We start from the raw sequence: 84,852 nt of genomic DNA, 5'->3' as shown, positions 1-84,852 counted from the left end.
CCGCCGGGTCCCCCCCCCCCCCCCCCCCCCCCCCCCCAACCCCCCCCCGCCTCCCCCCCCCCGCCCGGCATGGTGACCCTGCGCCCGGTACCCCGCCGTACCCCGGCCGCGACGAAGGCCGTACCCGGCGAGGAGGAGCAGAGCCCCGACCCCGACCCCGAACCGGCCGGCTCACCAGGCGAAACCGGCGAACCGGGCGTCGCCGCCGCCGACATCGCGGTGATCGGCATGTCCGGCCGCTTCCCCGGCGCCGACGACCTCGACGCCTTCTGGGCGAACCTGGAGGCCGGGCGCAGCGAGATCACCGAGGTGCCGCCGGAGCGCTGGGACGTGGGCCGCTGGTACGACCCGGACCGGTCCGTCACCGACCGCACCGACAGCAAGTGGGCCGCGCTGATCAGCGGGGCGGACGAGTTCGACCCGGGGTTCTTCCGGCTCTCGCCGCTGGAGGCGGAGGCCATGGACCCGCAGCAGCGCCTCTTCCTCCAGGAGGCCTGGAAGGCGCTGGAGGACGCCGGTCACGGCGCCGGCGGCACCGACCGGCCGAGCGAGCGCGGCACCCGCGACTGCGGGGTGTTCGTGGGCTGCGGTGCCGGGGACTACGCGGACCTCCTGGCGGCGGCCGGGCAGGCCGACACCGGACACGCCTTCCTAGGCTCCTCGCCGTCCGTGCTGGCCGCCCGCATCTCCTACTTCCTCGACCTGACCGGCCCCACCCTGGCCGTCGACACCGCCTGCTCGTCCTCCCTCACCGCCGTCCACCTGGCCTGCGAGAGCCTGCGCCGCGGGGAGTGCCGTACGGCTCTCGCGGGCGGCGTCGCCCTGATGCTGACCCCGCGCCTGCACATCCGGTGCAGCAACGCCGGGATGCTGTCGCCGACCGGCACCAGCGCCCCCTTCGACGCGCGGGCCGACGGCATCGTGCTCGGCGAGGGCGTCGGCGTCGTCGTACTGAAACCGCTGGCCCAGGCGTTGGCGGACGGCGACCACATCCACGGTGTCATCAAGGCCACCGGTGTCAACGGCGACGGCCGGACCAACGGCATGACCGCGCCCAGCGCCGCCGCCCAGACCGAACTGCTGCGCCGCGTGCACCGCGCGGCCGGGGTCACCGGCGCGGACATCGGGTACGTCGAGGCCCACGGCACCGGCACCTCGCTCGGCGACCCCATCGAGGTGAAGGCACTCCAGGACGCGTTCCGCACCGACGACACCGACGGCCCCGCCGACACGTCCGCCGCGCCGACCGTGCTCGGTTCGGTGAAGGCCAACATCGGGCACACCACCATGGCCGCCGGCATCGCGGGCCTGCTGAAGGTCCTGCTGGCGCTGCGGCACCGCCAGATCCCGCCCACCCCGCACCACACCGAGACCAACCCCGAGATCGACCTGTCCCGGGGTCCCTTCCGGGTGCTCGGCACCCCCGACACCTGGCACCCCGGCCCCGGCGGCACCCGGATCGCCGCGCTCAGCAGCTTCGGGTTCAGCGGCACCAACGCGCACGCCGTCATCGCCGAGGCACCACCCCGTCGGTCCGGCCCCGCCGAGACCGGCCGGGCCCACCTGATCCCCGTCTCGGCACGCAGCCAGGACGCCCTGACGGGAGCCCTCACCCGGCTCGCCGACGCCCTCGACACCGGGGACGCGCCGGCGCTCGCCGACGTCGCCCACACCCTCGGCACCGGCCGCACCCACTTCCCGCTGCGCACCGCGTTCGTCGTACGGGACCGCGCCGCACTCGTCCGCGCGCTCCGCGCCGCCGCCGCACACCGCGAGGCGCCGTACGCGTACACACCATCGGAGGCCGGCGAGCCGGAACTCCGGCGCCTCGCCGAGACGTATGTGCGCGGCGGGACCGTCGACTGGACGGCCCTCCACCCGGACGGGAGCGCCCGGCGGGTGCCGCTGCCCACCTACCCCTTCGCCCGGGACCGGCACTGGGTGTCCGGCGCCCGGCCGGACACCGGCACACCACGCCCGCTCGAGAGCCCCCGCACACCACGCCCGCCCGAGGACCCCGGCACGCTGACCCAATCACTCGACCCGCGCGACCGGGTCGTGGCCGACCACCGGCTCGCCGGCCGTGCCGTGCTGCCCGGGGTCGCCGGCCTCTCGCTCGCCGTACGCGCCGCCGCCCGGCACGGGATCACGGGAGCCGTCCGCGTCTCCCAGGTGCAGTGGCTGCGCCCGGTCGAGGTGGGGGCCGCCCATGACATCCGGGTCACGACGAAGGAACACCCGGCGGGCGGACTGAGCTTCGAACTGACGGACGGCGACGGTGCGCGGGTGCCGTACACCCGCGGCCGCGTGCAGACGCTGGCAGGGGAGGACGCCCCGCTCCCCGTCGAAGAGGCGCGCGACCGCTGTCCCACCTGGCACCCGGGGGAGGACCTGTACGCCGCCTTCGCCGCCGGGGGCCTCGCCTACGGGCCCGCCTACCAGGCGCTGGAGGGGGTGTGGGCGGGTACCGACGAGGCGCTCGGCGTGCTGCGCGCCCCGGACGCCCCGGTGGGGGAGGAGACCTCCTGGCCGCTCGATCCGGCCGTCCTGGACGCGGCCCTCCAGACGCTCACCGTGCTGGCCCGCGACACCGGCGGCGGCCCTCTCGTGCCGTTCGCGCTGCGGGCGCTGGAGGTGCGGGGCCCGCTGCCGAGGCGCGGGTACGCGCACGCCACCCGGGACGGCGCCGCCTTCGCCGTCCGTGTGACGGACGGCGAGGGGTGCGTGTGCGCGTCCTTCGCGGGGGTGGCGCTACGGCCGCTGCCGGTGGCGGACGGTGAGCGCGACGCGGCGGCCGAGCGACCGGAGACCGTCGTCCTCGTCCCACGGCTGCGGGAGGCCGGCCCCGTGGACCGGGTGACACCGCCGGACGGACGGACGGTCTGGGTGTTCCACACGCCCGCCGCCCGGCCCCTCGCCGCGGCCCTCGCGGGCGCGGGGGAGGCGGTGACGACGGTCGCCCTCCCGGCCACCGACGACACCGCGTCCATCGAGGTGCCCGACGGCGTGCCCGACACGGTCTGCTGGCTCGCCCTGCACGATCCCGCCGACCCCCTGCCCGAGCAGGGCCCGGACCCGGCCACCCTGGGCCTGTTCCGGCTGCTGAAGACGCTGCTCGACCGGGGGGCCGGCAGCCGGCGGCTCACGGTGAAGGTGGCGCTGTCCGGGGCGGTCGCCGACGACGAGCGGGGCCCCGCCCAGCCGCACAGCGCCGGTCTGATCGGCCTGACGCGGTCGGCCGCCGCCGAGTACCCCAAGTGGCGCGCGGGCTGCGTCGATCTGCCGCCGGGAACGTCCTCACCGGCCGAGTCGGCGCACCTGCTGCTGACCGAGCCCTGCGCGGAACCCCTCGTCGTCCTGCGCGACGGCCGCCGACTGGTGCGGCGGCTGGCCCCGCTGCCGGTACCGCGCCCGGCGGACGGCGTGTTCCGTGAGGGCGGCACGTATGTCGTGATCGGCGGTACGGGCGGGATCGGCTCGGCGCTCGCCCGCCATCTGGCCCGGGCCCACCGGGCGCGGCTGGTGCTGGTCGGCCGCCGTCCGCAGGACGACTCCGTGCGGACGCTGCTGGCCGAACTCGACGCGCTGGGCGGGCAGTCCGGGTACGTGCGAGGCGATGTGGCCGATCCGGCCGACGCGCGGCGGATCGTCGCCGAGGCACGGGAGCGGGCGGGCCGTGTCGACGGTGTCTTCCACAGCGCGCTGGTGCTGCGCGACCGCACGCTCGCCGCCATGGACGAGGACACCTTCCTGGACGTCCTGGCGGCCAAGACCGGCGGCCTGGTGGCGCTGGCCGCCGCGCTCGCGGACGAACCGCCCGGCTTCCTGGTCTGCTTCTCCTCGGCGATCTCCTTCGCCGACGCACCGGGACAGGCCAACTACGCGGCGGCCACGACGTTCGAGGACGCCTTCGCCGGACACCTGCGCGAGCGGTCCTTCCCCGCCAGCGCGGTCAACTGGGGCTTCTGGGGCAGCGTCGGCGCCGTCGCACAGGAGGAACGCGTCGAGCGGTTCGCCGAGTCGGGCATCGGCTCACTGGAGCCGGACGAGGGCATCGAGGCGCTCATCCGGGTCCTCGGCGCGGGTCTCGGCCAGGCCGTCGTCGTGAAGGGCACCCGGCGCGGGCTCGCCCTGCTCGGCGCCGAACAGGACGACACTCCGGACCCCTTGGCGCGGGCCACCGCCGGGTTCGCCGAGCTGGAGCAGGTCGCGGCGGCCCTGCTGCGCACGCGGCTGCTCGGCACGGACGGCATCCCCGACACCGTCCTGGCGCGGTGGACCGGCCGGCACCCCGAGGGCAGCGCCGGTGAGCGGCTGCTGCGGGCCGTGGCGGACCTGTTGCGGCGCCCCGTACGCGATGGCGTCTCGGCGGAGGACCTGGTCGCCCGCCATCCGGCCATGCGCCCGCACGTCACCCTGCTGCGGCGCTGTGTCGACGCCCTGCCCGAGGTGCTCGACGGCTCCCGGCCGCCCACGGACGTGCTCTTCCCGGGCGGCTCCGTGGACCTGGTCGAATCCGTCTACCGGGGCCAGCCGCTGTCCGACCACCACCACCGGCTCATGGCGGCGCAGACCGTGGCCGCCCTGAGCCGCCACCAGCCGGCCGACGGCGCCTCCCGTCCGCTGCGGATCCTGGAGATCGGCGCGGGCACGGGCGCGGGTACGGCGTTCGTCCTCGACGCCCTGGACGAGGCCCTGCGCGGCACGGGCGACGCCCCGCCGGTGTCGTACACCTACACGGACGTCTCGGCCGCCTTCCTCGCGCACGGCGAGCGGGAGTTCGGGCCCGGCCGCCCCTATCTGTCCTTCCGGGCCCTCGACATCGAACGCCCGCCCGGGGACCAGGACTTCACCCCGCACGGCTACGACCTGGTCCTCGCCACCAACGTGCTGCACGCCACGGCCGACATCGGGCGGACCCTGGCACATGTGCGGGAACTGGTGGCACCCGGCGGCACCCTGCTGGTCAACGAGGTCACGCGGGCCTCCGACTTCCTCACCCTCACCTTCGGACTGACACCCGGCTGGTGGGCGTTCCGGGACGCGGAGCACAGGCTCCCGCACACCCCACTGCTGGGACCGGACCAATGGCACCGGGCGCTCACCGCGAGCGGCTTCGGGCCGGTCCGGACGCTGGGGGTGCCGGATGTCCCGGCCGAACACCTGGGCCAGTGCGTGTTCGTGGCCGGTACGGCTCCCGAGCCCCGCACACCGGCCACCGCACCCGACGGCACCCGGGTCCGCGCCTATGTGCGCGACATCTTCGCCGAGGTGCTGAAGTTCGACCCGAGCGCCCTCGCGGACGAGGTCACCTTCGAGAACTACGGGGTCGACTCCCTGGTCAGCCTGCGCATCATCAACCGCTTCGAGGAGGACTTCGGGGAACTCCCCGCGACACTGCTCTTCGAAAGGCTGACCATCGCCCGGCTCGCCGACTACTTCACCGAGGAACACGGGCCGGCCGTCGCCGAGTTGCTCGCCCCCGAACCGGCACGCACCGAGCCACCGGTCATCGAGGCACCGCGACCGGACCCTGTGCCGCCCCCGGCACCGGCCGCGTCCTCGGACATCGCCGTGATCGGGGTCAGCGGCCGTTACCCGGGCGCGCCCGACCTGGACACGTTCTGGCGCAACCTCGCCTCCGGCACCGCCTCGTTCACCGAGGTGCCGGCCGAACGCTGGGACTGGCGGCCGACGTTCGACGCCCGGCGCGGCACACCCCAGCACACGTACAGCCGTTGGGGCGCCTTCCTGGACGGCATCGACCGGTTCGACCCCGCCTTCTTCGGCATCCTGGGCCGCGACGCCGCCCACATCGACCCGCAGGAACGGCTGTTCCTGGAGACCGCCTGGAACCTGCTGGAGGAGAACGGCCACCTGGGCCCGGACACCCACGAGCCGGACACCGGTGTCTTCGTCGGGGTCATGTACGGCACCTACGGGCAGCTCGCCGCCACCGGCTGGCCCCAGGGCCGGCTGTCCGGCGCGCACTCGGCGCACTGGTCGGTCGCCAACCGGGTGTCGTACTTCTTCGACTTCCAGGGACCCAGCATCTCCGTGGACAGCGCCTGCTCGTCCTCGCTCACCGCCGTCCACCTGGCCTGCGAGAGCCTGCGGCGCGGTGAGTGCCGTACCGCCGTGGCGGGCGGGGTGAGCCTGATCCTGCACCCGGCCCACCATGTGTCGCTGAGCGCCCTCAACATGCTCTCCGCCGACGGCAGGTGCAAGGTGTTCGACGCCGGCGCCGACGGGTTCGTGCCCGGCGAGGGTGTCGGCGCCGTCCTGCTCAAACCGCTCGACCGCGCCCTCGCCGACGGCGACCGGGTCTGGGCGGTGATCAAGGGCGGTGCCATGAACGCCGGCGGCAAGACCGGCGGGTACACCGTGCCCAACCCCAACGCGCAGGCCGGCCTCGTGCGCCGCGTCCTGGCGGGCTCCGGGGTGCCGCCCGAGACCGTGTCGTACGTCGAGTGCCACGGCACCGGCACCGCGCTCGGCGACCCCATCGAGATCGCGGCGCTCGGCAAGGCGCTCGGCGGAGCCGGCCGGCCGGGCCGCTGCGCGGTGGGCTCGGTCAAGTCCAACATCGGGCACATGGAAGGCGCGGCGGGCATCGCCGGACTGACCAAGCTGCTCCTCCAGTTCCGGCACCGCCGGCTCGCGCCCTGCGCCAACCTCGACCGGCTCAACCCCAAGATCGACTTCGACGCGGCGGCGCTCGAACCGGTCCGGACCCTCACCGACTGGCCCGCCCCGCCCGACGGCGTTCCCCGCCGGGCCGGGGTCAGCTCCTTCGGCGCGGGCGGCGCCAACACCCACCTGGTGGTGGAGGAGTTCACGCAGCCGGACGAGACCGCTCCTGAGGCTCCCGGGCCGCAGGTCTTCCTGCTGTCGGCGCGTTCCGCCGAGCGCCTGCGCGTCTACGCCCGCCACGTGGCCGACCACCTCGCCACCCCGGACGGCGCCGCGACCGCCCTCGCCTCGTTCGCCCGGACCAGCCAGACCGGCCGCCGCCACTTCCCGGAGCGGCTGGCCGTGGTCTGCGCCGACACCGACCGGCTCGCCGTCCTGCTGCGCTCCTACGCCGACACCGGCCGCGCCGAGATCCCCGGCCTCGTCGTCGGCCGGGCCGCCCCCGGCCAGGGCGGCCGGCGGCACGGGCCCGACTCCGCCCTGCTGCGCGACGCCCGTGGCACCGACCCGGCGCCGGCCCTCGCCCGGCTCGGCGGACGCTGGGCCAGCGGTGACGACGTCGACTGGGCCGCGCTGTGGCAGGGACGCGCGGTACCGCGGGTGCCGTATCCGACGTACCCCTTCGACCGGACGCGGCACTGGCTGGAGACGGGGGTGGCGGACCCGACCATGGGAGGTCCCGCCACGCGAGCCCAGGCGGGAGTGCCTCTACTTCCGGCCGGGGCACCTGAGTTGCCGGCCGAGGCACCTGAACTCCCCGCCCCGGCAAGCGGGTCCGGAACCCTGTACCGTCTCGCCTCCGCCCTGGAGCCGCGCCCCCTGGACACCGCCGCGGCGACCGACCCCCCTCGCCGGGTCCTGCTGCTCGGGCCCGACTCGCCCGTGCGCCGCGCGCTGGCCGAGGAGTTCGCCCGCAGGGGCGCCGACTGTCTGCCGGTGAGCGCGGGCGAGCCCGGGGCGGACGGCACCGTGCCGGCCACGCCCGAGGGCCTGCGCCGGTTCGTCGCCGGGCTCGCCGAACGCGACCGGTTGCCCGACGCCCTCGTCCTGGCCGGTCCGCCGGCCGCCGGGCCACCCCGGCCGGACACCGTCGCCGACGACCTCGACACCGGACCCCACCTGCTCCTGTGGACGGCGGCGGCCCTGCTCGCCCGCGACCGGCGGGTACGGCTGCGGACAGCCGTGGCGCACGGATCCGCCGGGCGGCAACCACAGTTCACCGCGACCGCCGCCCTGCTGAAGTCGCTCGCACTGGAGCACAGCGGCTGCACCGCCGTGACCGTCGGCTTCGAGACGTACGAGGGCGCGGCGGGCGACACCGCCACGGCGGCCCAGATCGCGGCAGCCGTCGCCGACGAACTGGAGCGCGCCGACAGCGGTGTGACCGCACTCGTCCACGACCGCGACGGCCGCCGCCACCTCCGCCGGCTGACCGAACACTCCCTGCCGTCCGCGGCACCGGACGCGCCGCTGCCGGTCCGGGCGGGCGGCACCTACCTCGTCACCGGCGGCGCGGGCGCCCTCGGCCGGATCCTCGGCGGGTTCCTCGCCGACGCCGAACCCGTCAACCTGGTGCTCGCCGGGCGCTCACCGCTCGACGAACGGACCGAGCGGCGCACGGCGGAGCTGTGGCGCGGCGGCAGCACCGTCTGGTACCGGCAGACCGACCTCGCCTCGGCGTCGGACGTCACCGGCCTGATCGCCGACATCCGCACCCGCTACGGGACGCTGAACGGCATCGTGCACGCGGCCGGTGTGCACCGCGACGCCCGCGCCGTGCTCAAGACCGCCGCCGAGACCGCCGAGGTGCTCGGCCCCAAGGTGACCGGCACCGTCCTGCTGGACCACGCCACCCGCGACGAGGACCTCGACTTCTACGTCCTGTGCGCCTCCCTGGTGGGGGAGACCGGCAACCTGGGGCAGACCGACTACGCCTACGCCAACGCCTTCCAGCTGGACTTCGCCGAGGGCCGGGAGCACCTGCGCGCACGCGGCGAGCGCTCGGGGCGCACCGTGGCCATCGGCTGGCCCCTCTGGGAGGACGGCGGCATGGACGTCGACGACGCCACCCGCCGGCTGTTCGCCCAGCTCTGGTCGATGGCGCCGCTGCGCACCGACACCGGCCTCGCGGTCTTCCGCGCCGCCCTGACCGGAACCGGCACGCGCTGGCTGCCGGTGGAGCGGGCCACGCCCACGACAGTTCCGGCCGAGCCGCCCACCGGACCCGAAGAGGAGACCCGTACGGACACCACGACCGGCGCCCCGCCCCCCGACACCGACGCCCTGAGCGCGGCGGTACGGCGGCAACTGCGCGTGTTCACCGCGGAGTTCCTGATGGTCGACCCGGACGAGGTCGACACCGCCACCGAACTCATGGACCTCGGCTTCGACTCGATCTCGCTGAGCGAGCTGATCGTCCGCGTCAACGACCACTACGGACTCGAACTGCTGCCGACAGTCCTGTTCGAACACCCCACGCTGGACGACGTGGCCGCCCAGCTGAGCCGGGAGTATCCGGCGGAGGTGGGCGCCGTACACCCGGCGCCCTCGGCACCCCGGGACGCGGCCGGCGCCGTCGAACCGGCGCCCGCCCTCCGGTCATCGTCCGCCCCTGCCCCCGCCCCCGATGCCCTCCCCGCGCCCGATGCCGTCCCCGCCCCCGATCCCGTTCCCGCGCGCCGTCGTCGGGACGTGGCCGTGATCGGTATGGCGGGACGGCTCCCCGGGTCGCCGGACCTGGACACCTTCTGGCGGCATCTGAGCGCCGGTGACGACCTCGTCGGGCCCGTGCCCCCGGACCGCGCCGACCTGCTCGCGGACCCCGCCACGGCGGGCCTGCGCGGCGGATTCCTCGCGGACGTGGCCGACTTCGACGCCGCGTTCTTCCGGATCTCCCCGGCCGAGGCCCGGCTGATGGACCCCCAGCACCGGCTGTTCCTGGAGACAGTCTGGCGCGCCTTCGAGGACGCCGGATACCGGCCGGAGGATCGCGCGGGCACCTCGACCGGTGTGTTCGTGGGCATGGCCACCTCGGACTACGGCGAGCTGATCGCCCGGTCCGGCGCCGACACCGAGGCGCACATGGCGACCGGAGTCGCCCGCTCCCTGGTCGCCAACCGCGTCTCCCACCTGCTCGACCTGCGCGGACCCAGCGAGACCGTCGACACGGCCTGCTCCAGTTCCCTGGTGGCCCTGCACCGCGCGGTCGGCGCCGTGGCCGACGGCGAGTGCGACGAGGCGGTCGCGGGCGGCGTCAGCCTGGCGCTGAGCCCGGGCCTGTTCCGGGTGTTCGACCAGTCCGGCATGCTCAGCCCCACCGGACGCTGCCGCACCTTCGACAAGGACGCCGACGGGTACGTGCGCGGGGAGGGGGTCGGCGCGGTCCTGCTGAAGCCGCTGGAGCGGGCCGAGGCCGACGGCGACCGGATCCTCGCCGTCGTGCGGGGCAGCGCCGTCAACCACTGCGGCCGGTCGCCCTCGCTGACCGCCCCCAACCCGCGCGCCCAGGCCGATGTCGTGGTCCGCGCCCACCGGGTCGCCGGTGTCTCCCCGGCCACCGTCACCTACGTCGAGACGCACGGCACCGGCACCCGGCTCGGCGACCCGATCGAGGCCGAGGGTCTGAAGGACGCCTTCACCCGCCTGTACGGCGACCGGGGCGAACCCGTGCCCGCCGAGCCGCACATCACCCTCGGCTCGGTGAAGACCAACATCGGCCACCTGGAGGCGGCGGCCGGGATCGCCGGGCTGCTCAAGGTGCTGCTGGCCCTGCGGCACCGCACCCTGCCCGCCCATCTGCACCTGCGGGAGGCGAACCCCTACCTCCGGCTGGACGGCACCCCGTTCCGCGTCGGCACCACGACCACCCCGTGGGAGGGCGCCAAGGACGAACACGGGCGTCCCACCTGGCGGGCCGGGATCAGCTCGTTCGGCTTCGGCGGCACCAACGCCCACGTGGTCCTGGAGGCCTGGACACCGCCCGACGAGACATCCCGGCCAGCCGCCCGCGCCCACGCGCTGCCGCGCGCCGAGTTCCGGCCGCGCCGCCACTGGTTCACCGCCCCGACCGCACCCCGGCCAGCGAAGACGGAGCCCCCCGTGCCGCACCCCGACCAGGCAGCCACGACCACGCGCCCGGAGCCGGACCCGACCCCGGCACCCACCACGCGCCCCCGCATCCGGCTGCAACCCCTCGGCACGACCACGCCCGCGACCCCGACCACGTCCGCGCCCACGACCACGTCCGCGCCCACGACCATGACCGCGACCACGGCCCCGCCGGCCGCCACCGCCCAGCCGGCAGCACCCGCTCCCGGCAAGCCCCCAGCGAACGCGGACACCGCGCACCCGGCCAAGGACACCGCGCCCTCCGCGACGGAGATCCGCGCCACCGTTCGCGGCCTGGTCGCCGACGTCCTCGGCCTCTCCGCCGCCGACCTCGCGGACGACACCCCCTTCGCCGACCTCGGCCTCGACTCCATCTTCCGCATGGACGTGGCCCGTGCCCTGAACGACCTGCACGGCCTCGACCTCCAGGGCGCCGAGCTGTACGAGCACGACACCATCGCCGCGCTCGCGGACCACACGCTGACAGCCATCGGGACCGCCGGCACACCCCGGCCGGCACCACGCGAGATCCCGCCGTCGCCCGCTCCGAACGGCCCGGAAGAGCAGGAGACGCCGGCCGGTCGCGACGACGCCCGGGAAGCCCTGCGCCGGCTGCTGGAACAAGTCCTCGGGCGGCCCTTCGAGCCGACCGTCACCTTCGAGGGCAACGGCTTCACCTCCTTCGACATGCTGCGCGGCGTCAGCGCCCTGGAGACCGGCCTCGGCGCCCTGCCCAAGGCCCTGCTCTTCGAGCGGCCCACCCTGGACCAACTCACCGACTCCCTCTGCGAGACACACGGCGAGGAGACCGTCGCCCGAGTGCGGCCACCGGCCCAGCGGCCCACCCCGGACCCCGCTCCCGCCCCCGGACCAGCCACACCGGGGGCCAGGGTGCTCACCCGGACCGAAGCCGCCGCCGACCCCGAACTCGGTCAGCAAATCGACGAGTTGGAGCAGCGGCATGGTAAGGAGAGCGGGCTCGGCGGCCGTGACATCGCCCCGTACCTCTTCGTCGGCGCCGAACGCCGCGGTTTCTTCGCCCTGTCGAAGCAGGACCGGGCCATGCTCGTGTGGAACTACACAGGACCGCAGGACCACTTCGCCGAGCTGGCCGCCGAGTACTTCGAGCACGCCCGGCGCACCGGCCTGCGGCCCAACCTGCTGTCCCTGGTCCGGCTGACGGAGGTGGGCGGGGACCCCGTCACGGCGACCCCCTTCGGCGCGCTCCAACGCATCGAGGATCTCGGCGCGTTCAAGCTGTCCGGTGGCCGGATGAGCCGCCTGCGCTACATGGTCAAGCGGTTCGAGAAGGCCGGTGCCTGCCGCACGGCCGAGTACCGCAGCGGCGCCGACCCGGCCGTGGACGCGGACCTCGCCGCCCTCGTGGACGGCTGGGCGGCGACCAAGCAGATGGTCAACCCGTACGTCCGGCGGGTGCGCGAGGAACTGGCCGCCGGCCGGCTCGACGAGCGCCACCGGCTGTTCCTGACGTACCTGGACGACACCCTGGTGAACGCGGTCGTGATCACCCGGATCCCGTCCGAGAACGGCTACCTGCTCGACGTCGAGTTCTATCCGGACCGGATGCCGCTCGGCGGGCTGGAGTTCGCGCTCGTAGGGATTCTGGAGCGACTGCGCGAGGAGGGCTGCGAGGTCTTCAGCTTCGGCGCCAGTTTCGGCGGTGAGACGGGCACCTCGCCCAACGCGTCCGAGACCGCCGTACGCGCCCTCGCCGAACTCCGCGACGCCGGCATCTTCGGCGGCGGCAACTTCCAGTTCAAGAACAAGTTCCGGCCCGAGAGCCAGGTCCTGTACCTGGTGCAGCCGGAGGGTGAGGCGGCGAGCGAGGTCAGCGACGTCATCCTGATGATCGCCGACCCGGCGACGCCCCGGGCCGCCGTCACCCCCGCGCAGGAAGAGTCCGGGCAGCCCGCTCCCGACCGGGCACCCCGCCTGGCGCGACTGGCCGCGCACGGTCACAATCCCGTCCGGCTGCCGCACCTCGCCGTCGAGCTGGACCTCGTCACGGACTCCTGGGCGGACCGCGCCGACCCCTGGCAGCGGGAGCGGACGCGGGACCTGGCCGAACAGGCCGACGCGGCCGGGCTCACGGGGGAGGAGCCGCCCGCCGTGCCCTGGCTGCCGTTCGCCCACCGGTACTTCGCGGCGTCGGGCCGCACGGCGGAGGAGCGGCTGTGCCGGGCCTGGCCGGGACCGCGCGGCCGGGTCCTGCACGGCTCCGCCTTCCCGACCTGGCTCGGCGCGCTGGCGGAGCACGGCTTCGACCCCTCGCTCGCGCTGCCCGTCGCGGGCCCCAGCGCGGCGGACCTCGACCTCACGGCGCTGGAGGACGCGCTCGAACGGCACGCCGGTGACGTCTCCTTCGTCCTCGTGGAGACTGCCACCAACGCCCACGGCGGTGCCCCGCTGTCCCTGGAGAACCTGCGCGGCGTCGCGGAGCGCACCCGGGCTCGGGATGTGCCCCTGGTGCTGGACGCCACCCGGCTGCTGGACAACGCGCTCCTGGTGGCCGGCGCGGACCCGGGCCGGGACCCGTGGGACGTGGCCCGGGAGATGCTGGGCCTCGCCCACGCGGTGACGTTCAGCCTCTCGAAGGACTTCGGGGTCGACGGCGGCGGGCTGATCGCCACCGGCGACGAACGGCTGGCCGAACGCCTCACCGAGCGGATGCTGGAACGCGGCCGGGAACCAGGACTGTCCGCCCGCCGGCTGCTGTCCGCCGCCCTGCTGGACCAGGACTCCACCCGGCGGCTGGTGGCCGGACGGGTGGCGAACGTGGCCGCGTTCCGGCAGCGCCTGGAACTGGGCGGGGTGCCCCTGGTATCCGGACCCTCCGCGCACTGCGTGCTGTTCGACGTCGACAAGGCCGCCGCCGGCGCCACGCTCCGCCACCCCCTCGCCTCCTACCTGGCGGCGATCTACGCGGCCACCGGCGTGCGCGGCGGCCCCCACCTCACCCCCGGCGCCCGCCTCGTGGACGGCACCGCGCGCCCGCCGCGGCATCTGATCCGGTTCGCCGTACCGCTGGGCATGGACCGCGAGACGCTGGAGCGGGCCGCCGACCGGCTCGCCGCGTTCGTCGCCGACCCGGCGCCGGTGCCGGACCTCACCGAGGTCCCCGGTGCCCCCGGCCCGGCCGCCCTGCGCTCCTACCACCCCACGCACGCGCTGCCCGCCGACATCCGCGAGGCGTTCGAGGAGGCGCCCGCGCCCCCGGTACCGGTGTCCGGGAACCACGACGTGCTCCGGGCGCGGGCCCCCGGGACCCGGCGGCACCTGCTGCCGATGACGGGCGGCGCGGTGGAGGTCTTCGAGTGCGGCAGCGGTCCGGCCGTGCTGATGCTGCCGCCGTTCAACATCGGCGGCGGTGTCTTCGCCGACCAGGTCGCTGGCCTCTCGGACCGCTACCGGACGCTCGTCGTCCACCACCCCGGCGTCGGCGCCACCACCAGCGCGGACGACATCTCGCTGCCCGGCATCGCCGACCTGTACCGCGACGTCCTGGACCGGCTCGGCGTGACCGGCCCGGTGCACGTGGTGGGCACCTCCTTCGGCGGGCTCCTCGCGCAGAGCTTCGTCCTCGCCCACCCCGGCCGCGCCGCGTCGCTGGCGCTGGTGTGCAGCTCGTACCGGTACGCGAACCGGGTGGGCGAGGTGAACCGCCTGGAGGACCTGGTCGCAGAGGACCTGGACCGGATCGTCGCGGCCGGCGCCGAGGACGTGGCGCGGCACCGGGCGGAGTACACGGCACGGCTGCTGCGCTGCGAGAGCATGGCCCCGCACATCGGGCTGCGCTACCTGGACGTCTTCGCCCAGCAGCCCGACCTGCTGGGGCGGCTCGGCGACATCGCCGTACCCACCCTGATCGTGGCCGGCGGTGTGGACGCCGTCGTCCCCCGCAAGACCTCGCACCTGATGCACGGCGCCATCCCCGACGCCCGCTACCACGAACTGCCGCTGGCGGGGCACTTCCCGACCGTCACCGATCCCGACGGGGTGACGGCCGCCCTGGGCGCCTTCCTCGCCGACGTCGGGGAGGCGCGATGACCGGATACGGCATCGAGGCCCTGGACGTGTACGCGGGCAGCGCCGCCGTCAGCGCCCGCGCGGTGTTCGACGGACGCGGCCTCGACCCGCGCCGCTTCGACAACGTCGCCTCCGACCGGCGCTCGGTGGCGCTGCCCTTCGAGGACCCGGTCACGCACGCCGTCAACGCCGCCCGGCCCCTGCTGGAGCGGCTGGCGCCGGCCGACCGCGACCGCGTCGAACTCCTCGTCACCACCAGCGAGTCCGGCATCGACTACAGCAAGTCCATCGCCTCCTACGTGCACGAACACCTCGGCCTGCCGCCCACCTGCCGGCTGCTGGAGATGAAACAGGCCTGCTACGCGGCGACCGGCGCGCTGCAACTCGCCGTCGGCTACCTGGCCGCCGGACTCTCGCCCGGCGCGAAGGTGCTGATCGTCTCCACCGACATGTCCCTCGCCGACGAACGCGCCCAGTACGCCGAACCGGTCACCGGCACCGGAGCCGTGGCGCTGCTCGTCGGGGACCGGCCCCGGGTCCTCACCGCCGACCTGGGCGCGTTCGGCGTACACAGTTTCGAGACCCTGGACTCCGCCCGGCCCGGCCCCGACCTCGACATCGCGGACGCCGACCGGTCGCTCATGGCCTACCTGGAGTGCTTCTCGCGCAGCTTCGCGGACTACCGCTCCCGCGTGGAAGGCGCCGACTTCGCCACCACCTTCGACCTGCTGGCCCTGCACACCCCGTTCTCCGGCATGGTCAGGGCCGCCCACCGCAGGCTCCTGCGCGAGCTGTACCGCAGCCCCGCCGACGCCGTGGCCGAGGACTTCCAGCGCCGGGTCGCGCCCTCCCTGATCCACCCCGGCCAGACCGGCAACCTGTTCTCCGGCTCGCTCTACCTGGCCCTGGCCAGCGCGCTCGACTACACGCCGCTGGACGGGCCCGCCCGGATCGGGCTGTTCTCCTACGGCTCCGGCTGCTCCTCGGAGTTCTTCAGCGGCGTCGTCGGCCCCGAGTCGGCCGCCGCCGTCGCCGAGGCACGCATCGGACCCCGGCTGCGGGCCCGCGCCGACCTCGACTTCGCCGAGTACACCGGACTGCTCGCGGAGAACATCGCCTGCCTGCGCCCGGTCCGGCACCGCGACATCGACCCCGGCCGCTACGACGCCCTGCTGCGCCGGGCCGTGGACCGCCCCAAGCTGCTCGCCCTGACCGGCGTGCGCGACCACCACCGCCAGTACGCGTGGATCTGACGAACCGGAGGTACCCCCAGTGAACGGACCGGCCGAGAGCGCCCCCGGCACCGACAGCGCCGAGGAACAGGTCCTCGACGTGCTGCGCCGCACCGCCCTGGAGATCGTGCCGGAGATCGAACCGGCCGCGTTCCGGCCCGACCGGACCCTGTCCGAGCTGGGCTGCAACAGCATCGACCGGGCCGAGATCGTCACCCTGACCATGGAGGAACTGGACATCGCGGTACCCGTGCACGAGTTCCACCAGGGGATGGACATCGGCACCCTGGCCGCCCTCATGCGCAAGCAGCTGTGAGCGGACCCGGCGCGGACGGGTGCGCGGTGGTCGTGACCGGACTCGGGGTGCTCGGTGCCGTCGCGGCCGACCCCGGGGACCTGACCGTCGCGCTGCGCTCGGGACGCCGCGCCCTCACCGCGCCGCCACCACCCGACGACGCGGACCGGCCGGGTGTGTCCTGGCCCGCGTTCACGGCCGAGCTGGCGGCGGACGACGTACCCGACCGGGCCCTGGACGCGCTGCCCGGTCTGCCGGAAGCGCTGCGGACCACGGCCCGGCGGACCGCCGCGCGGTCACCCGTGCCGGTGCGCGCCGCCGTCGTCGCCGCGCTCCAGGCGTGGCTTGAGGCCGGGCTCGACCGTACGGCGCCGCCGCCCGAGCGCGTCGGTGTCACGGTGGCCGGCAACAACCTGACGGAGCGGGTCACCGAGGACGGCCGGGCCCGCGCCGAGCGCAACCCGGCCTACCTGCCCGCCCGGTACGCCCTGCACCAGCAGGACACCGACCATGTGGCCACGCTCAGCCGCGTCCTGGGCGTACGCGGCGAGGGCTGCACCGTAGGCGGCGCCTCGGCGAGCGGCAACCTCGCCCTCGTGCACGGCGCCCGGATGCTCGCCGCCGGGGCCGCCGACGTGTGCCTCGTCGTCGGCGCCATGACCCGGCTGTCCCGCTTGCAGACCCGCGGCTTCCTCACCCTCGGCGCGATGGCCCCGGCGGACGGCGCGCCCGCGAGCCCCCCGGCGCCGTTCGACGTCGGCCACCGGGGCTTCCACCCCGGGCAGGCGGCGGCCTGCGTGGTCCTGGAGACCGCCGCCTCCGCCCGGCTGCGCGGCGCGCCGGCGCTGGCCCGGTGGGCGGGCGGTGCCGTCGTCCTGGACGGCAACCACCTCGCCGACCCGTCGGCGGACGGCGAGGTACGGGCCATGGCGGGAGCCCTCGCACAGGCGGGCGTCGGCGCGGCCGACATCGGCTGGGTCAGTGCCCACGGCACCGGCTCACCGCTCGGCGACCGGACCGAGGCCGACGCCCTGCGCGAGGTCTTCGGGGCGGGCGACGGGGGTCCCTGGATCAACGCGACCAAGACCCTGTCCGGACACTGCCTCAGCGCGGCCGGTGTCGTCGAGGCGGTGGCGGCTGTACTGCAACTGCGGGCCGGGTTCGTGCACCCCGACCCGGGACTCGGCGAACCCGTCGACACCGGCCTGCGCTTCGTGCGCGACGAACCGCGGCGGGCGTCCGGCGGGTTCGTGCTGTCCAACGGTTTCGGGTTCGGCGGCATCAACACCGCGGTGGTCCTCGCCCATCCGGACGCCTGATCCGGAGCGTTCGGGCCCGCCGATGCTCAGAAGTGAACAGAACCGGGACACCACCGGGACGTAGGGTCGCACCCCGCGCGGTCGACGCCGTGCCGGGAGCGGACCCACGGTGGCAGCGAGGAAGGTTTCCCATGACGGACACGACCGACACCGCCGGACCGCAGCGGGACCCCGAGGCCGAACCTCCCGCGTTCCCGCAGGAGAAGGCCCCGGGCTGCCCCTTCGACCCGCCTCCCGGATACCGCCGGTTCCAGGCCGAGGACCCGTTCGCCCGGGTCACCCTGCCCAGCGGACAGCGGGCCCGCCTGGTCACCCGGCACCGCGACGTCCGCGCCGTGCTCGACGACCCGCGCTTCAGCGCCGACAGCTCCCACCCCGACTTCCCCCGGATGTTCCCCCGGCCCGTGCCCCAGGTCCTCAAGGGCACCTTCCCCCGGCTCGACGGCGCCGAGCATCTGCGCTACCGGCGGATGCTCGCCCGGGACTTCACCGGCCGCCGGGCCGAGGAACTGCGGCCCCGCATCGAGCGGATCGTGGACGGCCGCCTCGACCTGATGGCCGAGCGGGGCGGCCCGCTCGACCTGATGGAGGCGCTCGCCTACCCCGTGCCGTCCACCGTGGTGTGCGAACTGCTCGGAGTGCCGGCCGAGGACAGCCCGCTGTTCGAGTCCCGCACCCGGGTCCTCATCAACGGCCGCAGCAGTCCCGAGGAGACCATGCGGGCCAAGGACGACATCCTCCGGCATCTCGAAGGGGTGGTGGCCGCCAAGGAGAAGCAGCCCGGCGACGACCTGATCAGCCGGCTGCTGGTCGAACAGGTCGCCCCCGGACTGCTGGACCGCGCCGAGGTCGCCGTCATCGCCTGGCTGCTGCTCGCCGCCGGCCACCACACCACCGCGACCATGATCGGCACCGGCACCATGCTGCTGCTGGAGAACCCGGAGCAACTGGCCGCCCTGCGCGCCGATCCGGCGCTCGTCCCGGGCGCGGTGGACGAACTGCTGCGGCACCAGACGGCCATGCAGATCGGCATGAACCGGATCGCCACCGCTGACGTCACCTTCGACGGACACGCCGTGCGCGCGGGGGAGGGCGTGGTGTGCCAGCTCGCGACCGCCAACCGGGACGCCGAGGTCTTCCCCGACCCCGACCGTCTCGACGTCACCCGCACCGCCCGCGGCCAGCTGGCCTTCGGCCACGGCCCCCATCAGTGCCCCGGCCAGTCGCTGGCCCGGGTCGAGCTTCAGGTCACCCTGGAGCGGCTGTTCACCCGGCTGCCCGGACTGCGGCTCGCCGTGCCCGCGGCCGACGTGCCGTTCTGGCACCACCTGTTCGGCATCCACGGCGTGAGGGAACTGCCGGTCACCTGGTGAACCCGCGCCGACCGCCGCCCCGGCACCGGGCGGCCGGCGCAGCCGCGGCCCCGCCCAACCGACGGAGGAGGAGTCGTTGTCGGAGGTACAGCAGGAGCTTGTCCACCTGTTCGACGGGCTGCGCGCGGTCTCGCTGTCCACGCGGCGCAGCGAGAAGTGGCGGCGCTACCCGCCCGACATCCTCCCGGCGTTCATCGCCGAGATGGACTTCCCCGTCGCCGAGCCGGTCCTCGACGCCATCCGCGCGCACCTCACCGTGGGCGGCGACCTCGGCTACGCCTACGCCTACACCACCGACGCCCCCGTGCAGCGGGCGTTCGCGGACTGGGCGCGGGCGAGTTACGACTGGCGGGTGGAGCCGCGCGAGGTGGTGCTGTTCCCGGACACCATGCGGGTGATGGAGGTGGCGCTGGAGCAGTTCACCGAGCCCGGTGACGGCGTCGTGGTCGACGTACCCGCCTATCCGCCCTACTTCGAGGCCATCGCCGCCGCCGGGCGCCAGGTCGTCCCTCAGCCGATGCGGCTGCGCGGGGGCCGCTGGCGGCTCGACCTGGAGGGGCTGGCCCGCGCCTTCCGGGCCGGGGCCGCCGCGTACTTCCTGTGCAACCCGCACAACCCCACCGGGCGGGTCCTGACCGCCGACGAACTGCGCGAAGTACTGGCCCTGGCCGCCGAGTTCGAGGTCGCGGTGATCTCCGACGAGGTGCACGCCCCGCTCACCCACCCCGGGCACCGGCATGTGCCGCTCGGCGCGCTGCCCGAGGCGGCGCGGGTGGCGACGGTGACGGCCGCCTCGGCGAGCAAGGGCTGGAACCTGTCCGGTCTGAAGTGCGCGATGGCGGTGGCCGGCCGGCCCCGGGACCACGACCGGCTCATGGAGATGCGGCCGAGGGAACGGGACGGCGTGGGCATCCTCGGCGTGAGCGCGAGCGAGGCCGCCTTCACACTCGGCGATCCCTGGCTGCGCACCGTGCGGCACTACCTGCACGGCAGTCGGCGGATGCTGGTCGAGCTGTTCGAGTCCTTCGGGCCCGACCTGGAGCTGATACCGCCCGAGGCGAGCTATCTGGCGTGGCTCGACGGCCGACGGCTGGCCGACCGGCTGGGCAGCGACGATCTCGCGGACTTCTTCCTCGGCCGCGGCAAGGTCGCCGTCAGTGACGGCCGGGAGTACGGGATCGAGGGCTTCATCCGGCTCAACTTCGGCACCTCCCAGCATCTGCTGGAGGAAATGGTGCGACGCATGGAGAAGGCGGTACGGGAGGAGGCCCCGGATTCGGGCGGCGCCGGTGAGGCGCCGCCGCGGAGTGTTCCGGGATATCCCGCTCCGGTTTCCGGGTCCTACCAGCCGGTGGACACCGAGGAGTTCTCCAGATAGTCCGTCAACTCGGCTATGTGAATGCACAGATGTGCGTCCTCGGTGCGGTGCACCACGCCGGCCACGGAGAAACGCTTGAGAAAGTAGCCGACCCGGGAACGCGTGGTACCGACCATTTCTGCCAGCTCTTCCTGTGTTATCCGGTCGCGTATCAGGGCCGTCTGGTCCCTGCGTTTGCCGACCTTTTTCCCGAGATTCACCAGCAGCGCCGCCAGCCGGTGTTCACTGTCCATCGTCACCAGATTGGCGATCATCTGCTGCTGTTCCAGCAGCCGGTTCGCCATGTGCCCGATCAGCGCCTCGCGCAGCGGCGGATCGCAGTCGTTCATGATCTGTGCCACGCGGACCTGCACCAACGTCGTGACCTGCATGGCCTGCGCGGTCTCGGTGCGGTTCGCGGCCAGGACGCTGGACTCTCCGAACACGTCGCCGGGACCGTGTATGGACAGCAGGCACTGTTTGCCGTCACGGGTGTGCGTGAGTGTTTTGACCTGGCCGCTCTCGACAAGATAGATGTGCGCGTCGGGCTGGCCCAGATTGTAGACATGTTCTCGCCGGCCGACATGAAACCGCGTCCCCCGGATGGTGCCTTTCCCGGCCGCTCCCCGGAGTGCGTCGGCCAGGCTACGCTCGGTGATACAGAAGGGTTCCATTCCGCTCCCGGTGATCGTCTTTGACCGCCAAAGCTGCTGGTGACAACCTTGCTCAGGATCGAATTCCTGCGCCGAATCTAGGACATCGTCCCCAGCGCGGGGTAGGGCTACGGGCCAGGTTGGCTGCAATTGACCGTAACCTGGTGGGGCGATTTGCCGTGCGATACCGTTCGCTCGACAGAATCATGAATTCCGCTTTTTCGCGCAAGCGGTTGCGGCGGCCGGCCCGCCGACAGATTCCCTGGTGAATGACGGGGTGCCGGGGCATGCGCACGATCCGTCACCGGCGTTGCTGCCGCTTTGTGTCGGATTACCCGCGAAGTGCAAACGCGAGTTTCCGCCACCGCGCGGGTCGTGGACGCGGTGCTGTCGTTCCGTGAAGATCCTTTGAAATTCGCCAGGGGGAGGGGTGCGTGGATCTCGCGCCCGGCGTGCGACATAACCACCCGAACCGCCACGCTCGTGTCATGGCGACGCCGTCACCGTCACCACACCGGCGCGCCGGACGGCGCGAGCGCGGGGAAACCGTGTGCCCGGGCCCCGTCTCACACGGCCGCGGCGCCGAGGACGGACGGCGACAAAAGGGGCACCTCACCCGTCCCGGCGTGTTCCGGTGGCCGGATCCCGAGGCGACTGCCCGGCACGCCGGTGCGCCGCGACGCGTTCCCGGGTCGCGCACCGGCGGGAGCAGTAGCGCCGCTCGGGGCCACGCCCCAAGGTGACGAAGACGTCCGCGCAGGCGCGGGAGGCGCAGACGCGGCCGGGCGGCAGCTGACGGTCCCAGACGAGGACGGTCAGCGCCATGCAGGAGGAGGCGAGGAACCACTCGTCCCAGGGCGCGTCGTCATCGCGGTCGAGATGCGGATGCCAGGGGCTGTCCCCGCCGTGCGAGGTCAGCCGGAGCGGACCGGTGCCGTCCCGCAGCAGGCGGTTGAGGACACCCGCGGCCTGCCCGGCGTCCTCGGCGGCGAACACTTCCCGCAGCAGCGCGGCGACCGCGCGCATCCCCGAGACGTCGCCGGTGTCGAGCCGCAGGGGCTCCGGCTCGCCGTACGCGCGCAGCACGCCGGACACCTCGTCGGGCTCGGGGCACTCCCCGGAGAGGGCGTTCACGAGGGCGGCGGTGCGGCGGGCCGTCGTCAGGACGGAGTGCCGGGTGGCCGGGTCGTCGTAGGACACCCGCCGAATGTAACGCATATTGCGCACCATTGAGTTACCTCCGTACCGTCTCGCCGGTGCGGAGACGTCACCCCCTCGGGGTCTATCTCCTCGGCGCGACGGTCGCCCGCGCCGGTGACGAGATGTCCGGACCGGCCCTGCTGCTGGCCGGGTTCGCGCTCGCCGGTTCCGCCGCGCAGGCCTCCTCGCTGCTGGCCGGGATCACGGCGGCCGCTGCCGCGGGCGGCCCGGTGCTGGGCGCCCTGCTCGACCGGGCGGAACACCCCGGCCGGCTGCTGGCGGCGGCACTCGCCCTCTACGCCGGCGGCCTCGCCGCGATCCTCGGCTGCCTCGGCCGGCTGCCCTTCTCCCTCGTCGTCCCGGTCGCCGTGCTGACCGGACTGTTCGGACCGGCGCTCTCGGGCGGCTGGACGGCCCGGCTGCCCCACGTCGTGACCGATGCCCGCCGGCTGCCCCGCGCCAACGCGCTCGACGCCGCGACCTTCGCCGCGGCGAGCCTCACCGGCCCGGCGCTCGCGGGCGGCGCCGCGCAACTCCGCGGCGCACCGGCGGCCGTGGTAGCGGCGGCCCTGCTGGTCGGCTGCGCGGTACCCCTGGCATGGCGGATGCCCGGGGGCACCCCGACCGCAGGGCGCCGGGACACCCGCAAGGCCTCCTCGCTCCTCGACGACCTCACCGCGGGCCTGCGGACCGTCGTCCGCAACAGGCGGCTGGCCGAGGCGACCCTGACCTCCGTCCTGTGCTGCGCGGCCCAGGGGATGCTGACCGCCTGCCTGCCGGTACTGGGCGAGCGGCTCCTCGGCGGGGCCGGCCGGGCCGTGCTGCTGACGTCCTGCACCGCGGGCGCCGCCCTCGCGGCCAACGCCGTCCTGGCGCGGTTCCCGCGCGCCCTGGCCCCCGACACGATCGTCCGGGCCGGTGCCCTGCTGCAGTCCGGCGCGGCGGCACTGGCGGCACTGGGCCGCCCGGTCGCACTCGTGGCCGCCCTCGTCGTCGCCGGCATCGGCGAAGGCCCGCAGCTCACCGCGCTGTTCGCGATACGGCACCGGGAGGCGCCGGAGCGGCTGCGCGGCCAGGTCTTCACCACCGGTGCCAGCCTGAAGATCACCGGCTTCGCGGCGGGAGCGGCCCTCGCCGGCCCGCTCGCCCCCCGCTCCTTGCCGCTGGCGGTCGGCGTGTCCGCCTTCGCGGCGCTGGTCGGTGTCGCCCGCCCGGGGCCCCGTCGTCCGCCCGGCCAGGTCCGCTGACCGACCCACGCGTCCCTCGGCGCGTGTGCGGCCACTCGCCCCGCGGACCGTGCGGGGCGCGCCCGGCGGGGGAAGTGGACGACATCGTGTCGGTCAACCGGCGGGAGACTCCGCCGCCTTGCCGTCCTCGGCCTGCTCCGACCGCTTCGTGTCGGGGACGGTGTAGAAGACGGACGTGCCCTGCTTGGTGCGTTGGGCACTGTTCCGGGCGACCAGGTTCTCCAGGGTGGTGCGGATGACCTTGGTCTGGATCTCCCGGTCCGGGTGGGCCTTGGTCAGCGCCTCGGCGACCTCGGCCGCGGAGCGGGGTTCGCTCTGCTGGGCGAGGTGCCCGCGGACGAGTTCGACGAGAGTGGGCTGGGCGGCCGGGGAAGCGGCCTTGCCGGCGGCCGGCTTGGTGTCGGCGTCGGCGCCGGCCTTGGCACCGCTCCCGGCGCTGGTCTTAGCCGAGGCCTTGGCCACCGTCCTGGTCGCGGTCTTCTTGGCGGCCGGCTTCCCGGTGCCGGAGGCGGCGGACGCCTTGCCGCCCCGGCGCTTGCCGGTCTCCGGAGCCGAGCGCGTGGACGCTGTGGCGCTCTTCTTGCGGGGAGCCGGCACGGCCGGCTCGGTGACCGCGCCGGCCGTGGTCGCCACACCGAGGGCCTGCTGCATGCTCACCAGGATGGTGTGATCGCGCTGCAGGGTCGCCAACTGCTCTTGCAGCGCTGCGATGTCGCCGCTGACGCGGTCCTGTTCCTTGACGTTCTGTTCGAGATCACCGGCCACCTGATGGACATACTGGGATGTCAACTCGGTGGCGGACGAAGTGTTCTCAGGCATAAGTCCTCCATTCGGGGTGCCCGACACCCGGATCATACGGGCCGGTAGACCTGTTTCCACTTGGTTCAGCCCGGGGATGCCTCGTCTTGGCCTGAGAGGGCGGGTGTGTGTGCGAAGCGGCCGCCATGTCCCGCGACACGCGCACGTCACAAGTCACCTCCGCCTCCGCGCCGTTGATGTGCGGTCACTACGATGTGGCGCAAGACAACCGTTCGGCCGGACCGCACCGCGTGCCGGCCGGGGTCGCCGATGCCAGGGAACCGCTCCCCGGGCTGCGGTGATCTTCCTGCCCAGGAGGACCTTCCGCATGTTCCGACGAATAGGCAACACCGTCGTCCGACATCCCGTCTGGACGATCGTCGCTTGGCTGATCGCCGCGGTGGCGATCGTCGCCACCGCCCCGAGTCTGCCCTCGAACAGCGACGAGAGCAGCTTCCTGCCGAAGAGTTACGAGTCCATCAAGGCGGCACAGCTCCAGGAGAAGGCTTTCCCCAGCGCCTTCACCCCCTCCGCCATCGCGCTCTACCAGCGCACCGACGGCGGCCGGCTGACCGCCGCCGACAAGAAGGACGTCGCCCGGATCACCGCCCGACTGGGCGAGAAGCACATCGACCAGGTGCAGAAGGTCGTCCCCGGCCAGCCGTCCAAGGACGGCAGGTACGACCTGACCCTGGTGCAGATGGACAGCAAGAAGGCCGGCCAGCCCGAACAGTCCGACGCGGCCAAGGAGTTGCGCCAGGAGGTCAAGGGCCTGGCCAAGGGCACCCACCTGGAGGTCAGGCTCGGCGGCTCCGCCGCGCAGGCCCTCGACCAGGAGGACTCCTCCAAGCGCGGACAGGCCCTCATCGGGATCGGCACCTTCGCCATCATCCTGGTGACCCTGCTGATCATCTTCCGGGCGCCGATCCTGGCCGTCCTGCCGCTGATCCTGATCGGCCTGGTGTCCGCCATCGCCAACGGGCTCATCGCGTACGCCACCAAGCTGTTCGACCTCCAGGCCAACAGCTCGATCTCGTCCATCCTCATCGTCGTCCTGTTCGGCGTGGGAACGGACTACTTCCTCTTCCTGATCTTCCGCTACCGCGAACGCCTGCGCGCCGGTGACGAACCGAAGCTCGCCATGGTGAACGCGGTCGGCCGGGTCGGCGAGGCCATCGCCTCCGCGGCCGGCGCGGTCATCATCGCGTTCCTGGCGCTGGTGCTGTCCACGCTGGGCTTCCTCAAGCAGATGGGCCCCGCGCTCGCCATCGCCGTGGCGGCCACCCTGGTCGCGGGCCTCACCCTCATCCCGGCCGTGGTGTCCCTCATCGGCCCGAAGGTCTTCTGGCCCTCCAAGTCCTGGCAGCGGGAACCGGAGAACGCCCGCTTCGCGGCCCTCGGTCGCGGGGTGCGGCGCCGCCCGGCCCTGACGGCGGCGCTCTCCGGGCTCGTGCTGGTCGGGCTGTCCGTCGGCACCTTCGGCTTCAACGCCACGTTCGACCTGGCGTCGGGCTCCATGCCCAAGACCAAGGAGTCCATGGTCGTCCAGGACCGGATGCAGCGGGCGTACTCGGCCGGTGCCGCCGCGCCCACCGACGTCTACCTGTCCAGCACCGGCGGCAAGCCCCTGGACAAGGCCGGCTTCGGGGACTACGCACGCAAGCTCGGGGCCGTGGAGGGAGTGGCGAACGCCCGGCTCACCCAGGTCGACAAGACCGGCACCACCGCCGACTTCACGGTCACGCTCAAGGACGAGGCGTCGACGGACAAGGCGATCGACACGGTTCAGCGGGTCCGCGACGTCGCGCACTCCGACGCGCCCCCCGGCACCGAGGCACTGGTCGGCGGCATGTCCGCGATCTACAAGGACATCGACACGGCGGTCAACCACGACTACCGCACCGTCTTCCCCGTCGCGGCCGTACTGATCATGGTCATCCTGGGGCTGCTGCTGCGCAGCGTGGTCGCCCCCTGGTACCTGATCGCCTCCGTGGGCCTCGGCTTCGGAGCCACCCTCGGCGCCACCGTGTGGATCTTCCAGGCGGGGCAGGGTCATTCGGGCCTGATGTTCATGCTCCCGGTGATCATGTATCTCTTCGTGGTCGCCATCGGCACCGACTACAACATCCTCATGATCGCCCGGCTCCGCGAGGAGGCCCGGGAGGGCCGGGAGCCGCGCGAGGCGGCCGGCATGGCCGTGCGGCACGCCGGACCGACCGTGGCGGCGGCCGGGTTCATCCTGGCCGCGACCTTCGCCACCATGATGCTCGCGGGCAACGCGCTGCTCACGGAGATGGGTTTCGCGGTCTCCTTCGGCATCGCGGTCGCCGCGTTCGTCATGGCGATGTTCTTCACTCCGAGCCTGACCGCCCTGATCGGCCACGCCGCCTGGTGGCCGGGGCATGCTGACCGGGCGAAGAACCCGGTAGCGGGCTCCGGACCGGCCCTCGGGGACCGGGACACCGTGGCCCGGGATTCCGCGGGGCAGCGCGGCTGACCCGCCTCGGGGGGTGGTGTGACGGGAGGCCCTGCGACGCCGGTTTCCGGTTCCGCGGGGCCTCCCGCGCCCGTCCTGGCACCAGCCCCCGGCCATCCCGCCCACCCCTCTCCCCTCAGGCCGGCAACAGGCGCAGGGCGTACAGCGCCGCGCCCAGGTCGGCCAGGGCGACCGGGTCGGAGAGCGCGCGGCCGGTCAACTCCTCGACGCGGCGCAGCCGGTAGCGGACCGTGTTGGGGTGGACGAACAGCCGCTCCGCCGCCTGGGCCGTCACCCCGCCCGCCGTGAACCAGTGGCCGAGCGTCCGCAGCAGCCGGCCGCGCTCCACCGCCGGCAGCGCTAGCACCGGGCCGAGCGCCAGCTCGACCAGCCGGCTCGCCTCGGCCGGGGCCGCCGCGACCAGCATCGCGAGCGGGCTGTCGTCGAAGCGCGTGACCCCCGGCCCGTCGCCCGGCAGCCCGGTCAGCGCCAGCCGGGCGAAGCGCAGCGCCTGCGGGGTGTCCCGCAGCGTGTCGAAGGTCGGGCTCACCCCCACCCGGGCGCGCCGCCGGCGCAGCGCCCGCAGGCCCGCCGCCTCCGCGTCCTTGTGCGCCAGCGCGACCAGCCCGATCTGCTGGTCCGGCAGCAGCCGCCACACCGACGGCACCCCGGCCCGCCGCAGGTCCGCCTCGATACCCGGCAACGGCTCCTGACCGGGGTCCGGCACCGACGCGGCCACGACCGCGTACGGCCCGCGCTCGGGCAGGCCGAGCTGCCCGGCCGCCTCCCAGGGCGTCGTCCGGTCGGCGAGGGCGCCGGTGAACAGCGCCTCCGCCAGGGCCGAGCGGCGCGCCTCGCGGCGGAGCGCCAACTCCGCGCTGGCCTCGCGGTAGGCGGCGGCCACCGCCTCCGCGTACCGCCCGAACAGCGCCCAGATCTCCGAGGAACCGGCGACCAGTTCGGCATCCGTGACGTCCGGGTGCCTGCGGGCCTCGTCGACCAGCTCCGACCACAGGAACTCGAACCCGACCCGGTAGGCGTGCAGGGTGTCCGCCAGCGGCACGCCCTGCTCGGCGCGCAGCCGACCTGTCTGCCGCGCCGCTCCCACGTCCGGCCCGGCGCCGAACGTGAAGCGGTCCAGCAGCAGTTCGGCGTTGTCCTCGCAGGACGTCCGGAGCGAGGCGAAGGGGATGAGCGTCTCGTCGGCGTACGACGCGACCTCCGCCCGTATCCGTACCGCCGTCCGCTCACCCAGCTCCGGAAGGCGCGTACCCAGCGCGGCCCCCACCCTCGACAGACCCATACCCGCAGCGTACGGCCCCTCCACTGTGGCCCGGAACAACACCGGGACGCCCGGACTGTCGGCGCCACCATGGACCCCCGTACCCGCGCACGCGACCATGCCGGGAGCGTCGGCGACGGGACCCGCCGGCGCGTGGAGCACGCATGCGAGGAGGCATGATGGCCAACCTGGCGGAATTCCTGGTGGACACGGCACGCCGGCTGCCCGGTCACCCGGCGCTGCGGCTGGGGACGACGACCACCACCTACGCCGAACTCGACCGGCTCAGCGCCCAGGCCGCCACGCTGCTGCACACCGAGGGCGTCCGCCCCGGCGACCGGGTCGCGCTGATGCTGCCGAACGTGCCCGAGTTCGTGGTCCTGTACTACGCCGTGCTGCGCGCCGGCGCCGTCGCCGTGCCGGTGAACCCGCTGCTGAAGGAGCGCGAGAGCGCCTACCACCTGCGGGACTCCGGCGCCGTGCTGCTCTTCGAGTGGCACCAGGCGCCCGGTGCGGGAGCCGCGGGCGCGCGTGCCGCCGGGGTCCGGCACCTCGCGGTCGAACCCGCCGCCTTCGCCGCCGAACTCGCCCGCCTGGAACCGCGGTTCGAGGTGGCCGTCACCGCCGGGGACGACATCGCCGTCCTGCTCTACACCTCGGGCACCACCGGCCGCCCCAAGGGTGCCGCGCTCACCCACGCCGGGCTGCGCCACAACACCGAGGTCACCGGCACCGAGGTGCAGCGGATGACGTCGGACGACGTGATCGTGGGATGCCTCCCGCTGTTCCACATCTTCGGGCAGACCTGCACGATGAACGTGGCCGTGCGCAACGGCGCCTCCCTCACGCTGGTGCCGCGCTTCGACCCGGCCACCGTCCTCGACGCCATCGCCCGCGACCGGGCCACCGTCTTCGAGGGCGTGCCCACCATGTACGCCGCGCTGCTCCAGCACCCGGACACCGGCGCCGGCCTGTCGAGCCTGCGCATGTGTGTCTCGGGCGGCGCCTCCCTGCCGGTGGAGGTCCTGCACGGCTTCGAACGGCGCTTCGGCTGCATGGTGCTGGAGGGCTTCGGCATGTCCGAGACCAGCCCGGTCGTCTCGTTCAACCACCCCGACCGCCCCCGCAAGGCCGGGTCGATCGGCACCCCGATCAAGGACGTCGAGGTGCGGCTGCTGGACGAGGACGGCGCGGACGTCGCGCCGGGCGAGGTCGGTGAACTGGCCGTGCGCGGACCGGGCGTGATGAAGGGCTACTGGAACCGGCCCGAGGACACCGCCGCCGCGATCCCCGACGGCTGGCTGCGCACCGGGGACCTGGCCCGCCGCGACGAGGACGGCTACCTCTACATCGTCGACCGCAAGAAGGATCTGATCATCCGCGGCGGCTACAACGTCTACCCGCGCGAGATCGAGGAGGTGCTGCACGAGCACCCGGCCGTCGCCCTCGCCGCGGTCCTCGGCGTACCGGACGAGCGGCTCGGCGAGGAGGTGGCCGCCGCGGTGGTCCTGCGGCCGGGCGCCGAGGCTGACACCGGGGAGCTCCAGCGCTTCGTCCGCGACCGGGTGGCCGCGTACAAGTACCCGCGCCGCATCTGGCTGACGGACGCCCTGCCGGTGGGGCCGAGCGGAAGGATCCTCAAGCGGGAGATCAGCCTGGCGGAGTGAAAGTCCGTGCCGGACAGGCGGAGTAGTAATCGGGTTCGGGGGCACTCGGAGTCCAGGAACTCTGCTCACGGCAGGAGGAACGACATGATCGCCCTAGGCATCATCCTGCTCATCGTCGGTTTTCTGACAGGCATATCGATCCTGTGGACCATCGGCATCATCCTGGTGGTCATCGGGGCGATCCTGTGGATCCTCGGTTCCATGGGGCACGCGGTCGCCGGCCGACGCCACTATTGGTGACCGCACTCCGGTACAGCGCCACCGCGCACTGACCCGGACGGCCGCCCGACAGCGGCCGTCCGGGCCGCGCCGCGACCCCATGGCGGCCCGCACGGCCCACAATGCGCCCATGCGCGCTGCCTACATCCACGAGCTGGGGACCCCGGACGCCATCCGCTACGGCGAGCTGCCCGCACCCCGGCCCGGCCCCACCGACGTGCTGGTGGACACCACCGCCACCACGGTCAACCCCGTGGACACCTACGTCCGCTCAGGTCTCTACCGGACGCCCGTGCCCTTCCCGTTCGTCCTCGGACGCGACCTCGTCGGCACCGTCGCCGAGGCACCCCCCGGAGCGGCCGGATTCCGGGCCGGGGACCGGGTGTGGTGCAACAGCCTCGGGCACGGCGGCCGACAGGGCGCGGCGGCGGAACAGGCCGTGGTGGCCGCCGACCGCCTCTACCACCTGCCCGCCGGCGTCGACCCGTACCAGGCGGTCACGCTGCTGCACCCCGCCGCCACCGCCTACCTGGCGCTCTTCGCGCACGGCCGCCTCGGGCCGGGGCAGACCGTGCTGATCGCCGGCGCCGCGGGCAACGTGGGCGCGGCCCTGGTGACCCTGGCCGCCCGGGCCGGCGCCCGGGTGCTCGCCACGGCCTCCGCCCGGGACGCCGCCTACTGCGCGGAACTCGGCGCCGGCGAGGTCTTCGACTACCGGGACCCGGACCTGGCCGGCACGCTCCGCGGCGCCGCACCGGAGGGCGTGGACCTGCACCTGGACACCTCGGGCGGCAACGACCTCCAAGCCGCGGTCGGACTGCTCGCCCCGCGCGGCCGTGCCGTCCTGCTCTCGGGTGCCCGCACCCGCCCCGTGCTGCCCGTCGGACCGCTCTACACGCACGACCGCGCGGTCATCGGCTTCGCCCTCTCGAACGCCACCACCGACGAACTCGCCCGGGCCGCCCGTGCCGTCAACGACCTGCTGGCCCGTGGCGCCCTGCGCCCCCGCGCGACCGAGACCTTCCCGCTGAGCGCGACGGCCGGCATCCACACCCGGATGGAACGCGGCGAACTGCGCGGCATCCGCGTCGTCCTGCGCCCCGACCTGTCCTGAACCGGGCACCTCTCAGGTCGGGTGACGCGCCTTGTACGAGTCCGGGTAGCTCCGCGTGAACCGCACCGCCCACACCAGCAGGGCGATCGGGATGACCCAGTTGAACCAGTCGTCCTCGGCCGCGAAGCGGATGGCCAGCCAGGTCGAGAGGGTCATCAGCGTGAACGCCGCGCCCCAGACGGCGGTCAGCACCCGGTTGATGTGCCGGAACACGGGGGTGCGCCAGAGGGCGGGCGGTGTGGACTCACGGGCGTACTGCGCGGTGAAGGGGTCGAAGAGCAGGGATGCGAACGCCATGACGGCCACCAGCCCGCTGGAGAGGACCTGGGCGTACGTCTCCAGCCAGATCAGCTCGTGGCGGGGCAGGGCCAGCGCGAGGACCGAGAGCACGGCGAAGAACACGATGGCGGTGATGTCCAGCAGCCGGAGCCTGCCGTGCAGCAGGTCCTGGCTCGACAGCACGATGGCCGCGACCAGCGCCGCGAGGGCCGCGTACTCCCAGGTGCTGGGGCTCGCGACCACCCCGAAGATGATCCAGGGCGCGAACGAGAGGAACACGCTGCCGCTGCCGACGGGTTGTCCGACCGGGGCCTTCGTCGCCGACTGCTGCGCCATGGCAGCTCTCCCCTCGACTGGCTCGACTGGACCGGCTCTGCCCCCTTCCCACCATCATGCGGCCGTCGTCCGCGAGCCGCACGCCGCATCACGTGCGCCCCGCTCGGCGGCCCTCTACCGTGAAAGACGCGGTCCGGAGCCGCCAGGGGGCCCACACCACCCGCCCGGAGGCTGCCATGACCCACCGCTTCCACGCGAACCCCCAGTTCGACTACGAGATCCGCACCGCCCTGGGCTCCGCCTGGCGGCACGGCGCGGACGTGGGCGAGGTGCTCGCCGCGGCCACCGCCATCGCGGACGGTGACGGCGAGCGGTGGTTCACCGTCTGGACGGACCTCGGGGCCCGGGTCCGCGCCCAGGCCGGGCGGAGCGCGGCGGCCGGACACGCGGCGAGCGCCCGCGACGCGTACCTGCGGGCCGCCGGCTACTACGGCCTGGCCCTGGTCGCCGTCGACGCCCTCGCGGACCCCGAGGCCCGGGTGCGCGAGGCGTTCGGGCCGCACCGGGAGTGTTTCGACCGCTTCCTGAAGACCCGGCAGCCGGCCGCCGAACCGGTCTCCGTCCCCTACGAGGACGACGTCCTGCCCGGGTATCTGGTGAGCCCCGCCGACCGCTCGGGACCCCTGCCCACACTGATCGTCAACAACGGCAGCGACGCCCCGGCCAGCGCCGCCTGGACCCTGCTCGGCGCCCCGGCGGTCGACCGCGGCTACCGCGCCCTGCTCTTCGACGGCCCCGGCCAGCAGTCGACGCTGTTCGAACGCGGGATGACCTTCCGGCCCGACTGGGAGCGGGTCGTCACCCCCGTCGTCGACTTCCTGCTCGCCCGCCCGGACGTCGACCCCGACCGCGTCGCCCTGGCCGGGATCAGCCAGGCCGGCTACTGGGTGCCCCGGGCCCTCGCCTTCGAGCACCGCGTCGCCGCCGCCGTCGCCGACCCCGGCGTGATCAACGTGGCCGACAGCTGGTGGACCCACCTCGGCCCCGAACCGCGCGCCCTGTGGGAGTCCGGCGACCGCGCCTCCTTCGACGCGGTCATCACCGCCGGACTGCGCGCGGACCCGGTCCTGGCCGCGACCTGGCGCTGGCGGGCCAAGCCCTACGGCATCGACTCGCCCTTCGATCTGCTCACCGAGGTCTCCCGGTACGACCTGACGCCGGTCCTCGACCGCGTCACCACCCCCCTGCTGATCACCGACCCGGACGGCGAGAACTTCTGGCCCGGTGCCTCCCGGCGCCTGTACGACGCGCTGCCCGGCCCCAAGGAGCTGGTGCGGTTCACCGAGGCCGAGGGGGCGCACCTGCACTGCGAGCCGATGGGCCGCGCCCTGTTCGAACAGCGCGTCTTCGACTGGCTGGACACGGTCCTGGCCAAGCTCTGAAGACCGGGCCCCCGCGCTCCCGGCCTCAGCCGAGCACGAACGGCAGCCGCCCGGCCAGGCCGCCCAGCGCCGCCGTCTGTGCCGCGCCCGGCGCGCCGCCCGGTGCCGACCAGCAGCGCGTCCCCGTCGGAGAACGACGTGGGGAAGGCGGTGCCGGCGATCCGCTCCAGCAGGGCGCGGGCCGCCGCCAGGGTCTCGGCGGGCGGCCCGGCGGCGGCCGGGCGGTGGGCCACCAGGTCCAGGTGGTGCAGGGTCGCTTCGAGGACGTACGCGGACAGGTAGTCGTTGGCCGTCAGCACCGAGTCCTGGGTGCGCACGCGCGGCGAGCGGTCGGCGAGCGCGGCGGCGCGGTCGGCGGCGGAACCGACGTCGTCCAGGTGGAACCCGAGCAGCGCCGGATCGCCGTACGCGGCGGCCGGCCGGGGGATCAGGGCGTCGAGCGGGTCCTCGCCGGTCGGGGGCGCCACCAGCCGCCGGTAGCCGGCCGCGTCCGCCGTCGGCGCCGCGTCGGCCGGGGTGACCAGCGTGATCAGGACGTCCTGGGCGTCGACGACCAGGTGGCACACCAGGTCCCGCACCAGCCGGCCGGCGCAGCCCGAGGGCCGCCCGAAGTCCTCGTCCGGGGTCGCGGCGACCGCCGCCGGCAAGGCCGCCCAGGCCTGGGAGAAGAGATCCACGGCCGCGCCGTGGGCGCGCCCCGCACCGGCGGGCAAGCGTACGCGGGCCCCCGCGCGGGTACGTGGCGCGTAGCGCGTGGCGGGTCCGGGAGGCGGCATGAGCGGTTCGGCGGAGCCCAGGGTCTCCGGCCTGGAGGTGCGGTCCATCGACTACGTGCCGCTGGACGAGCGGCACGGCAAGCTCTGGCACCTGGGCCCCCTGTGGTTCATGTCGAACGCCCAGATCGCCACCCTCGCCGTGGGACTGATCAGCATCACCTCGGGCGGCAACCTCGTCTGGTCGCTGCTGGCCATCGTGGCCGGCACCGTCATCGGCACCTTCTTCATGGCCTTCCACTCCGCCCAGGGACCCCAGCTCGGGCTGCCGCAGATGATCCAGTCCCGGCCGCAGTTCGGCTATGTCGGCGCCCTGCTGGTGTGGCTGTTCGCGTATGTGCAGTACGCGGGGTTCAACGTCTTCAACAGCGTCCTCGCGGCCGAGTCCCTGCACGCCACCCTGCACGGCAGCGTGAAGCTGTGGGTGGTCGTGGTCACCGCCGTAGCGCTGGTCGTCGCCCTGGTCGGCTACGACGTCATCCACAAGGCGGAGCGGTTCCTGACCTACACCTTCCTGGTCGTCTTCGGTGCCTTCACCGTCGGCGTGCTGGTCACCCTGCACTACCCGGCCGGCTCCTTCGACCTCGGCGCCTTCCGGTGGACGCCGTTCCTGGCCCAGTTCGGCGTCGTCGCCGGCTACCAGATCAGCTGGGCCATCTACGTCTCCGACTACTCGCGCTACCTGCCGCCCGACGTCACCGTCCGCAAGACGTTCTACTGGACGTACTTCGGCTCCGCGCTCGGCGGCATCTGGCTCATGGTGCTGGGCACCCTGCTCGCCGCCTGGGCGGGGAAGGGCTTCGACACCATCCCCTCCATCAACGCGGCCGGGGACAAGGTGTTCAGCGGGTTCGGCGCGATCGTGCTGCTCTTCGCCGCCCTCGGCCTGGTGTCCGTCACCGCCCTGAACATGTACGGCGGCTCGCTCACCCTCATCAGCGCGATCGACTCCTTCAGACGGGTCCGGCCCACCCTGCGCGTCCGTCTGCTCACCATCGGCCTGACCGCCGCGCTCTCCCTCATCGGTGCCCTGTCCGCGACCACGAACTTCCTCGCGAACTTCAACGACTTCCTGCTGCTGGTGCTGTACCTGTTCATCCCGTGGACCGCGGTGAACCTCATGGACTACTACGTGGTGCGCCGCGGGCACTACGCCATCGCCGAGATCTTCAAGCCGCACGGCGTCTACGGCCGCTGGGGATGGCACGGCATCACCGCCTACCTGGTCGGCTTCGCCGTCATGATCCCGTTCTTCTCCGTCGGCACCCTGTACGTCGGCCCCGCCGCCGAGGCGCTCGGCGGCGCCGACATCTCCCTCTTCGTCGGGCTGCCGGTGTCCGCGCTGCTGTACTGGTGGCTCACCCGCTCCCTCGACGTGGCCGCCGAGACCCGCCTCGCCGAGGCCGAGGCACGGGACCTGGAGCGGGCCGCGCACGAGCACCACGAGCCCTGAGCCGGCGCCCGGGCGGGAAGGTGCCGGGTGCGCCGAGGTGGGCGATTCTGTAGGGGTGTGGGGTGTGCCAGCCGGACGGATACCGGAGGCCTACGCCGCCGCGGGCCGCCGGGCGGTACCCGTGACGCTGGTCGCCGCGGCCGGTTTCTACCTCTTCCGCTACGGCCTCGGCAGTCCCGTCGCCGCGACCTACGCCCTGTTCTCCGCCGTGGCCGTCGGCGGCCTGTCGAGGATTCCCGGCACCGGACGGCAGCGCGCCCTACTGGTGCTGCGCCTGGTGCCCGTCTGCTGGGTGCTGGTGGTCATCGGCACCTACCTCTCGGTGCGCACCTGGAGCGCGGTGCTCGGCATGCTGGTCGTCGGGTTCGCGCTGGCCTTCGCCGCCGTGGGCGGCCCGCGCGCGGCGGGCGCGGCGCCCGGCCTGCAACTGCTGTACATCCTGCCGTCCTTCCCGCCCTACGACCCCGGCTCGCTCGCCGCCCGGCTGGTCGGCACCACCACCGGACTGCTGCTCTACGTCCTCGCCTCCGCCCTGCTCTTCCCCGAGCCGGGACCGTCCCCCTACTGCGACCGGGCCGCCCGGGCCGCGGCACAGGCCGCCCACTGCGCCGGACTCCTCGCCACACCCCCGCACACCGTGCCCCGGACGGACGTCGAGGAGGCCCGGGAGGACGGCCACGCGCTGCGCTCCCTGACCGTGCCCGAGGCGGAACGGCCCGCCGGACCCGGTGTGCGCGACCGGGCCCTCGCGCACACCGGCCTCGCCACCCGCACCCTGCTCACCCGGCTCGCCCAACTGCGCCTCGCGCCCGGACAGGACCCGGGACCCGAGGTGACCGTCACCCTGCGGGCGACGGCGGACCTGGCCACCGCCACCGCGTCCTGCCTGCACACGGGCACCTCCCCGGTCCCGGCGTACGAGGAACTGGTGACGGCCCGCGCCCGGCTCTCGCTCTGCTCGGCGGCCCCGGTGCCCGCCCTCGCCCCGGGCTTCACGCCCGAGGTGCTGCGCCGGCACGCGGCCGTCCTGGAGATCGCCGACGCCGCGCTGGCCATGGGCGCCGCCGCCGACCTCGCCGTACGCGGCCGACACCACGGCGTCGAACTGCCGCCGGGCCGGTTCTGGTACGCCTCGGCGCGGGCACCGGTCCTGTGGTGGCACCGGGTGCGCGGGCACGCCGGCCGGCACTCGGTGTTCTTCCAGAACGCGGTGCGCATCGCCCTGGCGCTGACGGCCGCCCGCCTCATCGCCGGGATCGACACGCTGCCGCACGGCTTCTGGGCCATGCTCGCCACGCTCACCCTGACCCGCACCACCGTGGACGAGACCTGGAGCACCATCCGTGGCGCCCTCGCCGGCACCCTGGCCGGGGCCCTGCTGACCGCCGGCATCCTCACCCTGGCGGGCTCCGACACCACCGTGTACGCGGCCGTGCTGCCGGTGTGGATGCTGTTCGCCTTCACGGTCGGACCGGTCAAGGGCGTCGGCTGGGCCCAGGGCCTGTTCACCGTGCTGGTGGCCCTGGTCTTCGCCCAGCTCTCGGAGCCGACCTGGCGGCTGGCCGGGGAACGGCTGCTGGACGTGCTGATCGGCAGCGTCATCGGCGCCGTCTTCGGCCTGCTGGCCTGGCCGCGCGGCGCCCATGACGAACTGCGGCACGCCGCCGCGGAACTGCTGCGCCGGGCGGCCGAGATCGTGGTCGCCACCAGCGCCTCGGTCGCCGCCGGCGGTGCCGTCGCGACCCCGACCGGGGTGCCCGGCCGCCGCTCGCTGGGGCGCGCGGTGGTGCTCGCCGAGTCGGCGTACGCCCAGTACCAGAGCGAACCGGTGCGCTTCGGCGCCCCGCGCGCGAGGACGCTGCGGGGCGTGGACTGGCAGGCGGTCCTCATCGCCGGGCACCACACCCTGTGGGGTTCCGGGCGGCTGCTGGAACCGCCCCAGCCCCGGCTCGGCCCGGTGGCGGCCGAGCAGGCGGGCGCGCTGGGGGAGCGGGTGGCCGGACGGATGCTGCTGGTCTCGGCGGCCCTGGACCCGGGCGACGACACCCCGACCGCGCCTCCGCCACGCGTCGACCCGGCGATGGCGTGCGCCACCGCCGACCCCGCGGACGCGCCGCGCCTGTACTACGCCACCACGTCCTGGCTCGACTCGCTGCTGATCGACCTCACCCGCATCCCCCGCGAGGGACCGGCGGACGAACCCGCCCCGGAACCCGCCCCGGCCCGTCGCTGACGGGCCGTCACCAGCCGGTCAACAGCAAGTGGTTGAGGAGCAGCGCGAGCACCGCCTGTCCGGCGAGCCAGGCTCGGGGGCGGGTGAGGAAGGCACCGGCCGGCAGCAGCCACAGGGCGAACGGCAGCCAGATGCGCTCCGTCTCCGCCTTGCTCATGCCGGACGCGTCGGCGACCAGCAGCGCCAGCAGGGCGACACCGACCAGAACGGCCAGGCGGACAGGTGCCGTTGGGCCCGTGCGGGCGCGCAGCAGTACGGCACCCGTGCGGCGCAGACCCGCCGCGGTCGCCGCGCCCGTGATGAGCACCGTGCAGGCGAGGTTGGCCCACACCCAGTAGCCGTAGGGGCGTTTGCCGCCCACGCCTTGGTAGTAGCGGGTGATCAACAGGTGGTACGCCTCGAACCAGTCGAAGCCGAGCAGGGTGAACACCAGCGGGAGCACGGCCAGTCCGGCGGCGAACGCGAGCAGCACCGTGGGGCGTTCGCGCAGGTCCCGCCGGCCGAGCAGGAGTACCGCCGCGCCGAGCAGCGCGAAGAGCGTGAGGCCGTAGGAGAGGTAGCAGGTCAGGCCGGACAGCAGCCCGGATCCGGCGGCCCAGGCGGGGGAGCGGCGGGTGAGCGCGAGGGCGAGCAGCGCGACCGCCCAGGCGGCGACGGCCGCGAAGTAGCCGTCGGCTGAGGTGCCCTGCCACACCGCGGCCGGGGCAAGGACCAGGAAGGGCGCGGCGCGGCGCGCGAGTGCCTCACCGGCCAGTTCCCGCACCGCGACCAGGACGGCCGCCGCTCCCGTGGCACCGACGACGACGCACCACATCCCGGCCCAGCCGCCGCCGTGCAGCCCCGCCCGGTCGAGCAGCACGAAGGTCAGCGTGGCCGCCGGCGGATGCCCGGCGACATGGGCCGGCCAGGGATCGGGCGTGCCGCTGACGATGTGCCCGGTGAAGTCCCGCAGCGTCGCCGGGATGTCGTCGAACCGGCCGATGACCCGCAGGTACTCGTTGCGGGTGGTCAGCCGGCCGGCGATGCCCCGCTGCCAGCCGTCGACCAGCGCGAGCGAGGCGATCCAGGCCGTGCCGGCCGCCCAGACGGCCGCCGGCAGCGCCGGCCACGGCAGCCGGGCGGCGAGCGCGGGCCCGTACGCCACCACGGCCGCCGCCACCGCGAGCGCCACCGGGGTGCCGGGGCCGAGGTGCGGGTCCCACTCGGCGAGCACCGGAGGCCAGTGCACGAAGAGGGTGTGGCGGGTGTCCTGGAGATGGCGGCCGACCAGGACGGCCGCCGTCACGAGCAGGGCGGCGGCGCCGACGGCGTACAGGTCGTGGCGGAGGGAACGGGTCACGGCGCACACGCTAGGACGGGGCCGCTCCGACCGGCCCGCTTCCCCGCCGGACGTCAGCGTTTCGTCATCAGCGGCGTCCCCGTTTCCGGGGCCGCCCGCGCCTACGGTCGGAACATGCGTGACCATCCCCGACCGCCCACCTCGCCCGGCTTCTGGCGCAGCCCCCTGCGCGGGCCGTGGCTCACCTCGGTGCTCGGCCTCGTCCTGCTCGTCGGCATCACCGTGCTGTTCGTGACCGGACTGTTGTCCTACGCCGCGTACAACCCGGGACTCGCCCCGGTGAACGACAAGACCCCCGGCAAGGGCGTCCTCGGCTTCTACCTGTTCGCCTGGCCGACCGGCCCGGTGTGGCTCTACCGCCTCACCCAGGGCACCCATGTCACGCTCGGCATCACCCTGGTCCCCGTCCTGCTGGCCAAGCTGTGGTCGGTGGTGCCGAAGCTGTTCGCCCTGCCCCCGGCCCGCTCCGCCGCCCACGCCCTGGAGCGGATCTCCCTGCTGCTGCTCGTCGGGGGCGGACTGTTCGAGTTCACCACCGGGATCCTCAACGTCCAGCTCGACTATGTGTTCCCCGGCTCCTTCTACCCGCTGCACTTCTACGGGGCATGGGTGTTCTTCGCCGCGTTCGTGGCGCACGCCCTGCTGAAGACGCCCGCGGCGGTGCGCGCCGTACGGCACCGGAGCGACCCGTCCGGAAAACCGGCCGACTCCGCCGCCGCCGGTCTCGTCGCGCCGCGCCCCGACCCGCCGACCATGTCCCGGCGCGGCGCCCTCGGCCTGGTCGGCGGCGGCTCGCTGCTGCTGTTCCTCACCACCGTCGGGCAGAGCCTCGGCGGCCCCTTCCGCCGCACCGCCCTGCTCGCCCCGCACGGCACCGCCGACCCGGGCGGCGGCCCGAACGGCTTCCAGATCAACAAGACCGCCGCCTACGCCGGGATCACCGCCGCCGACACGCACGACGACGCCTGGCGGCTCGTCGTCACCGGCCGCACCGGCACCGTCCGGCTCACCCGCGACCGGCTCCTCGCCATGGACCTGCACAGCTCCTCGCTGCCCATCGCCTGCGTGGAGGGCTGGTCGACCGCCGACCAGTGGTGGCGCGGGGTACCACTGCGCAACCTCGCGGCCCTCGTCGGCCACGACACCGACCCGCCCGACGTGCTGGTGGAGTCCCTGCAACGGCACGGGGCCTTCCGCCGCGCCGCCCTGCGCGCCAACCAGGTGGCCGACCCGCTCTCCCTGCTCGCGCTCCAGGTCAACGGCGAGGAACTGTCCCCCGACCACGGCTATCCGGCGCGGATCATCGTGCCCGCCGCCCCCGGCGTGCTGAACACCAAGTGGGTGGCGCGCCTGACCTTCGGAGACCTGTGATGCCCCGCCGCCTCGCACCGCGCCCGCTGCCGCTCGGCAGTCCGCTCCAACTGCTGCTGCTCGGCTGCTCGTTCGCCCTAGCCGCCTACGCGGGCGCCCGCCTGTTCGCCGACGGCTGGCTCAGTGTCACCGCGTGGATCGTGGGCGCCGCGCTGCTGCACGACCTAATGCTGCTGCCGCTGTACGCGCTGGCGGACCGGGCCGTCGTCCGGGGGCTCGGGGCGGCCGGACGGCGCCGCCTGACACCCTATGTCCGGGTGCCGGCCGCGCTGTCGGGCCTGCTGCTCCTGGTGTGGTTCCCGCTGATCAGCGGGGCGACGGCCGAGCGCTACCGGTCGGCGACCGGGCTGTCCCCGGACGGCTTCGCGCTCCGCTGGCTGCTGATCACCGCCGTGCTCTTCGGCGGCTCGGCGCTGCTGCTCGCGCTGCGCGCCCGCAGGGCGGCGAAGCACCGGCCGCCCCGCTCCCACTGACCGACGGCCCGGAACCCGGCCCCGCGCGCGTACCGCAGCAGGGCCGGGGTGCCGAGACGCGCCCAGAGGAACGGCGTCCCGCCGCCCCCCAAGGCACCGAGGACGTCCACCACCTCGACGTGGGCGCGTTCGTCGACCTCGCCCGGCACGGTCTCGGCGACGAGCAGACCGCCCGGCCGCAGCAGCCCCGCGACCCGTCCCAGCAGCGCGGCCGGGTCCCCGCCGATGCCGACGTTGCCGTCCAGCAGCAGCACGGTGTCCCAGCGGCCCTCGCGAGGCAGCGGCTCGAACACCGAACGGCACAGCGCCCCGCCCGTCAGTGGCCCCGGCCCCAGGCGCCGGGCGGTGTGCCGGACGGCCGTGTCGCTGACGTCGACGCCGAGCACGGTACGGCCCCGGGCGGCCAGCTCCGCCACCAGCCGGCCCGGCCCGCAGCCGACGTCCAGGACGGTACCCTCGCAGCGGTCCAGCACCTCCCGGTCGACCGGGTCGGCGCCGGCGCACCAGCGCTCCACCTCCAGCGGCAGCAGCCAGCCGTCCGTGCGGCGCAGGAACAGCGGGCCCCGGCCGGTGCGCAGCGCGCCGGCGTAGGGGTCGGCGGCGGCCCACGCCGGGCGCGCGGCGGCCGGGCTGCTCATCGGGCGGCTGCCTGTGCGCAGTGGGCCAGACACGCGGCGAACCGGCTGTGCGGGGCGAGCGCGGCGACCGCTCGGGCGTCGGCCGCGAGGTCCACGTCCCGCAGCCGGGGCAGGTCACGGACCCGCAGCCCGGCGCCCATGAGCCGGGCCCGCTGCGCGGCACCGGTCCCCGGCGTCGACATGGGCACACCCCGCAGCAGGGCCGGATCGGGTGCGGCGAGGCCCAGCGCCCAGAAGCCGCCGTCCTCCGCCGGGCCGAACCAGGCGTCGCAGTCGGCGAAGTCGACGGTGAGCAGCTCCGGTGTCACCTGCGGGGTGTCCATGCCGACCAGCAGGGCCGGGCCGGAGCAGTGCGCGAAGGCGTCCGCGAGGCGTGCGTCCAGGCCGCCCGCGCACTGCGGCAGCACCTCGAAGCCCGGCGGCACCCACGGTCCCGGTGTCCCGTCCAGGACCAGGATCCGCCGGGTGGCGGGCGCCGCCGTCACGGCGTCGAGGGTGTCCGCGAGCGCCGCGCGGGCCAGCCGTGCCGCCTCCCGGGGGCTGAAGGGCGGGGTCAGCCGGGTCTTGACCCGGCCGGGCAGCGGCTCCTTGGCGATGACGAGCAGCGTGGTCACCGGGCGGCCCTCCGTTCTGCCGGCGCCGGGGCGGCCGGGGGCTCGGCGAGCACCCGGCTCATGTCCCGCACCGCCTGCCACGTACCCCGCCAGGTGCCGGTCACCTTCGAGGCGCCGGTGCGCGGCAGGTACGGCACGTCGTGCTCGGAGACCCGCCAGCCGGCGTCGGCGGCGCGCACCACCATCTGCAACGGGTAGCCGCTGCGCCGGTCGGTCAGGTCCAGCGCCAGCAGCGCCTCGCGGCGGGCGGCCCGCAGCGGACCGAGGTCGTGCAGCCGCAGTCCGGTACGGCGGCGCAGCATCCGCGCGAGCACCAGGTTGCCCGCGCGGGCGTGCGTCGGCCAGGCGCCCCGCTCCCGGGGGCGCCGGCGGCCGAGGACCAGGTCGGCGCCGCCCTGCCGCACCTCGCGCACGAACGGCACGAGCAGGGCGGGGTCGAGCGAGCCGTCGCAGTCGCAGAAGCACACGATCTCGGCGGTGGCGGCGGTCAGGCCCGCGTGGCAGGCGGCGCCGAAGCCGCGGCGCGGCTCGCGCACCACCGTCGCGCCGAGCGCGCGGGCGACCTCGGCCGAGCCGTCGGTGGAACCGTTGTCGACGACGAGGGCGCGCCAGCCGGGCGGGATCCGGCCCAGGACCCAGGGCAGAGCCCGGACCTCGTCCAGGCAGGGGAGCACCACGTCGATCTCCGATGAAGGGGTCGTCACGCTCTCACCCTACGAACCGGAATCGGGGCATACCGGGCGAGAGGTCCTTACGAAACGCGGACGCCCCACCCGCCGGTCCGCCACCCGGAGGCGCGCGGTGCGAGGCTGAGGACATGCAACAGCCGTACGAGTCCCCCGAGGCCGCGACCGGCGAGCCGGCGACCCGGGTCCTGGTCGTGGACGACGATCCGACCGTCGCCGAGGTCGTCACCGGATACCTGCACCGCGCCGGCTACCTGGTCGACCGCGCCGCCGACGGCCCGGCCGCCCTCGCCCGCGCCGCCGCGCACCGGCCCGACCTCGTGGTCCTCGACCTGATGCTGCCCGGCATGGACGGCCTTGAGGTGTGCCGGCGGATGCGGGACGGCGGCCCGGTGCCGGTCATCATGCTCACCGCGCGCGGGGACGAGGACGACCGCATCCTCGGCCTGGAGGTCGGCGCGGACGACTACGTCACCAAGCCGTTCAGCCCCCGCGAACTCGTCCTGCGCGTGGAGTCGGTACTGCGCCGCAGCCGCCCCGTCCTCCAGGCCGCCCGGCTCGCCGCGGCCGGACTCGCCGTCGACCCGGGGGCCCGCAGGGCCACCAAGAACGGCACCGAACTCGCGCTGACCCTGCGGGAGTTCGACCTGCTCGCCTTCTTCCTGCGCAACCCCGGCCGGGCCTACAGCCGAGAGGACCTGATGCGCGAGGTGTGGGAGTGGGACTTCGGCGACCTGTCGACCGTCACCGTCCATGTGCGGCGGCTGCGCGGCAAGGTCGAGGACGACCCGGCCCGCCCCCGTCTCATCCAGACGGTGTGGGGCGTCGGCTACCGCTTCGAGTCCGGTGCGGCGGTGCGCTGACATGCGCGACACCCTCCTCATCGCCCTGTACGCCTTCGCCGGCGCCGCCGCCACGGGCCTGGCCGGGGCGGGCGTGCTGCGGCTGATCCGGCGCCGGTCGCTGACCGCCTCGCTCACCGTGGTCGCGGCGGTCGGCGTGGTCGCGATGCTGGCCGGCACCCTCGCCGTCGCCTGGGCGATGTTCCTGTCCCCGCACGACCTGAGCGTGGTCACCACCGTCGTCGCCATGGCGACCGTCGTCTCACTGGCCACCGCGCTGCTGCTGGGCCGCTGGGTGGTCGCCCGCAGCCGCGAACTCGCCGACGCGGCACGGCACTTCGGCGACGGTGGCGAGTTCGCCGCCCCGGGTGTGCCGGCCACGGCCGAACTGGAGGAGCTGAGCCGCCAGTTGGCCGCCACCAGCACCCGGCTCGCCGAGTCCCGGGAGCGGGAGCGGGCGTTGGAGACCTCCCGGCGCGAGCTGGTCGCCTGGATCTCGCACGACCTGCGCACCCCGCTGGCCGGGCTGCGGGCCATGGCGGAGGCGCTGGAGGACGGTGTCGCCGCCGACCCCGACCGCTACCTGCGGCAGATCCGCACCGAGGTCGAACGGCTCGACGGCATGGTCGGCGACCTGTTCCAGCTCTCCCGCATCCACGCGGGCACCCTCCCGCTCTCCCCGTCCCGCGTCTGCCTGTACGACCTCGTCGGCGACGCCCTCGCCGGAGCCGACCCGCTCGCCCGCGAGCACGGGGTACGGCTGGTCGGCGACCGCGTGGAGCCGCTGCCGGTGGAGGTGGACGGCCGGGAGATGAGCCGGGTGCTCGGCAACCTGCTGGTGAACGCCATCCGCCGCACCCCGCCCGACGGCACGGTGGCGGTCGCCGCCGAGCGCACCGACGAGGGCGTCCTGCTCACCGTCACCGACGCCTGCGGCGGCATCCCCGAGGAGGACCTGCCCCGCGTCTTCGACACCGGCTGGCGCGGCACCCACGCCCGCACCCCACCCGCCGGCGCGGGCCTCGGCCTCGCCATCGTCCGCGGCATCGTGGAGGCCCACCACGGCCGGGCCACCGTCCACAACATCCCGGGCGGCTGCCGCTTCGAGGTGACGCTGCCCGCGGCGCCTTGACGGGGTTGTATCGGGCGGGGCGTTCGGGCGGACCTGCCGCCGGGGCCACCGCCGCGAGACCGGCCGCGTGTCGCCACCCGAGACGCGCGCCCGGCGGCCGGGTGCCGGCGCACCGCACACGGCGGTGGTTCCGGGGCTCCGGCTCCGCGGGGGTGGTGCGCCCGTTTCCGGGCGGCTGCCGCTTCCGGGATGACGCTGCCTGCGGCGCATTGACCGGGGCGGGTGCGCTTCCGCCGAGGGTTCGCGGCGGGGTGGTGGCCTCTGCGGTGAGGACCCTCGAAGGGGCCGGGCGCTCACGTGGCGAGTCACGGCGGTGCGGCACGGTCGTGCGCCGGAGCCTGCCGGGACGCCACCGGCCGCCCGGCGCGGACGGCCACGGGCCGCACACCGGGGCGCGGAACAGCGGTCGGCGTTCGCGCCTCGGTGTTCCGGGGCCCGCCCCGTCCCGCCATCCCACGCGCCGAGCCCGGTCCCGTCACCCCTCCCGCGTCCCCGCCCCCGCGAACTCCCGCATGCCCTGGGCGAAGCTCACCCGGGGGCGCCAGTTCAGGTCGGTGCGCAGGCGGGTGGAGTCGGCGGTGATGTGGCGGACGTCGCCGAGGCGGTACTCGCCGGTGACGACCGGGGAGGGCCCGGCGCAGGCGGCGGACAGCGCCCACGCCAGCTCGCCGACCGTGTGCGGCTCACCGCTGCCGGTGTTGTAGGCGGTCAGGGCGCCCGGCGCCGGGTCCGCCTCCAGTGCCGCCACGTTCGCCGCGGCCACGTCCCTCACGTGCACGAAGTCCCGGCGCTGCCGCCCGTCCTCGAAGACCCGGGGCGCCGCACCGCGGGCCAGGGCCGAGCGGAAGAAGGAGGCGACCCCGGCGTAAGGGGTGTCGCGCGGCATCCGGGGCCCGTACACGTTGTGGTAGCGCAGCGACACCGCCGACCCGCCCGTGCTGCGGGCCCAGGCCGCCGCCAGGTACTCCTGGGCCAGCTTGGTGGCGGCGTACACGTTGCGAGGGTCGGTGGGCGCGTCCTCGCCGACCAGGCCGGGTGCGAGGTCCTCCCCGCAGAGCGGGCAGCGCGGCTCGAACGACCCCGCGTCGAGGTCGGCCGGCGTGCGCGGACCGGGCCGTACGACACCGTGCCGCGGACACGTGTAGCGGCCCTCCCCGTAGACCACCATCGAGCCGGCCAGCACCAGCCGCCGTACCCCCGCCCGGGCCATCGCGGCGACCAGTACGGCCGTACCCAGGTCGTTGCGGGCGACGTACTCCGCCGCGTCCGCGACCCCGTCGCCGAGCCCGACCATGGCCGCCTGGTGGCAGACGGCGTCCACTCCGGCCAGCGCGCCGGCCACCGCCGTCGGATCGCGCACGTCCGCGCCGGGATCCGCCCGGACGTCGAACACCAGCGGCTCGTGGCCGCGCTCCCGCAGGGCCTCGACGACATGGGACCCGATGAAACCGGCGCCGCCGGTGACCAGTACACGCATACGGCTCACGCTAGGGCCGGGCACCCCGCGACCCGGTGTGCCCGGCCGACGCGTCACGACTCCGTAAGACCGTCCGCCGGAGACAGCGGTCGCCGTGCCCGGAGACCCGGTGTTAGAAAGGGGACATGAGCGGTCGTTCCCGCCGGAGAAGGGCGAGAGCGGCGCCGCCACCCGGCAGGCGGTCCACCGGTCGCGGCCGTCGGCCGGGGCCCCCGCCGTCACACGGGCGCCGCCTCGCGCGGTCCCTGAGCGTCCCCACCCTCGCGGCCCAGGTGTTCCTGCTCCAGGCCCTCATCGTGCTGATCCTGGTCGCGGTGGGCGCCGCCGCCCTCGTCCTGCAAGGCCGCCACGACGCCGAGAACGGCGCCCGGGACCGGTCCCTGGCCGCCGCCGAGTCCTTCGCGCACGCCCCCGGCACCGCCCTCGCACTGCGCTCGGCCGACCCGACGGCGGTGCTCCAGCCGGCGGCCGCCCGGGCGGGCGAGGCCGCCGGCGTCGACTTCATCACCGTCCTGGACGCCCACGGCAACCGGGTGGCCGACCCCGACCAGGGCCTGATCGGCACCAAGGCGCAGGGCGTGGGCCGGGCCGTCGCCGGCGAGACGTTCACCGAGACCTTCCACGGCCGGCCCACCGACGCCGTGCGCGCGGTCGTCCCCGTCACCGACGCGAGCCGGCGCGTGGTCGGCGTCGTCAGCGCCGGCATCCAGTACGACAACCTGACCCACGTCCTGAACCGGCAGCTGCCCATGCTGCTCGGCGCGGCGGCCGGCGCGCTCCTGCTCGCGACCGCCGGCACCGCCCTCGTCAGCCGCCGGCTGCTGCGCCAGACCCATGGCCTCGGCCCCGCCGAGATGACCCGCATGTACGAGCACCACGACGCCGTGCTGCACGCCGTACGCGAAGGCGTCCTCATCACCGGCGGCGACGGCCGGGTCCTCCTCGCCAACGACGAGGCCCGCCGGCTGCTCGACCTCCCCGAGGACGCCGGCCGGCGCCGGGTCACCGAATTCGGCCTGGGCCCCCGCGCCACCCGGCTGCTGCTGTCCGCCGAGCCCGCCACCGACGAGGTGGTCCGGGTCGGGGACCGGCTGCTCGCGGTGAACACCCGGCCCATCGGGGCCGACGGCGGCGCCCAGGGCATGGTCGCCACCTTCCGCGACACCACCGAGCTGAGTGCCCTGACCGGACAGGCCGAGGTGGCGCGGGGCCGGCTGTCGTTCCTGTACGAGGCCGGGACGCGGATCGGCACCACCCTCGACGTCCGGCGCACCGCCGAGGAACTCGCCGAGGTCGCGGTCCCCCGGATGGCCGACATCGTCACCGTGGAACTCCTCGACTCCGTGCTGCGCGGCGAGGAACCCACCGGCGCCGTGTACCGGATGCGGCGCACCGCGCTGCGCGAGTCGGGGTCCGGACACCCCCTCCAGCCGGTGGGCGACCTCATCCGGTTCGTCGTCGCCGACACCCCGATGGTGGCCGCCCTGCGCCGTGGCAAGGCCGTCCTGGTGCCCGACCTGCACACCGCGCGGGACTGGCGGGCCCAGGACCCGGAAGGGGCCCGGGAGGCGCTGGAGTACGGCATCCACTCCCTGGTGTCGGTGCCGCTGCGGGCCCGTGGAGTGGTCCTCGGCATGGTCAACTTCTGGCGCGGCACCGGCTCGTCCCGCTTCGAGGAGGAGGACGTCGCGGTGGCCGAGGAACTGGTGGCGCGGGCCGCCGTCGCCATCGACAACGCGCGCCGCTACTCCCGCGAGCACGAGCTGGCCGTGACCCTCCAGCGCAGCCTGCTGCCCCGGGGCCTGCCGGAACAGGACGCCCTGGAGATCGCCTCCCGCTACCTGCCGGCCCGCTCCGGGGTGGGCGGCGACTGGTTCGACGTCATCCCGCTGCCCGGGTTCCGGGTCGCGCTGGTCGTCGGGGACATCGTGGGCCACGGACTCCAGGCCGCCGTGACCATGGGACGGCTGCGCACCGCCGTGCTCAACTTCTCCTCCCTCGACCTCGCCCCCGACGAACTCCTCGGGCACCTGGACGACATGGTCACCCGGCTGGACGGCCAGGCCACCCACACCGACGACGACCTCGCCCCGCTCACCGGCGCCACCTGCCTCTACGCCGTGTACGACCCGGTCGACGGACACTGCGCCCTCTCCCGCGCCGGCCACCTCGCGCCCGCCGTGGTGGACCCCGACGGCACGGTGACCTTCCCCGAGCTGCCGCTGGCCCCGCCGCTCGGCGTCGGCGGGCACCCCTTCGAGACGGGCGAGCTGGTCCTCCCGGAGGGCAGCCGGCTGGTGCTGTTCACCGACGGCCTGGTGGAGAACCGCGGCGAGGACATCGACGCGGGCATGGACCGGCTGCGGGCCACCCTCGCCGCGGCGGGACCCACCCCGGAGGAGACCTGCCGCGCCCTGATGGAGATGACGCTGCCCGAGCACCCCAGCGACGACGCGGCCCTCCTGGTCGCCCGGACCCGGCTGCTCGACGCCGCCCGTGTCGCCACCTGGGACGTGCCGTTCGACGTGACGGCCGTGTCCCGCACCCGCTCCGAGGCGGGCCGCACCCTCGCCGCGTGGGGCCTGGAGGAGAAGGCGTTCAGCACCGAACTGATCCTCAGCGAACTCCTCACCAACGCCGTGCGCTACGGCGCCCCGCCCGTCCGCGTCCGGCTCCTGCTCGGCCGCACCCTGGTGTGCGAGGTGTCCGACGGCAGCAACACCTCGCCCCGGCTGCGGCGCGCGGCCAGCACCGACGAGGGCGGCCGGGGCCTGTTCCTCGTCTCCCAGTTCGCCCAGAGCTGGGGCACCCGCTACGCGGCCCGCGGCAAGGTGATCTGGGCCGAGCAGGCCCTCGGCGGCACCGCCGAACCCGACGTCCTCGCCCTCTTCGACGAGGTCGCCCTCTGAGACGGGTCACGCCCGATCCGGTGCGTCCCCCGTCCGGATGCACGACCCCGGCCGCTGCGGAAGGATCGGCCAGGGGGTTCTCTGCCCGTCGCGGTACGCCCACCGGAGCGCTCTCATGCCCGTCAGACGCATCCTGCACCGCCCGTCCCGCCCGCCCGGCACCTCCCCGGCGGGCCCCGCCACCCCGGCCTCGTCCGCCGCCGACTGGGGGCTGCTGCTCCTGCGCCTCGCCTTCGGCCTGTTCATGGCCGCGCACGGGGCCCAGAAGCTGTTCGGTCTCTTCGGCGGCCCGGGACTGACGGCCACCGGCCGGGGCTTCGACATGCTCGGCTACCGGCCCGGCAAGGTCTACGCGGTCATCGGCGGTCTCTCGGAGTTCCTCGGCGGCCTCGGGCTCGCCGCCGGGCTGCTCACGCCCCTCGCCGCCGCCGCGCTGATCGGGGTGATGATCAACGCCATGGCGACCGTCACCGGGGCCCACGGGTTCTGGGAGGCGGACGGCGGGATCGAGTACAACGTCTGCATCACCGTCGTCGCCCTCGCCGTCGCGGCCATCGGTCCGGGCCGGCTCGCCGCCGACCGGTTCCTGCCCTGGGGCCGGGGCGGCTGGGCCGAGGCGGCGACCGCCCTCGGCCTCGGCGGCGTCGGCGCCGCGATCACCCTGAGCCTGTGAGGACCGCCAACGGCCGGGGACCCGGGCGCTCAGCGGCCGGGCCCGGGCGCGCCGGCCCGCAGTCCGGCCATGACCAGGTCCAGCAGGCGCCCGGCGCGGGGCTGCCAGTCGTCGTGCGGATCGAGCTGCCACAGGCCCGCTATGGCGAGCATGAAGTCGTCCGCGGTGAGCCCGGGCCGGATGGTGCCCGCCTCCTCGTTGGCCCGCAGCAGCGTCTCGGCCGCCGAGGTCACGGGTGTGTGGGCGGGCTTGGCCGGGGCGCCCGGGACGCTGGTGGCCTGCCGGATCACGCCGGCCAGTCCCGCCTTGGTCATGGCGAACTCGGCGAGCCGGTCCATCCAGGCCCGCAGCGCCTCCGCGGGCGCCAGTGCCGCGAGCAGGCAGGCCGCGCTCTCGGCGACCTGCTGCATCTCGTGCCGGTAGATCTCCAGGACGAGAGCCTGGCGGTTGGGGAAGTTGCGGTAGAACGTGCCCTGTCCGACCCCGGCCTTGCGGGCGATGCCGCTCAACGGGGCGTCGGCGCACCGCGTCAGCTCGGTGAGGGCCACCTCCAGGATGCGCTCGCGGTTGCGCTGCGCGTCCGAGCGCAGGGACACGTCCTTGTTCTGCCGCACGCTTCTCGTCCTCCTCAAGGGTCCTCGGCCGAACCCTCGCCTTGCTAACCGGACAGCTGTCCGTTACGGTTCAGATAGCGGACAGCTGTCCGGTTGCCTCCACGATAGCCCCGGAAGCGGCCCCACGGCAGTCCGGCACCGGCCCGACGGCCCCCGCACCAGCGCCCGCCCCCCTCCGCACGGCACCATCGCGCACCCCCCAACTGTCCTGGAAACGCGAAAGAAGCGGCTCATGGCTGTATCGACGTCCAGTGTCATCACTTTGAACATCAACGGCGAGAAGCACACACTGCCCGTCGACCACCGCACCACCCTGCTCGACGCGCTGCGCGAGCGGCTCGACATGACCGGCACCAAGAAGGGCTGCGACCAGGGCCAGTGCGGTGCCTGCACGGTCCTGCTCGACGGCCGCCGGGCGGTCTCCTGCCTGCAACTCGCCGTCGCCGCCGAGAACCGCGAGATCACCACCATCGAAGGCGTCGCCGAAGGTGACCGGCTGCACCCCGTGCAGCAGGCCTTCCTCGACCTCGACGGCTACCAGTGCGGCTACTGCACCCCGGGGCAGATCTGCTCCGCCATCGGCGTCATCGAGGAACACGCGGCGGGCTGGCCGAGCGCCGTCACCGGCGACGTCCGGCCGGAGGCGGGGCCACCCGAGCTGACCGCCGAGGAGATCCGCGAGCGCATGAGCGGCAACCTGTGCCGCTGCGGCGCCTACGTGGCCATCGTGGACGCCGTAGCCCGCGCCGCCGGCACCGCTGCCGGCCCGGCGGGCACCGAGGAGGCGGCGGCATGAGGGAGTTCGACTACCAGCGGGCCCACGACGTCGCCGGCGCCGTCGCCCTGCTCGGCGCCGCCCTGGACACCCGCTACCTCGGCGGCGGTACCAACCTGGTCGACCTCATGAAGACCGGGGTGGAGCGCCCCGCCCGGCTCGTCGACATCCGCGAACTCCCGCTGGACCTGGTCGAGTCGACACCCGAGGGCGGCCTGCGGATCGGCGCCACCGTCACCAACGGCGACCTGGCCGCCCACCCCGAGGTGCGGCGCCGCTACCCGGCCCTGGCGCAGGCGGTGCTCGCGGGCGCGTCCGGGCAGCTGCGCAACATGGCCACCGTCGGCGGGAACCTGTTGCAGCGCACCCGCTGCGGCTACTTCACCGACGTCACCCGGCCGTGCAACAAGCGTGTCCCCGGCAGCGGTTGCCCCGCCATCGCGGGCGACCACCACAACCACGCCATCCTGGGCGCCTCCGAGCACTGCGTGGCCACCCACCCCTCGGACATGGCCGTCGCCCTCAGCGCCTTCGACGCCGTCGTCCGGTACGAAACCGGCGCCGGAGGCGGGGAGTTGCCGCTGCGCGACTTCTACCTGCCCGTCGGCGACACCCCGCACCTGGAGACCGCGCTGCCGCGGGGCGCGCTGATCACCGGTGTCACGCTGCCGCCGCTGCCCATCGCCGGCCACTCCCGTTACCGTAAGGTGCGCGAGCGCGCCTCGTACGCCTTCGCCATCGGCTCGGCCGCCGCCGCCCTCGACGTCCACGACGGCGTCGTACGGGACGCCCGGCTGGCCTTCGGCGCGGTCGCCTCCCGGCCCTGGCGGGCCACGGCGGCCGAACGCGTCCTGACCGGAGCGCCCGCGACCCCCGAGACCTTCGCCGCCGCGGCCGACGCCGAACTCGCGGCGGCCCGGCCCCTGGAGCACAACGCGTACAAGGTGACGCTCCTGCGCAACCTCACGGTGGCCGTCCTGACCGAACTCGCCGAGGAGGCCGCCCGATGACCACCGTCGTCACCGGCACCACCGCACCGCCCCGCTCCGTCGGCACCGCGCACACCCGTATCGAGGGCCGCGACAAGGTCACCGGCGCCGCCCGCTACGCCGGAGAGGTGCCCTTCGCCGACCTCGCGCACGGCTGGCTGGTGCTCTCCACCGTCGCCCGCGGCCGGATCCGCGCCATCGAGAGCGAGGCCGTGCTCGCCATGCCGGGCGTCCTCGCCGTCCTCGACCACCGCACCGCCCCGCGCGTGAACACCGACTACAGCGGCCTGATGGGCATGCGTCCGGACCCGACCATCGCCGTCTTCCAGCACGACCGGGTGCCGCACCTGGGCTGGCCGGTCGCGCTCGTCGTCGCCGAGACCTCCGAGCAGGCCAGGGAAGCGGCCGAGGCCCTCGTGGTGCGCTACGAGGAGGCGCCCCACCACACCGGCCTCGACACCGACCACCCGGACGCCCACGCCCTCGACGGCGTCATGCCCGGAGTCACCGGGAAGGGCGACCTGGAGGCCGAACTCGCCGCGTCCGCCACCGTCGTGGACGCCGAGTACACCACGCCCGAAGAGCACCACAACCCGATGGAGCCGCACGCCGCCACCGCCCGCTGGGAGGACGGCCGCCTGGAACTGGTCGACTCCAACCAGGGCGCCACCTGGGTGACCGGCGAACTGGCCAGCCTGTTCTCGCTCGACCCCGGCTCGGTCCGGGTCCGCTCCGAACACGTCGGCGGCGGCTTCGGCAGCAAGGGCATCCGCGCCCACCAGGTGGCCGCCGTCATGGCCGCGACCCTGCTGCGGCGGCCGGTGCGCGTCGTCATGACGAGGCGTCAGATGTTCTCCCTGGCCGGGTACCGCAGCCCCACCGCCCAGCGGGTCAGGCTCGGCGCCGACGCCCGAGGCCGGCTGCGCGCCCTGGAACACAACTCGCTCAGCGTCACCTCCACCGTCCACGAGTACGTCGAACCGGCCGCCGACCCCGCCCGGGTGATGTACGACGCGGACGCCCACCACACCGCCAACCGCGTCATACCGCTCGACGTGCCGAGCCCGACCTTCATGCGCGCGCCCGGCGAGGCCCCGGGCTCCTTCGCGCTGGAGTCGGCCATGGACGAACTCGCCGAGCGGTGCGGGCTCGACCCCATCGAGCTGCGGCTGCGCAACGAACCGGACCAGGGGCCCGTCTCCGGGCTGCCGTTCGCCGGCCGCAACCTGCCCGCCTGCTACCGGGAGGGCGCCCGCCGCTTCGGCTGGGCCGGCCGCGACCCCCGCCCCGGACGGCGCCGGGACGGCCGCTGGCTGCTGGGCACCGGCACCGCGTCGGCCTCCTTCTTCGCGGGCGCCGGCCCCTCCACGGCCACCCTGACCGCCCACCCCGACGGCACCTTCACCGTCCGGATCGCCGCCGCCGACATCGGCACCGGCGCCCGTACGGCCATCACCCTGGTCGCCGCCGACGCCCTGCGCGTGACCCCGGACCGGGTACGGGTGCGGATCGGGGACAGCGACTTCGGACCGGCGATGATCGCCGGCGGCTCCATGGGCACCCGCTCCTGGTCCTGGGCGGTCACGGCCGCCGCCGACGAACTCCGCGACCGCCTGGCGCTCGGCTCCGACATCCCCGCCGAGGGCATCACGGTACGGTCCGACACCGCGGCGGCCATCGGCGCCCTCACCCCCGCCGAACGTCACTCCTACGGCGCCCAGTTCGCCGAGGTGGCCGTCGACCCGGCCACCGGCGAGGTCCGGGTGCGGCGGATGCTCGGCATCTTCGCGGCCGGCCGTATCATCAACCCGCTCACGGCGCGCAACCAGTTCCTCGGCGGCATGGTCTGGGGCCTGTCGATGGCCCTGCACGAGGAGGCGGTCCGCGACCGCGCCTTCGGCGGTGTCGTCGGCGCCGACCTCGCCGGGTACCACGTGGCCACCAACGCCGACGTGCCCCGGATCGAGGCCGACTGGATCGAGGACCACGACCCGGGCGACCCGGTCGGCATCAAGGGCATCGGCGAGATCGGCATCGTGGGCGTCGCCGCGGCCATCGCCAACGCGGTCTGGCACGCCACCGGCACCCGCCACCGGCACCTGCCCATCCGCCCCGACCGCGTCCTCGCGGCGGCGACGGCCGACCGGGGGAGGCCGGATGCTTGACCTGGCCGAGGAACTGGACGTCTGGCTGCGCGAGGGCCGCGCGTTCGCCGTCGCCACCGTCGTGGCCGTCGGCGGCAGCGCGCCACGCGGCCCCGGCGCCGCCCTCGCCGTCGACAGCGCGGGCACGGTGGTCGGCTCCGTCTCCGGCGGCTGCGTCGAGGGCGCGGTCTACGACCTGTGCCAACAGGCCCTGGAGACCGGCGAGAGCGTCACCGAGCGGTTCGGGTACAGCGACGAGGACGCCTTCGCCGTCGGCCTGACCTGCGGCGGGGTCATCGACATGCTGATCACGCCGGTGAGCGCGCGGGCATCCGACCGGGCGGTCATGGCGGCGGCGCTGGCCGCCGCCCGCGGCGGCGAGCCCACCGCCCTGGCCCGGGTCGCCCGCGGTCCCGCGGAACTCCTCGGCCGGGCGCTGCTGGTGCGGGACGACGGCACCGGCGAGGGCACCCTCGGCGGCCACCCCGGCCTGGACCGCACGGCGACGGCCGAGGCCGCCGCCCGGCTGGAGCAGGGGCGTACCGGCACGGTGGAACTGTCGGCGGACGGCTCGCACTGCCCCGGCGGGCTCACCCTGCTGGTCGAGACGCACCGGCCGCCGCCCCGCATGATCGTCTTCGGCGCGATCGACTTCGCCGCCGCGCTGGTCCGGGCCGGGAAGTTCCTCGGCTACCACGTCACCGTGTGCGACGCCCGGCCCGTCTTCGCGACCCGGGCCCGCTTCCCGGACGCCGACGAGGTGGTGGTCGACTGGCCGCACCGCTATCTGCGGCGCACCGCGACCGACGCCCGTACCGTCCTGTGCGTGCTCACGCACGACGCGAAGTTCGACGTACCGCTGCTGAAGGCCGCCCTCGCCCTGCCGGTGGCGTTCGTCGGCGCGATGGGCTCCCGCCGCACCCACGAGGACCGCGACCGAAGGCTGCGCGCGGAGGGCGTCAGCGAGCGCCGACTGGCCCGGCTGCGCTCCCCGATCGGCCTCGACCTGGGCGCCCGCACCCCCGAGGAGACCGCCCTGTCGATCGCGGCGGAGATCGTCGCCGCCCGGCGCGGCGGCACGGGCGCCCCGCTGACCGACGGCACGGCGCCCATCCACCACGACCGGGAGCGGGGCGGGGCGACGGCCGCCTGACACCCGCCCCCCGCCCCGGGCCGGTCTCAGGGGTACGACACCACCGTGGACGGCGTGGTGGACGTCCCCGAGGTCGGCGCGCCGGTCTCGTTGATGACGTGCTCGTACTGGCCGTTGCCGCCGAGCGAGACCACCAGCAGGTCGTGGAACTTCACGCCCGGCGTGTTCGGCGCGGAGAAGCCGTGGTGCTGGACGATGGAGGGATTGACGTTGTAGTAGCAGTAGCTGCCCAGGCCCCAGCCCTCGTGCGTGGTGACGTTGGCGCCGACCTTGTAGGCCGCGTAGCCCTTCACGGAACCGTCCTGCACCGCCGCCTGGTTGGGGGCGTCGTAGGCCTTCTCGTTCTGGAAGAAGATCGTGCGCCCGCGCTGGCCGTTCCACTGCACGTCGTACTTGTTGAAGTGCTCCACGAACAGGCCGGTGCACAGCACGTCGTCGCCGTTGACGACGACGCCGTAGTCCGCGCGGTTGGTGTCCCAGCCGACGCCCGTGCCGTGGTCGGCGCGCCACACCCAGGTGTGGTCGACGATGGTGTGCCGGCTGTTGATCACCATGCTGGTGGTCGCCTTGCCGGCCCCCGCGCCGCCGATCCGCACGAACACGTCCTGCACGGTCGTCGGGTTGGCCGAGTGGTCCTTGGCCGAGCCGGCCGGACCCACCTCCAGCAGCGTCGCGGAGTTGACCGGCCCGGCGTCGATGAGGAAGCCGGCGAGCCGCACACCGTCGACGTCGGCGACCTTCAGCACGGTGGCGCCGTTGTCCGCAGTGAGCGTCGCGTAACCGAGGCCCAGCACCACGGTGCCCGCGCGGTCGACCCGGATCGGCTGGTCCACGTGATAGGTGCCCGGCGTCAGCAGCAGGTGAAGTCCCTGCGCCAGCGCCTGGTTGAGGGTCGCCGCGCTGACGCCCGGCTTGGCCACGTAGAACTGGCTCAGCGGCAGCGAGGTGCCCCGCGGGGTGCCGTTGCCCCAGGTGACCCCGCGCGCGTTGGTCCGCTTCTCCGGCAGGAACACCCGGTACTCACTGCCGTTCAGGTACAGGAAGGGCTTCTCTCGGGAGACCGGCGTCGTGTCGAGCGTGGTGTACGGCGGGTTCGGGAAGCTCTGCGCCGGGGCGCCCGTGACACCCGAGAACACCATGTTCCAGACGCCGTTGAGCCAGCTCCCGATCGCACTGTCCCGGGTGTACCACTGCTGCTGCGAGTACGGTCCCACCTGGCCGTCGATCCGGCTGTCGGCGATATAGCCGCCGCTCGCCCAGCCGTACCCGTTCGGCGCGAGGTTGAGGCCGCCGCGCACGTGCATCCGGCGGAACGGCGCGGCCTGCGCCACCGCCCACCGGTTGGTGCCGCTCACCGGGACCAGGGCCAGGTTCTCCGCCGAACGCCAGAAGTTCTGCGTGGCGTTGCCGTTGAACCAGCCCGCGTCGACCGTGACGTCACCGTTGATCGTGGTGTCGTCCGGTGACAGGCCGAGGCCCGCTATGGAGGTGTAGAAGCCGATCTGGGCGTTCAGGCCGTTGTAGGTGCCCGGCTTGAACAGCAGCGCGTAGCGGCCGGTGCCGAACTGGGCGGACTCCTGCTGCCGGAAGACGTCGTCCAGCTTGGCCTGGATCCCGGGGGTGGACGGGTCGAACACGATGACGTTGGGCCCGAGGTCGCCGCCGCCGGGCAGGGCACGGGGGGCGGCCTCGGTCGCGGTGCCGGCCGCCCGGGCCGGGGCCGCCACACCGGCCAGCACCGGCAGCGCGGCGGCAGCGGCGGCGGCGCCGAGAACGGTACGGCGGCCGACGGACGAGGAGGGCTCTGGAACGGGGGAGTTGGGGGACATGCGCGGCTCTCCTTGTTCAGGAAGTGAACGTGTGGGGGCGGGGGAGCGCTCTCTAGTCGTTGGATGCTTCAGTGGCGTGAACGCTGCGTCAAGAGTCGCGACCGAACTTCCGCACCCGGCGCCTGAACAATCGCCATATGGCCACCCGCGCCTTCGAGAAGTGAGCGAAACGCTTTCCCCTCGATTCCTCGGTCGCCTCCCTTGACACCCTCCCGGCACCGCCTCAACACTCCAGCAGTGGGAGAGCGCTCTCCCAGCTCCATACGACCTCCATCCCTCCCGTCGAGGAGCCCCCATGTCACGGAGATCGCAAGTCCTCCCGGGCGCGCTGGTCGCCTGCGCCCTGCTGCTGACCACGCTCGGCATCACCGGCGTCGCCCAGTCCTCCACGCCCGCGTCCGCCGGTCGGGCCGACGCGCACACCGGCCACACCATGGCGGTGTCGACCGCCTCCTCACCCGAGGACCCCGACGGCGACGGCTACATCCCCGCCAACCCGCCCGTCACCGCCACCCCGTCCACCCAGGACCCGCCGCACCGCTACTTCCACGAGTTCCAGGCCAACTGTTCGGTCACCCACACCGCGCCGGACGACCCGATCGTCTACCCGCAGCAGCCCGGCAAGTCCCACGACCACACGTTCATGGGCAACACCACCACCGACGCCAACAGCACGACCGCCTCGCTGAGCGCGGGCAACACGACCTGCAAGGCGCCCGGTGACCTGTCCGGCTACTGGATGCCCACCCTCTACAACGGTGACCAGGCGGTCCTGCCGGTCGGCCCGCAGACCATCTACTACAAGGCCGGCGTCACTGACTACACCAGCGTCCGCCCGTTCCCGAAGGGCCTCCGGTTCGTCGTCGGCAACCCCCTGCAGAGCGCCGACGAGTTCCGCCACCACCCGGGGTTCGTCGAGGGCTGGGAGTGCGGGGACAGCTACTTCAACACCGAGTTCCCGGCGAGCTGCCCGAACCGGGCCGACGTCCAGCTCAACATCCGCTTCCAGGCGCCCAGTTGCTGGGACGGAAAGTACCTGGACACCCCCGACCACAAGAGTCACATGGCCTACCCCGTGGTCAAGCAGGGCACCAACGACAACGTGTGCCCCGCCGACCACCCGGTGGCGCTGCCGATGATCGAGTTCAAGATGGCGTTCCCCGTCAACGGGGACATGTCCCGGGTCCGGCTGGCCAGCGGCACCGGACACAGCTTCCACTACGACTTCTTCAACGCCTGGGACGACCCCACGCTGAAGGCCCTGGTGGACCACTGCGTCGTCGGCGGACTCCAGTGCGACGCCCGCGGCTACGACCAGACCCACCCCGAGGCCGGCGCCGCCCTGAACGCCGACTACCGCCTGCCGTAGGCGCGCCCGCACGTCACCCGCACCCCATCCGGAGAACCCCCACCATGACCCCACCACCCCGCACCCGCGCGCGCCGCCTCGGCGCGCCGCTCACCGCCGGCCTCCTGGCCGTCGGCGCCCTCACCGCCCTGCCGGCCGGGCAGGCCCACGCGGCCGGCAGCGTCGTCAAGGTCACCGGCTCGCAGGGCAACTGGCAGCTCACCGTGGACGGACAGCCGTACCAGGTCAAGGGCCTGACCTGGGGCCCGTCCGTCGCCGACGCCGGAAAGTACCTGCCCGACCTCAAGTCCATGGGCGTCAACACCATCCGCACCTGGGGCACCGACGCCTCCAGCAAGCCGCTGTTCGACGCCGCCGCCGCGAACGGCATCAAGGTCGTCGCCGGCTTCTGGCTCCAGCCCGGCGGGGGCCCCGGCAGCGGCGGCTGCGTCGACTACCTGACCGACACCGCCTACAAGAACCAGGTGCTGGACGAGTTCCCCCAGTGGGTGCGGACCTACAAGGACAACCCCGGCGTGCTCATGTGGGACGTCGGCAACGAGTCCGTGCTCGGCCTCCAGAACTGCTACAGCGGCACCGAGCTGGAGCGGCAGCGCGACGCCTACACCACCCTCGTCAACGACATCACCAAGAAGATCCACGCCGTCGACCCCGACCACCCGGTCACCTCCACCGACGCCTGGGTCGGCGCCTGGCCGTACTTCAAGAAGAACGCGCCCGACCTCGACCTGTACGCCGTCAACTCCTACAACGCGGTCTGCGACGTCAAGTCCGCCTGGCAGCAGGGCGGTTACACGAAGCCCTACATCGTCACCGAGACCGGGCCGGCCGGCGAGTGGGAGGTGCCCGACGACGCCAACGGCGTCCCGCGGGAGCCCACCGACCAGGCCAAGGCCGACGGCTACACCAAGGCCTGGGGCTGTGTCACCGGGCACAAGGGGGTCGCGCTCGGCGCCACCCTGTTCCACTACGGCACCGAGTACGACTTCGGCGGCATCTGGTTCAACCTGCTGCCCGCCGGCCAGAAACGGCTGTCGTACTACGCGGTGAAACGGGCCTACGGCGGCGACACCTCCCACGACAACACCCCGCCGGTCATCTCGGACCTCACCGTCGAGGGCGACGCGGGCAAGGTGCAGGCCGGCAAGGACCTCACCCTCGCCGTCCGGGCCACCGACCCGGACGGGGACGCGCTGTCCTACGAGGTCCTCGACAACAGCATGTACGTCGACCAGAGCAAGAACCTCACCTCGCTGCCCTCCACCGACCTCGGCGGCGGCCGGCTCAAGGTCACCGCACCGGACCGGCCCGGCGTGTGGAAGATGTACGTCAAGGTGACCGACGGACACGGCAACGTCGGCGTCGAGACCCGGTCCGTCCGGGTCGTGCCGCCCGCCGTCGACGGCACCAACGTGGCCCTCCACAAGCCGGCCACCGCCTCCTCCTTCCAGGCGAGTTACGGCGACTGCCCCTGCACGGCGGCCGACGCGGTCGACGGCAACCAGAACACCCGCTGGGCCAGCGACTGGAGCGACCCCCAGTGGATCCGGGTCGACCTCGGCAGCCGCACCACGTTCCAGCACGTCCAACTGCTCTGGGAGGCCTCCTACGCCAAGGCGTACACCGTGCAGACCTCCGACGACGGACAGAACTGGCAGACCGTGCGCACCGTGACGGACGGCGACGGCGGCGTCGACGACCTCGACGTCGGCGGCACCGGCCGCTACGTCCGCGTCAACGGCACCGCACGCGGCACCGGTTACGGCTACTCGCTGTACGAGTTCGGCGTCTACAGCTGACCCGAGCGGTCGGGACGGAAGAGAAGGGGGCGGGGATGACCGACGAGGACGAACTCGACCGGCTGCTCGACAAACTGAGCCTGCGGGCCCGGGTACGGCTGCTCACCGGCGCCACCGTGTGGCGCACGGCGGCCGAAACCGACCTGGGACTCGGCGAGTTGGTGCTGTCCGACGGACCGGCGGGGGTGCGCGGGGAGGGCTGGGACGAGCGGGAGACCTCCGTCCTGCTGCCCTCGGCCACCGCGCTCGCCGCCACCTGGGACGAAGAGCTGGTCGAGGAAGTCGGCGGTCTCCTCGCCACCGAGGCCCGGCGCAAGGGCGTGCACGCCGTCCTCGCGCCCAACCTCGACCTGCACCGCACCCCGCTGGCCGGCCGGCACTTCGAGTGCTTCTCCGAGGACCCACTGCTGACCGGCCGGATGGGCGCCGCCCTGATCCGCGGCCTCCAGGCGCACGGGGTCGCCGCCACGGCCAAGCACTACGTCGCCAACGACGCCGAGACGGACCGGCTCACCGTCGACGTCCGGGCCGGCGAACGCACCCTGCGCGAGGTCCACCTCGCCCCCTTCGAGGCCGCCGTCGCCGCGGGCGTCCGGCTCGTGATGGCCGGCTACAACCGGGTCGAGGGCACCACCATGACCGCCCACGCACTGCTCACCGACCCCCTGAAGACCGAGTGGGGCTTCGACGGCGTCGTGGTCTCCGACTGGGGCGCCGTACGCGACACCCTCGACACCGCGCGCGCCGGCCTCGACCTCCAGATGCCGGGCCCGGCGGGGGAGTGGGGCGAGGCCCTGGTAAGTGCCGTGGAGGCGGGCGAGGTCGAGCGGTCGGCGGTGGACGACAAGGTGCGCCGCCTGCTGCGGCTGGCCGCCTGGTGCGGCGTACTCGGCAGATCACGCCGTACGGCCCGCCCCCAGCCGCGCTTCCGGCAGGCCCGGGCCCTGGCCCGGCGCGCCGTCGCGGCCGGCGCCGTCCTGCTGGCCAACCACGACGTCCTCCCCCTCGACCCCGCCCGCCTGCGCACCGTCGCCGTCATCGGCGCCCCCGCCGCCCGCACCCGCACCCAGGGCGGCGGCAGCGCCGGCGTCTTCCCGCAGGACGAGGTCTCCCTGCTCGACGGCCTCCGGGCCGGCCTGCGCGGCCACGCCCGGGTCGTCCACGTCCCCGCCCCCGCACCGGACGGACCACCCCCGCCCCTCGACCCGCACCTCGCCTCCGACCCGCGCACCGGCACCCCCGGCGTACTGCTGCGCGTCCTGGACGCCTCCGGTACCGAACTGCTCGCCGAACACCGCCGGGCCGGACGCCAGTTGGAGCCGCCCCTGCCGTCGGGCGCGCACACCGTGGAGATCAGCGCCCGACTGCACCCGAGGACCTCGGGCGCCTGGCGGATCGGCCTCGCCGGCTTCGGCCGCCTGACCCTCCACCTCGACGGAGCCGGACTCCTCGACGAGGCGCACGCCCCCGCCACCGACGACCCCGCCGTCATCCACGTCACCCCGCCCGCCCGGACCGTCACCGCCCGGCTCGACGCCGGCACCACCCCCGTGCTCGTCGCCCGCCGCACCCTCGCCCCCGGCATCGGCCGCGCCCTCGTCGTCGGCGCCGAGCCACCCGCACCCGAGCCCGCCGCGGCCCTGGCCGCCGCGACCCGGGCGGCGGCCGGGGCGGACGCGGCCGTGGTCGTCGTCGGCACCGGCGAACAGCACGAGTCCGAGGGCCGCGACCGCACCCATCTCGCCCTCGGCGCCCACCAGGACGCCCTGGTCACCGCGGTCGCGCGGGCCAACGCGCGCACGGTGGCCGTCGTCAACAGCGGCGGCCCGGTGGAACTGCCCTGGCGGACGGAGGTGGGCGCCCTGCTGCTCGCCTGGTTCCCCGGCCAGGAGGCGGGCGGCGGTCTGGCCGATGTGCTGCTCGGCAGGAGCGAACCCGGCGGCCGGCTGCCCACCACCTGGCCCGCCCGTCTCGCCGACGCCCCCGTCACCGGCACCCGCCCCGACGGCACCGGCCGCCTGCGCTACGACGAGGGCCTGCACATCGGCCACCGCGGCTGGCTGCGCGCCCGGCGCACCCCCGCCTACTGGTTCGGCCACGGACTCGGCTACACCACCTGGGCCTACGACGCGCTGACCGGCCCCGCCGAAGTGGCGCCCGGCGAGGACGTCACCGTACGCGTGCGGCTGCGCAACACCGGCCCGCGCGATGGACGGGAGGTCGTCCAGGTGTACCTCTCCCGGCCCGGACCCACCGCCGTCGACCACCCCGAACGCTGGCTCGCCGGCTGGGCGGCGGTCCGGGCCCGCCCCGGTGAGAGCGCCGACGCCGAGATACGGATCCCGGCCCGCGCCCTCGCCCACTGGGACACCGGCACCCGTGCCTGGGGCACCGAACCCGGGCCGGTGCGGGTGCGGGCCGGCCGCTCGGCGGGCGAACTGCCGCTGGCGCACGAGGTGTTCGTGCGCCCGGACTGAGCGGCGCCGGGACGCGGGAGAGCGCTCTACCCGCGGCGGGCGGCGGCCCGTTAGGGTGCGGGCATGAGCAGACAGGCGCCCACGCTGGAGGACGTCGCCCGGGAGGCGGGCGTCTCCCGGGCCACCGTGTCCCGGGTCGTCAACGGCGTGCGCAACGTGGACCCGGCGATCCAGGAACAGGTCCGCCGCGCCATCGAACGCACCGGGTACGCCCCCAACCGGGCCGCCCGCTCCCTGGTCACCCGGCGCGCCGAGACCGTCGCGCTGGTCGTCTCCGGCGCCGGGGACAGCTCGGACGGCGCCCAGGCCGCCTTCGCCGCCCGGGTGTTCGCCGACCCCTTCTTCGGCCGGGTCGTCGCCGGGATCGTCGGCTTCCTCAGGCCGCGCTCGGTGCATCCGGTGCTGATGTTCGCCGAGTCCGCCGAGGCCCGCCAGGAGGTGCTGACCTATCTGCGCCAGGGGCGGGCCGACGGCGCGCTGGTGGTCTCCACCCACGCCGACGACCCGCTGCCCGCCCTGCTCGCCGAGGCCCGGCTGCCCGCCGTGCTCTTCGCCCGCCCCTCCCGGCCGGTGCGGCTCAGCTACGTGGATCTCGCCCACCGCGACGGCGGGCGGCTCGCCGCCGAACGGCTCCTCGACCGCGGCTGCCGGGAGCCGGTCACCATCTCCGGGCCGCTCGCGGTCGCCGCGAGCCAGGAACGCCTGGCCGGCTTCCGCGACACCCTCGCCCGCCGGGGCCACCGCCATGTCCCCGTCGCCGAGGGCGGCTTCACCCTGGACAGCGGCATCGGCTCCATGACCGACCTGCTCGCCCAACACCCGGACCTGGACGGCGTGTTCGCGGCCAACGACTTGATGGCCCAGGGCGCCTGCCAGGTGCTGCGCGAACACGGGCGGCGGGTCCCCGACGACGTGGCGGTGGTCGGCTTCGACGACTCCACCGCGGCCCTCGACTGCCGCCCGCGGCTCACCACCGTGCGCCAGCCGGTGGAGGACATGGCCGCCGAGATGGCCCGCCTCCTCGACGACCACATCCACGGCGCCCGGACCCGGCCCACCTCCGTCGTCTTCGCCCCGGAACTGGTGGTGCGCGAGTCGGCCTGACGCCCGCCCGGCCGGCCCCGCCACCTCCCGTACGCTGAGCCGGTGCCGCCCTCCCGCCTCCGCCGTGTCGCCGTCGTCGTCCTCGAAGGGGCCAAGCCGCTGGACGTCGGCATCCCGGCACAGGTGTTCACCACGCGCGCGAGCATGCCGTACGAGGTACGGGTGTGCGGCGCCGCGCCCGGCCTGGTCACCGGCGGCGACGGACTGTCGTACCACGTCGCGTACGGCCTCGACGCCCTGGAGTGGGCCGAGACCGTCTTCGTCCCCGGCTACCGCTTCCCGGACCGCGAGGACCCGCCGCCCGCCGTCGTGGCCGCGCTGGTCGCCGCCCACACCCGCGGGGCCCGGCTCGCCGCCATCTCGACGGGCGCCTTCGCGCTCGCCGCGACGGGCCTGCTGGACGGCAGACGCGCCACCACCCACTGGCACTACACCCGCGCCTTCGCGGCGAAGTACCCACGCGTCAAGGTGGACGAGAACGTGCTCTTCGTGGACGAGGGCACCGTGCTGACCTCGGCCGGCGCCGCCTCCGGCATCGACCTGTGCCTGCACGTCCTGCGCGGTGACCTGGGCGTCGCCGCCTCCCACCACGCGGCCCGCCGCCTGGTCGCCGCCCCCTACCGCAGCGGAGGCCAGGCCCAGTACGTGCCCCGCACCGTCCCCGAACCGCTCGGCGAGCGCTTCGCCGCCACCCGCGAGTGGGCCCTGCACCGGCTGCACGAACCCCTGGGCCTCGACACCCTCGCCCGGCACGCGGCGGTCTCGCCCCGCACCTTCTCCCGGCGCTTCGCCGAGGACACCGGCTACACCCCCATGCAGTGGGTCATGCGCGCCCGTGTCGACCTGGCCCGCGAACTCCTGGAGCGTTCCGAGCGGAGCGTCGAGCAGATCGCGAACGACGTCGGCCTCGGCACCGGCGCCAACCTGCGCGCCCACTTCCAGCGCGTCCTCGGCACCAGCCCCAGCGAGTACCGGCGCACTTTCGCCCGCGGCGAATGACACCTGCGGTACGGCTGTGGCGCGATCCTTGCGAACCGTGGCGCCCACGCCACGGCCACGGGCCCGCCCCGGGCGCCAGGCTGGTTCCGGGACGAAGGAAGGGAACCACCCATGACCCGCATCGCCGTCAACGGCTTCGGCCGCATCGGACGCAACGTGCTGCGCGCCCTGCTCGAACGCTCCAGTGCGCTGGAGGTCGTCGCCGTGAACGACCTCACCGAGCCCGCCACCCTGGCGCGGCTGCTCGCCTTCGACACCACCGCCGGCCGGCTCGGCCGCCCGGTCACCGTCGACGGCGACGCCCTCCTCGTGGACGGCCGCCGCATCCGCGTCCTCGCCGAACGCGAGCCCGCGCGCCTGCCCTGGGCGGAGCTGGGCGTCGACATCGTGCTGGAGGCGACCGGCCGCTTCACCTCCGCCGAGGCCGCCCGCGCCCACCTCGCCGCCGGCGCCCGCAAGGTGCTGGTCAGCGCCCCCTCGGACGGCGCCGACGTGACGCTCGCCTACGGCGTCAACACCGGCGCCTACGACCCGGCCCGGCACACGGTCGTCTCGAACGCCTCCTGCACCACCAACGCCCTCGCCCCGCTGGCCTCGGTCCTGGACGACCTGGCCGGGATCGAGCACGGCTTCATGACCACCGTGCACGCCTACACCCAGGAGCAGAACCTCCAGGACGGCCCGCACCGCGACGCCCGCCGGGCCCGCGCCGCCGCCGTCAACATCGTGCCGACCACGACCGGCGCCGCGAAGGCCATCGGACTGGTGCTGCCGAACCTGGACGGCAAGCTGTCCGGCGACTCGATCCGCGTCCCGGTGCCGGTCGGCTCGCTCGTGGAACTCAACACCACCGTCGGCCGGGACGTCACCCGCGAGGAGGTGCTGGCCGCCTACCGCCGGGCCGCCGAGGGCCCGTTGCACGGCGTCCTGGAGTACTCGGAGGACCCGCTCGTGTCCGCCGACATCACCGGCAACCCGGCCTCCTCCGTCTTCGACTCGGCGCTCACCCGCGTCGACGGCCGGCACATCAAGGTCGTCGCCTGGTACGACAACGAGTGGGGCTTCTCGCACCGCGTGGTGGACACCCTGGACCTGCTCGCCGCGGACTGACACATCCGGACATCCGGACCTCCCGGCGCATTCACCGGCGCGCGAGGGGAACCCGTCGGCCCATGCAGATCGACCTGACAGGACGAACCGCCCTCGTGACCGGCTCCACCCAGGGCATCGGCGCGGCCATCGCCGTCGCCCTTGCCCGGGCCGGCGCCCGCGTGGGTGTCAACGGACGGGACGAGCGGCGCGTCGCGGAGAGTGTGGAGACGCTGTCCGGACAGGCGCCCGGAGCGGATCTGGTGCCGGTGGCGGCCGACGTGTCCACCGAGGAGGGCGCGGCCCGGGTGGCCGAGCTGCTGCCCGAGGTGGACATCCTCGTCAACAACCTCGGCATCTTCGGCTCCGCCGACCCGCTGGAGATCACCGACGCGGAGTGGCGGCGGTACTTCGAGGTCAACGTCCTGGCCGCCGTACGGCTCACCCGGACCCATCTGCCCGGCATGACCGAACGCGGCTGGGGACGCGTGCAGTACATCGCCAGCGACTCGGCGGTGGCCATCCCGGCGGAGATGATCCACTACGGCGTGTCCAAGACGGCGCTGCTCGCGGTCGGCCGGGGCTTCGCCAAGCAGGCGGCCGGCACGGGCGTGACGGTGAACTCGGTCATCGCCGGGCCCACCCACACCGGTGGCGTCGAGGACTTCGTGTACGAACTCGTGGACCGGGACCTGCCCTGGGACGAGGCGCAGCGCGAGTTCATGCGCCGGCACCGCCCGCAGTCCCTGCTCCAGCGGCTGATCGAGCCGGAGGAGATCGCGCACATGGTCGTCTACCTCAGCTCCGAGCAGGCCTCGGCGACGACCGGCGGGGCACTGCGCGTCGACGGCGGCTACGTCGACTCGATCCTGCCCTGACGGCGACGCGAGGCGAAGCCCGGCGACGCCGAGGGCGGCAGCCCCGCGGCGCCGCCGGGCGGCGTCGTCCGGGGACGAGCGGTGCTACCGCTCGGCCGGCATGGCCCGCGCGGTGGCACCCGCGTCGTAGCCCTCTGCCACGCCGGGCACCAGGATGATGTCACCCTCGATGTGGCGTGAGCGCAGTGGTGCGATCTCCCGATAGGGCTCCGAGTCCCACCAGGCGCGGGCCTGTTCCAGGGTCGGGAACCCGATGATGACGACATGTCCGGGCCACGCGCCCTCCAGCACCTCGTGCCGGCCGCCGTGCACGAGGAACCTGCCCCCGTACGGCGCGAAGGTCGCCGTGATGCGTGCGATGTACTCCGCGATCTCGGGGTGCGGTGCGGCTTCCCGCAGGTGGGCGATGGCGTAGGCGGTCATGGCACCCTCTCGGCCGGTCGGCTCTGGACGTCCTCGATCCTGGCACCCGGGTGTGCCGGGGTCGATGACCTCTCAGGTAAGCGCCGGGGCCGTCACCTGCCGGTGAGACCGGCCGGCAGCAGCGTGCTGAGGGAGGTGGCCGGGTATCCGATCTCCAGCGAGCCGAGGAGGCCGTTCAGCAGGGACGTGCCCGGGGCGCCGGTGGACGTCCCGGGGGTGGGGGCCGCCTCGGCGGCGGGGGCGGAGGCCACCAGAGCGGCGGCGACGACAGTGGCACAGGCCAGCTTCTTGATCATGCCCGTCCTAACGACGCGCCCCCCGAAGGGCAACGCCGGGCGGCACGGCGTCACCCGGGTGCCGCCTCCCTCCCCACGTCGGCCCGCTGTGACGTCTCCCACCTGCTCTTGTCCCAGCGGGGAAGGGCACCCTAAGTTCGGTCATATGTCCCCCGATGACCGAACCCCTTCCCCCGAGCCGGTCGACTTCGCGGTCGATCTCACCCACCACGAGATGGTCCGGCGGGCGCATGTCATGGACGCGCTCGGCCCCGGCTGGGACCCCGTCGAGGTGCTGCGCGGCGAGGAGGAGGCGTACGACCTGCTGTACTCGAACCTGGACGCCGAACAGCAGCGGATCTACGACACGCTGGTCGAGGCCGGTGTCCTGCCGCGGCGCGGGGACGGCCGTGCTGCCGCTTGACCCGCAGGCCGACATCGGCCGCCGCGCCTGGGTGACCTGCCCGAACTGCCGGGACCACCGCGGCTGTGCCCCCTGCGAGGAGCGGCGCCGGTGCACCGACCACTGGCGCTACCTGCTGTCCAACACCGGCAGTCTGCTGCACCTCCAGTGCCCCACGTGCACCCACGTCTGGGATCACGAGACGGGCTTCGGCGCCACCCGCGCCCGCCGGCACCGCACCGTCACCGGCCGCCGCCGGCCGGACTGACCGGGGGCGGGCCGCCGGGCAGCTGCTGCTCGGTCCAGATCGTCTTGCCGGCGGCCGTGTAGCGGGTGCCCCAGCGCTGGGCGACCTGGGCGACCAGGAACAGGCCACGCCCGCCCTCGTCGGTGTTCCCGGCCCGGCGCAGGCGGGGCGAGGTGTTGCTGCTGTCGGAGACCTCGCAGATCAGGACCCGCTCGTGGATCAGCCGCAGCCGGATCGGCCCGGCGGCGTGGTTGAGGGCGTTGGTGACCAGCTCGCTCACGATCAGCTCCGTGGTGAACGCGGCCTCCGCCAGTCCCCACGCGGTCAGCTGCCGTGCGGCCCGCTCACGCGCGTCGTGCACCGCCCGGGGATCGGCGGGCACCTCCCAGGTCGCCACCCGGTCGGACGGCAGGGCGCGGGTGCGGGCGACGAGGAAGGCGACGTCGTCGCGCGGGTGGTCCGGCAGCAGGATGCGGATCATCGTGTCGCAGATCCCCTCCAGCGGCCGGTCCGGATGGGCCAGGGCGAAGCACAGCCGCTCGAAGCCGATGTCGACGTCACGGTCCGACGCCTCGATCAGACCGTCGGTGTACAGGGCGACGACACTGCCCTCCTCCAATTCGATCTCGGCGGACTCGAAGGGCAGGCCGCCCAGTCCCAGCGGGGGGCCGGCGGGGATGTCGGGCAGTTCGACGGGCTCGCTGAGGTGGGCGACGGCCGGCGTGGGGTGTCCGGCACGCGCCACGCAGAGCCTGCGCGAGACCGGGTCGTAGACGGCGTACACACAGGTCGCGCCGACCACCATCGGACCCTCCGCGGACGCCTCCGCCTCGTCCGCCAGGCGCAGCACCAGATCGTCCACGCGGGCGAGCACTTCCTCGGGCGGCAGGTCCAGGTCGGCGAGGGTCTGCACGGCCGCGCGCAGCCGGCCCATGCTGGCGGCGGCGTGGATGCCGTGGCCGACGACGTCCCCGACGACCAGCGCGACCCGGGCACCGGACAGCGGGATCACGTCGAACCAGTCGCCGCCCACCCCGGCATCGGCGTCGGCGGGCAGATAGCGGTAGGCGACCTCGACGGCGCAGTGGTCGGGAAGGTCCGGCGGCAGCAGGCTGGTCTGGAGGGCGAGGGCGGCATTGTGCTCGCGCACATAGCGCCGGGCGTTGTCCACGCACACCGCGGCGCGGGCCACCAGCTCCTCCACGAGCAGCAGGTCGTCCTCGTCGAAGGGGGCCTGGTTCTCCCAGCGCATCAGGGTGACCACGCCCATCGTCACGCCGCGCGCCCGCAGTGGTACGACCAGGTGTGTGTGCACGCCCAGCTCGCCCAGTTTGGCCATGCGCTGCGGGTCACCGGTCAGCCACCAGGTCGTCGGGTCCACCACCGGGTCCCGGATCGGCCGGCCGGTGGTCAGACAGCGGTGCTGCGGGGACTTCGACGGGTACCGCGCCGGGCCGCCCAGGGGCACGACCGCCTCCGGGGTGTTCCCGCGGACCGACAGATGCGCCACCCGCTCCAGGACGCCGTGGCCCACCGGTCCGGGGGCGAGGTCCTGGGCCGCGGCGACGTCGTGGAAGAGGTCGATCGCGACGAAGTCGGCGAGCCGCGGCATCAGCACCTCCGCCAGTTCCCGCACGGTGCGGTCCAGGTCCAGCGTGGTGCCGATGCGCTGTGCCGCCTCGTTGACCAGCGCGAGGCGCTCGCGGGCCCGGTCCCGGGCGGTGAACTCCACGGCTGTGTGGCACACGCCCAGCGTCTCGCCCGCGCCGTCGCGCAGCGGGAACGACGACCGGACCCTCAGGTGGTCGGGGGTGCTCCGGCGGGGCATGCCGGGCGGCGGCACGACGTGCTCCAGGGCCGGGGCGGCCCGTCCCCACACGAGCACCTGCCGGGCCTGCGAGTCCGCCCAGGGCGGCAACCGGACCGACTCCGGCGGACCGGCCGTTCCGGCCGCCTCCGGCAGGCCGTCCATCGCCGCCAGCGTCCGGTTCGCCCACCGCAGCCGCAGCCCGGTGTCGAGGACGCCGATCCCGATCCCGGACTCCTCCAGCAGGGCGCGCGCCACCGCCTGGTCCAGCTCCCACCGGTGCGAGGCGGCGACGTCGCAGGCGACGGCCAGCCAGCCGGTGCCCTCGGCCGCGCTCAGCGGGCAGGCCCGCACGGCCACCGGCACGCCCCGGCCGTCGCGATGGCGCAGGGTGACCCGGCCCTCCCGGCCGGCCCCGGCCGGCCGGGCCCCGGACAGCGCGGTCGCGGCGGACACCTCACCCGACAGCAGGGACGCGGCGTCCCGCCCCAGCACCTCGGGCGCCGGGTACCCCAGCAGTTCCTCGGCCCCTGCGCTCCAGTGGCGGATCGTGCCGTGCCCGTCCACCAGGACGACGGCGGCCGACGTGATGCCGTACGGATCGCCCCGGTTGTCCTTGGCCGTTTCCCTGAGACCCATCGTGTCGGCCCCGTCCGCGGGCGGATTCTCCTTGCACCACGGTCTCACACGCCACTCGAAGTGTCGCCGCGCCGGGTCATGATCGCCGCCGCTGCCCGACGGCATATGCCGGGGACGCCGGCGGCGGGAGACGGGAGTGTGCCCCCGGGCCTCGACGCCGGAGCGCGTCTCAGTTCTGACCGCTCGTCAGTTCACGCTCGTCCAGGGTGCTCAGTGTGCCGTCGGCGGCGGCCCGTTCCAGGCGCAGCCGGGCCGAACGTCCGCGCAGCGTGAGGGTCATGAGCTGGTTGCCGAACCACGGTCCGCCCCGCTTGCGCCACTTCACGGGCGGCGCGGGGCAACGGCCGTGCCGGGCCAGGAGCCGGCCCAGCAGCCGGGCCGGGGCGCTCCAGCCGAAGCGGAAGCCGAGCCGTATCGACAGCGGCACCGAGTTGTGCACGGGCGAGCAGGTGAGCTGCACGACCTTCGCGCCGGGTCCGCCGGCCGGCCAGGACGCCTCGGCGAGATAGCCGTGGTGCACGTCCCCGGAGAGCACGCACACGCTCGCCGGTCCCGCCGAACCGGCCTCGGCGAGCAGCGCGGCGAGATCGGCGAAGGAGTCCGGGAAGGCGGCCCAGTGCTCCAGGTCGGCCCCCTGGCGCACCCGCTCCCCGAACGCGGCCCAGCGTCCGCCGCGCTCCCCGGCGCACAGGGCCGCGTCCCAGCGCTCGGCGTCGTCCACCAGATGCGGCAGCAGCCAGGGCAGGGAGGTGCCGACCAGCAGATGGTCGTACGACCCCGCACCGGCCAGCAGCTGCTCGCGCACCCAGTCCCGCTCGGCCGGATCCAGCATGGCCCGGCGGTCCTCCCGGAGCACCCGGGCGGCCCGCGAGTCCACCATCACCAGCCGGACCCGGCCGAAGTCGCGCCGGTAGCTCCAGCGGACCGAGGCGGGATCGGTGTCGGCCCGCGCGGCGAGGGCGCGCAGCGCGGCGGTGCCGTCCGGGGTCGCGCACACCTCGGCGTACACAGGGTCGGCGGCGAGTTCGCCCGGGGAGAGGTTGCCCAGGTGCTGGTACACCCAGTACGACATCAGGCCGCTCAGCAGCCGCTCCTGCCACCAGCCGGTGGCGCGCACGCCGGCCAGCCAGGCGGCGGAGGTGTTCCAGTCGTCGATGAGGTCGTGGTCGTCGAAGACCATGCACGTGGGCACGGTGGACAGCAGCCAGCGCACCTCGGGGTCGAGCCAGGACTCGTAGTAGAGGTGGCAGTACTCCTCATAGTCGGCGACCTGGCCGCCCGGGGGCTCGGCCAGGTCGCGGCGGGCGGCCAGCCACCGCCGGGTCGGCTCCGAGGTCTCGTCGGCGTAGACCTGGTCGCCCAGCAGCAGGAGCACGTCGGGGCGTTCGGCCTCGGGGGCCGCCGCCAGCCGGGTCGCGAGGGCGTCCAGCGCGTCCGCGCCGACCGGGTCCTTGCCGTCGGCCGGGGGAGCGGCCCAGCGGCAGGAGCCGAAGGCGACCCGCACGTCGTCCGCGTCGGACCGGGAGCGGATCACGGAGGGCGGGAAGCGCGAGTCGGGCGGCGGCCACACCGCGCCGCCGTCCAGGAACACCTCGTACGACGGCGCGCTGCCCGGCCGCAGCCCGCTCACCGTGACGAGGGCGTAGTGGTGCCCGGCCACCTGGAAGGTGTGGGCGATGCCGCCCGAGCCGTCGGAGCAGCGCACCTCGGCGGCGCACGGCCGGCTCGTCTCGACCCAGACGGTCGCGGACGCCCCGTCGTTGTACCTCAGCAGCGGACCCAGGCGCAGTTCGGCCACGGGATCAACCTCCTCCGTCGCACCGTACGGTACGGAAGAGGCGGGTGGCGGGGACAGGGGGGCGGGGCCGGCGCAGCGGGATGCCGGTCCCGTGCCCGGCCGGCGAGCGGGGGCCGAAGGCGCGCCGACCGGTGGCGCCGTGGGGCGATTCGTGCCCGCGATTCCGTGCATTGGCATGGACCTGACGTCCATGGGTGACTAGGCTCTGCCCCGCCACACGTGAGAGCGCTCTCATCATCGGCTGTTCCACCCCCACCCCTGGAACGACGAAGGGCAACCCCCATGAGACGCAGAAGACTCGCGCATGCCGCGCTGGCCGGACTCCTGGTCGTCGGCGGACTGGGCGCGGCGGCGGCCTTCCCCGCCTCGGCGACCGGATCCGCCCCCGCCCACCGCGACGTGTCGGCCAGGCCCGCCTCGGACGGCATCCTCACGGCCATGCGGCACGACTTCGGCCTGACCCCCGAGCAGGCCGAGGCGCGGCTCGCGGACGAGAAGACCGCCACGGCGCTCGACCCGAAGGCCCGCCGGATCGCCGGGGCGGCCTACGCGGGCTCCTGGTTCGACGCCCGCAGCGGACGCCTGACGGTGGCCGTCACCGCCGACGCTCCGGCCGCGACCCGCCGGGCGCTCGACGCGGCCGGCGCCGACGTCCGCACCGCCCGCCACTCCGCCCGTCGACTCGACTCCGTGAAAAGCCGCTTGGACCGCCTCTCGGCGCCGTCCGGGATCAGCGGCTGGCACGTCGACGCGAAGGCGAACAAGGTCGTCGTGGACATCGTCCGGGAGGACCGCTCTGACAACGATGTCCAGCGCTTCCTGGCCAAGGTCCGCGAGAGCGGCCCCGTCACCGTGAAGACCGTCGCCGACGCACCCCGCACCCTGGCCGCGGGCACGGTCGGCGGCGACCCCTACTACACGGGCAACGTCCGCTGCTCCATCGGGTTCTCGGTGTACGGCGGCTTCGTGACCGCCGGGCACTGCGGACAGCCCGGCGCCGGGGTGAGCGGCTGGGACGGCTCCTACATCGGCACCTTCCAGGGCTCCTCGTTCCCGGACAACGACTACGCCTGGGTGAGCGTCGGCAGCGGCTGGTGGACGGTTCCGGTCGTGCTCGGCTGGGGCACCGTGTCCGACCAGCTCGTGCGCGGCTCGGCGGTGGCGCCCGTCGGCTCCTCCGTCTGCCGGTCGGGCTCGACCTCGCACTGGCACTGCGGGACCGTGCTCGCGCTGAACGAGACCGTCAACTACAGCCAGGGCGCGGTGCACCAGCTCACCAGGACGAGCGCCTGCGCCGAACCGGGCGACTCCGGCGGCTCGTTCATCACCGGCGACCAGGCACAGGGCACCACCTCGGGCGGCTGGGGCAACTGCTCCAGCGGCGGCGAGACCTGGTTCCAGCCGATCAACGAGATCCTCGGCCGCTACGGCCTGACCCTGCACACCTACACCGGCTGACCGTTCGTTCCGTCACGCACCCGGGGCCCCGTGCGCACGGGGCCCCTCCGGCCGTGCATGCTGCTGCCGCGCCGCCTGGAGTACCTCGTCGCGCTCGCCCGAGAACGCCACTTCGCCCGCGCGGCAGCCGCCTGCCATGCCTGCCATGTCTCCCAGCCCGCACTGCCGGCGGCGATCCGCAGACCGGAGCACGAGCTGGGCGTGCCCGTCGCGCGGCGCGGCCGGCGCTGCGGGGGACTGACCCGGGAGATCCCGGAGTCCTGGTCGCGGGACGCGCCCTCCGCGACGCGTACCTCATCGTCGACGCCGACGTCCGCTCTTACTCGGTCACCGGGTGGCCCCCGCCGCTGCTCCGAGGGGAACGGCCTAGATGGCCATGGCCTCCTGGAGCCAGCGGGTCACGCGGTACGGCAGCCACCAGGCGAGGGTGTCCACCCGGAGGACCAGGTGCTCCTCGGTCAGCTCCGCCAGGATGTCGGCCGGGACGTCCGTGTGGTGGCAGCCCTGGCCGAGACGGGTGACCGCGTCCGGGTAGCGGGGGTCGTCCGCGGTGAAGCGGCGCAGGTCGCCCCAGCGCCGGTCGCGGATCTGGAGGAAGCCGGGGCCCTGACGCCACACCAGCTTGCAGAGGTAGTGCCGGGTGCGCCAGGCGTGCAGCGCGGTGGCCGGGTCGCTGGGCCCGGTGAGGTCACGGGGCGGTTGCAGGTGGGACAGCACCTTCCAGACCTGGTCGGCGTGGTCCTCGGGCAGCCGCAGGTCCCAGTCGACCTGGACGGCGCGCGCGGTCAGGTCGCGGATCAGGCGGAGCCGGTCGAGCGCGGCCCGGGCGGCCTCCGGGCCGGGTGCCACGAGGTCCACGGGGCCTTCCAGTTCGGCCCGGCGGGTGCCCATCGCCCACAGCCGCTCGGCGGTGGCGGCCTCGGTGCCGAGCGGGATGCGGCCCAGGGACATGCCCGGCAGCGACCGGGCCTCGGTGTCGTGGTCGCGCCAGGCCAGGACGGCCGGGGGCGGGGTGCTGGGTGCCATGGCGGCTCCTCGGGAAGGGCGGGGTGGGGCCTCAGGACAGCGCGGGGGCCGGTTCGGGCGCCGGGCGGGAGTGCACGTGGTGCATGTAGTCCAGGCGCAGCAGGTCCTGGTTGACGGAGGCGGGCGCGAGGTGGACGTACTGGCCGGCGTCGGTGAACGTGATGCCCAGCTCCGTCCACTCGTCGAGCAGGGCCCGCACCTGCTCCGGCGTGCGGTCGGCGAACGCGGGGCCGGCCGTGGCCTTGCGGTGCAGGGCGGCGGGGGAGTGCGGCTGGTCGAGGAGGCGGAACAGCGCGACCTGGAACGGGTCGGCCAGCCGTATCGTCCGCCACGCGAAGGCGTGCCGCCGGCTGACGAGCACGATCTCGTCGCCGAGGTCGGTGTGGGTGAGCCGGGCGTCGGTGTGGTGCTTCTTCCACGTGACGATGCCGTCGTTCAGCCGGGTCACCGTGTCCTCGCCGATGCCGCGTTCCGGTGCCTGGAACACATAGGCCAGGTCGTGCAGTTCGCTCTCGGGCAGGTCGTAGGTGAAGAGGTAGTGCTCCTCCGGGCGCAGGCCCGTGAAGCCCAGCTCGGGCCGGTTGAAGTAGGGGCTGAAGCGCTCGATCGCGATCCGCGCCGACTGGTCGACCGGTGGGTTCAGGTGCTCAAGGGCGGGCAGTTGGCGGATCACCGGCTCGTAGTCCTCGGCCGTCTCGCCCGGGAAGCCGTGCAGGTAGTTCCAGGACACCGACAGGCCGGTCTCGGCCGCGTCCCGCAGCATCCGCACGTTCTGGCAGCCGCTGACCCCCTTGTCCATCAGGTCCAGCACCCTGCTGTTGAGGCTTTCGATGCCCGGCTGCACGTAGATCAGCCCGGCGTCGGCGAGCACCTGGAGCTGCGGGCGCCGCATGTTCGCCTTGATCTCGATGTGCATGCGCAGGTCGTAGCCGCTGTCGATGATCCGGGGCAGCACGGTGGACAGGTACCGCATGTCCAGGATGTTGTCGACGACGTACATGTCGAGCACCCGGTGCCGCTCGGCCAGGTCCATGATCTCCCGGTAGAAGGTGTCCGGGCTCTTGCTGCGGAACTCCATGAACGAGCCGTTCAGCCCGCAGAACGTGCAGTGGTGCTTCTCCCCCCACCAGCAGCCCCGCGCGCCCTCGACCACCAGCTTCGGCTCCACCCAGTTGCGGGCCACCGAGCCCGCGAGCCGCTCGAAGTAGCCGCTGTAGTCCGGCGGCAGGATCGCGGCCGGCGGCAGTGGACCGCTCGGCATCGGATTGGCGGCCGGGACGCCGTCCGTACGGTGGCACAGTCCCGGGATCGAGGCGGCCGCCTCGTCGAGCGTGCCGTCGCGCACCGCCTCCAGGAGCCGGGGGAACGCGTCCTCGCCCTCACCGCGCACCACGAAGTCCACGAAGGGGAAGTTCCGGTGCACCGCCGCGCCCTGCTCGGCGTCGCAGTTGGCGCCGCCCATGACCGTCACGATCCCGGGGGCCAGCCGCTTGATGTGCCGGGCCGCCGCCAGGGCCGCCGTGTTCTGCTGGAACGTCGAGGTCAGCCCCACGACATCGGGTGCCAGGGCGGCCACCCGCTCGGCGATCATCTCCACGAACTCCGGTACGACGGCGTGCAGTTCCCGGGTCATGCGCATCCGCGAGGAGCGCAGCCGGCCCGACATCACCTCGGTGAACTCGGCCTCCTTCCAGGCCGGGTCGTCGTACAGGGCGCTGGAGAACACCCAGTCGCCGCAGCCGAGGAAGTAGGAGGAGAGCGCGTAGTACTCGTAGTCCTCGGCACTGAACCCGGTGCGGCGGGTGATCCAGTCGGTGAACTCCAGGTTGGCGTGCAGCACGTCGCACGACGCGCCCGGGACGCGTTCGTCGACGCTGCGTTTGAGGATGCCCAGCGCCAGGGACGGCAGATCGATGGGCGACCAGGGCATGTTGAGGAGGAGAACACGCACGGACGGCTCCTTGGGGAACGCGTGGAGAGGGCGTGGGCGGACGGTCGGCGGGGGCGGTGAGCCCGGCCGGCCCGCGGCACTGCGGGCCGGCCGGACCGTGGGTCACTCCTCGGTGTCGTCGCCGCCCTCGTCCGCGTTGCGGAACGGGACGGTGATGGTGATGCCGATGCCCGGCTTGCGGTTCTGCTCGTCGCCCGCGAGCGGGTCGTTGTGGATGATGTCCTTCTGCACGGTGCTTCTCCGTTTCTGTGAGTGGGGTGGTGCTGTGCACACCCGGTCCCGCTGTGGCCTCAGCGGGGCCGGGGCCCTCCGGCGGGTGCCGGCGGACGTCCGGGGGCGCGGCGCGCCGGTTCGGGCAGCCGCGCGCGGAGAAAGGCCAGGGAACGCCGCAGTACGGCGACATGTGCCGCGCCGTCGTAGCCGTCGTGCCCGGTGTCGAGCCACATCGCCTCGTGCGGCACGCCCGCCGCGGTGAGCGCGTCGAGATAGGAACGGATCTGTCCGGGCGGGCACTTGGTGTCGTGGAGGGCGCCGACGACGAGCAGCGGAGCCGTCACCGCGGCGGCGTAGGTCAGCGGCGAGCTGGCGGCGTACCGCTCGGGCACCTCGTCCGGGGTGCCGCCGAACATCCGCACGTCCAGCGCCCGCAGCGCCGGTGTGGTGGCCCGGTGCGCGGCGGCCCAGTCGGCGACCGGTTTGACGGCGACGCCGGCCTGCCACCGCCCGGGGCTGCGGCCGAGGGCGAGCAGCACCAGATAGGCGCCCCAGGACACGCCCCACAGGGCGGTCGCGTCACCGGCGATCAGCCCGGCGGACACCAGGTCGGCCCGTACCGCGTCCAGGTCCTCGGTCTGGGTGTGCCCGACACCGGCCGGGAAGGCTCCCCGCCAGCGCGGCCCGTACCCCGTGGAGCCCCGGTAGTTGACGCGGACCACCGCGTAGCCCGAGGCGACCAGGGAGTGCACGGTGCCGTCGTAGGCGTCCCGGTCGTGGTCGGCCGGACCGCCGTGCACCAGGAACACGGCCGGCGGCGGCGCGCCGCCGCCGGCCGGTTCGGGCAGGCTCAGCAGGGAGTGCACGCGGCCCCACGCCGTCGGCGTCCAGCGGTCGGTGTGCCGGCCGGGGACCACGACCCGCGGCCCGGTGGGCGGCAGGTCGACGCCGTCCGTGGCGCGCGGCACCGGCCGGTGCGCGGTGGTGGTCCACAGGTAGTCGACGGCGCCGGCCGTCCGGGGCGCCGCGTCCAGCAAAGTGCCGGCCGGGGTGGGGACCGGGGTGCGGCGCCGGGCGGCGAGGGACACGCGGTGCAGCAGGGAGCGGCCGTGGCGGTCCTGCCGGACCAGCACCTCGCGCCGGTCCGGGTACCAGCGGGCGCTGATCTCGGTGCCGAACGCGCACCAGGGGTGGGTGCGCAGCCCGTCCCCGGGCGTCCAGGTGGCCAGTGCGTACCGGTCGCCGAGATCCCGTACGAGCAGCAGTTCGCGGTGTCCGGGCAGCGGGGAGAAGCCCTGGCACCACAGCCCGGGGCCGGGCAGCGTGGCCACGGTGCGGCCCCGCGGGGTGAGGACCGTGACGGCCGCCTCGTCGTCGGCCGACGACGCCAGCGCGATCAGCGTCCCGTCGGCGCTCAGCCCGCCCAGCCGGCCCGCGCGGGACGGGTGCGGCACCTCGCGCGGCACCCGGCCCCGGTGGCCCACCAGCACCACGGTCCGCCGGTCCAGGGCGACGGCCGCGGCCACCGTCCCGTCCGCCGTCACCGCCAGCCCCCGGGGCAGGCCGGCCGGGGCGCCGGGCAGTCCCGGCAGCCGGGGGCCGCCGTCGAAGTGCCGGTACCACCAGCGGCCCCGCCCCGCCGCGTCCTCGTCGAACCACCACACGTACCCGTCGGCGTCGATGGCCCGGTGCACGGTGCCCGTACGGCTGACCGACACCTGCCGCGCCCGCCGGGACCCGGCGTCCCAGGTGAAGACCTCGCAGCGGCCGTCGGCGTCCGCGGTGAACACCATGCGCCGCCGGTCACCCGGGCAGACGTCGGGCAGCGCGGCGACGAACACCTGATAGGGCCGGCCGGGGCCCGCTCCGTCGGGGGACACGCCCACCGCCCCCGGGTTCACGGCCGGCCTCCCGAGCCGGCCGGGCGCAGCACCGCACGTGCCCGGAGCCGGGTGTGCAGCGCCAGCACCGCCAGTACGGCGCCGGCGCCCAGGGCCGCCGCCCGGCCCCCGCCCCGATCCACCAGCAGGGCCGCGCACAACGGGGCCGCGGCGGCGCTCACCGCCGAGCCCGCGGCCAGCACGGCACCGGCCCTGGCCTGCGCCTCGCGGGGCGCGGCGAGTACGGCCGCCGTACCGAGGACGACGGTGACCACCGGCAGCAGCGCGCACATCACCGAGAAGCACAGCGCCCACACCCACGGCCCCTCGGCCACCGCCAGCGCGGCGCACGGCGGCAGCAGCAGCCAGGTGGCCGCCGTCAGCGCCCGGTGCGCGCCCAGCCGCCGTACGACGCGTGCCGCCACCAGCGAACCGGCCAGCCCCGCGCCCCCGGAGGCCGCGAGCACCCCGCCGGTCACGGTACTGCCCGAGTCGCCGCCCAGCACGAAGACCGCGGTGTAGAACAGCAGGCCGAGCACCCCGCTCGCCACCGACGACCAGCACAGCACCAGACGCAGGACGGGCGAGCGGAGCACCACGGCCAGTCCGGAGCGCAGGTCACCGGTGAACGCGCGCGGAGGGGGACCTTCGGGGGTGTCGAGGGGGGTGCGGATGGCCCGGGTGCCGAGGGCCGTCACGGCGTAGGTGACCGCGTCGGCGGCGAACGGCAGGAAGCGGGCGATACCGAACAGGGCGCCGCCCAGCGCCGGTCCCAGGACGAGGGCCGCGTGATCGCCCGCCTGGAGACCGGCCACGGCGCGCGGCAGGTCGTGCTCCGACGCCAGCCGCGACAGGGTGCCGCGCGCCGCCGCCTCGTACGCCGTCGAGCACAGCCGCTCGACCAGGGCCAGACCCAGCAGCAGCCACAGCGGCGGACGCCCGGGCCCGAGGCAGGCGAGGGCGAGCCCCGCCATCGCGAGCGCCGCCGGCACCGCCGTCCCGGTCATCAAGGCACGCCGGTGCCCCCGGTCGGCCGGCACCGCGACCAGCGGTCCCAGCAGTACCCCGGCGAGCGCGCAGACACCGGCGAACCCGCCCGCGGTGCCGGGGCCGTGCCCGAGGTCGAGCAGCAGCAGCGGCAGGACGAGGCCGGAGGCCTGACTGCCGAGTCCGTCGAGGGCGTTGGTGCACCACAGCACGGCGGTGTCGCGGCGGCTGCCGGCCTCCGGCCGTGCCGGCTCGGCCGGGGGCGACTGGCCACCGGTGCGCAGCGGTACGTCCGACGCTTCCATGTGCCCCACCCCCTGAACGCCCGGCCGGCCGCCACCGCGGTCGACGGCGGAGGCATGCGGAACCACACGGCGCTCCGGACGACCGAGCTGCCATGTGGGGAAAATGTGTGCGAAGTGCGAAAGCGTGCCGGAGCCTAATCACCCCGGTGTGAGGGGAACAAGGGCCTGGAGACCTCCACGGGTCACCGGCCGTGAGCGAAGATGGCCGACAGTCGTCTGGCCTCTGCCGGGTGCTTCTCGCCGCACCGGCTCCGGTCGCGGTCCGGCGGGCGGGAGCGCCGCACTTCGCGATAGCGCACCTGGCCGATCTCCGCCGCTCCGCCCCGCCGCGGTGGCCGATCTCCGTCGCTCCGCTCCGCCGTGGTCCGGACCGGCGAGGGCCGCACGCCCGGACGGTAGCGGGCGGATCGGGACGGACCTCCGTGGAAGCCCGCATTCCGGCGTTGCGTTACGGGAAAAGGCCGCCGACGCGAGCGAACCGGGTGCGCCGCCGGTGGCGGGCCGTGGGCCGCCCGGCGACCGGGCCGGTGGCAGTTTCACTTTGGCCGACAACGCGCCCCAACGGATACCCAAGGACGATCACCCGCACACCGGCAGAGGCGGTCCCGGTCAGTTCTGGCGGGCGTGCACCGGGCTGTTCGCGACCTCCTCGGGGCACTTGTGGTGCGGATCGCGCTTGCGGCGGTCCCGTCCCCAGTCGAACGTCGCCAGTGCCAGCGACGCCAGCATGCCGACCAGGGCGGCGGCCAGCGCCGTGACGAGGGCGCCGCGGTAGTCGTGCGACCTGCCGAGCACCACGTAGAAGAGGCCCGGCAGCGCGGCCGTGCCCACCGCCGCGCCGAGCCGCTGCCCGGTCTGCAGGGCGCCGCCCGCCGCGCCCGCCATGCGCACCGGCACGTCCCGCAGCGTCATGGTGATGTTCGGCGAGACCACGAAACCGCCGCCCACACCGCCGAGGAAGAGCAGCGGCGCGGCCAGCCACGGGGCGCTACCCAGCGGCGCGAGCCGCAGCAGCGTCGCCGTCCCGCCGATGCCGACGATCACGCCGGTCAGACCGCACACGGTGAGCAGCCGCCCGAACCGCTCCACCAGACGGCCGGCGACCACGGCCGCGATGGCCGAACCCACCGCGAAGGGCGTCACCGCGAGACCGGACTTCAGCGGGGAGAAGCCGAGACCGCGCTGGTAGAACAGGGCGAACACCAGCCAGACACCGCTGAAGCCGATGAAGTACAGAGTGCCGACCCCGGCACCGACGGCGTACCCGCGCACCGTGCTGAACAGCCGGGGGTCCAGCAGCGGCTGCGTTCCCTTGGCGACCAGACGCCGCTGCCACTGGACGAAGCCGACGAGGATCACGGCGCCGACCGGGAACAGCCACCACAGCCGCGTCAGACCGCCGGAGTCCGCCTGCACCAGGGGGTACATCAGCGCCAGCACCCCGAGGCCGAGGAGCAGCACCCCGGGCACGTCCACGTGCCCCCGGCCGGAGCGGCTGAGCCGGGGCAGCAGCCGGCGGCCGAGGAGGACCGCGAGGATGCCGATCGGGACGTTGACGTAGAAGATCCACCGCCAGCCCTGCGGGCCCGAGGCCAGGGCGAGGATCGCGCCGCCGGTGATGGGCCCGGCGGCCGAGGAGATCCCGACGGTCGCACCGAAGAAACCGAAGGCACGGCCGCGCTCGGCGCCCCGGAACATCTGCTGGATCAGCGCGGAGTTCTGCGGCGCCATGAAACCGGCGGCGAGGCCCTGCGCCAGCCGGGCCACGACCAGCAGCGTGATGTCCGGCGCCGCCCCGCAGGCCGCGCTGCACAGCACGAAACCGCTCAGGGCGAGCAGGAAGATCCGGCGCCGGTCCAGCGCGTCGCCCAGCCGCCCGGCGGTGACCAGCGCGAGGGCGAAGGTGAGCGCGTACCCGGACACCACCCACTGCACCTGCGCGGGGGAGGCGCCCAGGTCGCGCTGGATGGTGGGCAGCGCCACCGCGACGATCGTCACGTCCAGCAGGCTCATGAAGCCGGCCACCAGGGTGACCCACAGCGCCCGCCAGCGCCGCGGGTCCGGCTCGGCACCGTCTTCGCTGTGCTGTGCGCCCTGGCTGGGGCCACCCGTCGCCGACGCTGTCACCTGGGCTCCTCTCACCGGGCCTGCATACCGGGCGGACCAAGTTCCCCACCGGGGCACGGCACACACCCCCGGGGTCGAGCCTCTCACCGGGCGGCCGGACCGTCATCCTGCCAAGATGATCACTCGGCGTAGGGGCTCGTACGCGGGGCGAAGGCGGCAGTTTGAACGCGGGGCAACTGCGCAGGCGTGGACCGTGGCTCAGCGATCGGCGAAAGAGAACAGTGGTATGACGACGACCGAGAACGACGAGACGGTGGACCCCGCCGCACGACGGCGCCACCGGATACTCTTCCGGGCGGTCGAACGCCGGCGCAACCCGAAGCTGCGCCGCAGCGACATCACCGTGACCGACGAGGCGGCCGTCAAACGCGCCACCAAGGCGGCCGCCCTCGGCAACGCCATGGAGTGGTACGACTTCGGCATCTACAGCTATCTCGCCGCCACCCTCGGCAAGGTCTTCTTCCCCTCCGGGAACGACACCGCCCAACTGCTCAGCTCCTTCGCCACCTTCGCGGTGGCCTTCCTCGTGCGGCCGGTCGGCGGCATGGTCTTCGGGCCGCTCGGCGACAAGGTCGGCCGCAAGCGCATCCTCTCCATCACCATGATCATGATGGCGGTGGGCACCTGCGCCATCGGCCTCATCCCCTCGCACGCCACCATCGGCCTGTGGGCGCCGGCCCTGCTGATCCTGTTCCGGCTGGTGCAGGGCTTCTCGACCGGCGGCGAGTACGGAGGCGCCTCGACCTTCATCGCGGAGTACGCGCCCGACAAGCGGCGCGGCTACTTCGGCAGCTTCCTGGAGTTCGGCACCCTCGCCGGCTACGTCGGCGCCTCCGGGCTCGTCGTGATCCTCACCAGCGCCCTCAGCGACTCCCAGATGCTCCAGTGGGGCTGGCGCATCCCCTTCCTGGTCGCCGCGCCGCTCGGCCTCATCGGCCTCTACCTGCGGCTGAGGCTGGACGAGACACCCGCCTTCCAGAAGCTGGAGGGCGGCCAGGCCAAGGCCACCGAGGCCGCCGACACCGTGGAGACCTCCGCCGCCGCCGACCTCGGCAAGATCTTCACCCGCTACTGGCGGCCGCTGGTGCTGTGCCTCGCGCTGGTCGCGGCGTACAACATCACCGACTACATGCTGCTGTCGTACATGCCGACCTACCTGTCCGACGAACTCGGCTACGGCACCAACCACGGACTGCTGATCCTGCTGCTCGTGATGGTCCTGCAGATGTGCGTCATCAACCAGGTCGGCCGGCTCTCCGACCGCTTCGGACGCAAGCCGCTGCTGATGACCGGCATGCTCGGCTTCCTGCTGCTGTCCGTGCCCGCCTTCCTGCTCATCCGGCAGGGCAGCGTCGTCCTCATCACGATCGGCCTGCTGCTGATGGGGCTCTCCTTGGTGGCGATGCTGGGGACGATGTCCGCCGCCCTCCCGGCGATCTTCCCCACGCACGTGCGCTACGGCTCCCTCTCGGTCGCCTACAACCTCGCCACCTCCGTCTTCGGCGGCACCACCCCGCTGGTGATCACCGCGTTGATCAGCGCCTACGGCACCAACCTGATGCCGGCCTACTACGCCACGGCCGCCGCGGTCGTCGGCGTCATCGCCGTGCTGTGCATGCCGGAGACCGCCAACAAGCCGCTGGCCGGCTCGCCGCCCTCGGTCGAGACGCAGGAAGAGGCCGACGAGATCGTCCAGACCCAGACGCCGCTGCCCCGCTTCTGAGGCACCGGCTGCGTGCGCCTCGAAACCCCGCCGCCGTACGACGAGTTCGGGGGCGAAGTACCCGGCGACCGGACGTTTGCGCAGGCAGGTGCGGGCAACGCGAAGGTCATGACTGAATCCAGTGGCACCAGCCGGAACAACACGGCACAGAAGGAAACCGGGGCCAAGGCGCGCGACGCGGCCGACAAGGCCACCGCGCCCGCCTCCCAGGCGGCGAAGAAGGCCGTCTCCGCCACCGACGACGCGACGTCCGCGGCGAAGGCCGGGACCGCGAAGGCGGCCGGGGCGACCGGCGCCGCGGCCCGTACGGCGGCCCGGGGCGTCGAGTCGGGACGCCAGGCGGTGATCACCGCGTCCGGACGGGTCGCGACCACGGCGAAGACGGCGTGGACGGTGATCGCGCACCGCAAGGCGATCGCGGCCGGGGTGGGCGCGGGCCTGACCGCGCTGACCGCGACGTCGTACGCGCTCGGCCGCCGGGGCCGGAGCCGGTCGTTCGGACCGCTCACCCGTCTCACCCAGGGCCGTATCTGACATGCCGTCAGGGCCCGGAGCGACGGGTGACGGCAGGGACCGCGGGTCGGCGACCGCGGTCCCTGCCGGTACGGCGGGCCCCGGCCCACCCCCCGCTGTCACACCCCTACTCCGCGGGCCGCGGTCCCCCTTGGCCGCGCCCTTGCGG

General features: G+C 74.3%; 57 protein-coding genes and 2 pseudogenes. 36 read left to right on the top strand and 23 right to left on the bottom strand.

All coding sequences use genetic code 11. From position 1 onward, the window contains the following. Positions 1 to 69 precede the first annotated feature (69 nt). The 6 genes from NX794_RS30085 to NX794_RS30060 all read left to right on the top strand — a co-directional run bounded on the left by NX794_RS30085 (position 70) and on the right by NX794_RS30060 (position 20,444). Positions 70 to 14,868, top strand: a complete 14,799-nt coding sequence (locus NX794_RS30085) for an SDR family NAD(P)-dependent oxidoreductase (RefSeq protein WP_258782555.1) — start codon at positions 70 to 72, stop codon at positions 14,866 to 14,868. Further along, positions 14,865 to 16,100 carry a hydroxymethylglutaryl-CoA synthase family protein gene (locus NX794_RS30080; RefSeq protein ID WP_258782553.1) on the top strand — a complete coding sequence of 412 codons (1,236 nt, stop codon included), beginning with the start codon at positions 14,865 to 14,867 and terminating at the stop codon, positions 16,098 to 16,100. The genes NX794_RS30085 and NX794_RS30080 overlap by 4 nt, the downstream gene beginning before the upstream one ends. A gap of 19 nt (positions 16,101 to 16,119) precedes the next feature. After that, entirely contained in the window at positions 16,120 to 16,395 is a 276-nt protein-coding gene (locus tag NX794_RS30075) for an acyl carrier protein (protein ID WP_258782552.1), read from the top strand. Continuing rightward, positions 16,392 to 17,693, top strand: coding sequence for a beta-ketoacyl synthase N-terminal-like domain-containing protein (locus NX794_RS30070; RefSeq protein ID WP_258782550.1), 1,302 nt, complete (start codon positions 16,392 to 16,394; stop codon positions 17,691 to 17,693). Before NX794_RS30075 ends, NX794_RS30070 begins: the two co-directional genes overlap by 4 nt. 131 nt (positions 17,694 to 17,824) lie before the next feature. Then, the gene (locus NX794_RS30065; RefSeq protein WP_258782549.1) at positions 17,825 to 19,066 is read left to right on the top strand and encodes a cytochrome P450; all 1,242 of its coding nucleotides are present in this window, start codon (positions 17,825 to 17,827) and stop codon (positions 19,064 to 19,066) included. Between the two features lie 76 nt (positions 19,067 to 19,142). Further along, entirely contained in the window at positions 19,143 to 20,444 is a 1,302-nt protein-coding gene (locus tag NX794_RS30060) for a MalY/PatB family protein (RefSeq protein ID WP_258782547.1), read from the top strand. Here NX794_RS30060 and NX794_RS30055 read toward each other — a convergent pair. Then, positions 20,408 to 21,097 carry a Crp/Fnr family transcriptional regulator gene (locus tag NX794_RS30055; protein ID WP_258782546.1) on the bottom strand — a complete coding sequence of 230 codons (690 nt, stop codon included), beginning with the start codon at positions 21,095 to 21,097 and terminating at the stop codon, positions 20,408 to 20,410. The two genes, NX794_RS30060 and NX794_RS30055, sit on opposite strands and share 37 nt — an antisense overlap. A 591-nt stretch (positions 21,098 to 21,688) precedes the next feature. Beyond that, complete coding sequence (locus tag NX794_RS30050) at positions 21,689 to 22,294, bottom strand: CGNR zinc finger domain-containing protein (protein ID WP_258782545.1); 606 nt, start codon at positions 22,292 to 22,294, stop codon at positions 21,689 to 21,691. Between the two features lie 38 nt (positions 22,295 to 22,332). Between NX794_RS30050 and NX794_RS30045 the strand changes: the two genes are divergently transcribed. After that, positions 22,333 to 23,523 carry an MFS transporter gene (locus tag NX794_RS30045; RefSeq protein ID WP_309506045.1) on the top strand — a complete coding sequence of 397 codons (1,191 nt, stop codon included), beginning with the start codon at positions 22,333 to 22,335 and terminating at the stop codon, positions 23,521 to 23,523. 93 nt (positions 23,524 to 23,616) lie between these two features. Here NX794_RS30045 and NX794_RS30040 read toward each other — a convergent pair whose 3' ends face one another. Further along, positions 23,617 to 24,342, bottom strand: coding sequence for a hypothetical protein (locus NX794_RS30040; protein WP_258782543.1), 726 nt, complete (start codon positions 24,340 to 24,342; stop codon positions 23,617 to 23,619). Positions 24,343 to 24,649: 307 nt separating this feature from the next. On the opposite strand from NX794_RS30040, the gene NX794_RS30035 reads away from it, so the two are divergent. Further along, positions 24,650 to 26,818 (top strand): MMPL family transporter, encoded by a 2,169-nt coding sequence (locus tag NX794_RS30035; protein WP_258782542.1) that lies wholly within the window; start codon positions 24,650 to 24,652, stop codon positions 26,816 to 26,818. A gap of 115 nt (positions 26,819 to 26,933) precedes the next feature. Here the strand turns inward: NX794_RS30035 and NX794_RS30030 are convergent, their stop codons facing one another. Beyond that, complete coding sequence (locus NX794_RS30030; protein ID WP_258782541.1) at positions 26,934 to 28,100, bottom strand: PucR family transcriptional regulator; 1,167 nt, start codon at positions 28,098 to 28,100, stop codon at positions 26,934 to 26,936. Positions 28,101 to 28,258: 158 nt separating this feature from the next. On the opposite strand from NX794_RS30030, the gene NX794_RS30025 reads away from it, so the two are divergent. The 3 genes from NX794_RS30025 to NX794_RS30015 all read left to right on the top strand — a co-directional run bounded on the left by NX794_RS30025 (position 28,259) and on the right by NX794_RS30015 (position 31,079). Beyond that, the gene (locus NX794_RS30025; RefSeq protein ID WP_258782556.1) at positions 28,259 to 29,746 is read left to right on the top strand and encodes a long-chain-fatty-acid--CoA ligase; all 1,488 of its coding nucleotides are present in this window, start codon (positions 28,259 to 28,261) and stop codon (positions 29,744 to 29,746) included. An 84-nt stretch (positions 29,747 to 29,830) separates the two neighbouring features. After that, entirely contained in the window at positions 29,831 to 29,986 is a 156-nt protein-coding gene (locus NX794_RS30020; protein ID WP_258782539.1) for a DUF6131 family protein, read from the top strand. A 109-nt stretch (positions 29,987 to 30,095) separates the two neighbouring features. Then, the gene (locus NX794_RS30015; RefSeq protein WP_258782538.1) at positions 30,096 to 31,079 is read left to right on the top strand and encodes an NADPH:quinone reductase; all 984 of its coding nucleotides are present in this window, start codon (positions 30,096 to 30,098) and stop codon (positions 31,077 to 31,079) included. 12 nt (positions 31,080 to 31,091) lie between these two features. On the opposite strand, the gene NX794_RS30010 is transcribed toward NX794_RS30015, so the two are convergent. Then, positions 31,092 to 31,694, bottom strand: a complete 603-nt coding sequence (locus NX794_RS30010; protein WP_258782536.1) for a hypothetical protein — start codon at positions 31,692 to 31,694, stop codon at positions 31,092 to 31,094. A 176-nt stretch (positions 31,695 to 31,870) separates the two neighbouring features. On the opposite strand from NX794_RS30010, the gene NX794_RS30005 reads away from it, so the two are divergent. Further along, entirely contained in the window at positions 31,871 to 33,076 is a 1,206-nt protein-coding gene (locus tag NX794_RS30005) for an alpha/beta hydrolase family protein (RefSeq protein WP_258782535.1), read from the top strand. 25 nt (positions 33,077 to 33,101) lie between these two features. On the opposite strand, the pseudogene NX794_RS30000 reads toward NX794_RS30005, so the two are convergent. Continuing rightward, a pseudogene (locus NX794_RS30000) lies at positions 33,102 to 33,753 on the bottom strand (maleylpyruvate isomerase N-terminal domain-containing protein). 97 nt (positions 33,754 to 33,850) lie between these two features. On the opposite strand from NX794_RS30000, the gene NX794_RS29995 reads away from it, so the two are divergent. Together NX794_RS29995 and NX794_RS29990 are read left to right on the top strand one after the other, a co-directional pair. Further along, on the top strand, positions 33,851 to 35,302 hold the full coding sequence (locus tag NX794_RS29995; RefSeq protein ID WP_258782534.1) for a purine-cytosine permease family protein: 1,452 nt from the start codon (positions 33,851 to 33,853) through the stop codon (positions 35,300 to 35,302). A 64-nt stretch (positions 35,303 to 35,366) separates the two neighbouring features. Then, positions 35,367 to 37,535: an FUSC family protein gene (locus NX794_RS29990; protein ID WP_258782532.1), complete on the top strand. Its 2,169-nt coding sequence runs from the start codon at positions 35,367 to 35,369 to the stop codon at positions 37,533 to 37,535. Between the two features lie 7 nt (positions 37,536 to 37,542). Here NX794_RS29990 and NX794_RS29985 read toward each other — a convergent pair whose 3' ends face one another. After that, positions 37,543 to 39,000: a hypothetical protein gene (locus tag NX794_RS29985; RefSeq protein WP_428985986.1), complete on the bottom strand. Its 1,458-nt coding sequence runs from the start codon at positions 38,998 to 39,000 to the stop codon at positions 37,543 to 37,545. On the opposite strand from NX794_RS29985, the gene NX794_RS29980 reads away from it, so the two are divergent. Continuing rightward, complete coding sequence (locus tag NX794_RS29980) at positions 38,989 to 40,245, top strand: molybdopterin-dependent oxidoreductase (protein WP_258782530.1); 1,257 nt, start codon at positions 38,989 to 38,991, stop codon at positions 40,243 to 40,245. The genes NX794_RS29985 and NX794_RS29980 overlap by 12 nt on opposite strands. Positions 40,246 to 40,573: 328 nt before the next feature. Here NX794_RS29980 and NX794_RS35970 read toward each other — a convergent pair whose 3' ends face one another. Genes NX794_RS35970 through NX794_RS29960 form a run of 3 tightly spaced genes read right to left on the bottom strand, consistent with a single transcriptional unit; the run spans position 40,574 to position 42,674 of the window. Next, complete coding sequence (locus NX794_RS35970) at positions 40,574 to 41,356, bottom strand: class I SAM-dependent methyltransferase (protein ID WP_309506044.1); 783 nt, start codon at positions 41,354 to 41,356, stop codon at positions 40,574 to 40,576. Next, a complete protein-coding gene (locus NX794_RS29965) occupies positions 41,353 to 41,970 on the bottom strand; it encodes a TIGR04282 family arsenosugar biosynthesis glycosyltransferase (RefSeq protein ID WP_258782527.1) in 618 nt (205 codons plus the stop codon). Before NX794_RS29965 ends, NX794_RS35970 begins: the two co-directional genes overlap by 4 nt. Further along, a complete protein-coding gene (locus tag NX794_RS29960; protein ID WP_258782526.1) occupies positions 41,967 to 42,674 on the bottom strand; it encodes a glycosyltransferase family 2 protein in 708 nt (235 codons plus the stop codon). The genes NX794_RS29965 and NX794_RS29960 overlap by 4 nt, the downstream gene beginning before the upstream one ends. 113 nt (positions 42,675 to 42,787) lie before the next feature. Here NX794_RS29960 and NX794_RS29955 point away from each other — a divergent pair, with 113 nt between their 5' ends. Continuing rightward, positions 42,788 to 43,519: a response regulator transcription factor gene (locus tag NX794_RS29955; RefSeq protein ID WP_258782525.1), complete on the top strand. Its 732-nt coding sequence runs from the start codon at positions 42,788 to 42,790 to the stop codon at positions 43,517 to 43,519. Between the two features lies 1 nt (position 43,520). Next, positions 43,521 to 44,630 carry a sensor histidine kinase gene (locus NX794_RS29950; protein ID WP_258782524.1) on the top strand — a complete coding sequence of 370 codons (1,110 nt, stop codon included), beginning with the start codon at positions 43,521 to 43,523 and terminating at the stop codon, positions 44,628 to 44,630. A gap of 475 nt (positions 44,631 to 45,105) precedes the next feature. Here NX794_RS29950 and NX794_RS29945 read toward each other — a convergent pair whose 3' ends face one another. Further along, entirely contained in the window at positions 45,106 to 46,107 is a 1,002-nt protein-coding gene (locus NX794_RS29945; RefSeq protein ID WP_258782521.1) for an NAD-dependent epimerase/dehydratase family protein, read from the bottom strand. A gap of 125 nt (positions 46,108 to 46,232) precedes the next feature. Here NX794_RS29945 and NX794_RS29940 point away from each other — a divergent pair, with 125 nt between their 5' ends. Together NX794_RS29940 and NX794_RS29935 are read left to right on the top strand one after the other, a co-directional pair. Then, complete coding sequence (locus NX794_RS29940; RefSeq protein WP_258782519.1) at positions 46,233 to 49,016, top strand: SpoIIE family protein phosphatase; 2,784 nt, start codon at positions 46,233 to 46,235, stop codon at positions 49,014 to 49,016. Positions 49,017 to 49,131: 115 nt separating this feature from the next. Further along, the gene (locus NX794_RS29935; RefSeq protein WP_258782518.1) at positions 49,132 to 49,689 is read left to right on the top strand and encodes a DoxX family protein; all 558 of its coding nucleotides are present in this window, start codon (positions 49,132 to 49,134) and stop codon (positions 49,687 to 49,689) included. Positions 49,690 to 49,718: 29 nt separating this feature from the next. Here NX794_RS29935 and NX794_RS29930 read toward each other — a convergent pair whose 3' ends face one another. Continuing rightward, entirely contained in the window at positions 49,719 to 50,303 is a 585-nt protein-coding gene (locus NX794_RS29930; protein WP_258782517.1) for a TetR/AcrR family transcriptional regulator, read from the bottom strand. Between the two features lie 232 nt (positions 50,304 to 50,535). Between NX794_RS29930 and NX794_RS29925 the strand changes: the two genes are divergently transcribed. Genes NX794_RS29925 through NX794_RS29910 form a run of 4 tightly spaced genes read left to right on the top strand, consistent with a single transcriptional unit; the run spans position 50,536 to position 55,364 of the window. Beyond that, on the top strand, positions 50,536 to 51,099 hold the full coding sequence (locus NX794_RS29925; protein WP_258782515.1) for a (2Fe-2S)-binding protein: 564 nt from the start codon (positions 50,536 to 50,538) through the stop codon (positions 51,097 to 51,099). Continuing rightward, complete coding sequence (locus NX794_RS29920; protein ID WP_258782514.1) at positions 51,096 to 52,088, top strand: FAD binding domain-containing protein; 993 nt, start codon at positions 51,096 to 51,098, stop codon at positions 52,086 to 52,088. The genes NX794_RS29925 and NX794_RS29920 overlap by 4 nt, the downstream gene beginning before the upstream one ends. Further along, the gene (locus NX794_RS29915; protein ID WP_258782512.1) at positions 52,085 to 54,232 is read left to right on the top strand and encodes a xanthine dehydrogenase family protein molybdopterin-binding subunit; all 2,148 of its coding nucleotides are present in this window, start codon (positions 52,085 to 52,087) and stop codon (positions 54,230 to 54,232) included. Before NX794_RS29920 ends, NX794_RS29915 begins: the two co-directional genes overlap by 4 nt. Next, positions 54,225 to 55,364 carry an XdhC family protein gene (locus tag NX794_RS29910; protein WP_258782511.1) on the top strand — a complete coding sequence of 380 codons (1,140 nt, stop codon included), beginning with the start codon at positions 54,225 to 54,227 and terminating at the stop codon, positions 55,362 to 55,364. Before NX794_RS29915 ends, NX794_RS29910 begins: the two co-directional genes overlap by 8 nt. 26 nt (positions 55,365 to 55,390) lie before the next feature. On the opposite strand, the gene NX794_RS29905 is transcribed toward NX794_RS29910, so the two are convergent. Next, entirely contained in the window at positions 55,391 to 57,193 is a 1,803-nt protein-coding gene (locus NX794_RS29905) for a coagulation factor 5/8 type domain-containing protein (RefSeq protein WP_258782510.1), read from the bottom strand. A 295-nt stretch (positions 57,194 to 57,488) separates the two neighbouring features. Between NX794_RS29905 and NX794_RS29900 the strand changes: the two genes are divergently transcribed. The 7 genes from NX794_RS29900 (at position 57,489) to NX794_RS29870 (ending at position 66,908) form a co-directional block, all read left to right on the top strand. After that, positions 57,489 to 58,562: a DUF1996 domain-containing protein gene (locus NX794_RS29900; RefSeq protein ID WP_258782509.1), complete on the top strand. Its 1,074-nt coding sequence runs from the start codon at positions 57,489 to 57,491 to the stop codon at positions 58,560 to 58,562. A 44-nt stretch (positions 58,563 to 58,606) separates the two neighbouring features. Further along, positions 58,607 to 60,361: a discoidin domain-containing protein gene (locus NX794_RS29895; RefSeq protein WP_258782508.1), complete on the top strand. Its 1,755-nt coding sequence runs from the start codon at positions 58,607 to 58,609 to the stop codon at positions 60,359 to 60,361. A gap of 35 nt (positions 60,362 to 60,396) precedes the next feature. Next, positions 60,397 to 62,838: a glycoside hydrolase family 3 C-terminal domain-containing protein gene (locus tag NX794_RS29890; protein ID WP_258782506.1), complete on the top strand. Its 2,442-nt coding sequence runs from the start codon at positions 60,397 to 60,399 to the stop codon at positions 62,836 to 62,838. 63 nt (positions 62,839 to 62,901) lie between these two features. After that, on the top strand, positions 62,902 to 63,942 hold the full coding sequence (locus NX794_RS29885) for a LacI family DNA-binding transcriptional regulator (RefSeq protein WP_258782505.1): 1,041 nt from the start codon (positions 62,902 to 62,904) through the stop codon (positions 63,940 to 63,942). 42 nt (positions 63,943 to 63,984) lie between these two features. Next, positions 63,985 to 64,941, top strand: a complete 957-nt coding sequence (locus NX794_RS29880; RefSeq protein ID WP_258782504.1) for a GlxA family transcriptional regulator — start codon at positions 63,985 to 63,987, stop codon at positions 64,939 to 64,941. 111 nt (positions 64,942 to 65,052) lie between these two features. After that, positions 65,053 to 66,051: a type I glyceraldehyde-3-phosphate dehydrogenase gene (gap, locus tag NX794_RS29875; protein ID WP_258782502.1), complete on the top strand. Its 999-nt coding sequence runs from the start codon at positions 65,053 to 65,055 to the stop codon at positions 66,049 to 66,051. 62 nt (positions 66,052 to 66,113) lie between these two features. Further along, positions 66,114 to 66,908, top strand: coding sequence for an SDR family NAD(P)-dependent oxidoreductase (locus tag NX794_RS29870; protein WP_258782501.1), 795 nt, complete (start codon positions 66,114 to 66,116; stop codon positions 66,906 to 66,908). Between the two features lie 84 nt (positions 66,909 to 66,992). Here NX794_RS29870 and NX794_RS29865 read toward each other — a convergent pair whose 3' ends face one another. Together NX794_RS29865 and NX794_RS29860 are read right to left on the bottom strand one after the other, a co-directional pair. Continuing rightward, positions 66,993 to 67,331: a DUF1330 domain-containing protein gene (locus NX794_RS29865; RefSeq protein WP_258782500.1), complete on the bottom strand. Its 339-nt coding sequence runs from the start codon at positions 67,329 to 67,331 to the stop codon at positions 66,993 to 66,995. Positions 67,332 to 67,423: 92 nt separating this feature from the next. After that, positions 67,424 to 67,627, bottom strand: a complete 204-nt coding sequence (locus NX794_RS29860) for a hypothetical protein (RefSeq protein WP_258782499.1) — start codon at positions 67,625 to 67,627, stop codon at positions 67,424 to 67,426. Between the two features lie 145 nt (positions 67,628 to 67,772). Between NX794_RS29860 and NX794_RS29855 the strand changes: the two genes are divergently transcribed. After that, positions 67,773 to 68,030 carry a DUF6400 family protein gene (locus tag NX794_RS29855; RefSeq protein ID WP_258782497.1) on the top strand — a complete coding sequence of 86 codons (258 nt, stop codon included), beginning with the start codon at positions 67,773 to 67,775 and terminating at the stop codon, positions 68,028 to 68,030. Beyond that, on the top strand, positions 68,017 to 68,277 hold the full coding sequence (locus NX794_RS29850) for a hypothetical protein (protein ID WP_258782496.1): 261 nt from the start codon (positions 68,017 to 68,019) through the stop codon (positions 68,275 to 68,277). Before NX794_RS29855 ends, NX794_RS29850 begins: the two co-directional genes overlap by 14 nt. On the opposite strand, the gene NX794_RS29845 is transcribed toward NX794_RS29850, so the two are convergent. Both NX794_RS29845 and NX794_RS29840 read right to left on the bottom strand, forming a co-directional pair. Continuing rightward, a complete protein-coding gene (locus NX794_RS29845) occupies positions 68,252 to 70,702 on the bottom strand; it encodes a SpoIIE family protein phosphatase (RefSeq protein ID WP_258782495.1) in 2,451 nt (816 codons plus the stop codon). The two genes, NX794_RS29850 and NX794_RS29845, sit on opposite strands and share 26 nt — an antisense overlap. A gap of 169 nt (positions 70,703 to 70,871) precedes the next feature. Continuing rightward, positions 70,872 to 72,500 (bottom strand): alkaline phosphatase D family protein, encoded by a 1,629-nt coding sequence (locus tag NX794_RS29840; protein ID WP_258782494.1) that lies wholly within the window; start codon positions 72,498 to 72,500, stop codon positions 70,872 to 70,874. 282 nt (positions 72,501 to 72,782) lie between these two features. Here NX794_RS29840 and NX794_RS29835 point away from each other — a divergent pair, with 282 nt between their 5' ends. Both NX794_RS29835 and NX794_RS29830 read left to right on the top strand, forming a co-directional pair. After that, the gene (locus NX794_RS29835; RefSeq protein WP_258782491.1) at positions 72,783 to 73,958 is read left to right on the top strand and encodes a S1 family peptidase; all 1,176 of its coding nucleotides are present in this window, start codon (positions 72,783 to 72,785) and stop codon (positions 73,956 to 73,958) included. Between the two features lie 57 nt (positions 73,959 to 74,015). Then, positions 74,016 to 74,207, top strand: a pseudogene (locus NX794_RS29830) (LysR family transcriptional regulator); the annotation flags it as partial. 117 nt (positions 74,208 to 74,324) lie between these two features. Here NX794_RS29830 and NX794_RS29825 read toward each other — a convergent pair. The 6 genes from NX794_RS29825 to NX794_RS29800 form a co-directional block, all read right to left on the bottom strand. Continuing rightward, entirely contained in the window at positions 74,325 to 74,984 is a 660-nt protein-coding gene (locus NX794_RS29825) for a DUF5825 family protein (protein WP_258782490.1), read from the bottom strand. 31 nt (positions 74,985 to 75,015) lie between these two features. Next, on the bottom strand, positions 75,016 to 76,935 hold the full coding sequence (locus NX794_RS29820) for a RiPP maturation radical SAM C-methyltransferase (RefSeq protein WP_258782489.1): 1,920 nt from the start codon (positions 76,933 to 76,935) through the stop codon (positions 75,016 to 75,018). Between the two features lie 102 nt (positions 76,936 to 77,037). Next, positions 77,038 to 77,166 carry a hypothetical protein gene (locus NX794_RS29815; RefSeq protein ID WP_258782488.1) on the bottom strand — a complete coding sequence of 43 codons (129 nt, stop codon included), beginning with the start codon at positions 77,164 to 77,166 and terminating at the stop codon, positions 77,038 to 77,040. 59 nt (positions 77,167 to 77,225) lie between these two features. Beyond that, positions 77,226 to 79,028, bottom strand: coding sequence for a S9 family peptidase (locus NX794_RS29810; RefSeq protein WP_258782487.1), 1,803 nt, complete (start codon positions 79,026 to 79,028; stop codon positions 77,226 to 77,228). A 17-nt stretch (positions 79,029 to 79,045) separates the two neighbouring features. After that, entirely contained in the window at positions 79,046 to 80,320 is a 1,275-nt protein-coding gene (locus NX794_RS29805) for an MFS transporter (RefSeq protein WP_258782485.1), read from the bottom strand. A 609-nt stretch (positions 80,321 to 80,929) separates the two neighbouring features. Further along, entirely contained in the window at positions 80,930 to 82,447 is a 1,518-nt protein-coding gene (locus NX794_RS29800; protein ID WP_258782484.1) for an MFS transporter, read from the bottom strand. A 226-nt stretch (positions 82,448 to 82,673) separates the two neighbouring features. Between NX794_RS29800 and proP the strand changes: the two genes are divergently transcribed. Both proP and NX794_RS29790 read left to right on the top strand, forming a co-directional pair. After that, entirely contained in the window at positions 82,674 to 84,170 is a 1,497-nt protein-coding gene (proP, locus tag NX794_RS29795) for a glycine betaine/L-proline transporter ProP (RefSeq protein ID WP_258782482.1), read from the top strand. 108 nt (positions 84,171 to 84,278) lie between these two features. After that, entirely contained in the window at positions 84,279 to 84,704 is a 426-nt protein-coding gene (locus NX794_RS29790) for a hypothetical protein (RefSeq protein ID WP_258782481.1), read from the top strand. Positions 84,705 to 84,852: the final 148 nt, after the last annotated feature.

Origin of the sequence: Streptomyces pyxinicus (genome assembly GCF_024753135.1) — a bacterium.
GTDB classification, from domain to species: Bacteria; Actinomycetota; Actinomycetes; order Streptomycetales; family Streptomycetaceae; genus Streptomyces; species Streptomyces pyxinicus.
Note: the sequence above shows the minus strand (reverse complement) of the source record. Positions and strands in the feature narration are given on the sequence as shown.

What these genes read in the sequence shown, in the direction of transcription:
- NX794_RS29980 (WP_258782530.1), top strand. Translation starts at nt 38,989, where the DNA reads ATGCGTGACCATCCCCGACCGCCCACCTCGCCCGGCTTCTGGCGCAGC.
- gap (WP_258782502.1), top strand. Translation starts at nt 65,053, where the DNA reads ATGACCCGCATCGCCGTCAACGGCTTCGGCCGCATCGGACGCAACGTG.
- NX794_RS29790 (WP_258782481.1), top strand. Translation starts at nt 84,279, where the DNA reads ATGACTGAATCCAGTGGCACCAGCCGGAACAACACGGCACAGAAGGAA.
- NX794_RS29890 (WP_258782506.1), top strand. Translation starts at nt 60,397, where the DNA reads ATGACCGACGAGGACGAACTCGACCGGCTGCTCGACAAACTGAGCCTG.
- NX794_RS29865 (WP_258782500.1), bottom strand. Translation starts at nt 67,331, where the DNA reads ATGACCGCCTACGCCATCGCCCACCTGCGGGAAGCCGCACCGCACCCC.
- NX794_RS29855 (WP_258782497.1), top strand. Translation starts at nt 67,773, where the DNA reads ATGTCCCCCGATGACCGAACCCCTTCCCCCGAGCCGGTCGACTTCGCG.
- NX794_RS29910 (WP_258782511.1), top strand. Translation starts at nt 54,225, where the DNA reads ATGCTTGACCTGGCCGAGGAACTGGACGTCTGGCTGCGCGAGGGCCGC.
- NX794_RS35970 (WP_309506044.1), bottom strand. Translation starts at nt 41,356, where the DNA reads ATGAGCAGCCCGGCCGCCGCGCGCCCGGCGTGGGCCGCCGCCGACCCC.
- NX794_RS30020 (WP_258782539.1), top strand. Translation starts at nt 29,831, where the DNA reads ATGATCGCCCTAGGCATCATCCTGCTCATCGTCGGTTTTCTGACAGGC.
- NX794_RS29920 (WP_258782514.1), top strand. Translation starts at nt 51,096, where the DNA reads ATGAGGGAGTTCGACTACCAGCGGGCCCACGACGTCGCCGGCGCCGTC.
- NX794_RS29905 (WP_258782510.1), bottom strand. Translation starts at nt 57,193, where the DNA reads ATGTCCCCCAACTCCCCCGTTCCAGAGCCCTCCTCGTCCGTCGGCCGC.
- NX794_RS29985 (WP_428985986.1), bottom strand. Translation starts at nt 39,000, where the DNA reads ATGGTCACGCATGTTCCGACCGTAGGCGCGGGCGGCCCCGGAAACGGG.
- NX794_RS30010 (WP_258782536.1), bottom strand. Translation starts at nt 31,694, where the DNA reads ATGGCGCAGCAGTCGGCGACGAAGGCCCCGGTCGGACAACCCGTCGGC.
- NX794_RS30005 (WP_258782535.1), top strand. Translation starts at nt 31,871, where the DNA reads ATGACCCACCGCTTCCACGCGAACCCCCAGTTCGACTACGAGATCCGC.
- NX794_RS29950 (WP_258782524.1), top strand. Translation starts at nt 43,521, where the DNA reads ATGCGCGACACCCTCCTCATCGCCCTGTACGCCTTCGCCGGCGCCGCC.
- NX794_RS30085 (WP_258782555.1), top strand. Translation starts at nt 70, where the DNA reads ATGGTGACCCTGCGCCCGGTACCCCGCCGTACCCCGGCCGCGACGAAG.
- NX794_RS30015 (WP_258782538.1), top strand. Translation starts at nt 30,096, where the DNA reads ATGCGCGCTGCCTACATCCACGAGCTGGGGACCCCGGACGCCATCCGC.
- proP (WP_258782482.1), top strand. Translation starts at nt 82,674, where the DNA reads ATGACGACGACCGAGAACGACGAGACGGTGGACCCCGCCGCACGACGG.
- NX794_RS30055 (WP_258782546.1), bottom strand. Translation starts at nt 21,097, where the DNA reads ATGGAACCCTTCTGTATCACCGAGCGTAGCCTGGCCGACGCACTCCGG.
- NX794_RS29955 (WP_258782525.1), top strand. Translation starts at nt 42,788, where the DNA reads ATGCAACAGCCGTACGAGTCCCCCGAGGCCGCGACCGGCGAGCCGGCG.
- NX794_RS29870 (WP_258782501.1), top strand. Translation starts at nt 66,114, where the DNA reads ATGCAGATCGACCTGACAGGACGAACCGCCCTCGTGACCGGCTCCACC.
- NX794_RS29915 (WP_258782512.1), top strand. Translation starts at nt 52,085, where the DNA reads ATGACCACCGTCGTCACCGGCACCACCGCACCGCCCCGCTCCGTCGGC.
- NX794_RS30030 (WP_258782541.1), bottom strand. Translation starts at nt 28,100, where the DNA reads ATGGGTCTGTCGAGGGTGGGGGCCGCGCTGGGTACGCGCCTTCCGGAG.
- NX794_RS29945 (WP_258782521.1), bottom strand. Translation starts at nt 46,107, where the DNA reads ATGCGTGTACTGGTCACCGGCGGCGCCGGTTTCATCGGGTCCCATGTC.
- NX794_RS29805 (WP_258782485.1), bottom strand. Translation starts at nt 80,320, where the DNA reads ATGGAAGCGTCGGACGTACCGCTGCGCACCGGTGGCCAGTCGCCCCCG.
- NX794_RS30065 (WP_258782549.1), top strand. Translation starts at nt 17,825, where the DNA reads ATGACGGACACGACCGACACCGCCGGACCGCAGCGGGACCCCGAGGCC.
- NX794_RS30050 (WP_258782545.1), bottom strand. Translation starts at nt 22,294, where the DNA reads ATGCGTTACATTCGGCGGGTGTCCTACGACGACCCGGCCACCCGGCAC.
- NX794_RS29895 (WP_258782508.1), top strand. Translation starts at nt 58,607, where the DNA reads ATGACCCCACCACCCCGCACCCGCGCGCGCCGCCTCGGCGCGCCGCTC.
- NX794_RS30035 (WP_258782542.1), top strand. Translation starts at nt 24,650, where the DNA reads ATGTTCCGACGAATAGGCAACACCGTCGTCCGACATCCCGTCTGGACG.
- NX794_RS29900 (WP_258782509.1), top strand. Translation starts at nt 57,489, where the DNA reads ATGTCACGGAGATCGCAAGTCCTCCCGGGCGCGCTGGTCGCCTGCGCC.
- NX794_RS30080 (WP_258782553.1), top strand. Translation starts at nt 14,865, where the DNA reads ATGACCGGATACGGCATCGAGGCCCTGGACGTGTACGCGGGCAGCGCC.
- NX794_RS29845 (WP_258782495.1), bottom strand. Translation starts at nt 70,702, where the DNA reads ATGGGTCTCAGGGAAACGGCCAAGGACAACCGGGGCGATCCGTACGGC.
- NX794_RS29935 (WP_258782518.1), top strand. Translation starts at nt 49,132, where the DNA reads ATGCCCGTCAGACGCATCCTGCACCGCCCGTCCCGCCCGCCCGGCACC.
- NX794_RS29925 (WP_258782515.1), top strand. Translation starts at nt 50,536, where the DNA reads ATGGCTGTATCGACGTCCAGTGTCATCACTTTGAACATCAACGGCGAG.
- NX794_RS29885 (WP_258782505.1), top strand. Translation starts at nt 62,902, where the DNA reads ATGAGCAGACAGGCGCCCACGCTGGAGGACGTCGCCCGGGAGGCGGGC.
- NX794_RS29860 (WP_258782499.1), bottom strand. Translation starts at nt 67,627, where the DNA reads ATGATCAAGAAGCTGGCCTGTGCCACTGTCGTCGCCGCCGCTCTGGTG.
- NX794_RS29835 (WP_258782491.1), top strand. Translation starts at nt 72,783, where the DNA reads ATGAGACGCAGAAGACTCGCGCATGCCGCGCTGGCCGGACTCCTGGTC.
- NX794_RS30025 (WP_258782556.1), top strand. Translation starts at nt 28,259, where the DNA reads ATGGCCAACCTGGCGGAATTCCTGGTGGACACGGCACGCCGGCTGCCC.
- NX794_RS29940 (WP_258782519.1), top strand. Translation starts at nt 46,233, where the DNA reads ATGAGCGGTCGTTCCCGCCGGAGAAGGGCGAGAGCGGCGCCGCCACCC.
- NX794_RS29995 (WP_258782534.1), top strand. Translation starts at nt 33,851, where the DNA reads ATGAGCGGTTCGGCGGAGCCCAGGGTCTCCGGCCTGGAGGTGCGGTCC.
- NX794_RS30040 (WP_258782543.1), bottom strand. Translation starts at nt 24,342, where the DNA reads ATGCCTGAGAACACTTCGTCCGCCACCGAGTTGACATCCCAGTATGTC.
- NX794_RS29825 (WP_258782490.1), bottom strand. Translation starts at nt 74,984, where the DNA reads ATGGCACCCAGCACCCCGCCCCCGGCCGTCCTGGCCTGGCGCGACCAC.